The sequence below is a fragment of the Halosaccharopolyspora lacisalsi genome (assembly GCF_014137975.1).
Lineage (GTDB): Bacteria > Actinomycetota > Actinomycetes > Mycobacteriales > Pseudonocardiaceae > Halosaccharopolyspora > Halosaccharopolyspora lacisalsi.
Genome location: NZ_JACGWZ010000008.1, coordinates 113,893 through 229,235, shown reverse-complemented (window position 1 = coordinate 229,235; position 115,343 = coordinate 113,893). Strand labels below are relative to the sequence as shown.

Genomic DNA, 115,343 nt, shown 5'->3' with positions numbered 1-115,343 from the left:
GCTGTCAGGGTCACCAGCAGGGCCGCGCCGGAGCACGTCAGCACCCCGCGTCCGAACTTGCGCACTCGTCGTCCTTCCGGAATCGTCACGGTCTCACGCCCGCCTGTCTTCGCCGGGTACCTGGTTTGGCATGGCCTCGGCGTCGTCCTGCTGATATTGCTTGATCGTCGCCCAGTAGGTGTCGATCTTCCCTCTCAGCTCGTCGTAGAGACCACGGAGTGCCGTTGTCAGCGAGCCGTCGTGGCCGATGGCCACGTCCTCGATGGCCTTGCGCGCCTGGCTGGTGGTCTGGTCGTTGGCGACCAATTCACCGGGCTTGATCCCCTGCTCACTCTTACGCATGAGACTTTCGATGTTGTCTCGCTGTGTCTCCAACTTGTTCACCGCGCCCTGTAAGGCTTCTATGTCGACGTGGAAGCCGTTGCCGGGTCCGGTCATGGGTGTGCCCCCCTTTACGTACTGCCCCCCGGTACGTGGTGTCGAGGCGTATCTTGCCGGATCGATCTCGCCCTGTCAGCCACCGGGGCGCCACGGCCGTGTGAAGCCAGGCACAGATCAACAGCGCACCGCAAGATTTTCGCCCGTTCGGAGTAGACGCACTGCCCACGCCGTGTGACGAATTCACTGGTTGCGATTCGTTCGAGTCACCCCCCCGCGAAGATCCGCGCTCCCATAGGCTTTTCCGCTGGTCCGCTACCGAACAGAAATCAAGGAGGCAGGCGGTGTCCACCCCCGCCCGCACGGTGGTCCCAACCAGGGGCGGGGTCCCCGGAGCCCACCTGGTGGCTGCACCCCTCACGGAGCGCCGCCGCCTCCGGGACACGGGTGGCAGCGCCCTTCGGACCAGCTCGGTCTTGCCGGTGGCCCGCCTCCGAAGAAATCGCGGTGGTGGATCCCGGTGCTCGTCGTCGGTCTGGTGGTCGTCCTGGTCGGTGGCGGAACGACCGCCTGGTGGTTCACCTCCGGGGGAAGCGAGGAGGCGGCGAAGCCCGCAACCGAGCCCGTTCTGGATCTCGTCCTGACGAGCGAGGTGGCCTGGAAAGTCCCGGGTCCGTCGACCGATGTCGAGGCGCACCCCTGGGAGCCGGTCGTCGGCCGGCCTCGTGATCCGCGTGGACCAGGAGCGGATCACGGCTCGGTCCAAGTCGTCCGGGGAGAAGAAGTGGGAGATCGCACCACCCGCGCAGCCGGGCGGTGGAATGTTTTGCGGCATGAGCAGCAGCGCGGTGAAGGGGCTCGGGGCCGTCAGCTACGGCGCTGATCGCGAATGCGCGGATGTCATGCTGCTGGACCCGAAGACGGCGGCGAATCCTGGTCCTGCCACGTTTCCGACTGCTCAATCGATGATTACGAGGCCGAAGGCGGGACCATCGTGTTCTCCCGGAGCTGTGGGTACCAGGACAGGACGAGGACGGTGGTGCTGAATTCGTCGACAGGACGTGTCAAGGGTGGAGCGCAGCTGCCGAAGGACGCGATCGTGGACGTGGTCTCGGCGGATCCCTGGTGCTCTCCGTTCAGGGGCCCGCTTTCTCGGGAAAAACGGGGAACTACGTGGTATTCGACGAGCAGGGGAACAAAGAGGCTCCATCTCGCAGCGCTTCCGTTCGTACGGTCCCAATGCGCGCTCGCTCGGCTAGGTTGATCACAAGCACTACCGCGTCGCCCTCTCGCACGGCGTGCTCGTGACCGTGACGAGCATTTCGGACCACAACGACTACTCCAACGAGATCGTCGCCCTCGACCTCGACACGGGGAAGCCGCGCTGGTCGAAGTCGTTCGGAACCGATGTCATCGGTGTTCCGCTCGCCGCCACCGGGGAGGGGGTGCTGGCCGTCAAGAGCGGTTGCTCCGCGAGTTCGCCGAGGGCGATCCGGCTGTCCTGGAAGGACGGCACGGTCACGCGGGCGAGCAAGCCGTACCCGACACCGGGTCTCCGCGTTGCGAACTGCGTCCTGCACCGGGGCGGCGACGCGGTCTACGGCGTCAGCCTGTCGGTCTCCGCCTCAGGGGACTCGCCTTCCCTCTTCGCCCTGAAGTGACTCTCGGTAACTCACCTGTTCGGGTTAATATTCCAGTTGCTGAGAACGCGGAGCACACAGGGATATGTGTCTTCAGGGGGCGGCGTGATGAAATCCTTTTGGGGTAAAGTAGCGGCCGGGTTGAGCTCACAGCCCGGATCGGGCATCACAGGAACCGAGAAGTCGTTGACCCGCAGTCTCGGCGACACCACCGGAAGGGGCCGGTCGGTGACCGCCGAGCAGGAGCGGCTACGCACCTCCCGTGGAGAGGACCCTCCGTGACCGCTGAACTCTCAACCGTACGAAGCCGCATGGATGACGTGACCACGGAAGGCGACGCCGAGGCGGCCCGCCTGCTGGCGGTGGCCCGTTACGAGGTCCTGGACACGTCCTCGGACGGGGCGTTCGACCGGATCGCCGCGCTGGCAGCGCGGCTGACGGACGCGCCGATGGCGACGGTGTCCCTCGTGGGTTCCGACCGGATCTGGTTCAAGGCCACGCGTGGCCTCGGCGACGCGATGACCGAGATCGACCGCGAACCGGGCCTGTGCGCTTCGGCCGTCCGGCAGAGCGAACCTTACATGGTGTGCGACACCCTGGCCGATTCCCGCACCGAGGGCAACTCGCTGGTGTTCGGGCAGCTGGGCGTCCGGTTCTACGCCGCCGCGCCGATCACCACCTCCGACGGCCACCAGCTGGGCACGGTCAACGTGCTCGACATACGCCCGCGCGAGCTCGATGACTCCGAGCTGGACACGCTGCGGGACCTGGCGGGCGTGGTGGCCAACGAACTGGAACTGCGCCTGTCGGCGTCGACGACGCTGCGCCAGGAGCAGGAACTGCGGGAGCGGGTCGAGGGATACGCCTCCACGCTGCAACGCACGCTCCTGCCGCCGTCGTTGCCCGAGGTCCCCGGCCTGGAGCTGGCCTGTCACTACCACGCCGCGTCCCCGAGCGAGGTCACCGGCGACTTCTACGACGTCTTCTTCCTCGGCAACGACCGGTGGGCGTTCTTCCTCGGCGACGTCTCCGGTCACGGTGCCACGGCGGCGTCGGTGACTTCGCTGGTCCGCTACACCCTGCGGGCGGCTGCGCTGCACAATTCGGAGCCCACCGAGGTGTTGTCGAAGCTCAACGACGCGCTGCTGCTGGACTCGCGGTTTCGGCAGCCCTGCACGGTCCTGTTCGGGATACTGCGGCCCGGCGCCGACGGGGGCTTCGACGTCACCATCGCCGGCGGTGGTCACCCACCGGCCCTGTGGTTGGGGCAGCGGGGGGAGGAGAACGCGGTGCGGGAGATCTGGCCGAAGGGCGGGATGCTCGTGGGGGCGTTGCCGGACGCCTCGTTCGCCACCGCCGACCTGCACCTGAAAGACGGCGAGGCGCTACTGCTCTACACCGACGGGATCACCGAGGCCCGTCCCGGTTCGGAGTTCTTCGGGGAGGAGGGGCTGACCGAGTTCCTGGCCCACCGTGCCGGCACCGCCGCTTCCGGGGTGATCGACGACCTGACCGAGCTGATCGACGGTTTCGACCCCCCACCCATCGACGACGTGGCTCTTTTGGCGCTGAGCGTGCCCGCGGCGCCCGCACAGCGCTGAGGACTCAGGGCGGCCGGGCCGCGGTGTCCGAAACCAGGTTCCAGGTCATGGACACGGTGGTGCCGGAATCGTCGGAGGTGACCTCGGCGTGGTCGGCCAGGCTGCGCAGGAGTACCAGGCCACGGCCGCCCGGTCCGGCGTTGGAACTCCGGGGCTGCTGCCACCGACCGTAGTCACGCACCATGACCTCGATCCGTGCCGGGTCGCGGCGGCGGATCGCGTGCAGGTCCAGGACACCGGTGCCCTCGGGGTAGGCGTGGGCGGCCACGTTGGCCAGCGCCTCGTAACAGGCAAGCGTCAGCATTTCGACCTGCTCGTCGGTCGTCCCGGCGTGCCGGGCCCACTCGACCAGCGCGTGCCGCAGCTCCGGCAACCGTTCCGCCTCGGCGGGAACCGCCATGTGGTGCAGGTCTGTCACCAGCAGGGAACCGTCGCCATCGGGCTCGGAGGGCGCCATTTCCATGGGAACTCTCGTACTTCGGCTACTGCGTTCGACTTCGGGCCTACCCACGCGGACGCCTCGCTATGCACTCACCGTGACATCGGGGCCGGCTCCTTACGCGGCGAGCGCTTCCTCTCGCGTGGCGTGGACGGGAATCTTGTTGTCCAGTGCGGTGACCTGCAGAGGCCGAACCGTGGCGCTGTTCGTGGCGACCACGCGCAACTCGGTGTGCTCGTCGGTGCGCTGATAGGCGGTGACCAGCGAACTCAGCCCGGCTGAGGCGAAGAAGTCCACACCGGAAAGATCCACCACCAGTGTCGCGGGCTCCTTGTGCAGAGCCTCCAACAACGCCTCCTCGAAGCGTGGCGCGGTCACCATGTCGATTTCTCCCGACACCGTCAGCACCGCCGAGCGGTCGTGCCACTCCACGGCCGTCGCCACGTTCGGCCCGCTGGCGGACTCGGCGGACTCGGCGGTCTCGAGCTGGGAAGACGAATCGAATGTGTTCACGACACCCACTATGGCACACCAGCGCCGGGGTCAGAAAAGCGAATGCGTGTCACCGACCAGCCGGGCAAGGAGGTTTCCGCAGGTTAGGACGCTTGGCGATCACTCGACACGAACCCGGCACGATCGATCGACGTACCGTGCTCAGCGGCCCGGAAGCAGGACCGCCGGGTCGAGGGTCAGGGGTGTCGGTGTCTGCGCGGTGAACTCGGCGGCGCTGCGCGTGCCGAGTGATTCGTACCGTGGCGGGCCACTGCTCGGACAGCACGACCTCGACTTCGGGGGGGGGCACCGAGCTCGGCAGGAAGCTGCCCGCGAAGCTGGTAGCCCAGCTCCATGAGCGCCCACCGGTGGTCCGACACCGGCCGAGGACTCACGTGCAGCGCTCCTTCGACAAGCTCGTAACAGGCGGCTGGTGCCCTCCGGCAGCGACGCCCAGGCCTCCGGGGACAGCAGGTGATCCGGCCACGCCACAGCGCTCGTCGTGCCCCGTTCGGCCCGGCATCGCTTACCGACCGTTCCGCCGCATTCCGGCGGCGTCGGGAGTGCGCTCCGACACCGCCGGACATCCGTCACGTCAGGCCGAGCAGGGCTCCCGCGACACCGTCGCCGTAGAAGACCATGAACAGGCAGGCCGCCAGCGCGGCGCCGAGCACGATCAGGGTCTTGTCACCCAGCACGACCTCCTCGGGCTCACCGGCCTTGCCCTTGTCCACGTCCACCGCGTAGCGCAGGATCGCGATCACGAAGGGAACGATCGAAACGGTGCTCCAGATCGAGGAGATCTCGTGCTGCTGGTAGGCCCACAGCGAGTACGTCATGATCACTATCGCCGCCGAGATCGCCCACACGAACCGCAGGTAGGACGCCGAGTACGCCTCCAGCGACTTGCGGATCTTCGCGCCGGTGTTCTGCGCCAGGATCATCTCCGCGTAGCGCTTGCCCGCCACCATGAACAGCGAGCCGAACGCCGTCACCAGCATGAACCACTGCGAGATGCCCAGGCCCGCCGCGGCGCCACCGGCGATGATCCGCAGCAGGAAGCCGGAGGACACGATGCACATGTCGATGACCGGCTGGTGCTTGAGCCCGAAGCAGTAGCCGAGCTGGACGGCCACGTAGACGGCCATCACCACGGCCAGCGTCGGACTGATCAGCACCGACAGGCCGACGGAACCGAGCAGCAGCACGGCGGAGACCACGTAGGCCACCGGCAGCGGGATCAGGCCCGCCGCGATCGGCCGGTTGCGCTTGGTCGGGTGCGCCCGGTCGGACTCGACGTCGAGGATGTCGTTGATGAAGTACACGCCCGACGCCGCCATCGAGAACATGACGAACGCGAGCGCGGCGTCGAACAGCACGTTCGGCACCGCGATCTGGCCCGCCAGGAAGGGCACGGCCAGCACCAGGACGTTCTTGACCCACTGCTTCGGGCGCAGTTCCCGGACGAGGCCGTTGACCAGCCCGGCCGGTGTTCCCGCCGCGGCGGTCACCTTCGCGTGGTGGGAGTCGGAGGACCTCTCGTCGGCGTCGGCGGCCGGCTCGGGAGTGGTCTCCTCCACCAGGGCGGCGGCCTCCCCACCGCCCTCGGAGCCGATCGAGCCCTCCGCGTCGGCTTCCACCTCCGCGTCGGTTTCCACCTCCGCGTCGGCTTCCACCTCCGCGTCGGCCTCCAGCTTCACGTCGCCGGTTGCCCCGGTCTCCGCCTCGTGTCGGCTCGTCGCGGCGGTGTCCTCGCCGGTCTCCGGCGATACGTCGATCCCGGTCTCGTTCTTGTCAGCCACGGTTCCTCCGCCGTTTCATGTATCGCCGCAGCCCCAGGGCCACGGCCGAGCCGAGCGTCGTTCCGGCGAGAACGTCGCTCGGGTAGTGCACTCCCAGGACCAGCCGGCTGACCATCATCGGCGGCACCAGGACCGGCGTCAGCCGCTTGCCCAGCAGGCTGCCGTAGAGGACAGCCGCCGCCGTGGTCGAGGTGGAGTGCGAGGACGGGAAGCTCAGCTTGCTCGGCGTGTCCACCAGCACCCTGATGCTCGGGTCGCCCGGCCGTGGCCGTCGCACCGTGCGCTTGACGCCGATCGACGCACCGTGCGCGAAGGCCACACCGGCCGCGGCGGCGACCCACCGCCCGCGCTGCTTGCGGTCCACCAACGCCCCCACGGCGCCGATGGCCAACCATCCGATGGCGTGGTCGCCGAACTTCGACATCGCCTGGGCGGTGGTGACCATCGGTGGCCTGGCCAACGCTTCCTGAACTCTGCGCACGGCCACGGTCTCAGGGGTGACCTGGGGCTCCCCGCTCTCGGGGGGCTCCGTGTTCGCTGCAGGGTCCTGCTCCGGCGCGGGGGCAGTGGTCAGCTCAGCCACTTCGTCTCCGGGGTTCGTTGTCGGTGCCCGTCGACGGACACCGGCGTTGATCAATGGTCGTAGACTTGCTTCCAGGACTCGGCGCTGGTCAGCTCCGGCAGGGCGGCCCGGTAGGACTCCCGCAGCCGCGGCCACTCCTGGGCCAGCTTGCGGTAGGTGGCCAGGGCGCGAAGACCGAGCCTGCGGAACTCCTCGGGGTCGCGGCGCCGGAACGCCACGCCACTGCCGTCGGCGGTGGAGACCGTCGCACTGTCCAGCGAACCGAGCAGGAACCAGCGGGCGCTGGCCGCCGGGATGTTGAGCTGGGGCCGCTCGGTGGCCTCGTCCGAGGGATCTTTGAGGTTGTGCAGCAGCGCCTTGGAGGCGCGGGCCGCGATCACCGCCGGGTTCACCGGCGGCTTGAGCAGCTCCTCCGCCATGATCGGGTCCGCTGTCGGTGTCGGGAACTCCCGCGCCGAGGATACCGTCTGCGCGTCGCTGTAGTGCTTGCGCAGCTCACGGACCTCCGGAAGCGCCGTGCGCAACGACTCGAACAGGTTCTGCGGCCCCTCCATGAAGTCCTCGACGGCCTTGAGCTGCACCGCCACCGTCGAGTACTCCATCGACAGCAGGTGGCGCAGCGTCAGCTTCAGGCCCTGCTTGACCAGGTTGGAGCGAACCTCGTCCGGACTGTGCAGCGCGGCCATGATCAGCCGGTTGCGGGTGTGGAAGTACGCCGTCCAGTCGGTGGCGTCGTTCTTGTCCGTCCACGGCATGTGCCAGACCGCCGCACCCGGCAGCGACACCGTCGGATACCCGTGCTCGGCCGCGCGCAGCGAGTACTCGGAGTCGTCGTGCTTGATGAACAGCGGCAACGGCAGGCCGGTGTTCTCGATGACCTCGCGCGGGAACAGGCACATCCACCAGCCGTTGTAGGTGGAGTGGATGCGCTTGTGCAGCTTGGTGCTCTGGCGCAGCGGGTACTTGGAGAAGTCGTAGTCGGTGACCGCGCCCGGGGCCGCCCGCCACGTCGCCGTACCGAGGTCGACGACCTCGCCCATGGTGTGCAGCCGGGACCGCGCTTGCAGGTTGAGCATGTGCCCACCGACGATGACCGGCTGCGTGGCGGCGCGAGCGAAGGCGTTGGCCCGCAGCACACCGTCCGGCTCCAGCGCGATGTCGTCGTCGAGCAGCATCACCTGCGCGGCGTCGGAGTTGTACACGCCCTCGTACATGACGCGGGTGAACCCGCCCGAACCGCCGAGGTTGGCCTGCTCGATGACGTGCAACTTGTCACCGAGCCTGCGGGCCGCCTCGTCGAAGCCGTCGGTGTCGCGGATCTTCTGCGAGCCCTGGTCGGCGACGACGACCCGCTCCACCACGTCGAGCACCTGGGAGTCCTCGCCCAGGGTGCGCAGCGCCACCACGCAGTCGGCCGGGCGCATCGTGGTGGTGCCCACCACGACCTTCTGGCTGGCCAGCTTGAGATCGGTGGTCCAGGCGCCCTCGTCGATCTCCAGGGCCGAGTCGTTGGTGAACATGTCGAACCAGATCCAGCCGCCGTCCTCGAACGGCGTCAGTGCGATCCGGAACTCCAGCCACTTCCACGACTTCGGCGTGGAGACCGGCGTGCCCTCGAGGTGGACGCTGTCACCGTTGGGCTTGGAGCGGTAGACGTCCAGCCGGCCCGCTCCGCGCACCTTCAGCCGCAGCACCACTTCCTCGACCTGCGTCCAGCGCTTCCAGTAGCTGGCGGGGAAGGCGTTGAAGTAGGAGGCGAAGGAGACCTTGGAGTGGGCGGGCACCTTCATCGATCTGCGCGAGACGACCGTGGCGGTGCTCGCCAGCGTCTTGGGCTCGTCGACGTAGAGCGGACGCACGTCCAGCGGGTCCTCGGACCGTGGCATCACGATCCGCTGCAGGACCTGTTCGGCGGGGACGTTCTTGCGTCCGCCGGTGCGTACCGAGGCCACGTCGCTGAGCTTGCTCTCCCCGGCTTCGGGGCTCTCCTCGGTGGCGGCGACGGAGCCGGTGAACGCCTCGGTGGCCTGGTCACTACTCGCAGTGGTTTCCTCGGCCCGCGCGGTGGGCTCGGGTGAGTCCGAAGGGGTCCGCTCGGTCACGTCTCAATCCTCCATCGAGCCGTCCGGCGAACGGCCCTCGGTGAAGTAGGGGGCGATTTTGTTGTCGAACATGCTCAACGCGGAACCGATCGCCATGTGCATGTCCAGGTACTTGTAGGTGCCCAACCTTCCCCCGAAGAGCACCTTGTGGTCCCTGGCCTCCTGCTTGGCCAGGTCACGGTAGGTCTCCAGCTTGACCCGGTCCTCGGAGGTGTTGATCGGGTAGTACGGCTCGTCGTCGCTGTCGGCGAACCGTGAGTACTCGCGCACTACCACGGTACGGTCCTTCGGGTAGTTCCGCTCCGGGTGGAAGTGGCGGAACTCGTGGATCCGGGTGTAGGGGATTTCCTCGTCGGCGTAGTTCATCACCGGCGTGCCCTGGAAGTCACCGGTCTCGACCACCTCGGTCTCGAAGTCGAGGGTGCGCCAGCTCAGCTCACCGGCCGCGTAGTCGAAGTAGCGGTCCAGCGGCCCGGTGTAGACGACCGGAACGTCGGGCAGTTCCGCGCGCACGTCGAAGTAATCGGTGCTCAACCGGACGTCGATGTTGCCGTGATCGGCCATCCGCTGCAGCCAGGCGGTGTAACCGTCGACCGGAAGGCCCTCGTAGGTGTCGCTGAAGTAGCGGTTGTTGAAGTTGTACCGCACCGGCAGCCGGGTGATGTTGGCCGCGGGCAGTTCCTTCGGGTCGGTCTGCCACTGCTTGGCCGTGTACCCGCGCACGAAAGCCTCGTACAGCGGGCGGCCGATCAGCGAGATCGCCTTTTCTTCCAGGTTCTTCGCCTCGGCCGTGTCGATCTCGGAGGCCTGCTCGGCGATCAGGGCCTTCGCCTCGTCCGGGGAGAACGCCCTGCCGAAGAACTGGCAGATCAGCCCCAGGTTCATCGGGAACGAGTAAATCTGGTCCTGATAGCGGGTGAACACCCGGTGTTGATAATCGGTGAAATCGGTGAACCGGGTGACGTAGTCCCACACGCGCTTGTTGGAGGTGTGGAACAGGTGCGCGCCGTAGCGGTGCACCTCGATCCCAGTTTCGGGTTCCGCCTCCGAATAGGCGTTACCCCCGATATGGTCTCGCCGGTCCAGCACCAGCACTCGTTTGTCCAGCTGACTGGCGGCGCGTTCCGCGATCGTGAGGCCGAAGAATCCGGAACCTACGACGATCAGGTCATACCCTGCGAAGCTCACAGTCGTCGAGGGTAGCCGGAACCCGGTGGCGGCTGCCGGTAGGGCCGCATTGGTTAGCATCGTCGACGCGTTGACGGCGCACAGCCGTACGGCGCTTGTCATTCCCCGGTTCGGGCGAACTTGCGAGGACGGTGATCACGGCGTGTCGCGTGTGCGTGACGGGCGTTACTTGTTGCTCGTGGCGATCGTCGCCGAGATACTGGCGATCTGGTTCGTGCACTGGATCGACACGCGCGGCTACATCGACACCGGGATCTACCGCCTCGGCGCGCGGGCGTGGCTGCACGGTTACGACGTCTACGGCGGCGACCTGACCCCGGTGACGAGTCCCGACACCGGGACGCTGCCGTTCATCTACCCGCCGTTCGCGCTGCCGGTCTTCACCCCGCTGATCTGGATGCCCCCGGACGCGGCGATCGTGACGGTGGCGGTCTGCTCCCACCTGGCCATCCTGGTCACCGCTTACGCGCTGGCGCGTTCCTCGCGCTACCTCGCGCCGCGCGCCGGCCTGGTCGCGGTCGGTACCGCCGTGGCGATGCCGGTCATCACGCTGCTCGAACCCGCCAGGGAGACGCTCAACTACGGCCAGATCAACCTCGTGCTGATGGGGCTGGTCGCCGTCGACTGCCTGTTGCCGCGCACGTACTGGCCGCGCGGGCTGCTGGTGGGGATCGCCGCGGGGATCAAGCTGACCCCGCTGGTGTTCCTGCTGTTCTTCCTGCTGCGCCGCGACTTCCGCGCGGCGGCGGTGTCGCTGGTCACCTGCGCCGGCACGGTGCTGCTGGGGCTGTTCATCGCGCCGAAGGACGCCGCCGACTGGTGGCTGGACAAGATGCTCTCCACCGGTGATTCCTTCGGCACCGTCTACACCGGCAACCTCAACCTGCGCAGCCTCGTCGCGAAGCAGGAGATCACCGGGGTGGCGCTGGACTCGCTGTGGATCGTCGGCTCGCTGGTGCTGCTGGCGCTGGCCGTGCTCGGGATGCGCTACGCGATTCGTTCCGGCAACGCCCCGCTGGCGCTGATGGTCAACGGAGTACTCGGCGTGCTGGTCTCACCGATCTCGTGGTCGCACCACTGGGTGTGGGCCGGTCCGACGGCGGTGCTGCTGTTCGCGATGGCGCTGCGGCACCGGTGGTACGGGGTGCAGTTCACGGTCGCCTGCTGCGCGGTCGTGCTGGCGATCGGCCCGCAGTGGTACCTGCCCTACGGCGACGACCAGGAGCTGGACTGGACGTTCTCGCAGCAGGTGGTCGGCAACGCCTACACCCTCATCGGGATCGGCTTCCTCGTGGCCGCCGCGGTGGCCTGGTTCCGCTCCCACCCGCGCACCTACCCGTTGCAGCGTCACTACGAGGCCACCCTCACCCGCCTGTAGACCCGGTGGCCCGGTGTTCCGGTGGCCCGGTGGGACATGCCGCCTCGGAGGCAGCGGGGCTTCGCGCGAAACCGTCAACACCCACGTGCTCGTCATCCACGGTCGGGAGCGTTCACGTCGACCACGACGTCGGTGTCGAGGCCCCCGACGTGGCACGAGGGCCGGACCGGGTGCCGTGGCAGCTGGACACGCCGACCGCGGCCTTCTGGGCCTTCTCGAAACCACCCGGGTGACGCACCTCGGCCACGACCGGCAGTCCCTCGTCGACGACCGGGGGAGCACTGCCGCCGGTGACCGTGCCGGGGAAGGTCACCCCGAGGAACGGCTGCCCGCCATCTCGACCGGCTCGCCCGAGCCCGGTTCGGTCGGGAGAACGTCGAGGTACTCCACCTCCGGGGCGGGAACCCCGTCGTTGTGCAACTGGTCGGCGAAGTGGAGCGCGACGCGGTCGTAGGTGCTGTCACCCGGCTTGGTCTCGATGTTCTTCAGCGTGGCGGGCGCCTGTCCGGTTCGGGGGTCCTGCCCGTTCGAGGCGTCCTGGGCCGCAGCGATCCCAGCTCCCGCGAAGGGGGCCACCAGCGTGGCGGCGAGACTCGCCATGAGCGTGCGCAGGGGACGTTTCGTCACGGTACTCACCTTCTTCGCGTGGGAAGCGCCGCTGCTTGCACCCACTGATACGGAGCTCCCCTCCGTCGGGTCACGGCTTCACCAGGCGGGAAACGTGACTTCCACCCATACTCGGGCTCGGTAACGCGAAAAGTTCACCGCCGCCGAGCGAGGTGCGCCCATGCGTTCAAGGCTCAGTCTCGGAAGTCCCGGATTCGGCACGCTCGCAGTGACGCTGCTCCTGCTCAGTCTGCTCATCACCGAGGGCCGCGCCGGAGCCGCCTCGGACACCACGGCTCGGCACATCGCCCTCGCCGGTGTTGCGCTGACCCGGAACGCCGTCGCCACCCGTGAGGTGCACACCCCGACCGCCTTCAGCATGGTCGGTCTCACCTGGCAGGGCGCCGATCCGGACGACATCCGGGTGCGCCACCTCGAGAACGGATCCTGGAGTCGGTGGCGTTCCGTGGAGCGGATCCACTCGACGGGCAGGCCCACCCCGGTACGGGCCAGTGAGTCGGTGTGGACCGGACCGACCACGGCTGTGCAGGTCCGCGCCACGCGGGCGGGGCACGACGTGAGCGGACGGATCGAGCTCGTGGCCATCAGCCCCGGACGCACCTCCACGCCCCGAGCCGCGTCTCGGGCCGGTATGCCCCCGGTGGTGAGTCGCTCGGCCTGGGGAGCCGACGAGAGCGCCATGATCTGGACGCCCGAGTACACCACGATCACCAAGGCCGCCACCGTGCACCACACGGCCGAGACCAACGACTACACCTGCGCGCAGTCCGCCGCGATCGTGCGCGGCGTCTACCACTACCACGCCGTCGAGCTGGGGTGGGGCGACATCGGTTACCACGCGCTGGTGGACAAGTGCGGCACGATCTTCGCCGGTCGCACCGACGGGCTCGGCCGCAACGTCGTCGGCGGGCACACCTCCGGATTCAACAAGGGCAACTTCGGGGTGGCGGTCCTGGGCAGTTACGACAAGGTCGCCCCCACGCCCGCGGCGCTGAAGGCCGTCGCCGACATCGCGGGCTGGAAGCTGGCCGTCAACGGCGTCGACCCGCGCGGGCGGACGAGCATGGTCGCCGGGAAGGGAACGCTGTTTCCGGAGGGAACGCGGGTGAAGATGCCGACGATCTTCGGTCACCGCCGCGTCAACGACACCGTCTGCCCCGGTGACAAGCTCTACGAGAAGCTCCCGTTCATCCGCGAACAGGCCGCCGAGCCGGCTCCGTGACTCACCACCAGCGTTCCAGGACCTGAGCCACTCCGTCCGCGCTGTTCGGCGCCGTGATCTCGTCGGCGGCCTCCGTCACGTCGAGGTGGGCGTTGCGCATCGCCACTCCGTGTCCGGCCCATTCCAGCATCGCCACGTCGTTGGGCATGTCCCCGAAGGCGATGACGTCGGCCCGGTCGATCCCGAGGCGGGCGGCGATGTCGGCCAGTCCGGTGGCCTTGTCCACTCCGGAGGCCGACAGTTCGATCAGCCCCTCGTTGGTGGAGTAGGTCACCCGCAGCTCGGACCCCACGACCCCGTTCGCGGCGGTGGCCATCTCGCCGCTGGTCAGCCGTTCGTGCAGGACCATCAGCTTCATCGCGCCGGTGTCGAACAGCTCGCGCGGCGGCACGACGCGCATGTCCGGGTTCGGCCACATCCTGTGGAACTCGGTCATGGCCAGGAACTGCTCGTCGACGCGGTCGAAGGCTCCGCCGGTGGCGCGTTCCACGGCGAAGGAGCACCCCGGCAGGACTTCACGCAGCCGTTCGGTGACCTCGAGCAGCCGCGAGGCGTCGATGTCGGTGCTGCGCAGCACGGTGTCGGAATGCGCGTCGTAGACCACCGCCCCGTTGGAGCAGATCGTCACCCCGGCCACGCCGAGCTCGTTGGCGACACGCGGTATCCAGCGCGGCGGGCGTCCCGTGACCATGACGAACGGGACCTCGTCGGACACCTCCCGAACGACCCGCGCGGTACGCGGGCTCACGTGCTCCTGCGGGTTCAGCAGTGTCCCGTCCACGTCCGTTGCCACCAGTCCAGGTTTGCGCACCCTGCCATCATGCCGGGGGAAGCGGTCGCGGTGGAGCGTTTTCCCGCCGCGAGGTGTGAGACTTTGCCGACACGCCGAGATGTCGGTGACTCACCTAGTACGACCCGTGATTCGGCGTATACGGTCGACGCGTGCGCGTTGGGATCGTGATCTTGCCCGAACACCGCTGGTGGGCCGCGGAACCGCTGTGGCGGATGGTCGAGGAATACGGCTTCGACCATGCCTGGACCTATGACCACCTCGGATGGAAGTCCCTGGTGGACAAGCCCTGGTTCGACGCCGTGCCGACGTTGAGCGCGGCGGCCACGGTGACCGAGCGGATCAAGCTGGGGACCCTCGTCGCGTCGCCGAACTTCCGGCATCCGGTGCACTTCGCGCGCGAGATCACCGCCCTCGACGACGTCTCCGACGGGCGGTTCATGCTCGGGACGGGTACGGGAGGCAACGGGTTCGACACCACCGTGCTGGGGCAGCAGGAGCTCACGGCGCAGCAGCGCGTCGACCGGTTCGGCGAGTTCGTGGAACTGCTGGACACCATCCTGACCCAGGACAGCACCACCTACGACGGGCACTACTACGCGGCGAATCAGGCGCGTCGTGCGCCCGGATGCGTACAGACGCCGCGTGTTCCGTTCGTGGTGGCGGCCAACGACAGGCGCACCATGCACACCGCCGCGCGATACGGCAACGGGTGGGTGACCAACGGGCGCGCGGTCGACACCATGGACGTCTGGTGGCGGTCGGTGCGCGAGCTGTCCGACCAGTTCTCCGAGATCCTCATCGAGGCTGGACGCGTGCCCGCACGGGCACCGCGCTACCTGTCCGTCGACGCCGCACCGGAGTACTCGATGTCCAGCGTCGAGCACTTCCGCGACGTCGTCGGCCGGGCGCGCGAGATCGGCTTCACCGACGTTCTCGCCCACTGGCCGCGCGCGGAGGCTCCGTACAAGGGGCAGGAATCCGTCGTCGAGGCGATCGCCGACGAGGTGTTGCCCGAGCTGCACACCTGAGCGCGTGGTCGCCGTGTTGCCGCGCCGGTGTTCGGGTAGGGCGACGGGGAGGAGGTGTGCAGCATGTCATCCGAGGGAATCGCGCGCCGGCTGCTCGACGAAGCGGGCACCACCTACGCGGCCGAGGCCGGGATCAGGATCGCCGACAAGCCCGCGCCGCTGTACCGGCTCCAGGTGCTGTCGGTGCTGCTGTCCACCCGGATCAAGGCGGGAATCGCGGTGGCTGCCGCCCGCGAGCTCGGCGAGTTCCCCACGGCGGAGCGGATGCGCGAGGCCACCTGGCAACAGCGCGTGGACGCCCTCGGCCGTGGACACTACGTGCGCTACGACGAGAGCACGGCCACGGCGCTGGGGCAGGGCGCCGATCTCCTGCTCGACCGGTACCGCGGTGACCTGCGCCGGCTGCGGGAGCAGGCCGACGGTGACGTCGGGAAGCTGAGCCGGTCGCTCAAGGAGATTCCCAAGCTGGGGCCGGTCGGTGTGGACATCTTCTGCCGGGAGGCCCAGGCGGTGTGGCCCGAACTGCGCCCGTACTTCGACAAGAAGTCGCTGAGCGGCGCCGAGAAGGTCGGGTTGCCGAAGAAGCCGGAGCAGCTGGCCGAACTCGTCGACGGTGACGATCTCGCTCGGCTCGCCGCGGCCTGCGTCCGCGTCACCCTGGAGAAGGGCGTGGCCGACCGGGTGGCCGGCGCCGTGTCCGCCTGAGCGAGTGCTCACTCGTCCGCGTGGAGTTCACAACTTTAGGGAAAATCGTAAAACCCCCACACGGACGGGTGACGTGTTCGGGTTACGGGGTGAGGACCTCGCGCCCACCGAGGAAGGGACGCAGGGCCTCCGGCACGAGCACCGATCCGTCGGACTGCTGGTGGTTCTCCAGGATCGCCACGATCCAGCGCGTGGTGGCCAGCGTCCCGTTGAGCGTCGCGGCGGGCTGCGTGCGGCCTTCCTCCCGATAGCGGGTGTTCAGTCGCCGTGCCTGGAACGTCGTGCAGTTCGACGTCGACGTCATCTCCCGGTACGCCTGCTGGCTCGGGATCCAGGCCTCGCAGTCGAACTTGCGGGCCGCGCTGGCGCCCAGATCGCCGGCGGCCACGTCGATGACCCGGTAGGGGACCTCGATCTTGGCCAGCATCTCCTCCTCCCACGCCAGCAGCCGCTCGTGCTCGACGCGGGAGTCCTGCTCGCGGCAGTAGACGAACATCTCCAGCTTGTTGAACTGGTGGACCCGGATGATTCCCCGGGTGTCCTTGCCGTAGGAGCCGGCCTCGCGGCGGAAGCACGTCGACCAGCCCGCGTAGCGCTTGGCGTCGGAGGAGAAGTCCAGGATCTCGCCGGAGTGATAGCCCGCCAACGGCACCTCGGAGGTCCCGACCAGGTACAGGTCGTCCTCGGCCAGGTGGTAGATCTCGCTGGAGTGCTCGCCGAGGAAGCCGGTGCCCTCCATGATCTCCGGGCGCACCAGCACCGGCGGCACCGTCAGCGTGAACCCGGCGGCGGTGGCCTGGGCCGCGGCCATGTTCAGCAGCGCCATCTCCAGCTGCGCGCCGACACCGGTCAGGAAGTAGAAGCGCGCCCCGGAGACCTTGGCGCCGCGTTCGGTGTCCAGCGCACCGAGGGCCGTGCCCAGCTCCAGGTGGTCCTTCGGGGTGAAGTCGAACTCGCCGGGAGTGCCGACGTGCTTGAGCACGACGTAGTCCTCCTCCCCGCCGGGCGGGGTCACGGACTCGATCACGTTCGAGACCCGGCGCTGAATCCGCTGCAACTCCTCCTCGGAGGCGGACTGCTCGGTCTCGGCCTCCTTGACGTTGGCGGCGAGTTCCTTGCCCCGTGCCAGCAGCGCCTCGCGTTCCTCGCCCGAGGCCTTGCCGACCTGCTTGCCGAGCTGCTTCTGCTCGGAGCGCAGCGTGTCCGCTCGGGATACCGCCGACCTGCGCCGCTCGTCGGCGGCCAGCAGCGCATCCACCAGGGACGCGTCCTCCCCTCGCGCGCGCTGCGAGGCGCGCACGGCTTCCGGATCTTCGCGGAGCGTCTTCAGGTCGATCACAGCTGGTCAGCCTAGCGGGTCGCGAGGCGGAGCACAGTGGCAGGGGGCATCGGTACCGTGCTGGTTGCCCCGGTCTCGCGCCAGGCATGATGGAGACGATGGCCGAGTCGACGAGTCCTCCCGGTGAGCGTGGGAAGCGGAGAAAACCCAAGGCCCAGCTCGTGATGATGATTTCGGCTGCCTGCGGCGCCGCGGTGATCCTGGTGGTCAGCATGGTGACGAACTGGTCCGAACCCGGTGGGGGAGTCGTCGCCGGAGCGCGCGGGACGGGGAGCAGCACCACCACCGCCCCACCGCCCGTGTTCGAGGCCAAGTCCGGGACCTGCCTGAACTGGACCGAATCGAACGCGACCGACGCCCGGCAGCTGAACTGCAGCGATCCGCACCTGTTCGAGGTGACCGGCACGGTCGAACTGGGTCCCGAGCTGGGGCCGAACGCGCCTTACCCCACCACCGAGCAGTGGATGCAGATCAAGCAGCAGCGCTGCACCGAGGTCGCCGTGCGGTACCTGAAGGGCGACTTCGACGAGGAGGGTCGCTTCATCGTCGGTGCGTTCCCCCCGCCCCAGGAGAGCTGGGCCAACGGTGACCGGACACTGCACTGCGGCCTGCAGCGGCCGGGACCGGCCGGCGAACTGCTCCGTTTCAGCGGCAGCGTGCGCGATCTCGACCAGTCCGACGTCTACGACATCGGAACCTGCCTGGGTATCAGCGGCGCCGCCATGTCCGGCCCGACGTCCTGCGCGGAACCGCACTCGGTCGAGGTCACCGGAATCGTCGACCTCGGCAAGGAGTTCTCCGCCGGCTACCCGCCGAGCGCGAAGCAGGACCCCTTCCTGGCGACCAAGTGCAACGAGCTCACCGCGAAGTACGCGGGCAGCCCCACGGCCGCCAAGGACAAGAAGCTGACCGTGTACTGGGACACCCTGAGCAAGCAGAGTTGGGAGGCCGGTTCGCGGAAGGTCGACTGCAAGGTCAGCGCGCTGTTGCCCGACGACGCCGGTTTCGCTCCCGTCACCGGTAGCATCGCCGGCCAGGTCCAGATCGGGACCGAACCCGCCCCTACCGACTCCTCGGCCGCCCCTACGACCGTCCCGGAGACCGGGACCGAGACCGGATGAGGTGCGTGCGATGGAGATGAGCCGGACGCGCTTCGAGGAGCTCGTCGCCGACGCGCTGGACCTGCTGCCCGCGGAGTTCGCCCGGTCCATGAGCAACGTCGTCGTGCTCGTGGAGGACCGGAACCCGGAGGAGCCGACTCTGCTGGGGCTCTACGAGGGCATCGCACTGACCGAACGGGACAGCACCTACGGCGGGGTGCTGCCGGACCGGATCACGATCTACCGCGAAGCGGTGCTGGAGATCTGCGGCAGTGAGCAGGAGGTGACCGACGAGGTCGCGACCACCGTGGTGCACGAGATCGCGCATCACTTCGGCATCGACGACGAGCGGCTGCACGCCCTCGGCTGGGGGTAGTGGACCGCGAGGAGGCCTCGGACGGTTCGCGGAGACGCCGGGGCTCACGCCTCGGGTGCGGGTGGCTCGTCCGCCGTCACGCGATTCGCCCCGCGCGGATCTGCTCCAACCACTCCTGGGAAGCCTGGAAGGCCTGTTCCGAGGCCATCGGCCGGATGACCACCGGAGACCGGTCGGCCTTGGGGTAGGAGCCGAGGAACCGTACCTCACCGCAGCGCCGGCGCAGTCCCGTCAGCGCGTCTCCGACGCGGGCGTCGGAGACGTGGCCGTCGATGTCCAGGAAGAAGCGGTACTTGCCGAGCCGGTCCTTGGTCGGCCGGGACTCGATGCGGCTGAGGTTGATGCCGCGGAGCGACAACTCGGTCAGCAGCTCGGTGAGGGCGCCCACCTCGTCGTGCGCGACGACGGAGATCGACGTGCGGTCGGCCCCGGTGGGATCGGGCAGCGTTCCAGGGCGGCGCACGAACAGGAAGCGGGTGACCGCGTCGGTGACGTCGGCGATGCTTTCGGCCAGCACCTCGAGATCACCGTGGTGTTCGACGGCCACCGGTGCCGCCACGGCGGCGTCGACCTCTCCGGCGTCGACCGCGGCCACTGCCGCCGCCGTCGACGAGTCCACCAGCACCTTGGCCCCGGGGATGTTGTCCGCGAGCCAGTCGCGAACCTGGGCGATGGCGTGCGGGTGGCTGCTGACCGTGCTGATCTCGTCGAGGCCGGTACCGCGCCGGACCAGTACGTCGAAACGGATGGGCAGCACGGTCTCGCCGACGGCGATCAGCGGTTCGCCCGAGGTTAGCGCGTCGAGAGTGGCCGAGACGGAGCCCTCCACCGAGTTCTCCACGGGCACCCCCGCCGCCATGACCGTTTCCTCCCGGACGGCGTCGAGAGCCTGCGAGACCGTCTCCAACGGCACGAGCTCGGCGTCGAAGTCGGCGGTCAGGGCACGCGTCGCCTGGTCGGTGAACGTTCCAGGCGGGCCCAGGTAGGCGATTCGCGGCACACGCTCAGCTTACGGACAAGCCGCTGAGGATACTCCACCCCGTCGGCGGGAAAATCGTGATCCGCAAGTGTGACCCACCCGATTACGTTCAGCGGCATATTCCTGCGATGCTGTGGAGGTGACCGCGGATTCGGAGCGCTCGACGGACGGGGCGGAGCCGGAGCTGCGGCTGGTCCTGTGCGCGCTGGACGAGTCGCTGTTGGCAGCCTGGAACGACATCGCCGATGGTCGCGACGGTCTCACCACCCATCGCGGGTCGGTGCTGGACGTCAGGGCCGACGCGGTGGTCAGCCCCGCCAACTCGTACGGACTGATGCGTGGTGGTGTCGACGCCGTCTACGCGAGCACCTTCCCCCAGATCGAACAGCAGGTACGCAGTGCCGTGCTCGCCTACCACGGTGGTGAGCTGCCGGTCGGGGAGGCGTTGCTGGTTCCGACCGGAGCACCGAGCCCCACCTGGCTGATCAGCGCGCCGACCATGCGCGATCCGGGTGAGCGGCTTCCCGGCGACACCGTGCACCCCTACCTGGCGGCTCGCGCGATGCTGCGCCTGTGGGCGCGTGCGGCGTTGGACAACGGGACGCCGGTCCGCAGCATCGTGCGCTCCATCGTGCTCCCCGGTTTGGGGACCGGCATCGGCGGTGCCTCCCCCGAACTGTGCGCGCGCCAGGTCGCGGCCGCCTGGGACGAGGTGTTCGCTCCCGCCGACCAGCGCTGAGGGATCTCCTCGGACGACTTGCGCGGCGGTGCGGCACGCGGGTGGCCCGGCGGTGATCCGGAGGGCTGTTTCGTGGGCGCGCGCGTGGGGAACGTGATGAGTAGTCTCGGACACGTCGTTCGATCCCAGGAGGTCCGCTGATGCTCGTCCGCCGGTTGGCCCGCCCACTGCTCGCCTCGATCTTCGTCTACGGCGGGATCGGCTCCCTGCGCGATGCGAAGGGGCACGCCAAAGCCGCCTCCGGACTGGTCGACAAGGCGATCACTCCGGTGAAGGACTCGATTCCCGAGCAGGTGCCCACCGATGCCGAGACCCTGGTCAAGGTGGACGGTGCGGTCAAGATCGGTGCCGGGGTGCTGCTGGCGCTGGGCAAGTGCCCGCGGGTGGCGGCACTGCTGCTCAGCGGATCGGTGATCCCGACCACCTTGTCCGCTCACGCGTTCTGGGAGATCGAGGATCCGGAGCAGCGGGAGGCACAGCGGATCCAGTTCCTGAAGAACCTCGGCCTGCTGGGCGGGCTGCTGATCGCGGCGGTGGACACCGAGGGCAGGCCGTCGATGGCCTACCGCACTCGTCACGGTGCTCACCGCGTCGCCGAGCAGACCCAGCAAGCCGTGGACTCGGCGCGTGCCACCGCGAGCAGGACCATCGACTGATCGGCAGGCCCCCTGCCCGACGCTTGTGCAGCGTACGGCCGTAGCGTGGGGGACGTGTCGGTACGTGTGGTGCTCGTCGACGATCACGAGGTCGTGCGTCGCGGCCTGCGCGATTTGCTGGACACCGAGGACGACGTGGAGGTCGTCGCCGAGGCGGGCGGCGTCGACGAGGCGCTGGTGCGCACGCGGGCCACCGAACCGGACGTGGCCGTGGTGGACATGCGGCTGCCCGACGGCGACGGACTGGACCTGTGTCGGCGACTGCGCGAGTTGCCCGCGGGACCGCACTGCCTGGTGCTGACCGCTTTCGACGACGAGCAGGCCCTGGTGGGCGCGATCAACGCCGGTGCCTCCGGATACCTGCTCAAGCAGGTGCGCGGCCAGGATCTGGTCAACGCGGTGCGGGAGGTGGCGGCGGGCCGGTCGCTGCTGGACCCGGTGACCACCCGGCGGGTGCTCGACCGGATGCGCGACTCGCCCGAGCGGCAGCCGGACGAGCTGGAGGCGTTGACCGAGCAGGAGCGCCGGGTGCTCGACCTCATCGGCGAGGGGCTGAGCAACCGCCAGATCGCCGAGCGGTTGTTCCTGGCCGAGAAGACGGTGAAGAACTACGTCACCTCGGTGCTGGCCAAGCTCGGCATGGAGCGCCGCACCCAGGCGGCGGCGTGGGTCGCCCGTCGCCAGGGCTGAGTCACCAGGGCTGGTTCGTCAGGACTGGTTCGTCAGGGTTGGGTCGCCCGTCCGTGTTGGAGTACGCGATTTTCCCTAAAGTTGTGACACAAGTTTAGGGAAAATCGTGAAACCCCTCGCGCGGTCAGGGGGATTCGGTGCCCGTGGCCGTCAGTGGGACCTCCCAGGTGACGGTGCTGCCGCTGTCCGGGGAGGAGTCGACGGTGAACCGGCCTCCGGCCGCGACCGCGCGTTCCTCCATGTTGCGCAGCCCGCGCTTGCTGACGTCCCGGGGGATGCCGCAGCCGTCGTCGACGACCTGCAGCAGCAGCCCCGTCGCCGAGCGGCGCACCCGCACCAGCACCGTCCGCGCCCCGGAATGACGCACCACATTGGACAGCGCTTCGCGCAGAGCGGCGCGAGCGTGATCGGCGACCGAGACGGGAACGCCCGACAGGTCGCCCTCGATCTCCAGTTTGGGCGGTCGTCCCAGCAGCTCCCCGGCGATGTGGACCTCGGAGCGCATCGAGTCGGTCAGGTCCGGTGCGTGTTCGGGGGTCTCCGGATCGGCCGACTGCAGCGCCCGCACGGTGGCCCGCACTTCGGCGATGGTCTGGTCGATCTGGTCCATGGTCTCGGACAGCCGGGCGGCGTCGGCCGCCTCCAACTGCCCGGAAAGCCGTCTGTCCAGCACGTTCAGTTGCGTGCCGGCGCCGTAGAGCCGCTGCACGATGACGTCGTGCAGGTCGCGCGCGATGCGCTCGCGCTCCTGGTACACGGCGATCCGCTGGCGTGCGGTCGATCCCTCGGCGAGCACCAGCGCCAACCCCGCGTGCGCGGCGAAGGACGTCAGCACGTCCACGGCCACGCGGGCGAACGTGCTCGCGCCGCGCCTGCGGTAGACGGCGAGCGCGCCGAGTCGACGCTCGCGGGTGCCGAAGGGGGCGACGGCGAACGGGCCGTAGACCCGAAGCGAGGAGGGCACGTAGGGCGCGGTCAGCGGGTCGTCGATGAGGTCGTCGACGACGACGGGCACACCGCTGCGAGCCACCCGTGCCGCCGCGGAGCGCGGCGAGAGCACGGAGCCGACCGGGTCCTCCAGCGGCCCCGGTGACGTGGGACCGCCGTAGGCGGCCTCCACGGTGAGCTGGCCGTCGCCGTTCTGGACCGTGACCACCCCGAGGTCGGACTCGGTGAGCTCGGCGGCGCGGCGTACGACGAGCGGGAGGACGGCGTCGGGGTCCTCCCCGGAGAGAGCGGCCTTGGTGATCTCTGTGGACGCCGCGAGCATGCGCCTGGCGAGCGTGGAATCCATGACGTACCCAAGGTTATAGCTCTGCGGGCGGGTCAGTCGGTGTCCCGGACGAATGTCACAGCGAGTCACGTCGTCATCGCCGACTTCGTTCGGTCCCGGACGACACCGACCTCGCCGTTTTCGACGCGCAGCACGAGATCGGCGTGCTCGGCCTCGGACCAGCGGTGGGTCACGTGCACCACGGTCTTGCCCGCGAGGGCTTCGGACAGGCGTGGCAGCAGCGCTTCGGAGGTCTCCACGTCGAGATGCGCGGTCGGCTCGTCGAGCAGCACCAGCCCGGCCTCGGCCACGAGCAGTGACCTCGCCAGCGCCAAGCGCTGGGCCTCACCCCCAGACAGGGTGGTGCCACCGGTGCCGACCTGAGTGCCCAGCCGGTCCCGCCACTCCGCCAGCCCGGCCAGCCGCAGCGCTTCGCGGAACCGCTCGTCGTCGGCCGTCGGCGCCGCGATCCGCAGGTTCTCCCGGACGGTCGTGGACACCAACTGCGGTTCCTGCGGGCACCACGTCACGTCCCGCGGGGCGGTCGCGGTGCCATTCTCGGGACGCAGGAACCCGAGCAGCACCGCCAACAGCGTGGACTTGCCGCCTCCGGAGGGCCCCACGACCGCGACGTGCGCGGCCTCCGGCACGCGCACCGACGCTCCGCGCAGGGCCGGCTCCGCCGACCCCGGCCACCGCGCGTCCACGCCGTCGAGCTCGACCTCGCCGCCGCACGGCTCCGCCGTGGCGCGCTCGGTCGAGCCCTCCGCCGTTAGCAGCGGCGTCAGCCGCGCCTGCGCTCCGCGCAGCGAGCGCCACTGCTGCGCAGCGGAGGGGAACTCCGCGACGGCTTCCGCCGCCGCGAGCGGTACGAGCGCGAGCAGCGGTGCGAGCTCGGGGGCGAGGCGGCCTTCGGTCACCGCCAACGCCCCGAGCCAGGTGCCGCCCAGCACGGCGACGCCGGTGGCGATGGTGACCACGGCTGTGGCCGCGCCCGCGCCCGCTGCCGCTCGCCGCGCGCGGGAGGCCAGCTCGGCGTCGGTGGTGGCGAGCTCGGACCGGCGCGACCGTGCGGCGCCGAAGGCGATGAGCTCGGCCGAGGCGTCGAGGAGCCCGAGGACCCCGGCGGCGACGTCGCGGCGTCCCTCCGCCACGGCTGCCGTGGCTCTGCGCTCCACGGCGACCGCGACGGCGGGTCCGAGCGTGGCCGCCGCGAGCAGCGTCACCGCCAGCAGCAGTCCCGCCGAGGGCAGCACGATCGCCTGGAGCACGACGGCGCCGACGGCCACCGCGCCTCCGACCATCGGCGGTACGAGCACCCGTGGTACGAGGTCGCGGACAGTGTCGGCGTCGTCGACGAGCCGGGCGACGCCGTCGCCGCGGCGGAGCCCGGCGGTGCGCACGGGCCCCAAGCGCGCGAGCGCGTCCCACAGGCGTCGCCGGAGGTCCCCGGCGAGCCGGAAGGCGGCGTCGTGGGTGACGAGCCGTTCGACGTAGCGCAGTACCGCGCGCGACAGCGCGAAGGTACGCACGCTCACGGTGGCCACCGTCAGCGTCAGCACCGGTGGTTGCTGGGAGGCGCGGGAGATCAGCCACGCGGAGGTGGCCGTGAGCGCGACGCCGGACAGCAGCGACAGCGCGCCGAGACCGACGCCGCCGAGCGAGCGGAGCGTGACGAGGTCACGGAGTCGTCCGGCCGCGGGCGGGAACTCGTCTCGCGGGTCGTTCGCGGGCGGCTCCGTCCGGGCCGGTTCGTCGCCCTGCTCGCCGGGGCGGTGGCTGGCCAGCACGACCACCGCACCGGCATCGGCGGCACGCCTGATCGCGGCGGTGACCTGCCCGGCGGTCGCGGGATCCAGATGCGCGGTCGGCTCGTCGAGCAGCAGGATTCTGGCGTCACCGCGCAGCCGAAGCAGCGCGCGCGCCACGGCGACGCGTTGTCGCTCCCCGGTGGAGAGCCCGTCGACGCGGCGCTCGAGCAGGTGCCCGGCCGCCGTCTCGGTGAGCGCTTCGCGCACGGCGGATCCCGGTAGCTCCGGTTGGTCGGAGAGGGCCACGGTCAGCTCGTCGGCGACCGTTCCACCGGTGAACACGGGACGCTGCGGCACCCACGCGATCGACCGCCGCCACGCTGCCGGGTCGAAGTCGCTGACCGCGGTGTCGGCGTAGTGCACCGTGCCCGCGTCCGGTTCGACGAACCCGAGCAGCGCCGCGAAGGTGGTCGACTTGCCGCTGCCGCTGGGCCCGATCCCGTCGAAGCCGTCCAGCCGCAGGATCTCGCCGGGTCGGGCGGTGCAGCTCAGCCCGTCCGGGGCGTGGCCACCACGCCGCGCCACTCGCAGGTTCTCCACCCGCAGCGCGCCCTCGGGCGGGACGGGGGCTCCGCCCGGTTCGCCGGTGTGCACGGCGCGTATCTCGTCGACGCGGCGGACGGCTTCGAGACCGTCCTCGCTGGCGTGGTGGGCGGCACCGGCCGCCCGCAGCGGCAGGTAGCACTCCGGGGCCAGCACCAGCACCAGGAGACCGGTGAACAGGTCGAGCTCGCCGGAGACCAGGCGCAGCCCGATCTCCACGGCCACCAGCGCCACCGACAGCGACGAGCACAGCTCCAGCACCAGCGCGGACAGGAACGCGATCTTCAGCGTGGAGCCGGTGGTGCGGCGGTGCTCCTCGCTGACCCGCCGTACCGCCTCGCCCTGCGACCGCGCGCGGCCGAACGCGGTGAGCACCGGCAGCGCGCGGATCAGTTCCAGCAGGTGTCCGGACAGCCGCCGCAGCGCCTCGGCCGACCGCGCCGTGCGACTTTCGGTGAAGCGCCCCACCAGCCACGCGAACAACGGGATCAGCGGGACGGTGATCACGATGACCAGGGCCGAGGTCCAGTCGGAGTACAGGATCCACGCGCCGACGATCGGCGGCACGATCGTGGCCGTGACCAGCGCGGGCAGGTACCTGGTGAAGTAGGCGTCCAGCGCGTCCAGTCCCCTGGTCGCGAGGGTGGTCAGCTCGGCCGGACCGTGCCGGTGGATCCACTCGGGGCCGCGCTGCAGCGAGGCGTCCAGCAGCAGCGCGCGCAGCTCCTCCTTGGCGCCCGCGGCGGCGCGGGCGGAAACGCTTTCGGTCGCCCAGCCCAGTACCGCGCGAGCGGCGACCGCCGACACGAGCACACCCAGCCACCCCGAGATTCCGGAGGGCCCGGTCCCGTCGGTGACCACCGCGGACAACGCACCTGCCAGCGCGGTGGCCTGCGCGACCAACGCGACCGCGTTGCCCACGGCCAGTAGCGCCGCGAGCAGCAGCGCCCGACGCGCCGAGGACGACAGGTACGGCAGTGCTCCGAGGGGATTTCGGGCTCCGAGCGGGCTGCGGGTTCCCGGCGAGATCCGTGAGCTCAATGCGCACCACCCGGTGACGGCGCGTGCACCGGTGGAATGTGGGCGGTGCTGATGCGCTTGCGGAACACCCAGTACGTCCAGCCCTGGTAGACCATCACCGCGGGAGTGCCGAACGCGGCGACCCAGCTGACCACCATGAGCGTGTACGGGCTCGACGCGGTTTCGGCCACCGACAGCGACCACGCCGGGTTCAGGGTGGACGGAAGCACGTTCGGCCACAGCGCGCCGAAGAGGGTCACCACCACCGCGGCCAGCGCGACGCCCTGGAGCGCGAAGGCCTGACCGTCGCGCCACCTCCCCTGACGCGCCAGACCGGCCAGCGCGGCGACCAGGGCGACCACCAGCGGCACCCACGTCCACGTCGTGCCCTCCCGCAGCTGGGCCAGCAACATCAGGGCCGCCAGCGGCAGCAGCAGCACCGGGCCGTAGCGCAGGGCGAGTCCCCGGGAGCGTTCGCGGATCTCGCCCTCGGTCTTCAGCGACAGGAACGCGGCGCCGTGCAGCAGGGAGAAGCCGAGGACGGCCAACGCGCCGATGACGTTCGGCAGGGTCAGGATGACCAGCGGACTGCCGACGCGGTCGCCGCCCGCGTCCAGCGGCAGCCCGAACACGGTCGCCGACAGCACCAGCCCGATCATCAGCGGTGACACCCAGGAGGCGAGCACGATGACGGCGTCCCAGGTGCGGCGCCAGCGCGGGCTGTCCACCTTGCCCCGGTACTCGAAGGCCACGCCGCGGCCGATGAGCATCAGCAGCAGCACCGTGAACGGCAGGTAGGCCGTGCTCAGCAGTGAGGCGTACCAGCCGGGGAAGGCGGCGAACATGGAGCCGACGGCCACGATCACCCACACCTCGTTGCCGTCCCACACCGGGCCGATCGTGTTGATCAGCACCCGGCGCTGCTCCTCCCCGCGCCCGAGGACCGGCAGCAGCATCCCGACGCCGAAGTCGAAGCCCTCCAGGAACAGGTATCCCAGCCACAGCAGGGCGATGACGCAGAACCAGAAGGTCTGAAGTTCCATCTACGATCCCCTCAGTAGGCGAAGGACAGGACGTCGGAGTCCTCGTCGTCCTCGTCGGGTTCGGGAGGCATCACGGCCTCGACGCCGCCGCGCGCGAAGCGCACCATCAGGAAGATCTCCACGACGGCCAGTACGGCGTAGACCGAGGTCAGCGCGATCAGCGAGGTGAGCATCTCGCCGGGGGAGACGCCGGGGGAGACCGCCTGGGCGGTGAACATCCACACCTTGTCGTCGCTGCTCGGGTTGGGTGCCACCACGAAGGGTTGTCGTCCCAGCTCGGTGAACACCCAGCCGAAGATGTTGCCGAGGAACGGCGTGGCGATGTTGGCGATCGCCACCGGCCCCCACCAGCGGCCCTCCGGGAACCGACCCCCGCGGGTGAACCACAGCACCGCCGCCGCGGAGGCCGCCGCCACGGCGCCGAATCCGATCATGAACCGGAAACCCCAGTACGTGGCGGGCAGGTTCGGCGTGTACTTGATCGGCGCGCCGGCGAACTCGCCCAGCCGCGGGTCATCGGGCAGGTGGGTGCCGTACTTCTGCTGGTACTCGGGCACCAGCTCCTGCACGCCCTCGACCTCGCTGGTGAAGTCGCCGTTGGCGAGGTAGGACAGGACGTAGGGCACCGTGAAGCTCTTGACGCTCTCGCAGTCCGGCTGGCTCACGTCGCCGTAGGCGAAGATCGAGAAGCTGGCCGGCTGCTCGGTGTGGCACAGCGCTTCGGCCGAGGCCATCTTCATCGGCTGCTGCTGGAACATCAGCTTGCCCTGGAAGTCCCCGGAGATCGCCAGTCCGGCGAAGGCCACCACGCCGACCCAGGCGCCCAGGCGCATGCTCTTGTGCCAGAGCTTGCGGTCCTCGTCGTCTCCAGCGGGCCTGCTCGCGGAGTCCGCCATCGATTTCGGCTCGGACTCGGTCGCACGGCGTTGCCGGTCCTTCTTCCACACCTTCCAGCCGCCGATGCCCATGAGGAAGGTTCCGGCCACGGCGAAGCACCCGAAGACGGTGTGCGGGAACGCCGCGAGCACGGTGCTGTTGGTCAGCACCGCCCAGATCGAGGTGAGCTGGGGTTTGCCGTCAACCATCTCGACGCCGACCGGGTGCTGCATCCAGGAGTTCGCGGCCAGGATGAAGTAGGCCGAGGCCACCGTGGCCAGTGAGAACGCCCAGGCGCAGGCCAGGTGCACGCCCTTGGACAGCCGCTCCCAGCCGAAGATCCACAGTCCCAGGAAGGTCGACTCGACGAAGAAGGCCACGATGCCCTCCATCGCCAGCGGAGCCCCGAAGACGTCACCGACGAACCGGGAGTACTGGCTCCAGGCCATCCCGAACTGGAACTCCTGGACGATGCCGGTCACCACGCCCATCGCGAAGTTGACCAGCATGAGCTTGCCCCAGAACTTGGTCATCTTCAGGTAGCGGGTGTTTCCGGTGCGGTACCACGCGGTCTGCATCCCGGCGACCAGGATCGCCAGTCCGATCGTCAGCGGCACCATCAGAAAGTGGTAGACCGTCGTGATCCCGAACTGCCAACGGGCGATGTCGAGCAACTCCACGGGCACCATGCTGCCCGGCGGGGGAGTCGACGATCAGGGAATTCCGTCCCCGTCCGACGGGACCGCCGTCCCGAATCGAGCGGGACTTTCGTCCCGGAGAGTGAGCACCGGTGAGTGAGCACCGGTGAGTGAGCACCGGCGGCTGGAAGCCGACGAGTGAACGCCGCCACTTCCCCGTAGTTGTACCAATCGCACGGACGTTACGAAAGAGCCACGAACGCTGTGGATGAACGACACGTCTGTGGACACCCGAGCTCGTAGGTTTCCCGGTTTCGCGCGAAACCGGGAAACCACCACAGTGGGACGACGGGTTACTCGTTCCCGCGCGGCGCCCGGGTCACCTCCAGTTCCCGGACACCGGCGCGGCCCTCGCCCCCGGAGTCGGTGACCTCGACCCGGACGTAGCGGGCCACGCGGGGGTGCTGGGCCTTCGGCGGCACCTCGGTGAAGTGCTTACCGTCGACCGAGGTCAGCAGGCGCGACGCGGCCGGTGCGGTGTCCGTCCACTGTGTCGCGATGTCGGTGATCCGCCGCGCTGAGCCCAGGTCGACCGTCAGCGAGCTCGTCGCAGCCTCGGGCACCCAACTCGTGGCGGTGCTGCCGTCGACAGCGGCCATGGCGTAGCGGCCCGGACGCACGCTGTCGGCTTCGGCCGTCTCGCACCGCGCGACGTTCGAGGTCGGTGCGAGATCCGGCCTGCGCGTCTTGAGCGTCAGCGGCGAATCCTGACTCACCAGGTGTTCGCCGTCCGGTGCGCGCACGGTGAAGGGCTCGCCGGAGCGCAGCGTCACCGTGGTCGAGTGCGGACCGATGTGCACGTCGAACGCCCGGCCCCGCCAGTGCATCTCGTTCAGCTCGACGCCCCCGGGCAGCTGCGGCGGCAGCATCGGGTCGAGCTCGACCCCGTCGGCCCGCAGCCGCAGACCGGGCAGGCCGTGGGTGAACACCTGCATGAAGCCGCCACCACCGGTGAGGAAGTTCAACGCGGGCGCTCCGGCGCCCTCCCCGGCCTGCTCCCCGCGCGCCTCCGAGAACTGGGCGAACGGCTCGCGCATGAAGGGCTGAACCGAACGGTGCAGGTAGGTGTTGGTGACGCAGCCCGGTTGACCGTTGGCCGCGGCGTCGATGGCGTGGATGGCGTCGGTCATCGCGGGACCGTCCGGGTCGGTGCGCGGCGCGTAGTACTCCAGCGTGTTCGAGGCGATCTTCGACGACATCGGCCATTCGAGCGGGTACTGCAACAGCACCGTGTCGGCCTGCTTGATCTCGCCGCCCTGGTAGCCCGCGTACTGCTGGAACACCTGCTCGTCCTCGTCGAAGGGGATGCGCAGGTCGTCGGCGATCTCGCCCCACTTCGCCGGTGCCGGCTCCCCGAGCAGCTCGGCGGCCTCGGTCGCGCGGCGCAGCGCGGTGGCCGCCACGGCGTTGGTGAACACCCCGTCGTCGACACCGTTGCTGTACTCGTCGGGTCCGGCGACGTCGTTGATCGAGTAACTGCCGTCCGGATTGGGCGTGACCCGCCCGGCCCAGTACTCGGCGACGTTGCGCAGCACCGGCCAACCGCTTTCCCGCAGCCACTCCCGGTCACCGGTGGCCAGGTAGTACTGCCAGGTCGCGAAGGCGATGTCGCCCTGGAGGTGGTTCTGGGTCCGGCAGTGCGGCGGGTCCCAGCTGTGGCAGTCCGACCACAGGTTGCCGTCGTCGGCACTGGTCCACGGGTAGAACGAGCCCCGCGCCCCGATCCTCTCGGCGTTGACCTTCGCCCGCTCCAGCGTCCGCTCGCGGTAGTCCACGATGGACTTCGCCAGGTCGGGATGCTGCAGCAGCAGACTCGGCATGATCCACAGCTCGGCGTCCCAGAAGATCAGCCCCGCGTAGTTGTCGCTGCTCAGCCCCGCGGGAGCCACGCTGTGGTCCTGCCCCTCGCGCACGCTGGACAGCACCGCGTACTTGGCGCCGCGCAGCCACTTCTGCATCCGCGGCTCGCCGGGGACGCGGATGTTGCTCTCCCACAGCCGCTGCCACCGCTCGGCGTGCTCGGCGAACATGTCGTCCCAGCCGCGCTCGGCCGCCCGCTTCGAGGCCTTCACGGCCGCGGCGCGGTGCTCGGGAGTGCTCACCGAGGTGTTCACGCCGACGTACTTGCTGAACTCGTAGGTCCGTCCACGCCGCGCCGTGAAGCTCAGGCTCTGCTCGGCGGTGAGGCCGTCGATCCGCTGGGATCGGTCGAGTCCGGCGGTGTTCGTCCCGTCCTCGGCCCGCAGCGTGGAGGCCACGGTCCCCGTCTCGCCGACACCGTTGGTCTCGAAACCGACCCGAACGGTGTCGCCGTCGGTGCCGCCACCCGTGGGATGCATCCGTCGCGCTCCGGCACCGTCGATGAGTCCGGTGACCGTGGCCCGGCCCCGCCAGTGCGGCGTCATCCGCACCCGGACCGCGCCGACGTGCGGGTGCGCCCGGTCGGCCACCACCTCGTAGACCAGATCGGTGGATCTGCCCTTGGGAGTGGTCCAGGTCAACGAGGTGCGCAGCACGCCGCAGCGCACGTTCAGCGTCTGGTGGTAGTTCGAGATCCGTCCGCGGGGCGTCCGCGGCGTGTAGCTCGATCCGCCCGTGGCCACGGTCAGGGTCGACCACGTGGGGATGGCGGCGTAGGAGTTGAGCTTCTCGTCCGACTGGGACGCCGGTCCGTCGGCGTAGAGCCCGGCGACGAAAGCCCCGTCGTAGCGCGGGGTCTCGAGGGGAAAACCCGTCTTTTCGCCGGTGGCCACGTACCCCGTGCCGCGCGGGGGGACGCGCTGGGAGAGGTATCCGTTGCCGACGAAACCGTGGCGCGTGTAGGTGGGGTCGAGCTTGTCGGTCGACATCTCCCAGGAGGTTCCGGTGCCGCACCCGCGGACGGGATCGCGTGGGGGAGCGGTGGTCGCCGGCGCCGGAGCCACGGTCGCGGTGGCCGCGAGCAGCGCGCCGCTGAGCACACCACCGAGGCGTATCGCCGAAATCCCCATGATCCACCTTCGTCCAGAAGCCGGTTCGGTGATGGTAGAGCCAAGCGTCTGAATCCTGCTTCAGTCAAGGGTGGGTCGCCAGTCGGGCACTTTCCGGTGCGCGGTCCGATGTGGTGGGTGATCAGGGGTTTCGCGCAAAGTTGGGAGATCCCGATTTCGCGCGAAACCGGAAAACCTCACCCGGACGGACTAGCTGTACGAGGCGACCGTGCGACTGGTCATGTGAGATGCCACAGCGAGGCCCACTGCTGGGCGGTGAGATCCTTGGGCAATGCCTGCGGTGACACGTGGTTCCCGTGCAGCCACTCGCGCAGCGTGCCGCGGTCGAGGCGTCCGGTTCGGGCCAAGATCTCACGCAGACCGTGTCCGCGCCCGGTGAAGACCTCGCGGACGAGCCGCTGGTAGGACGTGCGATCCGAGACGAGCGGACGGGCCCGACGCGTCATGGTCAGCAGCCCCCCGTCCACGGTCGGGACCGGGCGGAACGACCGGGCGGGCACGCGGGCGTGCAGCGTGAACTCGTACCAGGGCCACCAGCTCGCGGTCAGCATGCTCGCACCCCCCACGCCGGCTCGTCGCCGGGCCACTTCCCACTGCACCAGCAGGACCGCGGTCTGCCAATGCTGTGCGGCCAGGATGCGTTTCAGCGCTGCGGTGGTGAGGTGGAACGGCAGGTTGCCCACCAGCACGTGTGGGGAGCGCGGAAACCGGTACCGCAACATGTCGGCGTTGACGACCGCGACGTGCTCCGGTGTGCGCCGCTGCAGTCGCCGGGCGCGCTTCGGATCGATCTCGACCGCGGTCAGGCAGCGTCCCGAGCGACTCAACGGCACCGTCAGCGCGCCGTCACCCGGACCGATCTCCACGATCGGTCCGTCAGTTCGGGCGACCAGTTCCTCGATCGTGCTGATCATCGAACGGTCGACGAGGAAGTTCTGGCCGAGTTCGCGTGGTCCACCCCCAGCGGAAGAAGGCATGAGCGTGCTCCGAGAGGAAAGAACCGGAGCCGGGCAGCAGGAAGGCGCCGCACCGGCGGTGGCCCGATGTGCGGCGGAGCTGAGAAGAGGTGAGGTCAGCCCGCCGCTAGGAGCGGCGGATCCTCACGTAAAACGCGGCACTCATGCTGATACCCATCAGCCGAGGATCCTGGCAGCGAGGCCGGACGACCAACGCAGCCGACCTGCGCCCCGGACACACTGCCTGCGAACAGCGTCACGACCCGCGACAGCTAGCGCAGTGCCTCGGCGACGGCGCCGGCGGTTTCGAGCAGCAGCGGCCCGATCTCCTCCTCCGGTGGGGGATCCATCGCCACGACACCCACACTGGCGCGCAGTCCCGGAACTCCGCGCACCGGCGCGGCGATGCCGTGAACGCCCGACCGCGCTTCGTCGGTGTCGGAGACCCAGGACGAGCCGTACTCCGGCAGGTCGAGGGCATGTCCCGCCGCCCCTTGCCGGATCGGGTGACGCGTTCCCACGCGGTAGGAAACGTGGTACTTCGTCCACGACGGCTCGACGGCGGCGACGGCCTGTGCCTCGTCGCCGTCGGCCACCGTCAGGTGCGCGGTGGCCCCGACCCGCTCGGCCAGCTCCCGCAGTGCGGGCAGCGAGGCGAAGCGCAACTGCGGCAGCACACGTCCGGACAGCCACAGCACACCGAGCCCCAGTCGCACTTTGGACCCGTCCCGGCGAATCAGTCCGCGACTCTGCAACGGCCCCAGCAGCCGATACACGGCCGCGCGGCTGACGCCGACCGCGGTGGCGAGGTCGCTGATGGTGGGAGCCTCGCTGTCGGCGTCGGCCACGGCGCGCAGCAGGTTCAGCCCGCGTTCCAGCGTCAGCGAGCTCTCCTTCGTCGGGGCGGCCTCACGCCCCTCCGGCGAACCGGAGGGGCGGGCGATGTCGGACGAGTTCATCCGTCCGGCTCGCGGACCGTCGAGGCTGTCGAGCTCACAGCAGTTCCAGATCGATGAGCGCGTTGATGGGATCGTTCGGCGAACACGCGCCGTAGGAGGCAAAGACGCTGCGTACAGCCTTGGCCGCATCCTCGGAGAACGCCCCGGCCTCCTCCGCCAACGCGTCACGGTCGGTACTGGCCAGCGCGGCGCGCACGTCCTGTCCGGACAGTGAGCGTCCCGTGGCCACCAGCAGATTGAGGAAACCGTGGTGGACGAATCCGGTCTCCGGGTCGGTGTGGCGTACCGGGTGGGGCATCCCCGAGGTGGTCTTGAACGGCACGGGCAGGGTGCACGCCACCGTCAGGAACTCGGCCACCACGTCGATGCTGGGGAAGGACTCGGCCGTCGGCCCGCCGGAACTGAGTTTGGGCCAGCACCCGTACTCGGCCACCTGCCGGACCCCGTCGAGCCATCCCTCGCCGCGCCGGGGCTCCACGACGCGGATGACGTCCTCGGGAACGAACTCCGAGACCCGTTCCAACCACACCTCGTCCACGTCGGAGGGTGCGGGCATCTCGACCATTCGCAGGTCGAGCAGTTCCTGGCGTCCCTCGATGATCGACAGTGCCTTGGGAACCCCTCCGAGTCCGTTGTCGCAGACCAGGGACAGCGGGACCGGTTCGGCCGGTTTCGCCTTGGCCAGCTCGGTGATCAGCTCGGCCAGCCGGGACGCCTGGCACAGCAGCGGCCCCAGCACCCCGGCGTACTCGCCGGCACGTACCCGCAGGTGTTCGTCGACCGCCTGGGGAACGGGAGCGTTACCCGGTGGGAACAACGAGGCGTCGTCGACCAGTCGGGCGAACAGGGGTGGGATGCCGCGCGGTCCGGGCGCGCGGAGCTCTACAGCACTTGACACGACCGACACGCTAATGCCGTACCGGCCAGTGAACAAAAGCGTCCGCCAAGCGAACACGCCTCACGTCGCTGCCCACCGAAGACGATCACTGTGCCTGCTCCCGCTCGCCGCGATTACCTGGTATGACGGAAGTCGATCCGGCGACTTTTCCTGTCCGGGCATTTAAGTTAGGCTAGCCTAACCAGGAGGTGAGCGATGGCAGAGCCGACGACCCGTCGACCGGCCACCCCGGGCCCGGCGGAACGAGCCAGAACGATCGCCGCGCGGGGTGGTCGGGCCGCACTGCTGCCGTCGAGCGACACCTCCGCCAGAGTGGCGCCGCTGCTGCACCACGTGCGTCCCGACGGGGGCGCCACCGTGCTGCTGGACGACGCGCACCCGCTCGTGGCCTCGGTGTGGCAGGCTCCGCGGGGGGAGTTCGGCGCCATGCTGGAGCTCGCCGATCCCACTCCGGTGCGGCTGCGCGAGCCCGTGCGCGGGCTGCTGTGGCTGACCGGGTGGTTGCGGGTGCTCGAAGCCGACGAGGCCAGGACCGAGGTGCTCGAAGTCGCCGAGCAGCGGCCGGACACGCGGCTGCTGGACGCCGGGCACGGAGCGACGGTGCTGCGGCTGGAGTCGGTCTCGCTCGTGGTGGCCGATGCCGAGGGGACGTGCTCGGTGAGCCTCACCGACTTCGGGGCGGCGCGGCCGGACCCGTTCCACCAGCGCGAGGACACGTGGCTGCGTCACCTGGAGCTGTCGCACCGCGACGTCGTCGGACTGCTCGCGCGTCACCTTCCCGAGGAGTTGCGCGGGGGACACATCCGGCCGCTCGGGCTGGATCGCTACGGGCTGCGGCTGAGGGTGGAGTCCGCGGACGGTGATCACGACGTGCGGCTGGCCTTCTCCGGCCCGGTCGCCGACTCCGAGGCGCTCGGGCGCGAACTACGACACCTCGTCGGCTGCCCGTTCCTGGCCGCCCAGCGCCAGGGGTAGCGGGAGGCAGCGGCCCCCCGGTGTGGTGAAGCTTGTCCGGTTTCGCGCGAAATCGGGAAGGCCCGGTTTCGCGCGAAACCGGGAAAAACCACCGGCGCCGGGGGTCGCCCTCCGTCCACCGGTACGGTACTTCGAGTGAGCGCGTCCTCCACCGCGAGTACAGACCGCACCATGAGTTCACCCCTGCGCGCCTGGCTGTTGCCCACTCGCCCCGCCGAGCCCGCCAGGGTCGCCGATCCCGCCCAGCGCAGGGCGATCGGGATCGAACTGGTCCTCGTGTTCGTCACGACCCTCGGCCTGTCCGGTCTGCGCAGCCTGCTGTCCCTGCTCGACGCGCTGCTGCGCCCCGCGCCCCTGGCCTCGCAGGACGCGGCGATCAACACTCCCCAGGCCAGGTCCGGCCTGCTGGACCTGCTCGGTCAGCTGCTCAACATCCTCCAGCTGTTCGCCTGGGGCGCGCTCGGCGCGTACCTGCTGTGGCGCGGCGGCGTCGTGCTGGCACGCGTGGGCTTCGACCGCGATCGTCCGCTGAAGGACGCTCTCGGCGGTGTCGGGCTCGCGGCGCTGATCGGCATTCCCGGCCTGGGGCTGTATCTCGTGGCGCACGCGCTGGGTCTGAACCTGACCGTGCAGCCGTCCACGCTGGAGGGGCAGTGGTGGCGGGCGCCGGTGCTCGTGCTGGCGGCCTTCGGCAACTCCTTCGCCGAGGAGATCCTGGTCGTGGGGTACCTGCTGACCCGTACGCGCCAGCTCGGCTGGACCGAGAACCGCGCGCTGTGGCTCTCGGCGGTGCTGCGCGGTTCCTACCACCTCTACCAGGGCTTCGGCGGTTTCGTCGGCAACGTCGTCATGGGGTTGGTCTACGGCCGCGTCTGGCAACGCACCCACCGCATCTGGGCGCTGATCCTCGGACACGGTCTGATCGACGTGGTGGCCTTCGTCGGTTACGCCCTCTTGCGCGGAGAGGTCTCCTGGTTGCCTTGATCGAACATCGTGGGCGCAACGAAAAGACCCCGCAGGCGCGAATTCGGTTAACAATCCTTCGAACTGCTGCGGATGTGCAGTCGATTTCGGCTACGGCAGCTACGCTGCGGTATTGTGAGCAACCCACACGCGCAGAGTGAAGTCGGCCCGTTGCACACCGTCCTGATGCACCGGCCGGGGGACGAGCTGAAGCGGCTGACGCCGCGCAACAGCGATCAGTTGCTGTTCGACGCGATTCCCTGGGTCGACCGTGCCCAGCAGGAGCACGACGCCTTCGCCGACGTGCTGCGCGAGCGGGGAGTCGACGTGCTGTTGCTGCACGAGCTGCTCGCCGAGGCGTTGAGCGACTCCCGTGCGCGGGCGGCGGGCGTCCACAGCGCCGTCGACGAGCGCAGGCTCGGCGCCGAGGTGGCCGAGACGGTGCGCTCCCACCTGTCCAGCGTGGACGAGCAGACGCTGGCCGGACTGCTCATCGCCGGGATGACCTTCGAGGAACTGCCCGCGGCCGAGGGGCAGTCGCTGGTGCGGCGGATGCACCACGCCCACGAGTTCGTCATCGATCCGCTGCCGAACCTGCTGTTCACGCGCGATTCCTCGGTGTGGGTGGGCGAGCGCGTCGCCGTGGCCTCCCTCGCCATGCCCGCGCGCAACCGCGAATCCGCACTCACCGACCTCGTCTACGCCTATCACCCGAAGTTCTCGCACGCCGCCCGCGCCTACGGCGCGCACTCCGCGCCGGTCGAGGGCGGTGACGTGCTGCTGCTGGCACCCGGCGTCGTCGCCGTCGGCGTCGGCGAGCGGACCAGCCCCGCCGGTGCGGAGTCCTTCGCGCGTTCGGTCTTCGCCGACGGGCTCGCCCACACCGTGCTGGCGGTGCCGATCGCCCAGCAGCGCGCCTCGATGCACCTGGACACCGTGTGCACGATGGTCGACCGCGACACCGTGGTGATGTATCCGGCGGTGCAGGACTCGCTGACCGCGTACACGCTGCAGCCCAGTGGCGACGACATCAAGGTCGGCGGTCCCGAGCCGTTCCTGAACACCGCCGCCGAGGCGATGGGCATCGATCGGCTGCGCGTCATCGACACCGGCCTCGACCCGGTCACCGCCGAGCGCGAGCAGTGGGAGGACGGCAACAACACGCTGGCCGTGGCCCCCGGCGTCGTCGTGGCCTACGAGCGCAACGTCGAGACCAACGCGCGGCTGGAGGAGGCCGGGATCGAGGTGCTGCGCATCAGCGGCTCCGAGCTCGGCTCCGGACGCGGCGGCCCCCGCTGCATGTCCTCGCCCATCCTCCGCGGAGCGCTGTAGGGGGCTGCGGCGGAAGAGTTCCGTGTCGCCCGGCGGTTCGGAACGGTCGGGATTGCCGGGCTCGTTATGCTGATCAGCAGCACGGTCGGCGAACGGTACCGGTCCGCGAACGCCGGTCGGGAGAGGCGATCACGTTGAACGAGTCGGAGCTTCCGGGAACCGGTGCGCGTGGTGGGGGTGTGCTGCGTTCCGTGTTGCCGACGCTGATCGATGTTTTCGTTCCCGTGGTCGTGTACTTCGTGCTGCGCGGTTTCGGTGTCGCCTCGTTCTGGGCGTTGACGATCGGTGCTTCGGTCAGTGTCGTCAGTGTGCTGGTCGGTGTGTTCGGGCGGCGTCGCCTGGACGGTGTGCCCCTGTTGGTGCTGTTGATGTTCAGCGTTGGTATCGCGATCACGTTCCTGACTCACGATCCGCGCATCCTGTTGGTCAAGCCGTCCTTCTTCTTCGTCGTGGTGGGTGGTTACATGGTGGTCAGCTGCTTTCTGGGGCGTCCGCTCATGTACGAGTTCATCAGGCCGGTCGCCGCGGGTGGTGACGCGGAGAGTCTGGCTCGGTTCGAGCTCACCTGGGAGCAGGTTCCGCGTTTCCGGAAGATGGTCTACATCATGACGGTCGTCTGGGGTGTGACCTGGATCGGGGAAAGCCTCGTGCGGGTCGTTGTCGTGTATTCGTTCCCGCAGGGCAGGGTTGGTGAGGCGCTCATCTGGACCGTGGTCGCCCTGGTCGTCTGCCTGCTTCCCGCGCTGGTGTTCACCTTCGTCGGTGGGCGGCGCATGCTCAGCGTCGGTGCGGCCTTCAACGAGACGATCGATCAGGACGAACTCGCCCACCGGACACGGCAGGTCGCCCGCTGAACGGTGGTCGAGCGGAGATGAGTCCGGCGGGTAATCCGGTCTACCCTGGTGAGGGCGGTCGAGCTCCGAGGGGAGCTACGACGGGAAGCCCCGTTGTGGACCTCTCGACGTCCTCGGACGGATTCGCGACAGAGCCGCGCGCCGACGACAGGAGACCATCATGAGTGGGTCGACCTCACCGGAGCCGCTCCCGGCTCCCGCGCGGCGGTTCGAAGCGGGGGACGCCGTTGCTCCGCGTGAGCTGACGACGATCCTCGGGGAGCGGATTCGGGTACCCGATCCCGAGGCACTCGTCCACCTGCAGTTCCGGCGCTTCGCGGGTTGCCCGATTTGCAACGTGCACCTGCGGTCGGTCGCCGCCCGGCACGACGAGATCGTGGCCGCGGGCATCCGCGAGGTGGCGGTGTTCCATTCCTCGGTCGAGGACATGGTGCCCCACCAGGCAGCGCTGCCGTTCGCCGCGGTGGCCGATCCCGGCCGAACGCTGTACGTCGCCCTCGGCGTGGAGAGCTCGTTGTGGGCGGTGCTGCACCCGCGGGCACTCTTGGCCGGGCTTCGCCCAGCGGCCCTTTCCGTCGTGGCGCGGGGCAAACGTGCGGGAGGGAGGACCGGGTTGGCCAGAGGAGAGACCGCCCTCGGCCTGCCCGCGGACTTCCTCCTCACCCCCGAGGGGCTGGTGCGGGCCGTGCACTATGGCGACCATGCCAACGACCAGTGGTCGGTCGACGAGCTGCTGGCTCTCGCCGCCGCGTAGGGGCTGCGGCGGCTTTCCGGCTGTGGCAGGTTGCGTTCGTGACGTCTGTGGATGCCGTGGTGGTGGGTTCCGGGCCGAACGGGCTCACGGCGGCGGTGACCCTGGCCGAGGCGGGACTGTCGGTTCAGCTGCACGAGGCGGCGCCGGAGATCGGCGGTGGTGCCCGCACCGAGCAGCTGACGCTGCCCGGGTTCCACCACGACCCGTGTTCGGCGGTGCACCCGCTCGGGGCGGGCTCACCCGCGCTGAGCCGGCTGCCGCTGGAGCGTTTCGGCCTGGAGTGGCTCTACCCCGAGGTGGACCTGGCTCATCCGCTGCCGGACGGCTCGGCCGTGGAGCTGACGCGCGGCGTGGAGCGCACCGCCGAGCTGATGGGTGCCGATGCCGCCACGTACCGGCGGGTGGTTCGCGGTTTCCCGGAACGGTGGGATTCCCTGGCCACCAACTTCTTCCGCGCCCCGCTGCACGGGCTGCCGCCCGACCCGCTGCTGCTGGCCAGGTTCGGGTTGCGCGCGGCGTGGCCGGCGGGCGCGTTGATGCGGCTGTTCCGCGAGGAGCGGAGCAGGGCGCTGCTGGCGGGGCTGGCCGCGCACGTGAACACACCGCTGAGCTCGGTCGGCACGGGCGGCGTGGCGCTGATGTTCGCCCTCGCCGCGCACGCGGTCGGCTGGCCGGTACCGCGCGGTGGCTCGCAGGCGATCACGAACGCGCTGGCCGGTTACCTCGGTGAGTTGGGCGGCACGATCGTCACCGGTCACCGGGTTTCCGACCTCGCCGAGCTGCCGAGCGCCTCGGCGTACCTGCTGGACGTCGCGCCCCGCGAGCTGGCCGGGATCGCCGGAAGCCGGTTGCCCGCCCGCTACCTGCACCGGCTGGGCCGCTACCGGTACGGACCGGGCGTGTTCAAGGTCGACTACGCGCTGAGCGGTCCGGTGCCGTGGTCCAACCCGAGTTGCCGACGTGCAACCACCGTTCACATAGGACCGAGCAGTGCCGAGATCGGCGCGGCGCTCACCGCGGCCTCGCGTGGCCGGCGACCGAGCACACCGTTCCTGATCACCTCGCAGCCCGGCGTACTGGACGACTCCCGGGCTCCCGCGGGCGAGCAGGTGTTCTGGGTCTACGCTCACGTCCCCCACGGCTGGGACGGTGACCTCACCGCCGAGATCGAGGCCCAGCTGGAGCGGTTCGCTCCCGGTTTCGGAGACCTGGTGCTCGCCCGCACCGTGCGCGGACCGGCCGAGCTGGAGGCGCACAACCCGAACTACGTCGGCGGTGACATCGCCTGCGGCAGCTTCTCCGGCACCCAGACGCTGTTCCGCCCGGTCATCGCCGCGAACCCCTACACCACCCCGGATCCGGCGGTCTACCTCTGCTCCTCGGCCACCCCGCCCGGTCCCGGCGTGCACGGCATGTGCGGGTACCACGCCGCCAGGGCCGCGTTGCACAACCGGTTCGGCACGTCCCTCACGTGATCGCCGGGCCGTGTACCAGCAGCAGGAGCACGGCCAGGGCCGCCACCGCCATCGCGGCCCGGAAGGGGCCGCGGCCGTGCGGATCGCCGACCGAGCCGCCGATCGCCACGACCGCGGCCAGGATCGTCAGCACCCAGCCGATGACTCCCACCGGTCCGGCGGGACCGACCGCGAGCACCCCCATAGCCGTCAGCATCACCAGCGGGCCCAACCATCGGCACGCCGCGCCTCCCAGTCGCTGCGGCAGCCCCCGCACCCCGGTGGCGAGGTCGTCGGCGATGTCGGGGAGCACGTTGACCAGGTGCGCCCCCACTCCCAGCAGCGCGGCGGCGGTCACCGCCCACCAGGCGGGCCAGGGCCGCGACGGCAGGGCGAGGGTGACGAAGACGGGCAGCGTCCCGAAGGACCAGGCGTAGGTCAGCGGGGACAGCACCGTGCGCTTGAACCACAGGTTGTACCCGAGCGCGGCGAAGACGCCCAGCAGGTGCGCGGTGGCGGCCGGGACACCGCTGAGCAGCGACAGCGGCACGCAGGCGGCCAGGGCCACTCCCGCGGCCGTGGCCACCGCGCGCACCGGGGCATCGCCGGTGGTCAACGGTTTGTCCCGGCGACCCGCCGCGGTGTCGCGCCGGGCGTCGAGCGCGTCGTTGGACCAACCGATCGAGAGCTGGCCGGCCAGCACGGCTGCTCCCACCACCGCCGCACCGGCCGCTCCGTGCCCCGCCGCCACGGCCAGCGCGGTCACCAGCGCCGTCACCGCGAGGGCGGGTTCCGGGTGGCAGGAACGCAGCAGCGCCGTGATCCGGCGTGTCGCCGACGGGGACGGTGCCCGAGGATGTAGTAGGGACACGGACACAAGATAGTCGAACGAGTTCTCCGCACAGGAGGAGAGCGCTGTGCGTGTCGCGTCCGAAGCTTCCGGGAGTGCGTGATGTGGTGGTACTTCGTGGTGCTGGCCGCCGTCGCGGCCGAGCGCGTCGCCGAGCTGATCGTGGCTCGGAGCAACGAGACCTGGACGCGCGGACGCTCCGCCGTGGAGTACGGACGCCGGCACTACCCGGTCATGGTCGTGCTCCACACCGGGCTGCTCGTCGGCTGCCTCGTCGAGGTGGCGGTGGCCGAAAGGCCGCCGCTGCCTGTGTTGGCGGGGTCGATGCTGGTGCTGGTCGTGCTGGCGCAGGTACTGCGTTGGTGGTGCATCGGCACCCTGGGCCGTTACTGGAACACTCGCGTCCTCGTCGTGCCCGGTGCCCGGCCGGTCCGCTCCGGACCGTACCGGCTGCTGCGACACCCCAACTACGTCGCCGTCGTGGTGGAGGGCGCCGCGCTGCCGCTGGTGCACTCCGCCTGGGTGACCGCCGTGACCTTCACCTTGGCCAACGCGGCACTGCTGACCGTCCGCATCCGATGCGAGAACGCGGCGCTCACGCGGGCGGTACCGGCTTGAGCCCCGGGTACGACCTGGTGATCGTCGGCGGCGGTCCGGCCGGACTGGCGACCGCCCTGCACGCCACCCGGGCCGGATTCGACGCGGTGGTGGTCGAGCCGCGCCAAGCACCGGTGGACAAGGCGTGTGGTGAGGGGTTGATGCCCGGTGGTGCCGAGGCGCTGCGCGAGCTCGGGATCGAGGTCGCCGGTCACCCGATCACCGGCATCCGCTACGTGCAGGGCCGACGCGAGGCTCACGCCGCGTTCCGGAACGGCTCCGGACTCGGCGTGCGCCGCACCGATCTGCACGCCGCGCTGCACCGGGCCGTTCTCGACGCCGGTGTGGCCGTGGTGCCCGAGCAGGTGCACGGGGTGCAGCAGGACGACGCGGGCGTGACGGCGCTCGGTCCGCGACTGCGCGGCCGGTGGTTGATCGCCGCCGACGGGCTGCACTCCCCGGTACGTCGTTCGCTCGGCCTGGGGCTGTCCTCCGGCACGACACCCCGCTACGGGCTGCGACGGCACTACGCCCTGCCCCCGGCTTCGTCGTCCGTGGAGGTGCACTGCGGACCGGGTGGGGAGGCTTACGTGACCCCGCTGGGCGACGAGCTGGTCGGTGTGGCGCTGCTGACGAGCGAACGAGCACCGTTCGAGACGCACCTGGCGGGCTTCCCCGAGCTGGCCGCCCGGCTCGCCGACGCCGAGACCGTCACCGGAGTGCGCGGCGCGGGGCCGCTGCGGCAGCGCACGCGGCGGCGCGTGCACGGACGGGTGTTGTTGGTGGGGGACGCGGCCGGGTACGTGGACGCGTTGACGGGGGAGGGCATCGCGCTGGCGCTGACCGGAGCCGAAGTGTTGGTCGACGCCCTGCGCAGGGGCGAGCCCAGCGACTACGAGGTCGCGTGGCGGCGGACGACGCGGCGGTACCGGCTGTTGACGGAGTGCCTGGTGCGGGCCCGTGGGCAACCGGCACTGGCCGGGCGGATCGTGCCCGCCGCCGAGCGGCTGCCCCGGGTGTTCGCGGCGGTGGTCAACGCCCTGGCTTGAGGTGCGTCATCCGATGGGGTGAACACAACTTTAGGGAAAATCGTGAAACCCGCGGCGGTCACCAGCGCAGGAGCACCAGTTCGGAGCAGAAGCCCGGACCCATCGCCATGAGCACTCCGGGCGCGCCCTTCGCCGGTCGGGGATCGGCGAGGGTGTCGCGGAGCACGTCGAGCACCGAGGCCGACGACAGGTTCCCGTTACGGGCCAGGGACGCGCGGGTGTGCGCGAGCGCGTCCGCCGGAAGGTCCAGCGTCCGCTCGATCGCCTCGATCACCTTCGGACCGCCCGGGTGGCACACCCAGGTGGCGACGTCGTCGAGGTGCAGGCCGTGGTCGGCGAGAAAAGCGGAGACGTCCTTGCCGAGGTGTTCCTCGGCGATGGTGGGAACGTCGGCCGAGAGCACGAGGCGGAACCCGCTCGCGCCGATGTCCCAACCCATGACCCGCTCGGTGTCCGGGTACAGCCTGCTGCGGCTGGAGATGATCTCGGGTCCGTCGGCCGCCCGCGCCGCGCCGACCACGACCGCGGCGGCGGCACCGTCTCCGAACAGACTGCTGCCCACCATGTTCGCCATCGAGGTATCGTCGCGCTGCGCGGTCAGCGAGCACAACTCGACCGACAGCAGCACCGCCACCTCGTCCGGCTGAGCCCGCAGGTGGTCGTGGATGCGGGCCAGCCCCGCGGCACCGGCCACGCAGCCCAGTCCGAACAGCGGAACCCGCTTGACGTCGGAGCGCAGCCCCACCCGCTGCGCCAACCTGGCCTCCAGCGACGGCACGGCCAGCCCGGTGACCGTCGTGGACACCACGGTGTCCACCTCGTCCGGAGCGATACCGGCGGTGTCCAGGGCCTGCTTCAGCGCCGACTCACCGAGATCCAGAGCCGCGTCGAGGTAGGCGGCGTTGGTGTCGGTGAAACTATCCAGCGCGGTCACGCGCTCCAGCGGCAGGGCGAAGTGTCGGGTGTGGACCCCGGCGTTGGCCGAGATCCGGGCCGCCACCCGCCGGTCGGGAGGATCCACCGTGAGGATGTCCTCGGTGAACGCATCCAGGACCTCGTCCTGGCGGTAGACGTGGGGTGGCAGGGCCAGCTCCACCGCCGCGACGCGGGGAGCCGGCCCCGGCGCGTGGAAGGCATCCTGCCGCGTCGGTTCTGGTGTGGTCCTGTCCATGCCCGCCCTCGGCCGAAGAGAGGTGCAGCCTCGCCGTGGTGGCGAACTGCCTGATCACCCTTTCCCTAGCAGTGTCCCGACGGTGACGCCACCCGGAGCGGCGCCGGGATCAGATTTGTGGCAGGAACGGGGTGGGCTGACCGGACCAGGTGACCACCAGCTCGTCGCGTGCTCGTGACCCCCGGTTCACCCGCGTACTGCCACCGCGAGCTCCTGCATCCCGCGCGGGATCAGCGCGTCCCGCCAGCGCGGTGTGTCGAGTTGTTCGGGGGATGCGGCATGCAGCTTCGGATATCGGCGCAAGAGCTCCGGCAGGAAGAGAGCACCACACTCACGGACCAGACCCGCTCCCAAGCAGTAGTGCGTTCCGGAGCCGAGGGCCAGGTAGGGGTTGGGGCTGCGCGCGAGGAGTAGGCCGTCGGGCTGTTCGAAAACCTCCGGATCGCGGTTCGCGGCACCTATCATGATCAACACTCGCTGGTCGGCGGGAATGACGGTGTCGCCGAACACCACGTCATCGGTAGTTACCCGGGCGGTGAACGGGACAGGGGATTCCACCCGCAGCAGTTCGTCGACCGCGCCGAGCGCGAACCGGGCGTCGCCGTCGCGGATCCGCTCGATCTCCGCCGGCCGGCCGAGAAGCCATACCAGCGCGTTGGCCACCAGATGGGAGAGCGGCTCGAATCCACCGACGATGCTCAGTGAGAGCACCCCGATGACCTGGTGCCGCGTGAGACGTTCGTCGAGGGCCAACCGTCGGATCGGGCCGTCCGTTCCGTGCTCGACGACCCGGTCGAGATGCTCGTCCAGAAAGACGTCGAGTTCCCGCATGGCCTCGGTAGCCCCTTCGGCCTGCGCACCACTGGCCAACGGATTGAGCGAAGGCGACACACGGCGGGCCATGTCGGTGAAGATGGTGCGCTGTGCTGCGGAAATGGACAGCGTCTCCGCCAGCACGGTCTCGGCGAACCGCTCACCGATGTCGGCGACGGCATCGACGGTATTCGGGGTGTCGAGCTCGTCGAGCACTCGCTGTAGCCCGTCGTGGATGCCGGGTAGGTGCTGTCGAAGCACCGCGGGAGCGAGCATCGCCTGGCCCGGGGAGCGTAGCTGTTCATGACGGGGTGGATCGGTGGTCAGCATCGACACGGGCAGTTCGTCGTCCCGCAGCCGCTGGCGCTGCCCCAGTTCCGCGGACAAGCGCGCTTCACGCAGCGCCCGCGCGCAGTCGGCATGCCTGGTGAGTAACCACATCGACGTTTTCCGGTCGTAGTGAACCGGTGAGTTCTGCTGCAGCCACCGGTAGCCGGGATACGGATTCGTTCGCGCCGAGGGTGCGAACGGATGAACGAAACCGTTGCCGTGGGGCGGTGTCATGAGGCGCTCCGCTCTGCTCCCGATGGGTCGTCGTCGGTGAGAAGGTGGACTTCTCCGGTACCGCCGTCGACGGTGACGAGCTGACCATCCCGCAACACCCCGGTTGCCGATCCCGTGGCCACGACGGCCGGTACTCGATATTCTCTGGCCACGATCGCGGGATGGGACAGCAGTCCGCCGGTATCGGTGACCAGGGCGCCGACTTTCGCGAACAACAGTGCCCACTGCGCGGTGGTCTCCTTGCACACGAGTACTTCTCCTGAACGCAGCCGGTCGAATTCCGATTCGTCGGTGACGACTCGGACCGCTCCGGTGTAGCGCCCCCGAGAGGCGCCGACGCCGACCAGGGTCGTCTCGGACAGCCCACCGGAATCTCCCGGAGAGAACGCCATCCAGGCCCACGTCGCGCCACCGACCGCCTGTCGGACCTCCGAGGGCAGGCCGTGCATGGTCGGACTGTGGCCGCCACCCGTGTCGGGAGGTGTTCCGTAACTGTCGAACGGCGGGTGCGCGGTTGCGCGCTTCAGCCATGCCGCACGTTGCTCGACCAGCTGTCGTTCTGGCTGGACACCGCCGAGGGCGGTAACGGCTTCGTGCCGGGTGAGCAGGAAAACGTCATCCCTGCGACCGACGACTCCCCGAGCGGAGATTCGGGATCCGATCTCCAGAACCGCGTAACGTACCAGCGCCTCGGCCGAGTAGCGGAAGAAGTCGGTGTCGTCGCGAACCGGGTATGCCCAACGCGCCCGTCGGACCGCGCTCATAAGCGCATCGCGGTCCTGGTCGGCCGTGCCGCGACGTCGTAGTTGCTCCTCCAGGTCGGGATCGTCCTCGGTCGCGGTGTCCGGTCGACCGCTGATGCCGGCTCGGCCGTCGATGTGGTCGGCGAGCATGCTCAGGACCAGGTTCGGTCGTTCGGCCAGCGTCGGTTGGTCGATGTCGAACGACGTGGTCCGTTGCCCGTAGTTGAGCAGGAAGTCGTTGAGTTCGTCGACGAACTCGGCGTCCTCCCGCTCGAGCTGTTCGAGATCGACGGTGTCGGATCCGGTCAGGACCTCGCGTAGTCGCGGCTGCTCCACAGCTTTCCCGGCGAGTTCGGCGAGCTGTTCACCGGGCTCGGTCGTCTTGCTCGGTACACCGTCGAGCAGCATCAGCACCTGGTGCGCGTCCCAGTTCAGCAGTTCGTCGCAGTACGTACCGAGCTGACCGAGCAGGAACATCTGCGCGCCGTTGGCGGTGAAGTGAATGTCCAACGCGCGCTCGCGAGCGGAGTGGACCGTGTCGAGATGGGACACGAGATCGGCGTCCGTCAGCTTCGCGGGATCGACCTCGCGAAGCTGGTGGAGTTGTCGTTCGATATTTGGCAGCCACTGGTCGTAACAGCGCTCGACCACCGTTGTCGCACTGTCGGTACGCACCGCCTCGACCAGTTTCCCGACGCGCTGTTCCGTCGAGTCGTTCTCCGTGAGGGGAAGGTGACGGGAGTACAGCCAACCCCCGATCACGGTGAATTCGACCCCGCGCGTCAGCGTGAAGTCGAACATGTTGGTGACAGTTCGATTCATGGCAGGGACCACAAGTGATGCCTGCATCGGTGACAGCGGATGGTTTTTGTTGTGAGCCTTTCGCCAGTACCCGGAGGGGATCTCCTGGGGTGCGGTTTTTTCGGGCAGTCCCGTGATCGGGCGTGCCTGAACGATCCACGGCCCCGTCTCATCGATCGCCCACTCGACGTCGCGTGGTGAATCGAAATGTTCGGAAACACGGCGCACGACACCGGATATCATTTCGGCGCTCGCGTTTTCCAGGGCGCCTTGGTCGCCCGAAAGAATCGTTGCTCCGGTGGTGTCGACCACCCACTCCTCGGGGGTTGCCGTGCCGCTTGCCATGCGATCACCGAGGCCCGGTACGGCATTGATCCGGGTCTGCCCCGGGTCTCCGGTCACCGGATTCATCGAAAAGGCGACACCGGCCGCAGTCGGCGAGATCATGCGTTGGACCAGCAGGGCCATTCCGGTCGTACCGTCCGTTCCGGCCGCGTTCTCGTACTGGGCGACCCGATCGGACAGTGCCGAGGAAAAACAGGTCTCCACCGCCGCGAACAGCTCCTCCGTGCCGCGGACGTCGAGCACTGACTCGTATTGTCCCGCGTACGACAGCCCCGCGAGGTCCTCCGACACCGCCGAGGAGCGCACGGCCCACCGGGCATCACCGAGCTCCGTGCCGAGCGCGTTCACCGCTTCGTGGACCTCCCGAGGCAGATTCCCGGCCGCGAACCTCTCCGGTCCGCGGTCCGCTCCCCCCGCGTGGTCGAACACCGCGGTGGTGAGCACGTATCCCTCCGGTACCCGGAACCCGGCGGTACGCAGTTCAGCCAGCGCGGCCGCTTTCGCTCCACCGATCGCGGGATCGAGCACCTCGGGGTCGTCCAACCCTCGGACGTACCGCATTCGCATTCCAGCCTCCTCCGGGGCTTTTCCCGGCCAGGTCATCGCGCGAGAGCCACATATTCACGAATCGTGTCCGCGACGTAGTCGATCGCCTCGGGTGAAAGTCCCGGGTACACTCCCAGCCAGAAGGACCTTTCGGTCACGATGTCGCTGTTCGTGAGTGTCTCCGACACTCTGTACCGGGACTCGGTGTATGCCGGGTGTCGGGTGATGTTTCCGGCGAACAGTTGCCTCGTGGCGATTTTCCTGTCCTCCAGGAACCGAAGCATGTCCCGGCGCGTGAAATTGGCTTCGGGAAGCACGGTGATGGCGAATCCGAACCAGCTCGGGTCGCTGTGCGGGGTGGCGCGCGGAAGCATCAGTCCCGGAACTCCGTCCAGGCGTTCGGACAACCTGTTCCAGTTTTCCCTGCGCGCCTTGCCGAATTCGGGAAGCTTCTGCAGCTGACTTCTCCCCAAAGCCGCTTGTAGATCGGTGGTCTTAAGGTTGTACCCGATGTGCGAATAGGTGTACTTGTGGTCGTAGCCACGGGGGAGTTCGCCGAGCTGGTAGTCGAACCGCCGGGTGCAGCGGTTGTCCTCCCCGGGCTTGCACCAGCAGTCCCTTCCCCAATCCCGCATCGACTCGACGGCGCCGGCCAGGACCATGTTGCTGGACAGCACGCAACCACCTTCACCCGTGGTGATGTGGTGGGCCGGGTAGAAACTGACCGTGGAGGCGTCGCCGAAAGTTCCGGTGTTCCTGCCGCGATACGTCGAGCCGAGGGCGTCGCAGTTGTCCTCGATCAGGAACAGGCCGTTGTCGTTCGCTACCTTCGCGATCTCGGTGGCCTCGTAGGGGTTGCCCAGCGTATGTGCGAGGGCGATCGCCTTGGTGCGTGGGCCGATCGCCGCGGCGACCCGCTCAGCCGTGGTGTTGTACGTGCCCAGTTCGATGTCCACGAACACCGGAACCAACCCGTTTTGCAGCACCGGGTTCACGGTTGTGGGAAAACCGGCCGCCGCGGTGATGACCTCGTCACCGGGACGCAGCTGCCCGTCCCCCATTCTGGGCGAGGTCAGGGCGGAGATGGCCAGCAGGTTCGCTGAGGAACCCGAATTGGTCAGTAGTGCCTTGCGACGCCCCACGGTCCGTGCGAACTCCGACTCGAAGTGCTGTGCGTGCGTACCCGCCGCGATGCGCAGATCGATGGCGGCACCGGCCAGTGCGACGCGGTCCGCTTCGTCCAGCACGGCTCCGGAGGACAGCACCGGAGTCTCACCGGGTACGAACTCCGTCGGTGCCTCCTGGCTCCGGTGGTAGGCGGCCACATCCCGCAGCAGATTCGTACGTTCTTGTTCACTCATCGACGACCCTTCGGATCTGCCCGTCGGGGCATGTCTCATTCGGCCCCGGCGGCAATGGACTCCAGACCCCGGACCGAGTCCGCCGGGGTCGGCATGTCGTACATCTCCCGACGAAGCGCTTGGGCGTGGTGGCGGTACGACGGATCGTCCAGCAAGGTGATCGCGCTCTCGCGGACGGTTTCGGCATTGATACGCACCCCGTCGAGCTGCACTCCGGCACCGGTTGCGGCGAGTCGGCGACCGTTCGCCCGGTATTCGGCTCCGAAGGTCACCAGTAACTGTGGTACGCCCGCAGCAGCCGCCGTGAGCAGAGCTCCCGCTCCCGCGCTGTGCACCATCAGGTCGGTGGTTTCCTGCAGGATGTGGACCGGACAGTGCTCCAGCGCCCGCACGTTCGCCGGGATCGGACCGAGCCGGGAGAGGGCGTCGGCGTTCATGGTCAGCACCACCTCAACGTCCAGGTCGGCCAGGGCCGCCAGGAGCGTGGGAACCACGAACGACTTCGATCCGTACAGGTGCACCAGCGTGTTGCTCCACATGATGCACACGCGCGGCTTGTGTGATCTCTTCTGAGCCCATAGCGGCATCGATCCGGGACCGTTGTACGGGATGTAGCGCATCGGAAGCCGAAGCGCGTTCGTGGGCGGGGACATACTCGGTGGGCAGATGTCCACGACACGGTCGATCAGTGCTTCCCCGTCCCGGGGGACCTCGTGGTTGTCGAACTCCTCGCTGAACCACTGTGGAACGAAGTCGAGCCCCCATTCCGTCTCCGTGGTTCCGATCGGTCCGGTAAGGTGGCAGATCGAGGGGATACCGGCGTCTCTGGCGGCAACGACGGGGTCGAGGTACAGCAGGTCGTGGACTACGAGTCCGGGGCGCCACTGCTCGACGAAGCCGACCATCGCCCTGATCCGTTGCCCCATGGTCGGCCCCGGCCACCACTCGTCACGGGGGAATTCCGCCCAGTCGAAGTCTTCGAGCCGGTCGAGTTCGGCACCCGTCATCGGGTTGAGCGCCGGAAGTTCCAATTCCTCCGGGGCCAGCCCCTCGCGCTGCTGCCAGTGGTTCCACACCCTGGTCATCTTGAGCAGGTCGACGTCGTCGAGCAGCGGGACGGGGGTCAATCCGGCACTGTCGATCAATGGTGCTTGTTTGGGGGCGCATACCACCCGGACTTCGTGGCCGGCGGCCTGCAACGCCCACCCGAGCGGCACCATCGGGTAGTAGTGCGGTCGGTAGTCGGAAACCGCGAACACGACACGCATGCATCACCTGCATCAAAGTGGAAAACCTGGAACTGGTTTTCGTCGGCAATCTTCTCTTCTTTCGACGTGATCATGGACTAGTCCGAGGCGCGCCGGATGAATCCCCTTACCCCGATGGAGCCGAATGCGAAACAAGCGAAGATCAGAACGGTAATATCGATCCACAGCGGTATCGACTGGGACATGTGCGGAATTAGCTGCGAGCGCAACCCCTCCGTGACGTAGGTCAGTGGATTCAGGGCGCACAACATCTGGTACCAGCGGAGCGCGTCCAGTGCCATCCACGTGAACTGGACCGAACCGGTGAACAGCAACGGAGTGAGCAGCACCGTGAAGACGATGTTGATTTGTTTGGGACGTACCGCTGTGCCGATGACCAGGCCGACCGCGGAACCGGCCGAGGCGCCGAGCAGGACCAGCACGATCGCACCCGGTACACCGGAGAGCGACCACGAGACGGCGGGCAGGAGCAGGAATCCGATCGGAGTCATGACCAGGGCGGCCACGACTCCCTTCAGCGCGCCGAAAGTCATTTTCTCGACGGCGACCAGCCACACCGGCAGCGGTGCCAGCAGCCGGTCCTCCAGCTCCCGCGTCGCCGACAGGTCGACGACCAGGGGAAGGCCGGTGTTCTGCAGTGCGGTGATGAAGGCGTTCAAGCCGATGACGCCGGGGAACAGTATTTGCGCGTAGGACGGGTCGGTGTAACCGAGCGCGCCGAGCACCGTCCCGAAGACGAACAGCATGAACAACGGCTGCAGAACGATCTGCGCGATGTAGGGGGGTAGTTCCCGCGCGGTGACGAAAACGTCGCGCCACAGCACCGCGAAGAACATGCCGGTGGTCCCCGAACGTGTCTCGGGTGTGGCCGTACCGGGGCGTCTCGGCGTCATGAGCGTCGCGTTCGAGATCATCGTAGCTCTCGTCCGGTCAGCTGGATGAAGACGTCCTCCAGGCTCGTGCGACCGACGCTCATGTCGCGCAGCGCGTGCTCGAACTCGTCGAGAACGGACACGACGTGCGGGATCAGCGTCGCAGCCCCCGTGTCCGTGTAGAGCCGGAACTGCTCCGCATCGCTGGTTTCGGCGTCGTCGACCTCGGGACGAGCACTGCCTTCGCCCGCGGTGGCGAAGCGCTCCACGCGTCGCACGGACGGTATCTCCGAGAGCCTGGTTCGCACGGATTCCTCGCTGCCGGCGGGGAGCGTGACCGCGACTGTCAGCGTCGCCTGGCCGGGCATGGACCTGGTCAGTTCCACCGGTGACCCCAGCCGCAGAAGTCTGCCGTGATCGATGATGCCCACTCGGTCGCAGACCTTGGCCGCCTCGTTCATGTCGTGCGTGCACAGGATGACAGCGATCCCTTCGGCCTTGAGCTCGGCGATGTGCTCGTGCACGAACAGCCGCGCTTGCGGGTCGAGTCCCGTCGAGGGTTCGTCCAGGATCAGCACGTCGGGGATGTGCATCAGCGCACGAGCGATCAGCAACCGTTGTGCTTGACCACCGGAAAGGTGTTCCACCCCGAACCGGGCGTGTTGTTCAAGCCCCATCCGCCGGAGGAGTTCGTCGGCGGTCCGAGTGCGTTCAGCGCTGCGCATGCCGTGGTAGGCACCGTGGAAGAGGAGGTTCTGCCGTGCGTTCAGCGACCGGTCCAGGTTGTTGCGCTGCGGTACCACGGCGAGCCGTTCGCGTGCTCGGATGGAGTTTCGAAGGGTGGACGCCCCCGCGACGTGGGCGCTTCCGGAGGTTGGTCGCGTGCGCGTGGTCAGCACGCCCATCGTGGTCGTCTTACCGGCTCCGTTGGGTCCGAGCAGCCCGAACACCTCGCCGTGGCTCACGGCAAAACTGATGTCGTCGACAGCCGGTGGTGCGTTCTGTCGATACGTCTTGGTCAAGTTTTCAACGACGACCGCTGCCTCCATGTGCCGGAGGCTACCCCGTAACTCCGGGGCCAACCAGCATAGAAACTTTGCAAACACGTTGACGTTGACACTCGCCCGTAGGTATGTAGTGTGTTTTACACGCTTACGGGGGGCTTTGAGTCGGCAAATTGAGTCGTTTGGGGTGTTGGGGGCCATGGATGGCATTGGCGTACATACTCGGCGGAGGATTCAACGACCGCCCCGGAATGGGAGAAGGACTTTACGAACAGTTCGAGGCCGCTCGTCGCTGTTATTTTGATGTTGAGGCACGTACCGGGCTGTCGACCACCCGGCTGCTGCGGGCCGATACTCCGGACGACGACGGGCGACCACGCGGCATCGGTGCGATCCGGCAGACGGCGCTGGCCTTCGCCGCCCACGACGTGCTCGCCGATTTCGGCATCACCCCTTCGGTGCTGAGTGGACTCAGTCTCGGGGCTCTGGTCAGCGCGGGTCTTGCCGGATCGATCACTCGTGCTGAGCTGTTGGATCTGTTGATGCGGGCCCGTGAGGTGCCCGTCTTGCCGGAGGACGGACGACAACAGGCGGTCGCCACCATCGCCGTGCCGGTGCGGGCGCCGTTGTCCGACTACCAGGGTGCGGCCGCGGGAGGGGTGTATCTCGCCGGTGATCTGGGACCGATCGGTCCTGGGGAGCGGCGCCTGCTCGTTCTCAGCGGGCACCACGACGCCGTGCGGCGCCTCCCCGAGCTGTTCCCGGAGGACAGGGTGACTCCGCTGGGTGGGGGTGGTCCCGCCGTGCATTCGCCATTGCAGGGGCACCTGGCGACGGCCCTGCGCCCCCACATCGAACGCCTCGATTTTCACGATCCCGTCGTCCCGATCTGTTCCTGTCTGGAGGCGAAAGTGTTGCGTACTGGAGACCAGGTCCGGGATGCGTTCTTGCGAAACAGCACGAGTCCGGTGAGCGTACCGCACATGCACGCCGGTCTGGAGGAAACGGGGGCGGAGCTTGGTGTGGTGGTCGGCCCGTCCCGGTTCGATCGCTATCTCAGCGTTCCCTTTCCGGTCGTGCACGTGGAGGAGCCCGAGCATGTACGGGAGACGCTCAGCGTCATCCACGAACTCGGGGTCGATACATCGGGCGACACTGCGGCGACGGGGACCAGATGACCGGCGAACCGGACTCGCGGATCGATCGGTGGCTGGAAACGGATCTCGACGAGTGGACCCGTCACGTACTGCACCGGCATTTCGATCCGCGGACAGGAAGCCCCTATTGGCTCAGGAAAGCCGGCGAGCTCTCCTTCGATCCGCGCGACATCACTCGTTACGAGCAGTTGACCGAGTTCGGCCCTTTCGTGCTGGACGAGCTACGCCACCTGGATCCCGTTGAACTCGTTCCCCTGGCGGTCGGGAGACCGGTAACAGGACGAATCTGGGAGAGCGGTGGGACCACGGGGTCTCCGTGCCGCGTGTTTTACACCCGGGACATGCTCGTGCATCGCGGAGTGTGGCGAAGGTGGTCCTTCGTGACCGAGGGATTCCAACCGGGCCGAACCTGGCTCCAGGCGACCCCGAGCGGGCCGCACTTGATCGGAAACGGGATTTGGGAGGTCTCCGAGCTGTTCGCCGGGCGCGTGCACAGCATCGACATGGATCCCCGCTGGGTCAAACGTCTGGTGCGTGCCGGGGACCTGCGGGGGGCCGATGACTACACCGACCACCTGGTGGACCAGATGGTGTCCGTCCTGGAAAGCGGGACCGTCGACTACGTCAACACCACACCGGCACTGTTGCGGGCCTTGCTGCGGCGGAGCCCGGAGGTGGTGGCCGCCCTGTCCGGTGTCCGCCTGAGTGGCACGCAACTGACTCCGGCCATGTACCGGTCCTTTGCCGCCGCGCTCGACGGCGGAATCTGCGGTTACAGCTACGGCAATACCTTCGGCAACGCGGCGGGGCTGCCCACCGAGGACGAGGGTCGAGTGGTGCCTTACGTGCCCAACTATCCACAGGTGACCATGGCGGTTGTCGACAGGGAGGACACGCGGCGAACCGTCGAGTACGCCGAGACCGGGCAGGTGCGTTTGACGGTGCTGCACGAGGATCTACTGCTGCCGAACATCCTCGAGCGTGACCAGGCTCAGCGTTACGACCCGTGCGGGCGTTGGCCCAGTGACGGTGTGGCGAACGTGCGGCCGCTGCAGCGGATCCGGTCCGCGCCGGAGGGAATCTACTGACTCCGCACGGGGCCGTCCCCGACGAATGCCCGCGTGAGTGGCCGGTCCTAACGATGGGGGGACGATCGCGATGCGGCCGAATCGGGATCGCCCGATCTTCTGTAACTTTGATGACTGTGCGATCAGTTCGAAATTGTTTGGATGAGATCCGGAGCTATGGGGAAGTTTCGAAGATGAAGCGTCGTGAGCCGTTGACACTGACCGATACACAATTGAGACAACTCAGCCACTGGTCCTGTACCGCGCACGGTGATACACAGTTGGGGCGGCGCGCGAAAATCATCATGCTCGCCGCGGACGGAGTTTCCAACGCAGAGATCGTCCGGCGCGTGTGCGTGTCCCGCCAGACCGTGGTCACCTGGATCAAACGTTTTCGTCTGCTGGGCGTGGATGGTCTGATCGACGCGCCGCGCTCGGGCAGGCCACGCACGGTGGACGAAGCCAGGGTGATCGCCTGGACCTTGGAACCACCGCCCTGGCCGGAGGGAACGCGGCGCTGGTCCACCCGGACGCTGGCCTCCGCGCTGGGGGTCAGCAATGCTCAGGTGAGCAAGGTCTGGCGGCGCTGGGGGATCCGGGACGGGTACGTGTTCGACACCGATCCGCCCTTTCGCCCGACACTGCGCTACCTCCTCGGCGTCTACCTCGACTCACGGACCCGTGCGATGGTCCTGAGCGCGGACCAGTCGCCTCCCGGGCCGCCCGTTGCCGAGGCTGCTCGGGGCGCTTCCCCGGCCGCCACGTCGGAGCGCGTGCACGCGATCGGTGATCTGATCGAGTCGGTACCGATCGTAGGTCCGGCGACCGGTCCCACAGCACCCGCCGGCCTGTCGGATTTTCTGCGGTGCCTTGCGGACCCGGACGTTCGCAGGCCGCTCCGGGTCGTCGTGGACACCAGTGAACAGCGGCCCGCTCTCTTGGACGAGATCCCGTCGGGCTGGAGGGGCGACGTTCAAGTGCACTACGCAGACCATTCGGCATCGTGGCACAATATGCTGCGCGTCTTCCTGTGGGTCCACGAACTTCGGTGCGAGCGCTTCGGTCGTGTCACGCAGCTGCCGGGGCTATACGAAAAGATAGCCGACCGCCGTTCGGAGCTCGTCCCTCGGAGTGCCCGGCTGGAGTGGCTGGATTCGACCGTCCGGAGCAGTGAGGCGTCCGTTGTCGGGGTCTAATTATTTGATGAACACGCACTCGGAGGAATTGCTTCCTGACCTGCGCCTTGCTCCCCCAGGTTACTTAGTTATCGATTGTGCTCGGGGATTTTCGGCCCGCCGTCCCGGGAATTTTCCTGTACACGGTCCTGTTGTCGTGCCATACTCGTTCTCGAACCCGGTGTTCCATCGATGCACAACGATCGGGTTCACCGCCGCACCGGAAATACAACCGGCCACGGCAGGATGATTTTTCGTGCGGTTGTCCGTCGAAGTGGCAAGTGGTCGTCCCGTCTCGGGAGTACCGAGCACCGGGCGATCGTGTCGATTTGATTTGGGAAGGTCTCATGGACTCGCAGACACGCTCAGATTTCGTCAACGCTTACACGAAGGTGCTGACCACGGCCTGGAACGACGAGGCTTTCGCAGCACGTCTGGAAAGTGACCCGAAGGCGGCTGTCCGGGAGTTCGGCCTGGAGGTCGCCGATTCCGCCGAGCTGCATCTGGTCCGCAACGTGCCGGTCGGTCAGGATGAGCCGGACATGGACAAGCAGGTGCAGTGGTGGGAGGCCGGCGAGCAGACCGGTCACTACGAGCTGCACATCCCGCATGCTCCCGAACTGGACATGACGGAGCTTACGGAGAACGACCTCGAAGCGGTTTCAGCGGGTTACTGCTGCTGCTGCCCCTGCTGCTGCAGCTGAGCGGCAGGTAATCTGGTTGGTGCATGAGAGTGGGCGGGCAGCCACTTTTCCGGGTGCCCGTCCACCCGCTTCGTCGTCACGGCGGTTCGGAACGCAGGACCGGCTTCGCTGGACTGATCGGTGACACGGACCACGAAAGGTACGAACCCACAACCTCAGTTGGGAGCGGCGGCGACGGTGAATACCTCGGATCGCCCAAAAACCGGTGCGCGTGGTGGGGGTGTGCTGCGTTCCGTGTTGCCGACGCTGATCGATGTTTTCGTTCCCGTGGTCGTGTACTTCGTGCTGCGCGGTTTCGGTGTCGCCTCGTTCTGGGCGTTGACGATCGGTGCTTCGGTCAGTGTCGTCAGTGTGCTGGTCGGTGTGTTCGGGCGGCGTCGCCTGGACGGTGTGCCCCTGTTGGTGCTGTTGATGTTCAGCGTTGGTATCGCGATCACGTTCCTGACTCACGATCCGCGCATCCTGTTGGTCAAGCCGTCCTTCTTCTTCGTCGTGGTGGGTGGTTACATGGTGGTCAGCTGCTTTCTGGGGCGTCCGCTCATGTACGAGTTCATCAGGCCGGTCGCCGCGGGTGGTGACGCGGAGAGTCTGGCTCGGTTCGAGCTCACCTGGGAGCAGGTTCCGCGTTTCCGGAAGATGGTCTACATCATGACGGTCGTCTGGGGTGTGACCTGGATCGGGGAAAGCCTCGTGCGGGTCGTTGTCGTGTATTCGTTCCCGCAGGGCAGGGTTGGTGAGGCGCTCATCTGGACCGTGGTCGCCCTGGTCGTCTGCCTGCTTCCCGCGCTGGTGTTCACCTTCGTCGGTGGGCGGCGCATGCTCAGCGTCGGTGCGGCCTTCAACGAGACGATCGATCAGGACGAACTCGCCCACCGGACACGGCAGGTGTCTTCTTGAGCGGGTTTTCACACCGGTCGAGCATCGATCAGACTGTGCAGTGATCCGGGACGTACGTCCGTGAGTTCGAACCCGTTCGCGGACAGCAGCGTGCACCACTGCGATTCCGTGCGTTCCCGACCACCGAGTACCAGCGCGAGTAGATCCATCATCTTCTGGCCGGGCTCGTTGGGTGGTGCGACGACGTCGTTGACAATGATCAATCGTCCTTCCTCAGGGATGGCCCTGCGTACATTGTGCAAGATGACCGCGGCGTCCCGGTCGCTCCATCCGTGCAGGATCCTGGACAGCAAGTAGCTGTGCCCGCCACTCGGGACACCGCCAAAGAAGTCGCCGCCAACGGCCGTCAGGCGGTCCCCGAGCTCGGCCAGTGCGATCCGTTCCTCGGCGTCCCGGACGACATGGTCCAGATCGGTGACGAGTCCGCGCAATTCCGGCCGCCGCTGCAGCAACTCGATCAGCAGCGTTCCGTTGCCGCCCCCGACGTCGACGACGAGTTCACCGTCCTGCCATTCCTCGGCGGCCAGCCGGGCGGCCAGCGCTCTCTTGCCTCCGGCCATGAAAGCATGGTAGTGACGTCCTGATTCCGGGTTCTGCGCGTAGTGGCTGTCGTAGTCCGTTCCGTGCACCATGTTGAACGAAGGGGATCCGGTCTCGACGGAGCGCAGCATGTCACCGAATGCGGTGTAGAATCCTTCTCCGAAAGTGATCGCGAAATCTCGGAACGTTCCCAGGTCGCTTCGCAGCAGGGAGCTGACCTCGGAGTTCCCGAACTCGGAGTCGGCGTGCTCCACGAAAATTCCAGAACCGGACAGCATGCGCAGCAGCCGGTACAGCGAGTCCGAGTCCGTGTTCGTGCTCTTGGCGAGTTCCTCGATCGGTACCGGACCGTCGTTAACTAAATCCGCGATCCCCAGTTTGGCTGAGGCGTAGACGGCCTGGGTGACGATGAAACCAGTGATGCTGGTGGCTAGTTGCCCGGCGGGTGATCCGCTCGACGACGGATTGTCGCGCTGTTGCACGGTCGGAAGATTAACACGGATCGCTGTGAACGTATACTATCTTTTATGTGGGTCTTCGTCCTGTCGGTGTTGTCCTCTCGCTGTTAGGGTGAACTGCGTGGTGATGCAGTGGAACGTGTATCGGGGGGTGGGATGGGCGCCGAATTTTTCGACGTGGTCGTCATCGGTGCTGGAGCGGCCGGACTGGCGTGCGCCCGGGAACTGTTGAAATCCGATCTGCGGGTGGTCGTGCACGAGGCGCGGGACCGCATCGGTGGACGAATCATGACGTACCACCCAAGAGGCGGTCATCTCCCCGTCGAACTGGGTGCGCAGGTCGTCCACGGTGAGCACAATTCGCTGTGGACGAGTATCGGGGGATCCTGGACGACCACATCGTTCTCCGATGCCGCGGCCACCGCTGTCGTCGACGGGGCCAGTCGCCCGATGAGCGCGTTGGCGCGGTGGCCGAACCCACCCTGGTCGATCGACGATCGTCTTCGCGACGTAGGGGAGCGGAGCCTGACGGTGCGGCGGTGGCTCGCGAGCCTGGAGCTGCACGAACGCGAGGGTGCCGTGGCCGCCGAGTGGCTGCGGCAGACGTGGGCCGCCGACCTCGCCGAGCTCGACGCTCGCGGTGCCGCCGCCTGCCGGACGGGATCTCGGGTCGGCAGCGGCCAGTACTGTCTGTCGGCCGGGTACGACGCGGTGATCGAAGCACTGGCCGAGGGGACCGACGTGCGGTTGGGCACTCCGGCGTGGGAAGTCGACCGGTCCCGGAAGTACGCGACGGTCACCGGCCCCACGGGATCGGTGCGGGCGAGAGCGGTCGTGGTGACGGCTCCGCCGCCCGTGATCACCCGGGGGACGCTGCGGATCGATCGGCTTCCGGTCGTCAAGCACGCGGCCGCCACCGGTCTCGGTCTTGGTGACGCGCTGTCGGTCGTGGTGACCACCTCGGTGCTCGCTCCGGATACCACCGTGGTCTTCGATGCCGACACGGCGTGCGGATTCCTGCGGGCGACCGCGGCGAGCCCGCACGTGTGCCTGGTTTGCAAGGGTCCGTCGGCGGAAAAGCTGCGCTCGGTCGCGACGTCCCGGTCGGGTCTGGCCGAACTGCTCGCGCGGGCACTGCCCTGGACCTCGCGGGCCGACATCATCGACGTGCGGATCGCTGACTGGGGCGGTGATCCCTACGTGACGGGAGCCTTCACCTTTCCGCGGAACGGGGCGGTGTCGGACGCGAGCCACTGGGCCGAACCGGTAGCGGACACGATCTTCTTCGCCGGTGAAGCTACCTGTGGTCCGGCCGAGGCCGGAAGTGTCCACGGTGCGTACGAGAGTGGCAGACGAGCAGGCCGACAGGTACAGGAGGCGTTGGAGTGCTCAGCAGCGACACACTGAGCGGGCAGGACCCGGCGGTGCACACGGGGTGGTACTTACTGGCGTTCGACGAGGAGCTCACCGAGGACGTGACGCCGCTGCACGTGGGAGACCGCGCACTCGTGGCGGTTCGTCGGGACGGGCGGGTCGGAGTGTACGACGCGATCTGCCCGCATCGTGGAGCCAACCTCGGCTACGGCGGCACGGTAGCGCGTGCCGGGGTGATCTGTCCGTTCCACGGCAAGGCCATCCATCTCGGCGAGCGAGAGGGACGGAGGTACTGCGTGCGGGAGTATCCTGCCCTGCAACTCGGCGGTGTTCTGTTCGCCCGGCTTTCGGATACCTCGGAAGACGACAGGGGGTTCACCGAAGCGATGCGCAAGCTCGCCGAGACCCACGTCGTCGTCGCCGGATTCTCGCTGCCGATCAAGGTCGACGGTGACCTCGTCGTCGAGAACGCCTTCGACATCGATCATTTCACCGCGCTGCACAAGGTGCCGAAGGTGCTCAAGATGACCCTGGAGCAGGGGGCCGAGGGCGAACTGAGCATGCAGGGCGTGTTCGTGAGCCGTTCGTCCGGTTGGTCGCAGGGCGATGCCGGAGATCGGGTGCTGCGGACCGGGTTCCACGCCAGAGCGTTCAGCCCCACCCTGGTGGCCTCCGAGCTGAGTCTGGGCGACGACGCGCACGTCATCATTACGGGCACGACCCCGACATCGGAGGGCTGCATCGCTCGGGTCGCCTACGGCCTCGTACCCGACCCCGAGGACGGGACGGCTCCGGCGGAGCTGCTGAAGTCGCTGATCACCAACAGCAAGCTCGCCTTCGAGCAGGACAGGACCGTCTGGGAACACATGGACGTGACCGCCACCCCGCGGTTCGACGCCCGCGACGAGTCGTTGGCCGCGTTTCGCGAGTTCACCACCAAGTTCCCCGCGCTGAACCGATGAGCTCTCCGGGCCACTTCGCAGTCCGGGAGCACGGAAGCGGTCCCGGCGTGCTCTGGTTGCACGGCTACACCATGGATTCGTCGCTGTGGCAGCCGTTGTGGGAGTTACTTCCCGACTGGCGGCATGTCGGTGTCGACCTGCCCGGTCACGGTGCGACGAGTAGGCCGCTGTCGGCCGAAGGCGGTTTCGCCGGCTTGGCCTCCGAACTCGCCGACGTCCTCCGTTCGAGAAACATCTCGAGGGTGGTGGCACTATCCTTCGGCACCACCGCGGCCCTCCAGCTCGCGATCGACCATCCCGACCTGGTGTCCCGCCTGGTGCTGGCTGCCCCCACCGTCGCCGGCGGGGCGGGTGCTCCCAGGGTCGCCGAGCGATATCGCGACCTGCGCAGATTGTTCGCGACGTTCGGTCCCGGCAGGCACATGACCGACCTGTGGATGCAGTCCCCGCCCGACATCTTCCGTGGAACCGAGTCCCGCCCCCTGGTGCGGGAGCGGATCCGAACCGTCGTCGACCGGCACCGTTGGACCGAGCTCGCCAACGGTGCCATGCGGCAGCTGAACCAGCATCTTCAGAGCACCGCCGCACTGGCGGGGATCCCGGCGAGCGTGCTGTGCGTCGTGGGGGAGCAGGACATGCCCGCTTTCGGCGACAATGCCGGGACACTGCGTCGCACTGTCCCGGACTGCCGGGTCACGACCGTCCCCGGCACCGGCCATCTCCCCCTGTTGGAGTCGCCGGAGGTGGTCGCGCCCGAGATCGGCGCGCACCTGTGACTTCGCAATGATTTCCGAGGGTGCCGGTGGTGGGGTTTCACCGAGGTTTTCCGGTCGGCTTGGTGTCGGGGCCCGGGCCGCTTTCCCAAAGGGTGAACGGGCCGTTCTGGCACTCACACCGCCAAAACGGCCCGTTCACCACGACGCGGGGGCTTCCCAGCCGGACGATGTGAGGGGAAAGCATCAGTCAGACGTCGTTTCGGCCGTCGATCCGCTGTCCTTCCGTGAGCCGTTCGAACGGCGATCCCGGCTGTTCCAGCAGTGCGGCGCTGTCGCCCTGTTGGATCAGTTCGCCCCGGTCCAGTACCAGAATCCGGTCGGCGGCGCCGACGGTGGACAACCGGTGTGCGATCACGATCCTGGTGCAGCGCAGCGCGGCGATGTTGTCGGCGATGAGGCGTTGGGCGGGGTTGTCGAGGGCGCTGGTGGCCTCGTCGAGCAGCACGATGCGCGGCTCGGAAACCAGTGCGCGAGCGAGCATGATCTGTTGGCGCTGCCCGCCCGACAGACCGGCACCGCCTTCGCCCACGACCGTTTCCATGCCCATCGGCAACCGTTCGATGTCCCCGGCGACGCCGACTCGGCGCGCTGCTTCCCAAGCGTCCTTCCGGGAGCTCCCGCTGTCACCGATGATGTTGTCCGCGATGTCGCCGGGCAGGAGCGAACCGTGCTGCAGCACGACACCGCACTGGCGTCGCACGGCGGTCACGTTCAGCTCGGTGAGATCCTGTCCGTCGTAGCGCACCGCTCCCGCCGTCGGCCGGTCGAATCCCAACAACATGCGCAGCACCGTCGATTTCCCGCAGCCGGTCGGACCGACGATCGCGACGAACTCACCGGGATCGACCGAGAACGACACGTCCCGCAGTGCCGGCGGTTCCGTTTCGGCGTACCGAAAGGACACCGACTCGAAGGCCACCGCCCCGCCGAGCTCACCGGGGTCCGAATCCGACGGTGTGGTTTCCGGTTCGGCGTGCAGGACCCCGAGCAGATCGGCTGCCTCCGGTTCCGGGCGGCGCAGCGTCGACAATGCCGTGGTGCCGCGTTGGGTCGCTGCCAGCGCCAGGTGCATCGCGATGAAGAAGGTGAGCAACGACCCCGCGGGGACTTCGCGCGCGGCCGCGAACACCACCGCTGAGGACACCAGGGGAAATCCCGTGTTGAACACCGTCAGGCCGTCCCGTGCTCGCTGGACGTCCTGAGCCCGACGCCTGGTTTCCAGGAAGCGACTCGTCCAGCGCTCGAAGGCGCGTCGTTGCGCTCCGAAAGCTTTCAGCACGGAGATCCCGCGCAGTAGTTGTCGTGCTGTGGCCGAGGCGCGCCGTTCGGACTCGCGCAGCGTCCGCTCGGCGGCGGTGATGCGGCTCTGGACCACCAGGCACACCGTCGCCACCGTCGCCACGAGGCAACTGCCGAGCAGGGCCAGCGCTGGGTGAACCACGTACAGCAGGAGCAGGTTCGCCAGGGCGCACAGCAGGGTGGTCAGTGCTGTCATCATCTCGCCGAGCGCTCTGTCCGGCACCGTGCCGAACCCCGGCGGGCTGCTCCCGGACGGTCTTCCGGCCGTCGAGCCGGTGAAGAAGGAGGCGGGCAGGGAAAGCAACCGGTCCCACACGGCCGCCTGCACGACCGACTCGGCCCGCCCGCGCAGCCGGAGCGCAGAGATGTTGCCCACGGTGGTCAGCGCGGCGAGCACGAGCGCCGTCACGATCACCAGCAAGCCCGCCGGCACCAGTCGATCAGGCTGCGCCTGGTGCACCAACCGGCTGAGCAGGGCCCCTCCGAGGTAAGCGACGAACACGCTGATCAGCGCGGTCGCCACGGCGGTGGCCACGATTCGCAGCACATCGCCGCCCGCACCGCGCAGGCCGAATCGCACCAGCGAACGGATCGAGTTCGTCCCGGTGGGCAACGGCCGGTACAGCATCGTGGCGCGTTCCCGTAGTCGGGCCGCCGTGGTCGCGGTGACCGGCACCGACACGCCTTCGCCCGCGATCACGATCCGGTAGCCCCGACGGGCCGGCAGCAGGGCGACCGGAGTGTCGTCGTCCTTGCGATAGCCGATCAGCGGACCGAGGTCGTGGCGCCACCACGAGTCCTCCAGCCGCACCGTGCGTGTTCGGATGCCACGGGTGCGGGCCATTCGTGCCGGAGAGGTGTGTCCGGGGTCTCCCGCGGCCTCCGGTGAAGACACCGCCGTACCCATGTGGTCGCTCACCAGTCGAAACGCCGCGAAGGCCGCCGTGGTCCCCGCGGTGGCGGGGTCGATGTCCGGTGGTGGCATCACGAGGCCGCGATCAGATCGACGTAGGGGCCCGGCTTCTCGATCAGGTCCTCGTGGCTGCCCCGCTGCACGACACGGCCGCCGTCGAGCACGATGATCTCGTCGGCGTCGCGCACGGTGGACAGGCGGTGTGCTATCACCAGGACACCGCACCCTCGGAGCCGGAGGTCTTCGACGACGGACTTCTCGGTCCGCGTGTCCAGCGCGCTGGTCGCCTCGTCCAGCACGAGCAGCGCCGGGTCACGCACGAGCGCTCGTGCCAGCGTGATGCGTTGGCGTTGCCCCCCGCTGAAGTTGTGGGCACCTTCGGCCACCGGGGCGTCGATGCCTCCCGGCAACCGCGAGATCGTTTCGGTGAGCGCCGCTGCCCGGAGCGCTTCGGTCACGGCCCGGTCGGTGAGGGCGTCATCCCACAGGGTCACGTTGTCGCGGACCGTGCCCTCGAAGAGGACCGCTTCCTGGTCGACGTAACCGAGTATCTCGGTAGCGGGCTCGTTCGTGGTGCCACCCACGACGAGCTCGCCGGACCAGGGTTCGTGCAACCCGGCGACCAGCTTGCCGATAGTGGACTTGCCACTCCCGGAGCCGCCCACGAGGGCCACCTTCCGTCCCGGTGCGACCTCGAAGGACACGGCTTCGACCGCCGGGGCCTCCAGCGGCGCGTACCCGAAGGTGACCTCGTGGACCCGCAGGTGGCCACGTGTGCTCGCGGGGACGGGAGACACCGGGGATTCGCCGAGGACCGCCACCGGATGCCGCTCGACGTCGTCGATGCGCTCCAGGTCGGCTCGTACCGTCCGGACCCGTTCGGGCAGGGCGTCGATCCGCGCCACCGGATCGTGCACGCGGTGCAGCAGGACGACGCAGACGACCAGCGCGCCGACGGTCAGTGAACCCGAGCGCGCGTGCGGCCCGCCGATCAACAGCACGAGACCGATGCCGGCCACGGCGATCATGGGCGGAATCCCGGTGAGTGCGGTGGTCAGGCGGCCGAGACGCTGTTCGCCGGTGGTCACCTTGGCCCGGAACCCCGCCCAACGAGCGAAGGACTCGGACTCGGCTCCGGAGGCCTTGACCACCTCGATGAGCCGGAGGATGTTCGCGCTGGCCGCCGTGAGGTTCCCCCTGTCGGCGCGCAACCGCGAGACGCTGTCGCCGCGACGCCGCGCGATCCAGCGCAGCACGGCGACGTGCAGCACCGTCACGCCGATTCCCGCGATGCCGAGCAGTGGGTCGATGGCGAGCACCACGGTCAGGCAGCCGACGACCAGCGTCGCGTCGACCAGCGCGTCCACGCGCTCACGGGAGAGGAACTCCGCCACCGTGGTACTCGCCGACAGTCGCCTGTCGAGCTCGCTCGGTCTGCGCTGGGCGAAGAAGTCGATCGGCAGCCGTAACAGGTGGTGCAGTAACCTCGTCGACCGTTCGCGCGCGTGTCCGGCCGCCGCGAGTCGCAGGCACCGCGTCCGGATCCAGGCGAGCACGAACACCGCCGCCGCGATGAGCAGCATCGCCCCGGCGACGCGGAGGAAACCCCGGCCTTTCGGCAGCGCGGAGCCGAAGAAGGCCCCGAGCAGGGCTGCCTCGGCCAGCCCGGCCACCACCATCAGGAGTCCGGCCACGAGACCGCCCACGGCCGCCAACCGCGGGTGTGGCACCGGTCGCGGTATCCAGCGGTTCGAACGCCGAATCGGTTCGAACTCCTCGGTCACTTCGAAAGTCAGCGCCACGCCGGTGAAACCGGAGTCGAAGTACTCCCAGGAGTACACGCTCCGTCCCACGGCCGGATCGTTGACCACCACCTCCCGCCGACCACGGCTGCGACGGATCTCCTCGACTACCAGGAAGTGCTGGAAGGCCCAGTACACGACGAGGGGTTTCGGCAGCGTGTCGAGTTCCTCGGGTTCGAGCTGGAATGCCTGGGGACGCAGCCCGTAGCGGCGCGCGGCGGCCATGACGCTCGCCGCGCGCGCACCGTCCCGGGAGGCTCCGCAGAGCGCCCGCAGCTCGTCCAGCGCGACGGCCCTGCCGTGGTGTCCCAGTACCATCGCCAGCGCTGCCGCCCCGCACTCCAGCGATTCCATCTGGATCACGGTGGGCACGCGCACCCTCCCACGACCGGGGAAAGCGCGTTTCGGGATCGTGCTCGTGGGCGGATTCCGTGGTGGACTCACCATCCGGCACCCCCGGTCAACAACCAGATGCCGACCGCGACGCAACCGAGCACGACGACGACCCACGTCACCCACCCGGACGGGGCTGCCAGCCGTACGACGGTGTCCAACTCGTCGAGCTGGCGCTTGCGTCGGTAGGCCTTCATCCGGAATCGCACGGTCAGCTCCTCGGCGCGGCGGAACCGAGGACGAACTCTCCGACGCTGCCTTCGGTCGCGTAGTCCAGGCCGCTGGCGCGCGCGAACGTTTCGGCGTCGCCCCCGCCCAGCGCGCACGGTGCCAGCCCCATGGAGGTCGCGACCAGATACATCGTCTGGTACACCACGCCCACGTGCTTGAGGATCAGCGCGTAGCTCATCCCCTCGTATTTGCGCATCACTCTGCCGAACCTCGCGGTGATCACCACCACTACCTGGGGCGGCGACGACATCAGGCCCGACAGCCGGGCGGTCTCCACGAGCGAGCTCACGGCCGCGTCGTCCCCGTCCACGCGTTCGAGCGCGTGATCGGCGGTGGCGTAGTGCCACAGCCCCGGCTCGACACCCTCGCAGGCGGTGATCAGCGGGTAGAACTCGAGCTCGTGCAGTGCCCCGCCCGCCGGGTAGGGGCGGGAACCGAGTTCGTCGTCCTCGACGGTGAGCTGGTCCTTGGTACGGACACACCGGTACAGCAGTTCCCCGAGCCCGGCCGCCGACAGGGGAGCGGTGTCGTCGTGCTCCCGGATCGAGCGCCGCCGTTCGATCGTCTCGGTCAGCGACGGGTCGGTGGCCGAGATCGCGTCCAGGTCCGGGGTCGGCAGCGCGACCCGTCGTCCCCCTGAAGCGGGGGGCACGAACGGCAGCGGGGAGAAATCGTCGACCAGCGGGTAGGTGCCCCCGTACCCCGGGGACAGGCGCTGCCCCCGGCTTCGGGCGTGCTGCCACAAGTCCGGCACCGACCACTGACGCAGTGCCATCGTCCCGGTCTCGGGATCGCTTTCCGGACCGCCGCTGATGAGCAGCCCCGCGTCCCTCGCCATGTCCAGTACCGCGTCCACCGTCTCCGACTCGAACCGCGGTAGTCGTTCCCCCAATTCGGCGCGCGTTGCCCAGCCGGCCAGCGCGCCGAGCACACCGGCCATCGGCTCGCTCACTTCCAGGGCCAGGTGGCTGGACGGCGCCTGCGCGATCAGCTTCCCGTCCTGGGGGCGGATGGTGACGAATCGGGAGAGCTTTCGCGGCACCTCCGGGTCCGGTGCCGGGGACCGGACCAGCTTGCCCACGCCGAGCGGGCGCAGCGTGGCCAGCAACTCACCCCCGGTGGTGTACCCGTGCTCCAGCAGTCCGCCGGAATCGAGTTTGCGCAGGAACATCCGGAGGTGTAATAGGTTGTCCTCCCCGACCTCGTCCACCAGCGAGGACTCGGTCACCGGGGCTTCGGCCAGCATCCGCACCGACGCGGCCAGGGCGGTGGGCAGCGCTCCCAGCCGGACGAACCCGTTGGGGTAGTCGATCCTCCAGGCGCCCGAGCGGTCCGGATCCTCCGCGAGCCGGGCGTCACGGCGCAGTCGCAGTACGGCCCGTTGAGCTGATGTCGTGGCTGTCACTTCGGCCTCCCGGTCGGATCAGAAGAAGACGCTCTTCGGATTGAGTGATTCCGGTTCCAGCGGCTTGTCCAGCCACCCCATCCTGACCGGGACGTCGAAGAGTCTTCCCGGGCCGAGCCGCCGCCAGAAGTGCCGCATTCCGGGCACCATGACCTTCACGACCGGTAGTTCCATCTCCGGCCTGCTCTGGTCGAGGGCGATGACCTCCAGATCGTTGTCCGCCGCCCGTCGCAGGCAGGTCCGCACGTTCTCCGACATGTCGTCGCTGACGATCTCGGGGAAGTCGCCGATTCTGCGGGCGGGTTGCCGTTCGTCCGGGCACAGCCACGGGTCCTGCTCCAGCGTGGTCTCCTTCCACCACTTCAGGGTCGCCGGATCGTCGGAGAAGTAGATGGTGTTGCCCTCGGAGTCGCGCCGTTCCAGCGTGGGCAGGAACTGGTTGACTTCGGTCAGCGCGCGCATCGCGGCCATCTGCGGGTCCAGGTGCGCACCGAACCCGATCACCACGTCCTGGACGGGGTGGTTACGGCGGTGCGATACGGCCGTGAACGCCGGGATCCCCAGGTCCGCGGTGATGTCGAGCAGCCAGAGGCTCCGGTCCATCCCGTCGTAGAATTCCCGCAGCATGTCGACGTAAGGATCGTGCAGGGAGTCGAGGTCCAGCCCGGGGCGGCGCAGCCGGTTGTACCACCAGATCGCCACGCTGTCGCGTTCGACGATCTCGCTGAAGCCCTGCAGGACGGCTTCGCCGTAACTGTTCCCGCTCGCGTTGCCGTTCGAGTCGATGAGACAGAAGAAGGCGCTCTGCGACTCGGGGTGTCCGAACCAGGAGTACGCCGCGGGCACCATCCGGGGCCGCTCCCGGGACAACGACCACGCGGTGCTCCAGTCGTAGACCCGGGTGGTTTCGAAGGGCTCCGGGACGGTGTGCAGCGGGCAGTCCAGGTCCCTGTTCCAGGTGACGCGGTTGGCGTACTGGTCGTCGGACATGGTGATCAGCTCGTTGACGTGCAGCGCAGCGTCACTGCCCAGGTCGTCGTAGGCCGCTCTGGTGACGGGTTCGTCACCGCGCCACAGCCCGGAGTAGCGTTCGATCGCCTCACAGAGCGCACTCACCCGTGCCTGCACATCCGTACGGCCCTTACCGCCGCTCTGACCCCGCAGGTTGCGCTTGAGCTGGGTCATGCTGTCTTTGACCATCGCGAAGTTGTGGCCGCTGGAGTAGCTGTAGGTGATGCCGTTCTCTTCGGCGCACAGGTTCTTCAGGTGGCTCACTGCTCCGGTCAGGGGGCTGATGTGCTTTCGCAGTCGCTGGTAGGTCTCGCTCGGTGACTCTATTCGGTAACCACCGTCGTTCTTGGAACGCACGTGTTCGGTGCCGATCTCCGGGCGCGGGTCGCGTTTGGTCATGAGCTCGGGGTCGCCGCAGGCCGCACATTGCGGTTGCCGGATCAGCACGTGGGCTTCGGTCTCCAGCGAGACGGGATCGAGGGTGAGCAGCCGCCCCTCCAACTCCGTCGGATCCTTCTCCACGAGTGACAGCGTGACCTGGCCTGCGACCAGATTGGCGAGCGTGTGCTCGTTGCGCGGTAGGCTGAACCGGGATGTCTCCAGCGGCCGGGAATCGCTGCGCTGTCCCAGCAGATACCGTTCCACCTGCCGATTGCCCGCCAGCCGCTGGACGAGGCACTCCCAGCATCCGGTGTGCCCGGGGCGCAGCAACGGGCCGGCCCACAGCAGCGAACCACCCGGCTTGACGAGCAGCCACGGGTGTCGTCCGGCGAGGAACGCCTCGTTGAGCAGGGAGAGTTTCGGGTCGAGGTAGTCCTCGACGACGACGACGGAGAGGTCACCCCCGGATCCGCTGGTGTCTTCCCCGGCGGTCTGCACCGTGGCACTCAGTCCGCTGCGTTCCAGCGCGTCGGCGATCGGGGTCGTGTCCACGTTACCGAGGCCGAGGACAGTGACTTCGGACTCCGCGCACCCGCGTCCAGCCGCTGTGGGATCGACGTTCATCGAGTCCCAGAAGGCGATCTCCCGCTCGGGCATGTCGGGCCTGCCGTCGACGAGATGTCCCATCGCGGTGAGTCGACGCAACGTCGCCGCGACCTCACCGACCGACATCTCACCGGAGAGCGCCTGCGCGATGTCACCGACGGTGTGCTCTCCGTCGAGATAAGGAAGTACCTTCACGGGGCCGGAACCCTCGATCAGGTGATGTCTCCTCTCGGTTACGAAAAAGAGCTTTTCGGAACCGACCGGCTCCGACACGTAATGCGCCTTCAAGCGCGGACGGTCCATAATGCATTCCTCCAGAGTTCGGGCGATTCCCGGGAGGCCGAATCGACACCGCCACGTAGCCTGCCAGGAGTTGCAACATCGTGTAAAGACCTGGGGTCCTGCGTTGTGATCTCGAAGTATCCATTGATTTCGTGCACACCCGCCCGTCGGATGCCGCGCCGTTTTCGGGTGTTGAATATATTTCTGTACACACGGGTTTTCGGGATTGATTGACGAACCGTGTCCCGGCGCATAGCCTCGCTGTTCGCGGAGCGGCGTGTGCGAGGAACGCCACATCGGATTCGTCGAACTGAGGAAGGTCCTTCGGATCACCGGGTAATGTGAAACGAGGAGAGCGTGTGCGCGCACTGCTGCTGAGTACCCCGTATACCACCCACTTCATGCCGCTGGTTCCGATGGCCTGGGCGCTGCGGACTCTGGGCTGCGAAGTGCTCGTCGCCGGGCAGCCGGAAGTCACGGAGACGGCGCGGTCGGCCGGACTGTGCACGACGACCATCGGTGAGCGTTTCCACGGATTCGACGAGCTGCACTACCGGCTGGCTTCCGGTGAACGACCGCTACAACTGATGGGACGCCAACCTCCCGAACTGACCCAGGCGGGGACGACCCAGTGGGCGGTGCACGCGCGGTACCACCTCGCCTCGTACCTGGAGCTGGCCGAGGAGTTCGCCCCCGACCTCGTCGTCTCCGAGCGGATGGAGGCAGCGGGACCGATCATTGCCCGCAAGCTCGGAGTGCTCGCCGTCGCGCACCGCTGGGGGATCGACCCCATGGGCGCCACGGCCCGCGAGGTCGCCGCGTTGCAGCTGACCGGTGCGTGCGAACGGCTCGGGATCGGGGGATTTCCCGAACCCGACCTGCTGCTCGATCCGTGCCCGCCCGAGTTGCAGGTCCGGAGTGACGAGGTGATCCGGCCGGTCCGCTACGTACCGTTCAACGGGACGGGGGAGCGTCCCCGGTGGCGGTTCCGGTCCAGTCCGTCGGTGGGCGGACGAAACCATCGGGTGTGTGTGACGCTCGGTCGGCAGACGCTGGCCCTCAACGGGTTGCCGCTGCTGCGCAGCATCATCGACGCGGCGTCCCGGCTGCGCGACGTGGAGTTCGTCGTCACCGCCGAGGAGCGGTACTACGAGGAGATCGGTGCTGTACCGGACAACGTGATGCTGATCGAGCCGACTCCGCTCGACCTGTTCCTCGGCGAGTGCGATGCGGTCGTCCACCACGGCGGTTCGGGCACCGTGCTCAGCTGTGTCCATCACGGACTGCCCCAGCTGGTTCTGCCGCAGATAGCCGACCAGTTCTCCGCCGCGAAGACACTCCGGGAGGCAGGTGCGGCGAAGGCCCTGTTCCGGGCATCGGAGCAGGATGACAGCGCCGTGCTCGGCGAGTCGATCCGGGAGCTGCTGGACCAGCCGGAGCACGGTGCGCGGGCCCGGGAGCTGCGGCGGTCGATGCACGCCATGCCGTCACCGGCGGAGGTGGCTCGGCAACTGCGCGAAACGGTCGTCGGCCCCGATGCGGGGGAATTCCCCACTTCCGGGATCGAAAACTCCGCTCGGGTGGAGAAGTGAAATCGTAGTTCTCGTGATCCAGGGAGTCGGTATGCAACATTCCCGCCGTGCGGTTCTCGGCATGACCGGGGCCGCGATCACCTCGGCTGCCGTTCCGGGATCAGCCGTCGCGAGCACGGGACGGCGGCGCCGCCGTCCTATCACCCTCGACGTCCTGTCGGACATACAGGGAAGCGTCGACGACTTCGACACGGCGCTGGGGGAACTGTCCCGGCTCGGCCCGGTCGACCACATGGTGATCAACGGTGATATCACCAACCAGGGCCTGGAATCGGAGTACCTGAACGTCCGTCGCACGTTGGACGGCCATCCGCATCCGCCGGTGACCTACTCGATCGGCAACCGCGAGTTCTTCAACCCCGACGGCGATCCGGCTCTGATCGAGCGCTTCAAGAAGCACACCGGAATGCCCGGGGTGTATGCCGGGTTCGACGTCGACGGTGTTCCGGTTCTGCATCTGGGGACCACCGTCGGCACCTACGACAGCGGTCACTACGTGATCCTCGGTGCGGAGCAGCTGAGCTGGCTCGAACGCAACCTGCGCGATCACGCCGCCGACGAGCCGGTGCTGGTGTTCAGTCATCACGTGTTGCCCGACACCGTTTCCGGTACGTTCTCGAATCCGGTCACCAGCGCTCCGGAGGAGTATCGGCAGGACTACATGGAGGCCGAGCAACTGATGGGCCTGCTGAGCAGGCATCCCAACGTGGTGCTGTTCACGAGCCACACGCACTGGTTGTTGCAGCGCTCGGACTGGATCGGACGCCGCTCCGCACCCGGGGGTCACCGGGCGGGGTTCTGCACGGTCAACACCGGCGCCATCGGGAGCTCGTGGCAGCCGGACGGGCAGGGCTCGGAGACACGACTGACCGACAAGGACACCTCCGCGCTGCGGGTGCGGGTCCTCGGTAACAGGGTGCGGGTCGAGTCGCGCGATTTCCGGCGCCGGGAGGTGATCCGCGTCGTGGACGTTCCCATGTTCGGTGACTACCAGCCGGTCGAACTGGCGACGTACGGCTGGTAGTCACGACTCTTGCTGCCATGCTCGCCGGGACGGAGGCGGCATCCACAGCCGGGAACGGTGGAGGCCGTCGTGATGGGGTTATACGGGGATCGGTTCGGTGAGCTCGATGTGCACGCCGGGCGGGGGCAAATACGTTTCGCCGGGTTCGTTGAGGCGGTGGCGGCCGAGGTAGGGCTCTTCGGCGGGTGGGTTCAGCAGGCGGTGGAGGTCGCGTTCCAGCGGGGTGGGGTCCGGTTCGGGCCGTTCCGGCTCAGGCCACTCGGGGTCTGGTGGCCGGGCGATGGTGTCGTCGTGGGGGTCACGATTTCCCCCAAGATCGTGGGGGTGCCCCTGATCGCGTGGTGGAGCTGGGCCACGGTCAGCGTGCCGGGTCCGGCGTGGGCGTGGTGCCCGTTCCCACCGCGGACCGGCACCAGCAGCAGGAACGGGGCGGCCAGCAGTACCCCGAGGGTCAACCAGACGCCGAGCTCGTGGGCCGTCATCGACGAACAGGCGTTGGATCGTCCGATCGGGGAGGCTGCCACCATGCGTGGCAAGCTTGAGCACCTGATGAGCATGGTGGAGCTGGCCAACGTCGAAATCCAGGTTTGCCCCGTGACCATCGGTGGTCACCCGGCACTGACCGGGCCGTTCACGATTCTGCACTTCCCGATGCCGCACGACCCCGGTGTGGTCTACGTCGAGACTCGGGTCCGAGCCGTCTGGTTCGAGGAGCAGGCGGAGATCGATCAGTACACCCAGGTCATGAACCACCTTCGCACTCTGGCCGCTACCCCGGAAGAATCGAGGCAGCTGCTCACCCGAAAGCTGAAGGAGCTATGACTATGTGGTTCGAGGATCACCTGTGGTTCGAGCCCTCCCGCTCCGATGTTGATCAAGGATGCGTGGAGGTCGCCTTGACCTCGCAGGTCGTGGGGGTACGGGACACGAAGAACCGGGAGGCCGGGCACTTCACCGTGGACGCGGCCCGGTGGGGATCCTTCGTCGACGCCGTGAAGGCGGGCATCCTCGACCGGTAGGCGTCACCCCTGGCCGGACTGTCGGTGGTGCTCGCCCGCTGTCAGGTCGAGAGATCGTCGTGGTGCCGGTCGTCACACGGTTGATTTCGGCATGTGGCTGACAGGGGGAGGTCCGTCCGGCAGGATGTCCCTCGGCTTGCACGGGGGTCTGGAGGGTGCGGCAGGCGTGATCGAGGAGTACGAGGCGGTCGTCGGGATCGCACCCCGGGAAGAGGGAGGATGATCGTGGCTCGCGGACAAGTCACCCTGAGCCCGCACGCGCTGACCTACCTGTGCGAGCACTACGACCTCAATCTGCACCCGATGGTGCGCGTCGGCCGCATGCCCCGGGGCGCCGACGAGGACCAGACCAGGCAGGCGCTGGAACGGGGCCGCCGTGAGCTGATCGACCGGCGGCTGCTCGACGGGCAGGACCTGGACCCGTTCGTCGGCGACGCGATCCACCTGCTCGCCCGCCCGCCGGTGGCGGTGGGCGTGGCCGTGCGCTCCGAGGAGGGGACGAGCTTCAACGCCGTGCTGGTCGAGCACGGGCGCAGCACGGTGCAGGCCTACCAGGCCGACGGCGAGGACGCCGAGCAGGTCACCGACCTGCACCTGACCCGGCACGAGTTCGGCGGCCCGAGCGGCAACGCGGTGAACCTGCTGGGCAGGCTTCCCCAGAGTCAGGGGCAGTCGGCCAGCGTGCCCAGCGAGCTGATCGACCGGATGGCTCAGCGGTTGCGCGACCACCCCTCCGGGGGAATCCAGGCCGCGCTCTCGGCCGCCGGCGTCAAGCGCGCGGACGCGCAGGTGCTGGCGAAGGTCTTCACTGCCAAGCGCACCAGCGACGCCGTGCTGACCGTGCAGTCCTACGACGACAAGGTGCGCCGCACCCACCGGTTGCCGTTCAACCTCCAGATCTTCGTCACCGAGGAGGGCGGGTACTTCAGTCAGAAGAAGCCCGACGGCAACGGGCGGGAGTGGACCACCGTCGCCCCGGCCGACGGCCGCAAGATCTCGACCAAGCTCGAGGAGATGGCCTCCTACCTCGTCGGCCCCCGGTAACAGGTGCTCCCTCGGCGTGCGGTGACCCGGTTTCGCGCGAAACCGGGAAAGCCCACGCGTCGGATCAGTCGAAGGTGTACTCGGGGAGGGGTTGCCCCGAGGTGCGGCGCAGCCCGTGGGCGACCTTGTCCAGCCACACCACCGCGAACCGCACGGGAGTCAGCGGATCGTCCCAGTCCGCCTGGGGACCGACCTTCTCCTTGATCGGCGGCCGTCCCGGCCCCAGCACCCCGTGCTGCACGCCGTAGCCGATCCGCATGTTCAGCAGCGCCCAGTACCACGCCTCGACCTGCTCGGCGTAGCGCAGCTCCAGCGGTTCGTCGTCGGAGGGCATCGTGGACAGCACCAGCTCGACGTCGTCGAGCAGCCGGGTCATGAGGTCGGCTTCCATCCACTGCCGCAGCGTCTCGTCGGGAGTCCACCCGCACCAGTGGTCCACCAGCACGTTCAGCAGCCTGCGCTTGAGCGGCGTGACCGGCAGTGCCAGCCCCAGTTGCTCGCACAGCGGGTCGTACTCGCGGTACTCGTCGATGCGGGCGCGCAGCATGTCGCGGTAGCTCCTCAGCGAGGCGTCCAGCCAGTGGTACATCGTCGGGTCATCAAAGTGAGCGACCAGTTTGTCGTCCACCATGGAGCACCTGAATGCCACCGGAGGCCTCCCGTCGCCGGAGCACCATCAACGTGAAGCGATTCTCGCAGGTTCCGCACGCGGCCGGCGCACCGGCACCGTCGGGGCGATCTTCACGACGGTCGGTGCGCCGGCTTCGCGTGAACGGCCGTTACGAAGTTCCGTCGAGCCCCAGGCGACTCGTGACGTCGTGGGCCATCGCTATGGCGTAGCTCTGCCCCCGGTCCTGGGGATAGATCTGCGACATCGTCGCCAGGGTCACCCCGGACATCGCCGTGTTGTGGCCGGGGATCAGCGACCGGTACTCGGGCGTGACGATCGGCTGGGCGAACCCGGCCTTCGAGAAGTGCCAGTTCTTGATCCACGAGCGGTCGAAGTCCGGGTTCAGCTTGCGCAACCAGGGGATGTAGTGCTCGAGCAGCTCCTCGGGGTCGGTGGTGAACCGCCAGTCGTCGCGGTCCACGTAGTTGCCGACGTAGACCACGTGGCGACCGTCGTACTCGGAGCGGTCGACCATGTTCGTGTGCTCGACCACGGCCAGGAACGGGAAGTCGGTGTCGTTGATGTTGAGCCAGTAGTACGGGATGACGCTGCGGTCGCACTCCAGCACGAAGCACGTCGCGCCCAGGTACTGGTTGCGCCAGAGCACGTCGTCGGTGTCCGTGCCGGTCGCCTTGGCGAAGACCGGCTGCGGCACGGTCACGATGAGGTGGTCGAACTCGTAGCTGCTGTCGTCGCCGGTGCGCACGTGCACCGTGGAGTCGGGTTGCGTGATCGACTCCACCGGCTTGGAGAACTCGACCTTGCCGCCCCGTTCGGTGACCGCCTCCAGCAGCGCCTCGTAGACCTGATCGAACCCGCCGTGCACGTATCCGAGGTCGAAGGTGCGGTAGTGGATCCGCGCCCACAGCCACGCCATCGACACGTCACGCGCCCGCTTGCCGAACTTGCCGGTCAGCAGCGGGTCCCAGATCGTGTCGGTGACCCTCTTGCCCGCCCAGCGGCGCATCCAGTCCAGCGCGCGCACCGAGTTGAACCGCTGCCCGTTGCGCACCGCCTTCAACGCCGCCGAGGACGCGCCGAAGCGCAGCCGGTCGAGCATCGAGAACTTGGGGAAGCGCAGCATCTCCAGCGGCGTGCCGAACGGGTACATCCGTCCCTCGTGGAACACCCCGGTCGACGGCCGGTGGAACCGCAGCTTGGAACCGAGCCCGAGCTCCTCGACGAGCTCGATCATCGCGCGGTCGGTCTTGAAACTGTGGTGGTAAAAGCGCTCCAGCGGTGTACCGCCCACATCGATCGACGCGGCCAGCCCACCCAGCTCGGCCGAGGCCTCCAGCACCGTCACCTCGTGCCCGGCCTTGACCGCGTCGAAGGCGGCCGTGAGTCCGGTCGCACCCGCACCGACGACACCCAGCCTCATCCGAAGCTCCATTTCTTGTTGAGCGTGTATTGGAAGATCAGCACCAGCGGCAGCGAGCCCAGCTTGACGAGGTTGGGGTCCAGTCCCACCGGGCCCGCGAACACCGCCAGCAGCACGAACGTCAGCGCGATCCCGCCCATGCCCACGGCGTAGAACCGCACGAACCGCGTCAGCAGCCGATCTCGTTTGCGGAAGTTGAACAACGTGTTCAAGGTAAAACTGCTGGTGATCCCCGCCGATATGCTGATCGCGTTGGCGAGCTGCTCGTGCAGGCCCGCGACGTTGAACAGCAGCAGGAACAGCAGGTAGTCGAGGACGACCCCGAATCCCCCGAGCAGCGCGTAGAGGACGAGCTGCTTGCTCACCAGCGGGGGTCGCGTCATGGCGGGCACGTCGGACTCCGGCTCGTCAGTCGTCGTCATGCCGGATCACTTTCCGGACGATGTAGAGCGGTCGCTGCTGGACCTCGCTGTAGATTCGGCCGACATAACTGCCGATGACGCCCAGCGACAGCATCTGCACTCCTCCCAGGAACAGCATCACCACCATGATCATGGTCCATCCCGAAACCGTGACCTGCGGGAAGAAGATTCGCAACGTCACAGAGTACAGGATTCCCAGGACCGCCAGCACCAGGCTGACGAAGCCCATCCGAGTGATCAGCTGCAGCGGTGCGGTGGAGAAGCTCGTGACCCCGTCGGCGGCCAGTCGCAGCATCTTGCGCATCGGGTACTTGGTCTGCCCCGCGAAGCGCTCGTCCCGGTCGAAGACCACCTCGGACTGCTGGAACCCCATCGAGGCGACCATGCCGCGAATGAACCGGCCGCGTTCGCGGAATCCGCGCAGCTCCTCGGCCGCTCGTCGGTCGAGCAGCCGGAAGTCACCGGTGTCGACCGGGATGTCGACCTCGGCGCAGCGCCGCAGCAGGCGGTAGTAGCCGTGCGCGGTGAGCCGCTTGAACCAGGTGTCGGTGCGAGTACGCCTGCGGGCGGAGACGATCTCCGCGCCGGAGGCCCACTCGTCGACCATGTGCAGGCTGACCTTCGGAGGGTCCTGCAGGTCGGTGTCCATGATGATCACGGCGTCACCCGCGGCGTGGTCGAGCCCCGCGGTGATGGCCAGCTGGTGTCCGAAGTTGCGGGCGAAGTCCACGACGCGCACCCGCGTGTCCTCGGACGCGATCTCGCGCAGCAGTCGCAACGAGCCGTCGGCCGAGCCGTCGTTGACGTAGACGAACTCGTAGTCGTACTCCGGCCGGGTGGCCACTGCGGCGGCGAGCTCGTCGTGGAACCCCCGGATGCCCTCGACCTCGTTGTACACCGGCAGCACGTAGGAGACCAGGGAACCCGTGGTCTCCCGCTGCTGGAACTGCTGTTCGGGGATGTGTCGCTCGGCCTCCTCGCGCCTGCCGTCAGTCGCTCTCGAAGGGATACTCACCATCTCCTCCTGCTCCGCTGACGCGCACCCGATGTCGACTGACGTCGTAGCCGTCACGCTTGATGCCGTAGCTGACCGAGTACACGTGACCCCACGTCACCCCGGGCGCGCCTTTCAGTCTGCTCGGTGTCTCGAATCTCCGCGAGGTCATCGGCACGCCCGCGAACACTCCGCCCACGTTCGGGTCGAAAGCCATGGACGCTTCTCCGCGCGGTGGGCTGACCAGCAACTCGGGCCCCTCGGCCGTGCCGTTGCCGACGCGCGGGTACCGGGAGAAGCACGGGAAGGCGAAACTGATCGGCCAGTCGATCAGCGCGGAGGCGTGGCCGGCGAGCATCCGGTCCAGCCCGACGACGTCGCGCACCACGGGACCGCTGAAGCCCAGCCAGCCCTCCGGGTCCGTCGTGCCGTCCTCGGCGCGCAGTCGTACCCGGTCGGCCCCCGGTGGCAGCTCCTCGGCCTCGATCTCCAGCAGTCGCCACGGGGAGTAGTCGCGCCAGTTCCCGGGGCGCCCCTGCCGGGGATCGGCGTACGGCCGCTGCATGGGTTCGGGATCGGTGAGCGCACGACGGTCGAGCGACCGGACGCCGCCGCCGCGAGCGGTGCCGAACTCGAAGGCCAGCGTGTTGCCCCGTTCCGGGCGACCGGCCACCCACACCGACAGCACCTGGTCGTCGGTGAGCCGGGGAAGGCTGAACCAGCGCGTGCTCATGGAGCCGAGCGCACTCGGTCCACCGACGAAACTGCCCCAGACGGACGGTGACGCCGCGACGGGCGTCTCGCTCTCCGAGCGCAGCGAGCCGTCGGCCGCCCTGAGCAGGTCCGGTTCCCGGGGAGGTCGCGGGCCGGGGAGGCCGTCCTCGCCCGCGGCGAACCCGTCCAGCTCGGTGGTGCCCTCGGCGGGGCGCGGGGCGTCGCCGGAGGCCACCGGCAGTACCTGGACCTGCTCCTCGATGCCGCAGTCTTCGCCGGTGAGGCTCTTCCAGTTGGACCCGCCGACCGAGTAGCTGCCGGACATGCGCTGCGGTGCGAGCAGGAAAGTGCCCAGCAGTACGACCACGGAGGTCAGGGCGGCGGTGACCAGGACCGACGACGGCATGGTCGTCCATCCCACGCCCCGGGACTTCGAGGCTTCCCGCGCCGTTGCGGTCGCGCGCCCCCGGACCAGTCCGTAAGCGACGAGACCGGACGCACCCGCCAGCAGGATCCACGGCAGCGGACTGTTCAGCGGCAGGCCGCCGGGGCGCACCGGAGAGCTCGACCAGAGCATCCCCCAGTCCGAGTAGGACGACCAGGCGTTCGGGCCGGTGAACGACAGCGCGGCCGCTCCGGCCGCGCCGAGCGCGCCGAAGAGGCCGAACAGCCGGGCCTCCCGCCGCGCCCGCGGCAGCTTACCCACGCGTGCCAGCAGCACCACCGTCACCGCCAGCAGTGCCGAACCGACACCGGCCAGCGCGCCGAAGTGGTGCGTCCACTTCGACGGTGTCAGGCACAGGGTCAGGAAGAATCCCGCCACCGCTCCCACCAGCAGCCCCAGCCGGGGCTGGTTCGTCCGTCGGTGCACTTGCCGGATCAGGGCCGCACAGGCGATCAGCAGCGCGATGATCACGAAGAGCACCGCCAGTCGCTTGGCCGCGGAGCCCCAACCGCCGGTGCTCAGCAGTGCCGTGTAGCGGGCGAGTTCCTGGTACCAGCCCAGGCTCGGGCCGAACTGGTCGTGGATGGCCGTGGCCCGCAGCACACCGGTCAGCGTCGAGTCGGCGAACATCGCCACCACTCCGACCGAGCCGAGGCACAGCACGAGGGCGGCCCGGGCCGAGATCGCCAGTGGGCGCGGTGCCTGCCCCCGCGGGCTGAGCAGCCGCCATATTCGCGGCAGGAACACCAGCGTGGTGAACAGCACCGTGAGGCTGGTCGGCGTGACTGCCAGGGCCAGCCCGGCCGCCAACGCCGCCACGCCCAGCCAGCCGAACGGCGACTCGGTGGTCGACGAGGTCGCCTTGAGCAGTGCGGCGAAGACCCCGGCCGCTCCGAGCGCGACGAAGGGCTCCGGGCGGATGCCGACGCAGTACGGCATCCAGCACGCCAGCAGGAAAACCGCCGTGATCAGGTGCAGCGGTAGTCGGCGCGTGCCACGGCACATGGGGGCGACGATGCCTCTGCTGACCACCAGCCAGGTCAGGAAACCGATGATCACGCTCGGCACGCGCAACCACACCGGGGCCAGGCTGTACTCGGAGACCCACCGCATCAGGTGCTGCACGAGGGTGAACGGGGTTTCGGCGGCGTCGAACCACCGGTAGTAGTTGCCGATGTTCTCGCCGGAGGCGTAGCTGCGCACGGTCATCATGGCGAAGCCGTCGTCGTCGGTCAGCGAGCCGATGATCCCCCAGAGAGCGAAGACCAGGCCCATGACGGCGTCGAGCAGCAGCAGCGGCACGTTGGTGCGCACCCGTCGCAGCAGTGCGGCGGGGCGGAACAGGGCGCGATTCGGCGGCGCGTGGGCGATCAGCAGCGTCAGGGACACGGCGGCGGTCAGCAGCGCCGTGGCGATCAGGGCCGTTTTGACGGCGGTGGCCGAGGTGGCGAACCAGGAGAAAGGCCGGGCGGTGACCTTCATGCCCTCGGCGTCGGCGGGTGGCAGTCCCGTGGTGAAGGTGAAGATCTCCGGCGCGGGTTCGTCGAGCACCACCGGTTCCGCCCGGCCCAACCGCACTTCGGTGTGCGAGGAGTCCGCTCGCACCGTGATGCGGCAGTCGGCGGGCAGCGGCGGTAGCGGAACCTCCCGCTGACCCAGGAGCAGGTGCAGTTCGTTCTCGACCGCGGTCAGCGCGAGTCCGTCGTGGTTGCTGCTCGGCGGCGCCGTCCGCAGGATCGTGGTGGGGCCGGGGGCGTCCAGACCGGAGCGGATCACCGGACAGGGCACGGTCGCGTGCATCGAGGCCGGGCGATACGGCGTCAGGAACGCCGTCGTGGACGCGGTCGGCTCACCCGTCGCAGGCCAGTGCACCTCGGTGCGCTCGTTGATCACAGGGGCGAAGGGCAGCGCGAGCGCGGCGAGAAGTCCGAGCACGCCCACGCACAGCGCGACGACGTTGCTCCTCCGCGACGCGTCGCTCCGGGGCCGACGTCGGAGTTGGGGATGAGCTGCCTCCGCAGGCAAGTCCATTGTGGACTCACTCCGGTACTTCACTGATGACGCCCTCGAGGATATGTGGACATGTTCGGGTAGCGCGCGATTCCGATTCATTCCACACATCCGCGAGGGACCGTGTCAAATATTTTTCGCCTTTCCGGTGGGACGATCGGCGATCGTGCCCTGCTCGTGACCGCCCCGTTGTGCGGAATTTCTTCGCGCGATCGGAGGCGGACGGGTCCGATTACCGCCCGCCTTCGATCATGCACTTCTCGTTACTCGGAGGAGTAGCGGTGAGCGGTGGCGATTCCCGTGGACGCGTTCCAGGTGATGAACCCGCCCTGGAAGTCACTGCGCTTGCCGCCGGGAATGTCGTACTCGTTCGAAGTGGGGAATCCCAACCAGGAGTCCTCCCAGCCGAGCTGCGCCCACTCCTCCCGGATCGTGCCCTGCACCGAGTGCGCTCCGGTGTCCGGGCTCCAGTACACCGAGGCACCGCTGCCGTCGGCCCCCAGGAAGTGGCTGAACACGCCGGGCTTGTGCGGGGTGTCGGCGGTGGTGGTCGTCGGGTAGCTCAGAAAGCCGGTCTCCCAGCCGTGGTCACCCCAGAACTGCTGCACCGGCCCCCAGGTGCCCTGGGCCCCGGTGTAGCGGGTCCAGTAGATCGAGGCGGTGCCGATGGCGTCGGTGCCCTCGAAGTAGTTGAACCGGCCGACTCCGTCCGGAGTGGACAGCTCGTCGGTGACCGGGACGCCGTAGGTATAGTGGGTGCCGACCTCGGTGTACTTGTCGGCGATGGCCCCGTGCGTCTCGTGCACCCCGGTCGAGGAGGTGTGATACATCCACCCGTTCTCGAACTGCCGGTAGGAGATCTCCCCGAGATCCTGCTCGGAGTCCACCGGGGGGCCCAGCACCCGGCGCAGCTCCGGGTCGCTCCAGTATCTGCGGTCGATGGGTGTGAGCTGTCGATCCTCCTGCTGGGTGACGGTGGTGCCGTTGTCCGGGGCCGTCGTGTGCGCGTTCGCCGCAGCTGCCGGTGCGGTGAGCGTGAACGACAGAGCGGCGGCGGCGGAGGCCGCGAGCACCGAGCTGACCAGTTGGCGTTTCGTCGTCAAGGCCGATCCCTTTCTCCGGTCGTGCTTGTCGTCTCCACATTTGTTCGGCGTCGGGTGATCCGCAGGGCGAAGTGCCGTAGTTCACCACTTCGTGTGACTTCTGGGAGATCTTGTAACGGAACAACGTTCCCCGGTATCAAATCGTCCACAGGAGACTGTTCGATGGCTTCCGTGCGAAGGTGTCTCCGCTTCGTTGGTGGCGACACCTCCGATGATGCGGTTTCCTTCGAACTCCTGGTGCGCGAGGACGTTCGCCGTTCTCGAACAGCGGTGAGAACGCGGATCGCACGAAAAGCCCGAGATGCGGGGGTGCATCCCGTTACCTTTTCGTAGTCCGCGCGGGAGACCGGAGTGGGGCGGTTTCGGCGAAAACCACCCCACCCGCAAGAATTCTTCTTAACTGTCGCTGGTCGGTTCCTCGACCTGAGTGCCCGCGTTGTTCTCGATGTTCGGGTAGTCGTTGTCGGCCAGGGTGGGAAGCCGCTCCCAGCCCCAGCGGACGTTCTGCTCGACGCGGAGGTCGTAACGACCGGTCGGATGCGGGTAGTCGATCGCGAACACGTGTCCCCACGGCTTACGCGGCGGCCCCTTCGGGTGCAGCTCGGCGTGGAGTTCGGTCTGGGTCCAGGAGCGCGCGGTCTGCATCCACGCTCCGCCCCAGGTCAGGTTGCTGATGTTGTCCGGCCACCCCGGCGGCAGCAGGTCGTCGACCGTCATGCGCACCCGCGGCGTCTCGGTGATGCCGTTGTCGATGTCGACCTGGTTCACGCACGGCCACAGCCCCGCGGCGATGTGGTTGGCCAGCACGGCCTTCCCGGAGGTCAGCTCGGTGATCGGGCGGGCCGCGGTGAGCTCGGGTTCGGCCACCGTCACCCAACTGTTCGCGCCGGTGACCCGGTCGGTGACGACGACCCGCACGGCCCCGGGGCGGTCGGCGGGCAACGGCACGGACAACTGCTGCCACTCGTGCGGCGGCCGTCGCAGGTCGGAGGCCGGCGATTCGCTCGACGCGACCGCCCACCCGTCACCGGAGCGCTGTCCGAACTGGACCTCCACGCCCTGGTTGGCCAGGCTGCCCGCCACCGGAACGGTCACGTGGGTGCCCGTCGTGGACTTCGGCAGGGGATACCAGCCGGTGGTGACCTGACCGGTCCCCGTGGTGGTGCCGTCGGGAAGGTCGTCGTGCCAGACCTTCACCGGCCGTGGCCACGGATCTGCGCTCACCGGCAGCGGGCGATCGTTTCCGAAGTCGCCGGCGGTGGCCGGTGGCGTGGCCGGGGGCAGCAGCTGCTTCTCGGCGGGAAGCTGCACCCGCACGGCATCGGACAGCCCGCACCCGCCGCCGAACATCGACCGCACCCCGGAACGGGCGACCGTCCACCCCGGTGCCTGACCGATCGGCGCGTAGGCGAACAGCGCCACCATCAGCAGGACGGAGCCCAGCGACGCGGCGGAGACCACCGCTCGGTCGGGCGTGACCAGCACCAGCTTTCCCCGGGACCTGCGCCAGGCCCCCCAAGCCCACGCCAGTGCCGCCACCGCCAGCCACGGCGCGGGATTGCGCAGGTAGAGCTCCGAGATGTGCGGAGCCGTGTTGTTGGTCGTCAGGTCCGGATCGAGGTGGTTGCCGAAGCGCTGACCCGCGTCGGTGAACGGAATCCACCAGTTGGGGCCGGCGTAGCTCAACGACACCGTGCCCACCAGCGCCAGCAGGCTCGCGCCCGTGAGCATCGGACCCGCGCGCCGGGGCAGCGGGGAGCGCAGCAGTACCGCCGCCAGCAGCACGGTCGGTGCCGCCGCCACCGCGTGGAAGTGGTTGACCCACTTGGTCGGGCTCAACGCGATGAGCACGAGCGCCACGGACGTGGTGATCGCGCTGACCAGCACCAGCCTGCGGACCGGATCCCGCCCCGTGCCGCCGCGCCCGCTGGACAGCGCCACGACGACCAGCACACCCAGCGTCAGCAGCACCGGCAGCCGGCGCGCCCACGTGGAGGAGTTGATCAGGGTGTCGTAGTGGACGAACTCCTCGTACCAGGCGAAGGACAGGTAGTACCACTGGTGGACGTCGATGGCTTCGAGGGCGTCGCCCAGGGTCGCGTCGGCGAAGCCGATCGGAACGACCACCGTCGCCGAGGCGACGGCCAGCGTCACGGCTCCCACCCGTGCCGACCACGACTGCTGGCGCAGCCAGCGCACCAGCCAGGGCAGGCTGAGGAGCAGCGGCGCCGCCGCGACCACGCCCGAGGGCGAGGCGGTGACCGCCAGCGCGGCGCAGATCGTGGCCACCGCCAGCGCCCCGATCGAGTGCCGCAGCACGGCCAGCTCGGCGAACACCAGCGTCGCCGCCGCGCACATCACGATCACCGGCTCCGGCCGCAGCGTCACCCCGTAGGGCAGGTACCAGACCAGGAACGCGACCAGCAGTGCCCACGGCACCGTCCGCATCGTGCCCGCGCGCCCGAGAGCCACGGTCATCAGGACACGCAGCAGTGCCCACGTGGCCAGCCCGCACAGGGTGGGCACCAGTCGCATCCACCACAGCGACCAGCCACCGAGCTCACCCCAGAGCTGCAGCATGTACTGGCTGAGCACGAACGGGTTCTCGGTGACGTTGAACATGTAGACGAAGTTGCCGATGTAGCCGCTCTCGCCCGCGTTGCGCGCCATCATCAGGTACCAGCCGTCGTCCATGTTGGCCGGACTGAGGAACACCCACGCCGCGGCCACCAGCACCATCACCGCGTCGGCGGCACCGGGACGGGGCAGTCGTGGAGTGCGGGACGGCCGAGGATCGCGCCAGCGCCGCCAGGTCACGACGAGCAGGGTGGCCAGCGCGAGCCCGTGCGCGGTCAGCAGCACCACCTTCAGCGCGGTGGGACGGGACTGGTAGCGGGCATCGGTGTGCAGCTCGACGGCCAGGCCCGAGGCCTGCGGCATTCCCTCGGCGTCGGTGGCCAGCTCGGCGACCTGCGGCGGCAGCAGTTCGGGAGCGCGCGCCAGCATGTCGCCGTCGCGCAGAACGCGCACACCGTCGGAACCGGCCAGCACCCGGTAGGTGCATCCGCCGTCGGGGATCGGTTCGGTGAAGACCTCTCGACCGGACATCCGGAACAGGACTTCACCGCCCCGTGCGGAGACCTCCATCCCCGGAGCGCCGTTCGGGCGCGTGCTCAGCGCCGTTCCCCCCTGGGGGGAATTCGCGTTCACCGCGCGCAGAGTGGTGCACGGGACGTGCGCGTCCAGGCTCAGTGGACGGTACGGCGACAGCGGAAGCACGGTGGACGTGGGCTCCTGCCCTGCTTCCGGCCAGGTCACGACCGGGTCGTCGGCGATGACCGGTGCCAGTGCGGCGGAGATCCCGAGCGCCACCGTCAGCGCTGCCAGCGCCGCGATCAGCCAGTTTCCCCATCTCGATCGTTCCTTCGAGGACAGGCTTGATGGCGGTGGTATGACTCCCATACTGGAGAAATCTGCCGCCATACGAGTGAGGTTAACCGTTACAGAGTATCGATCGCATCACGATCTGTGAGGGTTCGTGGCTTTGTTCCTTGCGGGACGCCTTCCTCGGTGGTCACAGCGGTGCTCGGCGTGCCGATCAGTACGGTCCCGACGGAGCGGACGACGGGCCGTAGAACCCCTCGGGGATCCGGGAGGTCCTACGGCGACCGGTCGGGCCACTCCGCGTGACGAGTCGTCAGCCCTGACCCGATCCGGTCCTCTCGAGGTCGAAGTGATGAGGACTCACCCACGGCGAGTCGGCGTTCCACCGTGGGTCGGGCCCGTATCCCTCCACCGAGCGCAGGGTGTATTCAACCGGCCGTGGTTCGGCCGGTGCGAAATGCGCGTAGTTGAGTTTCAGCAGCCATCGCGTGGCGGGGTGGGCCTCGGACACGCGTTGTTCGATCTGGTCGGCGAGGTAACCCCGGTCGGAGAAACCGTCGACGACGGCGCAGTCGCAGAAATAAGCCAGTACGCCGATCTCCCCCGGGCTTCTGACGGCGGAGTCACCCCCGATTGCTCCCACCATCCCGCCGACCCTGGCGTAATCCGAGGGAGGAGCCCAGTTGGCCATGATGGGCGCACGGTGCCAGGGCGCCCCGTGCTCGACGGGGAAGCGGCCCTGTGCCGCGAGCACTCCGAGCCCGGCAGCGACGGCCACTGCCGCCAGCAGCAACGGTCGTGTCAGTCGGGTGGCGGTGTAGGCACCGACGACGGCACCGATCGCGCCCGCGAGGAAGATGGTCGGCCCGATCATGCTCGATGCGTAGTACCAGTGGTACGGCGGGACACCGAGCAGCGTGTAGACGTAGAAGTGCGCGGCGCCACCGATCCCGAACAACGCCCACGGATGAAGGTCCCGGGGACCGGCGCGTCGCGACAACCGGGCCACCAGCCAGATCGGCAGCGCCACGAGTCCCAGCGCGGCGGCGCTGACCGAGGCCACGGTCGCGGCCGGGTACACGCTGTAGTACAGGTCCAAGCCGTTGGCGAAGCTGTATTCACCCCATTGGTCCTGCAGTTGTTTCATCACCAGCGAATCGGGGACCGCCGATCCCAGCGCGAACCAGCTGAACACGAACCACGGTAGCCCGACGAAGCCCGCGGGCAGCGCCCACTTCCACCACTCCCACCACAGCGACGGCCGGCCGATCAGGATCAGGAGAACGAGCACTCCCAGATCCAGCCGCGTCAGTGCGAGCAGGCCGACGACGACGCCGAAAAAGACCCGGCGCTGCTGGACCGTCGCCAGCAGCAGCAACCCGAGCAGCGCCGCGGCCAGCGTCATCTCGAGCCCGACCGTGGACAGCAGGAGCGGGTTGGTCAGCAGCAGCAGGGTGGCCAGGAGACCGCCGAACGGTGACAGGCGGCTGTGTTCGGCCGATTCGTGCGGCGCGTACGCGAAAACGACGTTGGCCAGGACGAACACCACGCCGAGAGCCAGCACCGGCTGTCGGAGCACGGCCGTGAACGCGGTCAGCGCGATGACGTTCAGCGGGGAGGTCGCCGAGTTCGCGACCTCTTCCCCGATGATTCCCCAGTGCCCGTGGAAAGCCAGATTCCGCGCGTAGTCGAGCGTGATGTAAGCGTCGTCGGTCAGGCCGTTTCGAATCGTCGCGAACACCGCGCCCGCCAACAGCGCGACCCCGCCGAGCAATGCGAGCACGGTCCAACGCTGCGGATGATTCGTCACCCGCCGCACTGCCCGTAAAACGGGCGCCACCTCGTCTCTCCGTTTCGGCGACCGCCACTGTCGCTCCTCTCGCTGCTGACATCACGAATGGCACCCGGTCGGTGCCGGTCAACGGGTCGTTCGGGAGGCACGGTCGGAATTCACGCGGGTCGATTCCCCGCGCTCGCGGCCCGAGCTGACGACCGATGACCGTGGGCCGATGGCGGCACGGTGCCGTCGGCCGGGAGACGACGCGTCGCGGCGACACGATGGAAGCGCTCCGGTTGCCGACGGTTCTCGGCCCGTCCATCGTCGCTGCGCAAGCTTCCTCTCCGGGTCCTCGGTACTCGCCTCGGTTCGACCGCTCCGGACGACAAGCGCGCTCCGACCCGTATCGGACCAGCACGGATCCGAACAACGGGCGTGATGCACGGGTGGGAAAAGTACGCACCCGCGTGCCGGAGCGCCTGGAAGCGAGGACCCCGAGAATGGGAGGTGCTCCGACCGCCCGGTGCCCCTCGTCGAACTCCGGGCGTGAAGTCTACGGACAGAACGCGTGCGGAACGACCCGGTCTCGGTAACACGTCGACAACGGATCTCTGCGAAAAGAATAACCGGACAACGATTTGATCGATCTGGTTCTCGTTCGTGCGGGGAAAACTGCCGACGCGCGAACGAGTGACGAGGAACCCCGATTATTTCGATGCTCTGTATGTAACGTCAGACACCCGCGCCACGATGAGTCGTATTCCTCGTTCATCACGGTGTCCCGGTGCCGGCCGGGACACCGTCGGGATCGGGCTCCGAGAGTGAGCGAGTCCAGCAGGCGGTGCAGCACGCGGTGGAACCCGTGTAGCCGCTGTACTGGATTCGGGGGGTCACCCGCTTTCGCGCGAAACCGGGAAATCCCAGTTTCGCGCGAAATCGGGGGACGACTACCGAGGTGCCGCGCCTCAGAAGGGCAGGCGGCGGAAGATGACGCGGGGGAGGTGACGCAGCACTGTCATGACCCAGCGCATCTGGGCCGGTACCCACACCTGCTCCTTGCCCTTGCGCACAGCGCCGACGATGGTGCTCGCGACCTGCTGCGGCGTCTGCGCCATCGGGGCGGGCTTCATGCCCTCGGTGAGCTTCGTCCTCACGAAGTTCGGACGCACGACCGTCACCTTCACGCCCGAGTCAGCCAGGGCGTAGGTCAGACCCGTGTAGAAGACGTCCAGCCCGGCCTTCGCGGAGCCGTAGACGAAGTTCGTCCGCCGCGCACGCTCGCCCGCGGGAGAGCACATCACCACGAGATTCCCGTGGCCCTGCTTGCGCAGTTTCTCCGAGAGGTGCACACCCAACGACACCGGTGCGACGTAGTTGACGTCGGCGTTCAGCCGCGCCGCCTCGGCATCGGTCCAACCCTTCTCATTGTCGCCCTGGATACCGAAGGCCACGAGAGTGACGTCGATGTCACCGTCGGCGAACGCCTTGTCGACGACCTCGGCGTGCGTTTCGGGTTTGCGGGCGTCGAACGACAACGTCGTGACCGTGCTCCCCGTCTGACGCAGCCGCTCGGCGGCCTCGTTCATGCGGTCCGACTCCTCGGGACGATCCGCGAGGATGATCCGCAGCGAGCGCTGTTCGGCGTACTGCTCGGCCGTCGCCAGCGCGATGTCGGAGGTACCGCCGAGAATGAACAGGGACTGGGGGTTTCCGACAGCGTCGATCATAGAGTCAACCTTCGGGACATATCGGAGGTGAAGATTCCTTGGGGGTCGACGGAGGCGCGGATCTTGCGCCACTCGTCGATACGCGGATACATCTGGCGTGCTCGGGTCGGCGCGGTGCGACCCCAGCCGTTCAGGGTGCGGATCTCTCCCGCGGGGGCCGTCACAGGCCCAACCTCCGGGACAGGTCGGAGCGGAACACGCCCTCGGGGTCGACGGCTTCGCGGGTCTTGCGCCACTCGTGGATGCGGGGGTACATCCGCTCGATCATCTCCGGCGTGGTCCGCGACTCCTTGGCCAGGTACAGCCGTCCGCCCGCGTCGAGCACCATCTCGTCGAGCTGGGCGCAGAGCCGGTCCAGCCCCGGCGTGACCGGGATGTCCACGGTCAGCGTCCAGCCCTCGCTCGGGAAGGACAGCGGCGCGGCGTTGCCCGGGCCGAAGGTCTTGAGCACGTTGAGGAACGAGGCGTGCCCGGAGGCGCTGATCCGGTCGATCGAGCGGCGGAACATGTCCTCCTGCCCGAAGGGCACCATGAACTGGTACTGCAGGAAACCGCTCGGCCCGTACACCCGGTTCCACTCGCCGACGAGGTCCAGCGGGTGGAAGAACTGGGTGATGTTCTGCACCGAGCCGTACTTGGTGGGTGCCTTGCGGTACCAGACCTCGTTGAACGCGGTGATCGTGTACTTGTTGACCAGGCCGTTCGGGAAGATCGGCGGGGCCGTCATCAGCTGCGGCGCGTTGAACCCGAGCGGGTCCTTGCGCAGCTTCTTCGGCAGGTCCTCGACCTTCGCCGAGTTGCCCCGGGTCAGCAGGGCGCGGCCCATCTTGTCGCCGCGCGCCAGCGAGTCGAACCAGGCCACCGAGTAGGTGTAGTTGGCGTCGGAACCGTCGGTGAAGTACTCGAGCAGCTCGTCGAGGTTGCGCGTCTGGACGTTGTCGACGAGGAAGTAGGCGGTCTCCACGCGCTTGAGCCGGACGGTGGCCTTGAGGATGATGCCGGTCAGGCCCATGCCCCCGACCGTGGCCCAGAACAGGTCCGACTCGGCGCCCTCCGGCGTGAGGGTGCGGACCTCGCCGTCGGCGGTGAGCAGGTCGATCGAGAGCACGTGGCTGCCGAAGGACCCCTGCGAGTGGTGGTTCTTGCCGTGGATGTCGGAACTGATCGCTCCGCCGACGGTGACCTGCCGGGTACCCGGCAGCACCGGGACCCACAGCCCGTAGGGCAGCAGGCGACGCATCAGGGTGTCCAGCGACACACCGGCGTCGACCTCGACGGTGGCCTCGTCCGCGTCGACGACGTGGATGCGGTCGAGAGCGGTCATGTCGATGACCGTGCCGCCCGCGTTCTGCGAGGGGTCGCCGTAGCTGCGGCCGAGCCCTCTGGGAATGACACCGCGCTCACCCGCCTCGCGCACCGCGCGGGCGATGGTCTCGATGTCCGGGGTGCTGATGACCCGTGCCTGGGTCGGCGCGGTGCGCCCCCAGCCGGTCAGCGTCTGTTGCTCGTCCTTAACCGATGCCACGCTGCCGAGTCTAGCCACGTTCGGTGGTTCGGCCCGGACGGGTGCGGGCGCGGTGCGGAGTGTGCTACCTCTCAGCGATACACTCCTGCGGGGGACCGTATTCGCCTGGTTCCCGGTGTTTTGGGTACCGGACGTTTGAGGTGAACGAGTGGCCGTGGCTGAATCCGCCGCCGAACCCGGGTCCGAGAAGCTCGGACTGTTCCACCAGCTGGTCCGTTTCGGGCTCATCGGCGGTGTCTGCGCCGTCATCGACCTCGGCACGTACATGCTGCTGCTGCAGGGGCTGGAGTGGCCGAACTTCGTCGCCCGACCGCTGGCCTTCGTCCTCGGTACCGGCACCTCCTACGTCGCCAACCGCAAGCTGACGTTCACCGGGGCCGGCAAGGGCAACACCACGGCCAAGGCCGGTGCCTTCGCGCTGGTCTACATCGTGACGTTCTTCGTCAACAACGGTACGAACCAGCTGCTGTACGTGAGTCTGCCCGAGTTCACCGTGGTCTACGGCGACTCGCTGCGAGCGTTCGTCTGCTGGTTCATCGGCCAGGGACTGGGTACGGGCATCAACTTCGTGATGCTCAAGTGGGTCGTCTTCAAGGACTGATCCGAAGAGGCCCGGCGGCATGCACGATGTTGGGGTCCCGCCCGATAGCGCTGCGGCGTGCAGCGCCCCCGTGAGGGGTGGCGGTGTGGGACCCGGCTGAGGTCCCGCCACCTGACCCCGCACAAGCCGACCAGCCGGTGCCCATCAACCCCCGAAGCCCGCGCTGCGGGCGGGTGCTCCGTAGGCCATCGACTCCGAGCGCACCGAGTCGACGTGGGCCGCGGCCACGTGCGTGAAGTTCACCGTGAACCGCCCGCCGTCGGCGGTGTTCAGCGTCCTCGGCTCACCCGAGGACATCAGTTCCGGCAGCAGGGGCGCCAGGCTCTCGGCCTCCTCGCGGTCGAGAGCGATGTGCAGCGGCTGGGCGGCGCCGACGAGGTGCAGGACCAGACCGGGTTTCGTTTCGCTCATGGTCGCCATCGCACCACGCCGGGCAGCCGCCGTCACCCCTTTTCGCTTTGAGCTTCAGCAGCGCCCTCACGGGGTGGAGTCGTCCTGACTGCGCCCGCCGCCGTCAGCACCACCGCCGTTTCCGCTGTCGGAGTTGTTGCCGAAACTCTTGATGTCGTTGCGGTCGTCGGAGCTGGGAACGTCGCCGGGCAACTGCACGGTCTTGCTCAGCGGCCCCGGGGTCCAGGTGCCCCAGTGGGTCTCCTTGCGGATGTTCATGGCCGCTTGGGCGGGCAGCGCCCGGGGTGCGTAGGGGTCGACGGCGTACAGGGTGCCCCAGTCCCGGTGAATGTTGCCCTCCAGGTACGTGGGCAGCGTCCGCATGCTGGTGGTGACGCTGAGCCAGCCGAACGGACCACCGGCATCCGGCGAGGACCAACCCTGCCCGATGCTGCGCAGGGTGCCGCCGGCGGTGACGCGGAACCGGGGCATCTCGGCGATGCCGTGGCTGATGCTGGGAACCTCCAAGCAGGGGTGCTGGAACGCGGCGGTCCACTCCACGAAGGTCGGCGCGTCGCCGATGAACTCGGTCATGTTGGTCAACCGCGGCACGCGCGGCGCCGAGACGGACAACCACCCGTCCGAACCCAACGACTGGTCGACGGCCACCACCCGGATCTGCTCGGCCCCGGTGGCGGCCCGGTCGACGCTGATGCGGGCGTCGCGCCAACCCGGCGGGGGCCCCTTGCGCACCGGACGCCGCTCCAGGACCTCGAAGCCCTCCTCGGTCTGCTTGCCGTACTCGACGAACAACGAGTTCGCCCCGGACTCGCTCCCGGCCAGCGACAGCACGATCGGCACCTGCCCTTCCCGGGCCCGTTTCGGCAGGTCGTACCACTGGGTGCGCAGCTCGCCGGTGGCCATCCCATTGGGGTCGTAGCTGCCCCACACCGGGGCCTTGTCGGTGCCGAACCCGTACGGCGGCTGCCAGTCCTTCTCGAAGGTCTCCGAACCGTCACCGGGCGGGAACCCGCCCCGGCGGAAGCCCTCCATCCGCGCGCCGAGGTACTGCCGCGGAGTTTCCTCCTTGGCGTTGCGGTCGGGCACGTCGGTGTCGGGGGCCGGATCGCTCGGCTGCCGCTGCGAGACCGGCAGCATCCCGGCCAGCGGATTCCGCTCCACGTAGACGGAGTCCGACAGGCCGCACTGGGAGCCGCCGGCCAGCGTCTGGAGATTGTCGCCCCCCAGGCTGTAGCTGCCCCACTGCTCCTCGATGGCCTTGCCGAACAGGGCGAGCTCGCCGAGCACCAGCAGCGCGCAGATCAGCGACAGCGGTGCCGTCCCCAACCGCAGCGCGCGGCTGCGTTTCTCCTGCTCCCTGACGTCGACCACCGTGGGGTTGTGCTCGTCGGTGCGCAGGTGCTCGATGAAGGCCACGGCCAGGGCTATCCCGGCGATGATCAGCAGGAACGTGCTGGCCTCGTAGCCGTGGTACGAGGGCGGTTTGTTGAACCAGGGGATGCCCCAGCCGGAGACGTACCACCAGGCGTTGAGGCCGGTCGCGGCGAAGGCCAGGATCAGCATCAGGCCCGCGAAGAACGCCGCCCGGTTGCGGCGCGACCGCAGCACGCTGCCGCTGGTGGCCAGGGCCGTCAGCGCCGCCAGTGCTCCGCCGACGGCGGCGAAGATCCCGAAGTGGTGCGTCCACTTGGTCGGGACCATCATGAGGACGACGAACGTCATCCCGGTCACGCCGAGCAGCCTGCGGCTCGGACCCAGCGCCGCACCCCGGATGCGTCCCCGCCGCAGCAGCACCACCGCACAGGTGATCAGGCACAGGATCACCAGCAGTACCGGGAACCGCCGCGTCATCGATCCGTCCGCGCTCTGACTGAACAGCAACGAGTAGCGCTGGAACTCCTCGTACCAGCTGTGGCTCGGTCCGATGTCGGTGCGCACCCTGGTGGCCTCGGCCACCGACTTCCACGTCTGGTCCCAGAACACCAGGTTCAGGATCACGAAGCCGGACGCGGCGATCGGCGCCAGCACCGGCAGCCATCCGAACTCCTGGATGCGCAGCCGCACCAGGCGGATCAGCGGTTTGAGCGCGGCTATGTAGGGCAGCACGGCCACCAGCCCGTGCGGGCTGGCGCCCAGCGCCAGCGAGGCCCCGACGAGCCCGACAGCGGCGGGCATGAGCCTGCGTGCGGCCACGGCGCGCTCCACGGCGGCCAGCGACAGCAGCGAGAACAGCACCACGACCGGCTCCGGGCGCAGGCCGTTGTTGTAGGGCAGCCAGAACGCCAGGAACACCGCCGCGGCGGCCCACCCGGAAGCGTTGCTGCGCCGGACCTGCTGACCCAGTCGGGGCAACACCTCCCGGCTGATCAGCAGCCAGCTGGCCATCCCCATCAGCAGCGCGGGCAACCGCACCCACGGGGTGGCCGTCGACACCTGCACCCACAGCGAATACAGCTCGTAGAACCAGCCGAACGGTGCTTCGGGTACCGCGAACCAGCGGAAGTAGTTACTGATGTAGCCGGCATCGGCGCGGGCGCGGGCGATGGTGAGGATGTAGCCGTCGTCGGAGGTCATCGCCCCGATCAGCCACCAGACGCCCAGCGCCGCGAACACTCCGCCGTCACGCAGCGTCGGCTTCCACCAGCCCGGCGGCGCCAACTTCGGCGGCCGCCGCCCCGCGCGCACGTCGAGCTTGCGCAGGGTGATCACGGAGCCGATGAAGCACAGCACGGCCACGCCCATGACCACGAACTTCAGCACCGTGCCCTGGGTGGACCACCGGTTGTCGACCTGCGCGGAGAACGACAGTCCCCGCGTGGGGTCCTGCTGCTCGTCGATGTCGGAGTAGATCCCGGTCAGCTGCGGACGCCGGTCCTCCCCGTGAATGTCGGCCAGCGGTTGGTTGCCCACGCCGGCCGTGGTGCGAAACGCGTCGGAGTGGATCGAGATCGAACAGTCCCCGCTGGGGATCGGAGTCGTGCCCAGTTGGCGCCCCTTGGACAGCAGCGTGAGCTGACCGCCCGTGACCTGCAGGGTCATCCCGGTGAGCTTGCCGTACTCCGAGCCCGGCGGATTCGTACCCAGCACCAGCGCTTGGTCCTGGGTACGAGCGTCCAAACTGCGCGCCGTCTGACACGGCACGCTGGCGTTCAGCTCGATCGGCGAATACCGCACCAGCGGTGCCGACACCGCCTGCGTCCCCTGGGCGGTGGGCCACTTCAACGTGGTGATGTCGTGAACCACCGGTAGGAAGGGCACCGCGATCGACAGGATCGCCCCCAGTAGCCCCAGCACCGAAGCGGTGATCCACAGTCGCTTCGCCACCGGACCGCGCCGAGTCTTCGTGGCACCGCCCGGCGACTCCTCGTCCGGGGGCGGCTGCCCGTTGTCGTCCTGGCCCGCGTTACGCACGCAACGCAGAATAGTAGTTGCTCTGACGGGCCCTTGCGCGGTACTCGGTACCTGTGCGAATCGACACGGTCCGTAACGCAGTGAGCTGCGAACTCAGGATTTCTTCAGGTTTTTCTTCGCGATTCGCGTCCGATCGGCAACCGAACGGGTTCACGCTGCACGCGGTGCCGATCGATGCCGCGGGCGGCTCCGGGCTCGTCGGTGGGCGCGTGGAGCGGAGCCCGTGCCTCGGCCGCTCGGCGGTACTCATCGTCGCACTCCCGACGCGCGTGAGGGAGTGGTGGAGACTATCCGCACACCGCACGATCCGAGTGACCGCGTTCAGCGGCGGAGTTCAGTGACCGCGTTCAGCGGCGGAAGAAGTGCTCGCGGCGGCCCTGGTGGACCAGCCGCAGCCATTCGCGGAAGGCCTTCGGGTCGCGGCGCTGTCCGAGGAAGTACAGCCCGAAGCGCAGCACCTCCAGCGCACCGATCTTGCGCATGCCCGGCTGGGAGAGCAGGTAACCGCGGTTGCGGTAGGTGTAGTAGCGCTTGTTGGCGTCCGACGGGTCCTGCGCGTGGAACCGGCCGCCGAGCATCGGCTTGAACTCCGCCGACCCGTCCGGATGGACGAAGCGGGTGCGCAGGGTGGTGCCGAAGGGAAGTCCGGAGCGCACCACGCGACGGTGCATCTCCACCTCGTCACCCCGGAAGAACAACCGGTAGTCCGGCACACCGACGACGTCCAGCGTCGAGGCCCGGAACAGCGCGCCGTTGAAGAAGGAGGCGATGCCGGGCAGGAAGTCCTCGTGACCACCCTCGCCGCGCAGCTCCTCCGGGAGGCGCTTCCAGGTCAGCCCCCGCCGCAGCGGGAAGGCCAGCCGGTCCGGGCGGTCGATGTTGACCACGACCGGGGAGACCGCCGCCAGCTGTCGGGTCTCGGCGACCTCCAGCAGCGTGGCCAGCGCGTGGTCGTCGGCCGGGCGGCCGTCGTCGTCGCCCAGCCACACCCACTCGGCGCCGAGCGCGAGCGCGTGCATCATCCCGAGCGCGAAGCCTCCGGCGCCACCGAGGTTGCGTCGGGCCGGGAGGTAGGTGGCGGGCACCGGGCACTCCGCGACGACGTCCTCGGCGGGTTGATCCGGGCCGTTGTCCACCACGACGAGGTGGTCGGGCGTTCTGGTCTGGGTGGAGATGACCTTGAGCGACTCCGCGAGCAGTTCACGGCGGTGTCTGGTGACGATCACCGCCACGACGGCTCCCGCCGGTAGTGTCGGCAACTGCTGCGGCGCCTGGCTCATGTGCTCTCGTTGCTCCCGCTCGCGGCCACGGACCGGGTCTCGCCGATCCGGTCCAGGGTCTCCTGACTGGCGTTCTCGAAGGGGTCCTTGCCCTTGTAGTGCGTCAGCACATCACGCAGGGGCCCCTGCTCGACGATCCCGCCCTTGTCCATCCAGATGGCGGTGTTGCACAGCTCCATGAGGAACTCGTCGGAGTGCGAGGCGAAGACGAGGATGCCGGACCGCTGGACGAGGTTCTTGAGGCGCGCCCGCACCTTCTCCATGAACTCCACGTCGACGGCCCCGATGCCCTCGTCGAGGATCAGGATCTCGGGGTCGATGGAGGTCACCACGCCCAGCGCCAGCCGCACGCGCATGCCGGTGGAGTAGGTGCGCAGCGGCATGGACAGGTAGTCGCCGAGCTCGGTGAACTCGGCGATGTCGTCCATCCGCTTCTCCATCTGGGTGCGGTTCATGCCCAGGAACAGCCCGCGGATGACGATGTTCTCGTAGCCGGAGATCTCCGGGTCCATGCCCACGCCGAGGTCGAACACGGGGGCGACCTTGCCCTCCACGCGCGCGTTGCCCCGGGTCGGCTCGTAGATGCCCGACATCAGCCGCAGCAGGGTGGACTTGCCCGCCCCGTTGTGCCCGACCAGGGCGACCCGGTCGCCGTGCCGGAAGGAGAGGTTGATGTCGTGCAGGGCCTCGATGATCGGCACCTTGCTGTCGGTGCCGATCTTGCCGCCGGCCTTGCCGAGGACGGCCTTCTTCAGCGAGCGGGACTTCGCGTCGAAGATCGGGAAGTCGACCGCCGCGTTCCAGACGTCAATGCTGACCATGGTTGCTCCAGCTCCCGATCAGACCCAGTAGGTGACGCGAGCGCGGTAGTTGCGGAGGACGAGCAACGCCAGTGCCCACCCGACGATCGTAATGGCCCCGACCACGATCCAGTTGGTCAGCACGATGTCCTCGCCCAGCAGGGGATCGCGGAGGATCTCGATGTAGTGGTACAGCGGATTGAGCTTCGCGATGAACATGCTGCCGCCCTTCTGCTCCAGGATTTCGGCGTCCCAGACGATCGGCGTCATGAAGAAGATCAGCTGCATGAGGCTGCCGACCACGGGGGGGATGTCCCGGAACCGGGTGGCGACGATGCCGAACAGCAGGGCGACCCAGGCACCACTGGCCATCATGAGCACGATCGCCGGTATCGCCATGACCACTGTCCAACTGATGGGCATCAGGAAGATGGCCAGCACGACGAAGTAGATGACCAGGTTGTGGGCGAACAGCAGGGTCTGGCGCCACACCAGCCGCAGGATGTGCACGCTCAGCGGGGCGGGGAGCTGCTTCATCAGGCCTTCGTTCTGGATGAAGACCTCGGTGCCGTCGGTGATGCAGCCCGAGATGAAGCCCCACATGATGAAGCCGACCGCGAGGTAGGGCAGGTGCTCGCCGAGGTTCTTGCCGAAGAGGTTGGAGTAGAGGATCCCGAGCGCGGTGACCGTCATGCCCATGCTGATGGTGATCCACAGCGGGCCGATCACCGAGCGCCGGTAGCGCTGCTTGATGTCCTGCCACCCCAGGTGAGCCCATAACTGGCGCTGCTGGGTGCCCGCAGCGATGTCGTTGAACGCCTTGCGCCAGGTGCGCGAGGAGGACTCGGGCGGGGCCGGGGGTTTCTCTACCGTGCTGGTCGCCTGCACGGTGCGTCAGAATACCGACCCGCCCGGGGCGGTCGCCCGTGGGCATCCCGCTCGAAACCCGCCGCGCGGGAGAACGTGCATACCGGACACGGATGCTCCCGGTTGGACGTCGTCGTGCGAAGCAGACCCGCACTCACAGGTACTGACCGGGGCCTTCGTCGTACCGCTCGTCGCCGTGCGCCGGGTCGCTTCCGGTGCCACCGGCGGGAAGCGCGCCCTGGCGCATCTGCTCGAGCTGGGCGCGTGCGGACATCTGCTGGGTGACCAGCGCCGTCTGCATCCCGTGGAACAGTCCCTCCAGCCAGCCGACCAGCTGGGCCTGGGCGATCCGCAGCTCCGGCTCCGACGGCGTCTCCTCCTGGGAGAACGGCAACGACAGCCGTTCCAGCTCCTGGATCAGCTCGGGGGCCAGTCCCTGCTCGAGTTCGGCCACGGAGGACCGGTGGATCTCCTTGAGCCGCTCGCGCCCGGCCTCGTCCAGCGGCGCGGCCCGCACCTCCTCGAGCAACTGCTTGATCATCGTGCCGATGCGCATGACCTTCGCGGGTTGCTCGACGAGCTCGCCGAGGTCCTCCCCGTCCTCCCGGGAAACCACCCCGGAGCCGACCGGCGCGCCCTCGCCGACGGCGAGCATGTGTTGCCCGTCGGTGTCCTGACCGTGGTCCTGACCGTGACCGTGCTGGCTCATCGTTTCATTCTCGCCGTTCTGCGCCGGATGCGACATCGGCCACCCCGGGCGGAGCCCCGTGCGCGAACTCCGTACGGTATTACGCATGGCGTTCGACGTCGCTGCGGTGCGGGGCCGCTTCCCCGCGCTGGGCGACGGGTGGGTGCACTTGGACGCCCCGGCTGGTATGCAGGTTCCCGAGCAGGTGGCCACCGCGGTGTCGACCGCGCTGCGCGCCCCTGTCTCCGGCCCCGGCGGGATCTTTCCCGCCTCGCAGCGCGCCGAGGCGATCGTGGACGCCGCCCGTCGCAGCCTGGCCGATCTCGTGGGTGCCGACCCCGCAGGGGTGGTGCTCGGACCCAGCTCGGCCGTACTCCTGCAACGACTGGCCGACACCCTCGGCGACAGCTGGATGATCGGCGACGAGGTCGTGGTCTCCCGGCTGGACGATCCGGTCAACGTCGTGCCCTGGCAGCGCGCCGCGCAGCGCTCCGGCGGCACCGTCCGGTGGGCCGAGGTCGACATCGAGACCTGCGAGCTGCCCGGGTGGCAGTACCAGGAGCTGATCACGCCGCGAACGAAGGTCGTGGCGGTCACCGCGGCTTCCGGGGCGGTGGGCACGCGCCCCGACGTGCGGCAGGCCGCCGACGCCGCCGCCGAACACGGTGCGCTGGTCGTGGCGGACTGCTCGGCCGCGGCTCCCTTCATCCCGCTGGACATCACCTCGATGGGCGCGGACGTGGTCGCGCTGAACGCCTCGTCCTGGGGTGGCCCTCCGGTCGGTGCCCTGGTGTTCCGCGATCCCGCGATGGTGGAGCAGCTTCCGGCGGTGGCGCTGGAGCCGGGCACGCGCGGTGCCGAGCGGATGGAGCTCGGTCCGCAGGCGTACCCGCTGCTGGCGGGCCTGGTCTCCTCGGTGGACTACCTGGCGGCTCTCGACGACGCCGCCCTCGGGCCGCGCCGGGAGCGGCTGCTCACGTCGATGGGCTCGGTCAAGGCTTATCAGGCGGGGTTGCTGTCCAACCTGACCAACGGCCTGCGACAGCTGCGGCACGTCATGGTGATCGGAGACGCCATGCGTCGCGTGCCGTCGATAGCGTTCACCGTGGAGGGGGTCAAGGCCGAGGACGCGATCGAGCACCTCTCGGAGCGGGGCGTGTGCGCCTTCGCCGACCCCGGCACGCACGGGGTCTACGCGGTGCTCGGGGTCGGCGAGGTCGGCGGCGCGGTGCGTGTGGGGCTGGCCCACTACACCAACGCCTACGAGGTGGACCAACTCGTCCGCGCCGTCGCCGAACTGGGGTAGAGGGTTTCTTTCGGGGTGGCTTGTGCAGCCGAACCCGCGGCGGCCCCCGCGGTGGTGGTGCGATTTTCCCTAAAGTTGTGCCACAACTTTAGGGAAAATCGTGTAACCCCCAAATCCCCGTGGACTCGTTACGGCACGGTGAGCAGGATCTTGCCGTGCACCCCTCCGGCTTCGAGCATCTCGTGCGCCCTCGCTGCTTCGGGCATCGGCGTGCGGCTGTGCACGGGGGGTCGCACGGTGCCGCGCTCCACCAGTGGCCACAGGCGCTCCCGCACGTCGGCGACGATGGCCGCCTTGCCGTGCGGCCCCTCCACGGGGCGCCCGCGCAACCCGAGCGCGGACATGTGCAGTCGTTTGACCAGCATCTTTCCGATGTCCAGCTCCGCGCGACGTCCACCCTGCATTCCGATCACCGCGAGGTGACCGTCCGGGGCCAGCGCGCTGAGGTTGCGATCCAGGTAGGAGGCCCCCATGTTGTCGAGAACGACATCGGCCCCACCGAGCTGCTTGATCTCCTCGACGAAGTCCTGCTCGGAGTAACTGATCGCCAGTTCGGCACCGAGCTCCCGGCACAGCCGCAGGCTCTCCGCGGAACCGGCCGTGGCGGCCACCCGCGCCCCGAGTGCCCTGCCGATCTGGATGGCGGCCGTGCCGATGCCTCCCGAACCACCGTGCACCAGCAGCACCTGGCCCCCGCGGAGCCCGGCCTCCATGACGACGTTCGACCACACGGTGCACAGCACCTCCGGCAGCCCCGCCGCGTCGACCAGGTCGATTCCCGCCGGGGCGGGCAGGATCTGCTCGTCGGGCACCACGACCCGCTCGGCGTACCCGCCTCCGGCCAGCAGCGCGCACACCTGGTCGCCGATCTGCCTGCCCGCGACTCCCTCGCCCAGCGCGGCGATGGTGCCCGAGCACTCGAGCCCGAGGACGTCGCTGGCGCCCTTCGGGGGCGGGTAGTTGCCCTGACGCTGTGACAGGTCGGCGCGGTTGATACCGGCGGCGACGACGTCGATGGCGACCTCGCCGCGTCCCGGCTTGGGCGTGGGTCGTTCGGTCCACTCCAACACGTCCGGAGCGCCCGGCTCCCGAATGGTGATCGCTTCCATGCCTCCGACGGTAGCCCGCTCGTGCGGTGTGGCCCAGCTGGCGTACGCGGCGCTGTCCGGCAAAACTGGCAAACACCGGTCGTTGCCATGAGGCGAGAGTGGAGAAAGGATCCCGGGGTCCGACCATTCCGGGTGAAGCATTGACTTCACCGAGTGACCGTACGACTGTTGTGCGGCACGAAAAACACCCGATCCGGGAGCATGATGCGAGCACCAAACCTGAGACCTGGACGCGCCGTGTCCACATTGTTCGCCGCTTGTACGGCGGTGGCGCTGTCCGTCCCGGCCGCCACCGCGGCGCAGCCGCAGACGATGCAACTGGGTGAGCAGGTCGACGTCAACGACGTGAACCGACACCTGGTCGCCCTCCAGCGCATCGCCGACCAGAACGGGAACACCCGCGCCTCGGGGACTCCGGGCTATCGGGCCAGCGTCGACTACGTGGCGGACAAGCTGCGCGCGGCGGGCTTCGACGTGTCCACACCGGAGTTCGCCTACACGAAGTACTCCCTCGAGTCGATCGAGCTGAACGTGGCCGGATCACCGGTCGAGGCCGACGCGCTGGAGTACTCCCCGGCCACTCCCCGGGGCGGGGTCACGGCGCCGCTGTCGGTGACTCCGGTCGACGACAGCACCGGCTGCCAGGCGAGCGACTACGGCGGCGTCGACGTCACCGACACCATCGCGCTGATCCAGCGCGGTAGCTGCACCTTCGCCAAGAAGCAGCGGATCGCCTCCGAGCAGGGCGCGAGCGCGGCGATCATCTACAACAACGCCGAGGGAGCGCTCAACGGCACGCTCGGTGGCGCCGACGCCGGAGTGATCCCCACGGCGGGCGTCAGCAAGGCCACCGGCGCGCAGCTGGTGAAGCAGCAGGGCACCGAGGCCACCCTGGACCTGCGGGCCAGCTTCGACGAGATCACCTCGGAGAACGTGATCGCCCAGACCCGCACCGGGCGGGCGGACAACGTCGTCATGGCCGGGGCGCACCTGGACAGCGTCGCCGAAGGGGCGGGGATCAACGACAACGGCACCGGCAGCGCCGGTCTGCTGGAGACCGCTCTGCAGCTCGGCGGCAGCCCCGACACCAACAACGCCGTGCGCTTCGCGTGGTGGGGCGCCGAGGAGTCCGGGCTGATCGGCTCGACGAAGTACGTTCAGGGGCTGAGCTTCGAGCGGCAGCTCGACATCGCCATGTACCTGAACTTCGACATGATCGGCTCGCCGAACGCGGGCTACTTCACCTACGACGGCGACAACTCCGACGGCGTGGGGGCTGGTCCCGGCCCGCAGGGTTCGGCGGCCATCGAGCACGCCTTCGTCAAGGCACTGCACAAGCAGGGCGTCGAGGCCGAGGGAACCGACTTCGACGGCCGGTCCGACTACGGTGAGTTCATCGCCAACGGGATCCCCGCCGGTGGGCTGTTCACCGGTGCCGAGGAAATCAAGACCGAGGCCCAGGCCGCGAAGTGGGGCGGTACGGCGGGCAAGGCCTTCGACCCCAACTACCACCAGCCCGGCGACACGCTGGTCAACGTGGACCGAACGGCGTTGGAGCGCAACTCCAAGGCGTTGGCCAACGTCATCGGGCGCTACGCGCACAGCACCGAGAGCATCAACGGGATGCAGAACCGCGCGGAGCGGGCCGAGGTGCGTAAGGCCCAGGCCCACACCCTCGCCGCGAAGCAACCGCAGGCGCAGGGCCCCCTCTCGCTGAGGTGACACCGGGATTTTCCCGAAGGGGGAACGGGCCGTTTTGGCACTCACACCGCCAAAACGGCCCGTTCACCCTGTTCAGTCCAGGGCGCGGCGGAGGAAGAACTTGATCCCGAGCACGCCGAAGATCCCGCACGCGGCCACGAGCGCGACCACGCAGACCCACGGGGCCATGTGCGGTACGGACGGCAGCAGCGCCCCGCGCATGCCCTCGCTGACGTAGGTCAACGGGTTGAACAGGCACAACACCTGGAACCAGCGCAGCTGATCCAGCTGTGCCCAGGGGAACTGGCTGGCCCCGGTGAAGATCAGCGGTGCGAGGATGACCGCGAACATGATGTTGATCCGGCGCGGCGGCACGGCCGCACCGACGGTGAGGCCGACCGTGGCCCCGGCGAACGATCCCAGCACCATGCACAGCACCGCGAACGGCAGTCCCGACAGCTTCCAGTCGATGTCGCCGAGCATCGCGAAGCCGATCGGGATCATCAGCAACGCGGCGAACAGCCCGCGCAGAGCTCCGAAAAGCATCTTCTCGGCCGCCACCCAACTGATCGGCAGCGGCGCCAGCAGCCGGTCCTCGATCTCGCGGGAGTAGGAGAAGTCCAGCACCAGCGGGAACGAGGTGTTCTGCAACGAGACCAGGAACGCGTTGAGCGCGATCATCCCGGGCAGCAGGATCTGGGCATAGCCGGGCTGGGTGTAACCGAGCTGACCGAGCACCTTGCCGAAGATGAACAGCAGCGCCACCGGCTGCACCAGCACCTGGGCCAGGAAGCTCGGCAGCTCCCTGCCGGTGACGAACACGTCGCGGCCGAGTACGGCGACGAAGGCGCGCATCGAGCTCAACGCAGCTCCCTCCCGGTGATCTCGATGAAGACGTCCTCCAGCGTCGGTGAGCCCAGTGACAGGTCGCTGACGGCCACGTCGTGCTCGTGCAGGGTCGCCGCGACCGGGCCGAGCAGCGCGGAGGGTTCCTCCGCGACGTAGAGCCGCAGTCGCGGTTCCGGTTCCCCGCCGCCCCGGTCGGTGCCGATCCGCTCCACTCGCTCGACCCCCGCCACGCTCGAGAGCAGGTCCAGCAGCCGGTCGGAGTCGACGCCGTTCGGCCGGACGGTGACGTCGATCGTCCCGCTGCCCGGCAGCGACCTGATCAGCGCTTCCGGCGTGTCCAGCGTGAGCAGCTTGCCGTGGTCGACCACGCCGACCCGGTCGGAGAGCTTCTCGGCCTCGTCCATGTCGTGGGTGGTCAGTACGACGGTCACCCCCTCGGAGCGCAGGTCGTTGACCCGGTCGTGCACGAACAGCCGAGCCTGCGGGTCGAGACCGGTGGAGGGCTCGTCCAGGAACAGCACCTCGGGGCGGTGGATCAGCGCCCGAGCGATCATGAGTCGCTGCGACTGGCCGCCGGAGAGATCGTCGACGCGAGCCTTCGCCTTGTCCGACAGCCCCATCCGGTCGAGCAGCTCGTCGGCGAGCCGGTGGCGCTGCGCCCGTGCGATGCCGTGGTAGGTGGCGTGGAAGAGCAGGTTCTGCCGGGCGTTCAGCGATCGGTCGAGGTTGACCCGCTGCGGCACCACGGCCACCTTGTGGCGCGCGGCCACCGGGTCGGAAGCGACGCTGACGCCGCCGACCTTGGCGTCACCGTCGGTCAGCACCACCCTGGTGGTCAGGATGCCGACCGTGGTGGTCTTGCCGGCCCCGTTCGGACCGAGCAACCCGAAGATCTCGCCTCGGTGGACCCGGAAACTCAGCCCGTCGACGGCGTTGCTCCGGCTCTTGGGATAGCGCTTGACCAGGTCGCTCACTTCCACCGCTGGAGCCACTCGGCTCCTCCTTCCCGTCGAAGGTGTTTCGCGAGTCCGGTCGGCACAACGCCGTATCGGGTACTGGTCTTCCCGATGTGGGACGGCGATCGACTCCCCAGTGCGCGTCGCGGGGCGGAGCCCGGCCCGCTGACGGTGCCGGGCCGGGCCGAGCCACCTCCTTCGTCGTGGACCGTTCACGTCGCTCGGTGCCCGGATAGCCTGTCGGAGTGATGGGAGACGACGACACGCGGTGGTTGAACAATCGGGAGATGTCGGCATGGCGCTCCTACATCGTCGGCAGCGCCTTGCTGGAGTATCGGCTCAGCCGGGAGTTGCAGACCGAGCACGGGGTCTCCCTCGCCGATTACGAGATCCTGGTGCAACTGAGCGAGCAGCCCCGTCACCGGCAGCGGATGAGCGAACTCGCCCAGGGAGTCGCGCACTCCAAGAGCCGGATCTCCCACCAGATCCGTCGGCTGGAGGCCAAGGGGCTGGTGCTGCGCCGCGAGTGCCCCAGTGACGGCAGGGTGGTGCTGGCCCTGCTGACCGACGAGGGGAAGCGGCTGCTGCGGCAGGCGGCGCCCACCCATGTCGCCGGAGTGCGGGAGCACATGGTGGACTTCCTGGACGAGGAGGAATGCCGCGTGCTGAACTGCGTGTTCGGGCGTATCACCGAGCACCTGCGTGATTAGTGGGGCCCGAACCCACCCTAGGTGTTGTGCGTGCGGGTTGGCTATGGTGTGACGAGGAAGCGTGGCAGAGCGGCCTAATGCACTCGCCTTGAAAGCGAGCGAGCCGAGAGGCTCCGAGGGTTCGAATCCCTCCGCTTCCGCTTCGTGCTGGGAACACGCCGTCGGAATGACCACTGGTCACCGGCGGCGTTCGTGGTTCGTCCTCAGCTCCCACCCGGTCGTCCTGCTCCGATCGGGGGATTGGCGATCGAGAGCGGAAGTGGTAATCGGAGAGGATTCCCTCTCACCGGTGGGGCTTCGTCACGGCCGAATACCATCCGAATCCCGGTTGGAAACGCCCGTGTGAGTCCGGTGTCACGGTCGCTTTCGGTAGGGTTGACCCTTGGGGTAACCTCGGTGATCACCTGCTGCGCGAAAAGGAAAGGGGGGTGCCCACCACGCCCGCGGGGGCTGTTTCGTCGGCTGCGTGAAAGCCCGTGAATCTCCTGCCGAGAAGCTGCTGCTGTCCGTCCGTGCCCTGCGAGCCAAGTCCTTCGATTCTCCCTTTCTGGGGTGTGCATGGGAGTTCGACACGTCGTCGGTGTTCCTACGGGGAGCGAGCGGCCCGTTCGGCGTTCGTCATCGTTGTGTCCGCGGGTCTCGGAGTGTGTCTCCGGGGGCCCACCAGGGGCGATTCGTTCGACCGGCAGTATTTTCCCGATGGACCGGAACGCCTTCGTTTCGTTCTTTTCCGTCGCGTGATGCGACTCGACTCCTGTTCCTTCCCGATCGCGACTTCAGGTGACCATGACATTTTCCTCGACGGTGCCGTCTCGACTGCGAAAGGCCGGCCCGTGGTTGTGCGTCGGTGTCGTCCTCGTTTACGTCCTCCTCACACCACTGCTTTTCGGTGGAGTGCCTGCGATGGTGTGGCTGCTCTCCGGCGCGGTGGTGACGGCAGTGGCGGCGTTGGCAGCGTCGGTGGCGGCGTGGGTGGCGGAACGGGACGAGCGTCGGCACCAAGCCGAACTGGCGCGCCTGGAACAACAGCACCGGCACCTCGAGACCCTCTCCGACGCGAGGTACGCGGCATTGCGGCACGTGGTGGAGCAGCAGTTGCCCGCGCTGTCGCAGGATGCGGCGGTGCCGCCGCTCCCCGAGGCCGTGGCCGACGACGCGGCGACCGAGCTGGTCGGCCGGTCCACGGCGGTGCTGGATGACGTCCGGACCGGGCAGCTCAACAAGCAGACCGCCGTGGAAGAGGCGGTGGTGGCGCTGGGGCGGAAGGTGCAGTCCTCGGCGCACCGCATCCAGGAGGAGGGGGCCCGGATGGTTCAGCGGCACCCCTCCGACCCCGATGTCCTGCACACGAGCATGCGAGTGGATCACGCCGCCGCCCAGCAGGCCCGGCAGGCGCAGACCCTGGCGGCGCTGTGCGGCGAGTGGCCCGGTCAGCAGTGGCACCAACCACTGCCGCTGGAGGACGTGGTGCGGGCCGCGGCCGGACGGATCACCGCGTATCAGCGGATCGAGGTGTCGGGGGACTCGGGGATGGCCGTCGTGCCCCGGACGGTCGAGCCGCTGATCCACCTGGTGGCCGAGCTGCTGGCCAACGCCACCCAGTCCTCCCCGCCGAGTACGCAGGTCCTCGTGGCGGCGCGCCGCGTCCAGCGGGGCGCGGTCATCGAGATCGACGACTGCGGTGTGGGCCTGGACGACAACCGGCTGGAGCAGGCCCGGCGGATCGCGTCGGGGCGCCGGCCGGTGGGGCTGGCCGAGCTCGGCGAGATCCCGCAGACGGGCCTGCCGGTCGTGGGCAGCTACGTGCGTCGCCACGACTTCCGAGTGGATCTGACGGAGTCGGTGTACGGCGGGCTGCGGGCGATCGTGCTGGTGCCCGGTGACCAGACGGAGACCGTGGCACCGACCGGAAGAGCAGCACCGGGAGGACCCACCCTGACACAGCGACCCGAGACGCGGAGCCCGCGGGCCGAGGGGACACCGGAGCGGTCCGAGGCCGTGACGGCGTCCCGGAAAGATCGCGCCGATCCCCGTGATGATCACAAGAGTCCTCAGGGGAGCGAGGAGTCTCCCAAGTTGCCGCAGCGGCGCTCCCGTCGCAACGAGGCACCGCCCACGACTCCGGTGCGCTGGCCGCAGGAGCACGAGGCCACGCAGACACCCGAGCAGGCGGGGCAGTGGATGGGCAGCTTCCTCAGTGCCGGGGGCAGCCGCGGCACGCCCGGCGACGGCTCCGCGCGGCCGTCCGCCGACACTCACGACGCTTCGGAGGAAAGATGACGATCCAGGCTGACGACAACAGCTGGATGCTGGAGCTGATCAGGACGGTGCGGGGTGTGCGTCACGTCGTGGTGCTCACCTCGGACGGCCTGCTCAGGGTCCGGACCGACAACACCGACAACGACGTGGCCCAGAAGCTCGCCGCCGCTTGTGCCGGATTGTCCTCCCTGGGCAAGGGCATGAGCATGGAATTCGGCTCGGGCAGCGATCCCCGCCAGGTGATGGTCGAGTTCGACGGTGGTTACCTGTTCATCCGCGGTGCCGGCGACGGATCCCGCCTCGCGGTGGTCACCGAGTCCGTGATCGACCCCGGGCTCATCGCCCAGCAGATGCAGGCGCAGGTACAGATGATCGGCGAGCGTGCCCTGAGCACGCCCTCACGCACCGACTGATCATGGGTGGGCCCGAGGAGTACGCCGATCACCCGGTGCGGTCGTACGTCATGACAGACGGTCGCGCTCACCCGTCGCGCAACACCATCCGGCCGGAGACGTTGCTGGTCGCCGATCCCGACAAACCCGTTCCGCTCTCGGCCAGCCACCGGCAGCGTGCCCTGCTGGACGTGTGCGGCGGGGTGCTCTCGCTGGCCGAGGCCGCCGCATACCTGCGATTACCCGTGAGTCTGGTGGTCGTGCTCGCTTCGGACCTGGTCGACTCCGAGCACCTGTCTATACGTTGCGGCGCGCCGCGCCACGATCTCCCCGAACGCCACGTCATAGAGAAGGTGCTCAATGGTCTTCGCGAACTCTGATCGTTCGCGGTCGGGGCCACACGTCGTTCCGACCGTGCAGCACTCGGTCAAGATCCTGGTTGTGGGAGCTTTCGGGGTCGGCAAGACCACGCTGATCAACTCGGTCAGCGAGATCACGCCGCTGCGGACCGAGGAGACGATGACGACCGCCAGCATCGGCGTCGACTCCCTCGACGGTCGCGAGGAGAAGTCCACGACCACGGTGGCCATGGACTTCGGCCGTATCACCGTCAACCCGGAGGTGGCGCTGTACCTGTTCGGCACTCCGGGGCAGCGGCGGTTCTGGGATTTGTGGGAGGGCCTGGCCGAAGGGGCGCTCGGCGCCCTGGTCATGATCGACACTCGCCGCCTGGAGGACAGCTTCGAGGTGTTCGACCAGTTGGAACTGCGCACGTCGATGCCCTTCGTGGTGGCGGTCAACAATTTCGACGGCGCCCCGCGCTACGAGACCGAGCAGCTGCGCCAGGCGTTGGATCTGCTTCCGGAGGTCCCCATCGTGAATTTCGACGCGCGGGACAAGGACGACTCGGCGCAAGCACTGATCAGTCTCGTTGAACACGCCCTCCAATTCTCCTCCGATGAGGCACTCGCATGATGTCGGTTACTCGCCCTTACCAGTTGACGGACCTGTCCGACCTGATGGCGCTGTCCGCCACGACGAACTGCGCCGATCCCCGGGCCGCCTACGGGTGGCTGCAGGAGAGGTGGGGTCGGGTGGCGCCCGTCGAGCTCGAACCGGGCGTCCCGGCGTGGTTGGTCATGGGCCACCAGGAGATCTGCCGGATCGTGCGCAACGAGCAGTTGTTCTCCCGGAACCCGCACAACTGGCGGCTGTACAACGAGGGTGCCGTCTCCCCGGACTCCGGGCTGGGGCCCATGATGTTCCCCCGCGACAACGCCTACTTCGCGGACGGTGACAAGCACCGCCGGTTGCGGGCCCCGCTGGACGACGGGCTGGCCGGCCTGGACAAGCAGCGGATGAGCCGGTTGATCCGGACGACGTGCGCGGAACTGATCGACCGGTTCGCCGACCGGGGGCGGGCCGACCTGGTGAACGACTACGCGGCCATCATCCCGATGCTGGCCATCGCCGGTCTGTTCGGTCTCGGCCCCGAGAAGCGGCACGAGCTGCAACGCGGCCTGCTCGCCCTGTTCGGCTCCGGCTCGGACTCCCAGGCCGGCAACGAGACGGTCGAACGGATCCTGACCGAAGCGATCCGGGAACGCAGGGCCGAACCCCGTGACGATCTCACCACGGCGTTCATCTCCCATTCCAACCTGGCCAACGACTACGAGATCCAGCAGTCGATGGTGCTGATGATCTCGGCCGGGTACGAGACGACCAAGACCTGGATCGCGCAGACGCTGCGACTGATGCTGACCGACACCCGGTTCGCCGGTCGGGTGCGCGGAGGACGGATGGGCGTCGACGACGCGCTCGACGACGTGCTGTGGCGTGATCCGCCGATGGCCAACATGCCCGCGCGGTACGCCCTGGCCGACTGCGAGATCTCCGGCCAGCACATCCGTCGCGGGGACGCGCTGATCCTCGGGTTCGCCGCGGCCAACGCCGACTCCCGGGTACACACCGAGGACCCGTGGCTGGAGGTCGGCAACCGCGCGCATCTGGCCTGGAGCGCCGGGCCGCACTCCTGCCCGGCCCACCGGCCCGGCCGGTTGATCACCCGGATAGCGGTCGACACGGCACTGCACCGCCTCCACGATGTGATCTTGGAAATTCCCGCCGACCAGGTTCGGGTGGCGCCCTCCCCGTGGACCCGATGCCCCCACCGGCTGCCCGTGAGTTTCACGTCGGCGGGTGCGTCGTAGCAGGTCAGTCCGCAACTGATTCCCCCGCAGATCAGGAGAAACCCCATGACCGACTCGGTCGCCCAGGTTCCCCTCATTCACCTCGACCCCACGGCCGCCGACCACCACGGCGAAGCGGCCCGCATGCGCGAGCTGGGCCCGGTCGTGCGTGCCGTACTCCCCGGTGACGTGCGGGTGTGGGTGGTCACCGAGCACGAGCTGCTCTCCGAGCTCGTCACCGACTCGCGCGTCAGCAAGGACTGGCGCAACTGGGGCGCCATCCAGCGCGGTGAGATCCCGGACGACTGGCCCCTGATCGGCATGATCAAGGTCACCAACATGGTGACCAGCGACGGCAGCGATCACCACCGCCTTCGCCAGCCGGTCACTCGCACCTTCACCCGCAAGCGCGTCGAGCAGCTGCGCCCGCGCATCGACCGGATCGTGGCCGACCTCCTCGACGACTTACCCGCCCGAGCCGATCCGGACGGCTCCGTCGACCTCCGGCAGCATTACGCTTACCCCATCCCGATGCAGGTGATCTGCGAGCTCGTCGGCGTTCCCGAGCAGTGGCGTCCCCGGCTCCGCACCCTCGTCGACAGCATCTTCCGCACCGACACCGACCCCGAAGAGGTCGTCGCGACCCAGCGCGAACGCCACGAGCTGTTGAACGGTCTGGTCGAGCTCCGCCGCGAGGAACCGGGCGAGGACCTGACCAGCGCGCTGATCGCCGCCAACGAGCAGGACCCCGAGGCCCTCACCGACGAGGAGCTCGTCGACACGATCTGGCTGCTGCTCACCGCGGGGCACGAGACCACCCTCGGCCTGATCGCCAACGGTGTGCGGGCGCTGCTCACCCACCCCGAGCAGTTGGAGATCGCCCGCAACGGCGATGCCGACACCTGGGCGAACGTGGTGGAGGAGGTCCTGCGCTGGGACTCCCCGATCGGGAACTTCCCCGCCCGCTACCCCCTCGAGGACATCACGGTCGGCGGGGTCACGATCGCCCGTGGTGAGGCCATCCTCGCGCCCTACAGCGGTGTCGGCCGCGATTCCGCCCACCACGGCGACGACGCCGACCGCTTCGACGTCACGCGCTCGCAGGGCAGGCACCTCGCCTTCGGCGGTGGACCCCACTTCTGCCTCGGCGCCCACCTCGCACGCCTCGAAGCCGGGATCGCGCTGCCCGCCCTGTTCGCCCGCTACCCGGAGCTGGGCCTGGCCACCGACTCGGCCGGCCTGTCGCCCGTCCCCTCCCTGTTCTCCAACTCCACGCAGACGCTGCCCGTGCGGCTCGGCTGAGTGACCCCGTAGTCCCGTCCGGGTTTCCGGTCCCGGCTTTCGCTCCCGCGGCACTATCGGCGCGGGAGCGGAAGCCGGTTTTCGTACGTGGTGTCCCCATCGGCCGATGCCACGCCGCCGAGCGTCGCGAACGTGGCGCTCCGCGATCCATCCGAATTCGCGCGGATTGTGCGAGAGCGTGAAAGCGTCACTCTTTCGGGTATTAAATATGTGACTACGAGTGACGAAGCTTCTCGTCAGCGCTCGGATGTCCGTTCAACGTGAGTATTTTTCCTGCTCATTGCCGCTTTGTTCGGTTTCCGCTTCCGGTTCGACGGTGCCCGACCCGGCAGGGGAGAGGAGTGCGGTCGTGGGTAGCGTCCGCTCGAGTCCGATCACCGCGATCGTTCGCCACACCCGCGATTCGTCCCCGTGTCGTTCCACTTTCCAGGCGAGGGAATCCCCATGGAAGTACCGAGAATTCATCTCCTGCCCGCCGGCAGGAGACGGGCGGTCGCCGTCGTCGGCGTCCTGCTTCTCGGTCTGGCCTCCGGTTGTTCCAGTGCCGTCTCGGTCTCACCGCAGGAGACCACACCCCCGAAGCCGGTGTCCTCGAAGCCGGCGCCCCCGAAACCGGAACCCCGCCGGGTGGACCCGGCGACGCTGCCGGCGGCCACCACGTTCGGCACCACCGCGGACGCGGTTCCCGACCCGGATCCCCGAGCGGGCACGAACGGCATCGTCCTGCGCGTCAAGCAGGAGGTGACCGTTCACGACGCCCCGCGCGGAACCCCCGTCGCCCGGCTGCCCGCCACCCAGTTCGAGTCCCCGACCTGGGTGCCGATCGTCGAGGAACGCGGGGACTGGGCGCGGGTGCTGCTGCCCTCCCGACCGAACGGTTCCACCGGATGGGTTCGCATCGGCGTCTCGGCCCCGGTGTCCAAGGCGCGGACCCCCTACGTCGTGGAGGTCGACATCGACGCCCGGCGGTTGGTGGTGCGCAAGAGCGGTCGCGAGATCGGGACGTGGACGGTCGGAGTGGGGGCGCCCGGTACGAGGACCCCGCGCGGCCGGACGTTCATCCTGGCCAACATCCGGGAGACGGTCACCGACTTCAGCCCGATCGTGCTTCCGCTCGGTACCCACTCCGCGACGCTGACCACCTACGGCGGCGGTCCGGGCACCGTGGCGCTGCACGGTTGGCCGGATCCGAGCGTGTTCGGCACCGCCAGCAGTGACGGATGCGTCCGGGTGCCGAAGGACGCGCTGCGACTGCTGAGATCACTTCCCCTGGGCACGCTCGTGCTGTTGCGGTGAGCGAAGGCCCAGGAGAAAGGCCCGGGCGAGAACCGGGGTATCAACAACGAAGGAAGGTCCAGAGTGCGTAAGAAGACCTACTTGGCGGGTACTGTCGCCGCGACGGCCGGATTGCTCGCGACGGCTACCCCCGCTTTCGCCGACAGCGCCGACAACGAGGGTGTCAACGTCCTCAGCGGCAACGACATCAGCCTCGCGCCGGTGCAGTTGTGCGGGAACAACGTCGCCGTCATCGGTGCCGTCGTATCGCTGGCCTCGCCGCAGGCCAACGACTGCACCAACGCTCCCATCGTCGATCACCCCGAGCACGACGGCGGCGGGAAGACGCCGGAGGATCCGCGGAGCCCGGGGGACGACTCGGAGGATCCCGGTGACGACGGTTCCGAGGACCCGAAGGACCCGGGCGGTGGCTCCGAGGACCCGGGTGACCCGAAGGACCCGGGCGAGACCGACGGCAAGGCGGGTTCGGGGGACTGGCCGAGCCGGTCCGGTCAGCTCGAACAGGTGCCCACCGCTCCGGCTCCCACGACGGTCACCGGCCACGCTGCGGTGACCGGCTGACGTACCGCGCCGCTCGGGCACAGTGGGGGTATGAAGATCGGTATCCCCAAGCCCGGTGACGTGGTCGCGACGGCGAGGTCCACCTTCGAGTGGGCCACCGACTCGGCGGCGACCGTCGCCGCCGTTCCCGGACGTGTGATCGGCCTGGTCGACGGCGCCGAGGACCTGCTAGGCCGGGTCCGGGAGGTCGTCGACCGCGCCGACGAGCTCGTCGAGCGCACGTCACGAACGGTGGACGAGGCCGAGGGCCTGCTGCGGACCTCCCGGACCGTGGCGGCCTCCGCCGAGGAGGCGGTGACGGCGGCGGGCCGCATCTCCGGCTCCGCCGAGACCGTGGTCGCCAGGGCCGGTGACATCTCCGAGCGCGCCTCGTCCACCGTGGACACGGCCGAGCGCATCTCCGGCACCGCCGACAGCCTGCTCGCGGCGTACGAGCCCGCGGCGCGGCGGGCCGCCCCGATGCTCGAGCACTTCGTCGGCGAGCTGTCCCAGCAGGAGGTCGACGCCGCGATCCGGCTGGTCGACGAGCTGCCGGTGCTGACCGAGCACGTCTTGACCGACATCCTGCCGATCCTGCGCACGTTGGACCGCGTCGGTCCGGAGATCCACGAGCTGCTGGAGGTCACCCACGACGTGCGCAGGGCCATCGTGGGGCTCCCCGGTTTTCGCTTCTTCCGCAGGCGAGGCGAGGACCGGGTCAGCGAGGAGGAGACCGAGGACCCGGAGACCGGGCACTACGACCCGCCACCCGGCGACCGGTCATAGCGACCGGTCACCGACGATCTCGCGGAGCGCGGCGAGGTGTCGCGCGTGGGCGGTGCGGCCGAGCTTGCTGAGCCGGAGCCAGACCCGTCGGCGGGTGTCCCGGGTGGCGCGTCGCTGCTCGGGGTGCCCGGCTGCGACGAGCGTGCCGACCTGCTTGCTCAGCACCGGGTCGCTGACCTCCAGCGTGTCCCGGACGACGGAGAACTCCGCCCACTCCACCGCATCCAGCGCGGCGCAGATGCGGAGGCGGTCCGGTGCGTGGATGGTCCGGTCGAACTCGGAGAGTGCGGCGGCGGATTCATCCGACGTGGGTCTTCCCCCGGGTTGTGTTGCCGTACCGGAAAGTCAAGCATTCGACTTTCCGGTACGGCAAGTACCGGGTTTCC

The 115,343-nt window shown here is 68.5% G+C and carries 101 protein-coding genes and 1 tRNA gene (1 of these 102 running past the window's edge); 46 read left to right on the top strand and 56 right to left on the bottom strand.

Going from position 1 to position 115,343, the window contains the following annotated elements; translation table 11 throughout:
* A protein-coding gene (locus FHX42_RS23990; RefSeq protein ID WP_182546718.1) for a DUF3558 domain-containing protein crosses the window boundary here: on the bottom strand, positions 1-65 show its 5' portion. Its footprint begins 535 nt before the window's first position; 65 of the gene's 600 nt are visible here — the first part of the coding sequence; its start codon is at positions 63-65; the stop codon falls past the left edge of the window.
* A gap of 28 nt (positions 66-93) precedes the next feature.
* Complete coding sequence (locus tag FHX42_RS23985) at positions 94-438, bottom strand: hypothetical protein (protein ID WP_182546717.1); 345 nt, start codon at positions 436-438, stop codon at positions 94-96.
* A gap of 1,250 nt (positions 439-1,688) precedes the next feature.
* Here FHX42_RS23985 and FHX42_RS23980 point away from each other — a divergent pair.
* Together FHX42_RS23980 and FHX42_RS23975 are read left to right on the top strand one after the other, a co-directional pair.
* Positions 1,689-2,039 carry a PQQ-binding-like beta-propeller repeat protein gene (locus FHX42_RS23980; RefSeq protein ID WP_182546716.1) on the top strand — a complete coding sequence of 117 codons (351 nt, stop codon included), beginning with the start codon at positions 1,689-1,691 and terminating at the stop codon, positions 2,037-2,039.
* Positions 2,040-2,329: 290 nt separating this feature from the next.
* A complete protein-coding gene (locus FHX42_RS23975) occupies positions 2,330-3,619 on the top strand; it encodes a PP2C family protein-serine/threonine phosphatase (protein ID WP_182546715.1) in 1,290 nt (429 codons plus the stop codon).
* A gap of 4 nt (positions 3,620-3,623) precedes the next feature.
* On the opposite strand, the gene FHX42_RS23970 is transcribed toward FHX42_RS23975, so the two are convergent.
* From FHX42_RS23970 to glf, 6 genes are all read right to left on the bottom strand, one after another.
* A complete protein-coding gene (locus tag FHX42_RS23970) occupies positions 3,624-4,082 on the bottom strand; it encodes an ATP-binding protein (protein ID WP_235987848.1) in 459 nt (152 codons plus the stop codon).
* A gap of 93 nt (positions 4,083-4,175) precedes the next feature.
* Complete coding sequence (locus FHX42_RS23965; protein WP_328796710.1) at positions 4,176-4,571, bottom strand: STAS domain-containing protein; 396 nt, start codon at positions 4,569-4,571, stop codon at positions 4,176-4,178.
* Between the two features lie 569 nt (positions 4,572-5,140).
* Entirely contained in the window at positions 5,141-6,130 is a 990-nt protein-coding gene (locus tag FHX42_RS23960) for a decaprenyl-phosphate phosphoribosyltransferase (RefSeq protein ID WP_407926319.1), read from the bottom strand.
* A gap of 214 nt (positions 6,131-6,344) precedes the next feature.
* On the bottom strand, positions 6,345-6,935 hold the full coding sequence (locus FHX42_RS23955) for a phosphatase PAP2 family protein (protein WP_328796709.1): 591 nt from the start codon (positions 6,933-6,935) through the stop codon (positions 6,345-6,347).
* A 50-nt stretch (positions 6,936-6,985) separates the two neighbouring features.
* Positions 6,986-9,037 (bottom strand): glycosyltransferase, encoded by a 2,052-nt coding sequence (locus FHX42_RS23950; RefSeq protein WP_328796708.1) that lies wholly within the window; start codon positions 9,035-9,037, stop codon positions 6,986-6,988.
* Positions 9,038-9,040: 3 nt separating this feature from the next.
* Positions 9,041-10,225 (bottom strand): UDP-galactopyranose mutase, encoded by a 1,185-nt coding sequence (gene glf, locus FHX42_RS23945; RefSeq protein WP_328796707.1) that lies wholly within the window; start codon positions 10,223-10,225, stop codon positions 9,041-9,043.
* Positions 10,226-10,367: 142 nt separating this feature from the next.
* Between glf and FHX42_RS23940 the strand changes: the two genes are divergently transcribed.
* The gene (locus tag FHX42_RS23940) at positions 10,368-11,603 is read left to right on the top strand and encodes a glycosyltransferase 87 family protein (RefSeq protein WP_182546713.1); all 1,236 of its coding nucleotides are present in this window, start codon (positions 10,368-10,370) and stop codon (positions 11,601-11,603) included.
* 112 nt (positions 11,604-11,715) lie between these two features.
* On the opposite strand, the gene FHX42_RS23935 is transcribed toward FHX42_RS23940, so the two are convergent.
* Together FHX42_RS23935 and FHX42_RS23930 are read right to left on the bottom strand one after the other, a co-directional pair.
* A complete protein-coding gene (locus FHX42_RS23935; RefSeq protein ID WP_182546712.1) occupies positions 11,716-11,916 on the bottom strand; it encodes a hypothetical protein in 201 nt (66 codons plus the stop codon).
* A complete protein-coding gene (locus FHX42_RS23930; protein ID WP_182546711.1) occupies positions 11,913-12,230 on the bottom strand; it encodes a hypothetical protein in 318 nt (105 codons plus the stop codon). Before FHX42_RS23930 ends, FHX42_RS23935 begins: the two co-directional genes overlap by 4 nt.
* A gap of 160 nt (positions 12,231-12,390) precedes the next feature.
* Here FHX42_RS23930 and FHX42_RS23925 point away from each other — a divergent pair, with 160 nt between their 5' ends.
* Positions 12,391-13,452: a peptidoglycan recognition protein family protein gene (locus tag FHX42_RS23925; protein ID WP_182546710.1), complete on the top strand. Its 1,062-nt coding sequence runs from the start codon at positions 12,391-12,393 to the stop codon at positions 13,450-13,452.
* Position 13,453: 1 nt separating this feature from the next.
* On the opposite strand, the gene FHX42_RS23920 is transcribed toward FHX42_RS23925, so the two are convergent.
* Positions 13,454-14,245: an HAD family hydrolase gene (locus FHX42_RS23920; RefSeq protein WP_328796706.1), complete on the bottom strand. Its 792-nt coding sequence runs from the start codon at positions 14,243-14,245 to the stop codon at positions 13,454-13,456.
* Between the two features lie 149 nt (positions 14,246-14,394).
* Here FHX42_RS23920 and FHX42_RS23915 point away from each other — a divergent pair, with 149 nt between their 5' ends.
* Together FHX42_RS23915 and FHX42_RS23910 are read left to right on the top strand one after the other, a co-directional pair.
* On the top strand, positions 14,395-15,273 hold the full coding sequence (locus FHX42_RS23915; protein ID WP_182546708.1) for an LLM class flavin-dependent oxidoreductase: 879 nt from the start codon (positions 14,395-14,397) through the stop codon (positions 15,271-15,273).
* A 63-nt stretch (positions 15,274-15,336) separates the two neighbouring features.
* A complete protein-coding gene (locus FHX42_RS23910) occupies positions 15,337-15,978 on the top strand; it encodes an endonuclease (RefSeq protein ID WP_182546707.1) in 642 nt (213 codons plus the stop codon).
* 82 nt (positions 15,979-16,060) lie between these two features.
* Here FHX42_RS23910 and serS read toward each other — a convergent pair whose 3' ends face one another.
* A complete protein-coding gene (gene serS / locus FHX42_RS23905) occupies positions 16,061-17,317 on the bottom strand; it encodes a serine--tRNA ligase (RefSeq protein ID WP_182546706.1) in 1,257 nt (418 codons plus the stop codon).
* Positions 17,318-17,415: 98 nt separating this feature from the next.
* Here serS and FHX42_RS23900 point away from each other — a divergent pair, with 98 nt between their 5' ends.
* Together FHX42_RS23900 and FHX42_RS23895 are read left to right on the top strand one after the other, a co-directional pair.
* A complete protein-coding gene (locus FHX42_RS23900) occupies positions 17,416-18,438 on the top strand; it encodes a septum formation family protein (protein WP_182546705.1) in 1,023 nt (340 codons plus the stop codon).
* Between the two features lie 10 nt (positions 18,439-18,448).
* On the top strand, positions 18,449-18,793 hold the full coding sequence (locus FHX42_RS23895) for a metallopeptidase family protein (protein ID WP_235987847.1): 345 nt from the start codon (positions 18,449-18,451) through the stop codon (positions 18,791-18,793).
* 76 nt (positions 18,794-18,869) lie between these two features.
* Here the strand turns inward: FHX42_RS23895 and pheA are convergent, their stop codons facing one another.
* A complete protein-coding gene (pheA, locus tag FHX42_RS23890) occupies positions 18,870-19,793 on the bottom strand; it encodes a prephenate dehydratase (protein WP_182546704.1) in 924 nt (307 codons plus the stop codon).
* Positions 19,794-19,905: 112 nt separating this feature from the next.
* On the opposite strand from pheA, the gene FHX42_RS23885 reads away from it, so the two are divergent.
* The 3 genes from FHX42_RS23885 (at position 19,906) to FHX42_RS23875 (ending at position 21,857) form a co-directional block, all read left to right on the top strand.
* Positions 19,906-20,511, top strand: a complete 606-nt coding sequence (locus tag FHX42_RS23885; RefSeq protein WP_182546703.1) for a macro domain-containing protein — start codon at positions 19,906-19,908, stop codon at positions 20,509-20,511.
* Positions 20,512-20,651: 140 nt separating this feature from the next.
* Positions 20,652-21,167, top strand: a complete 516-nt coding sequence (locus FHX42_RS23880; RefSeq protein WP_182546702.1) for a DoxX family protein — start codon at positions 20,652-20,654, stop codon at positions 21,165-21,167.
* A 54-nt stretch (positions 21,168-21,221) separates the two neighbouring features.
* Positions 21,222-21,857, top strand: coding sequence for a response regulator (locus tag FHX42_RS23875; RefSeq protein WP_182546701.1), 636 nt, complete (start codon positions 21,222-21,224; stop codon positions 21,855-21,857).
* Between the two features lie 124 nt (positions 21,858-21,981).
* Here the strand turns inward: FHX42_RS23875 and FHX42_RS23870 are convergent, their stop codons facing one another.
* From FHX42_RS23870 to FHX42_RS23835, 8 genes are all read right to left on the bottom strand, one after another.
* A complete protein-coding gene (locus FHX42_RS23870) occupies positions 21,982-23,151 on the bottom strand; it encodes a GAF domain-containing sensor histidine kinase (protein ID WP_182546700.1) in 1,170 nt (389 codons plus the stop codon).
* Between the two features lie 65 nt (positions 23,152-23,216).
* Complete coding sequence (gene cydD, locus FHX42_RS23865) at positions 23,217-26,525, bottom strand: thiol reductant ABC exporter subunit CydD (protein WP_235987846.1); 3,309 nt, start codon at positions 26,523-26,525, stop codon at positions 23,217-23,219.
* Positions 26,522-27,547 carry a cytochrome d ubiquinol oxidase subunit II gene (gene cydB / locus FHX42_RS23860; protein ID WP_182546699.1) on the bottom strand — a complete coding sequence of 342 codons (1,026 nt, stop codon included), beginning with the start codon at positions 27,545-27,547 and terminating at the stop codon, positions 26,522-26,524. The genes cydD and cydB overlap by 4 nt, the downstream gene beginning before the upstream one ends.
* Before the next feature lie 11 nt (positions 27,548-27,558).
* Positions 27,559-29,103, bottom strand: coding sequence for a cytochrome ubiquinol oxidase subunit I (locus FHX42_RS23855; RefSeq protein WP_182546698.1), 1,545 nt, complete (start codon positions 29,101-29,103; stop codon positions 27,559-27,561).
* Positions 29,104-29,414: 311 nt separating this feature from the next.
* Positions 29,415-32,111 carry a glycosyl hydrolase family 65 protein gene (locus FHX42_RS23850; protein ID WP_182546697.1) on the bottom strand — a complete coding sequence of 899 codons (2,697 nt, stop codon included), beginning with the start codon at positions 32,109-32,111 and terminating at the stop codon, positions 29,415-29,417.
* 218 nt (positions 32,112-32,329) lie between these two features.
* Positions 32,330-33,088, bottom strand: coding sequence for a 23S ribosomal RNA methyltransferase Erm (erm, locus tag FHX42_RS23845; protein WP_182546696.1), 759 nt, complete (start codon positions 33,086-33,088; stop codon positions 32,330-32,332).
* 251 nt (positions 33,089-33,339) lie between these two features.
* The gene (locus tag FHX42_RS23840) at positions 33,340-34,026 is read right to left on the bottom strand and encodes an IclR family transcriptional regulator (RefSeq protein ID WP_182546695.1); all 687 of its coding nucleotides are present in this window, start codon (positions 34,024-34,026) and stop codon (positions 33,340-33,342) included.
* Between the two features lie 34 nt (positions 34,027-34,060).
* Positions 34,061-34,924, bottom strand: coding sequence for a hypothetical protein (locus FHX42_RS23835; RefSeq protein ID WP_328796705.1), 864 nt, complete (start codon positions 34,922-34,924; stop codon positions 34,061-34,063).
* Positions 34,925-35,119: 195 nt separating this feature from the next.
* On the opposite strand from FHX42_RS23835, the gene FHX42_RS23830 reads away from it, so the two are divergent.
* From FHX42_RS23830 to FHX42_RS23805, 6 genes are all read left to right on the top strand, one after another.
* Positions 35,120-35,899 (top strand): DUF2470 domain-containing protein, encoded by a 780-nt coding sequence (locus tag FHX42_RS23830; protein WP_182546694.1) that lies wholly within the window; start codon positions 35,120-35,122, stop codon positions 35,897-35,899.
* A gap of 171 nt (positions 35,900-36,070) precedes the next feature.
* The gene (locus FHX42_RS23825) at positions 36,071-36,883 is read left to right on the top strand and encodes a CPBP family intramembrane glutamic endopeptidase (RefSeq protein ID WP_182546794.1); all 813 of its coding nucleotides are present in this window, start codon (positions 36,071-36,073) and stop codon (positions 36,881-36,883) included.
* A gap of 72 nt (positions 36,884-36,955) precedes the next feature.
* Positions 36,956-38,194 (top strand): arginine deiminase, encoded by a 1,239-nt coding sequence (gene arcA, locus FHX42_RS23820; RefSeq protein ID WP_182546693.1) that lies wholly within the window; start codon positions 36,956-36,958, stop codon positions 38,192-38,194.
* Between the two features lie 134 nt (positions 38,195-38,328).
* Positions 38,329-39,048, top strand: a complete 720-nt coding sequence (locus FHX42_RS23815; RefSeq protein ID WP_182546692.1) for a VC0807 family protein — start codon at positions 38,329-38,331, stop codon at positions 39,046-39,048.
* A 160-nt stretch (positions 39,049-39,208) separates the two neighbouring features.
* Positions 39,209-39,802, top strand: coding sequence for a peroxiredoxin-like family protein (locus tag FHX42_RS23810; protein ID WP_182546691.1), 594 nt, complete (start codon positions 39,209-39,211; stop codon positions 39,800-39,802).
* Between the two features lie 38 nt (positions 39,803-39,840).
* The gene (locus tag FHX42_RS23805; RefSeq protein WP_182546690.1) at positions 39,841-41,277 is read left to right on the top strand and encodes a phytoene desaturase family protein; all 1,437 of its coding nucleotides are present in this window, start codon (positions 39,841-39,843) and stop codon (positions 41,275-41,277) included.
* Here the strand turns inward: FHX42_RS23805 and FHX42_RS23800 are convergent.
* Positions 41,270-42,127 carry a UbiA family prenyltransferase gene (locus tag FHX42_RS23800; protein WP_328796703.1) on the bottom strand — a complete coding sequence of 286 codons (858 nt, stop codon included), beginning with the start codon at positions 42,125-42,127 and terminating at the stop codon, positions 41,270-41,272. The genes FHX42_RS23805 and FHX42_RS23800 overlap by 8 nt on opposite strands.
* Before the next feature lie 81 nt (positions 42,128-42,208).
* Here FHX42_RS23800 and FHX42_RS23795 point away from each other — a divergent pair, with 81 nt between their 5' ends.
* Both FHX42_RS23795 and FHX42_RS23790 read left to right on the top strand, forming a co-directional pair.
* Complete coding sequence (locus FHX42_RS23795; RefSeq protein WP_182546689.1) at positions 42,209-42,724, top strand: isoprenylcysteine carboxyl methyltransferase family protein; 516 nt, start codon at positions 42,209-42,211, stop codon at positions 42,722-42,724.
* Positions 42,721-43,752, top strand: coding sequence for an NAD(P)/FAD-dependent oxidoreductase (locus FHX42_RS23790; protein ID WP_220480785.1), 1,032 nt, complete (start codon positions 42,721-42,723; stop codon positions 43,750-43,752). Before FHX42_RS23795 ends, FHX42_RS23790 begins: the two co-directional genes overlap by 4 nt.
* Positions 43,753-43,810: 58 nt before the next feature.
* Here the strand turns inward: FHX42_RS23790 and FHX42_RS23785 are convergent, their stop codons facing one another.
* From FHX42_RS23785 to FHX42_RS23755, 7 genes are all read right to left on the bottom strand, one after another.
* A complete protein-coding gene (locus tag FHX42_RS23785) occupies positions 43,811-44,923 on the bottom strand; it encodes a type III polyketide synthase (protein WP_182546687.1) in 1,113 nt (370 codons plus the stop codon).
* Between the two features lie 186 nt (positions 44,924-45,109).
* Entirely contained in the window at positions 45,110-46,300 is a 1,191-nt protein-coding gene (locus FHX42_RS23780; RefSeq protein ID WP_182546686.1) for a cytochrome P450, read from the bottom strand.
* Positions 46,297-48,756, bottom strand: coding sequence for a PEP/pyruvate-binding domain-containing protein (locus tag FHX42_RS23775; protein ID WP_182546685.1), 2,460 nt, complete (start codon positions 48,754-48,756; stop codon positions 46,297-46,299). The genes FHX42_RS23780 and FHX42_RS23775 overlap by 4 nt, the downstream gene beginning before the upstream one ends.
* Positions 48,757-48,788: 32 nt before the next feature.
* Entirely contained in the window at positions 48,789-50,096 is a 1,308-nt protein-coding gene (gene rfbH, locus FHX42_RS23770; RefSeq protein WP_182546684.1) for a lipopolysaccharide biosynthesis protein RfbH, read from the bottom strand.
* A gap of 35 nt (positions 50,097-50,131) precedes the next feature.
* Complete coding sequence (locus tag FHX42_RS23765) at positions 50,132-51,364, bottom strand: nucleotide disphospho-sugar-binding domain-containing protein (protein WP_182546683.1); 1,233 nt, start codon at positions 51,362-51,364, stop codon at positions 50,132-50,134.
* 77 nt (positions 51,365-51,441) lie between these two features.
* Complete coding sequence (locus tag FHX42_RS23760; RefSeq protein ID WP_235987843.1) at positions 51,442-52,278, bottom strand: ABC transporter permease; 837 nt, start codon at positions 52,276-52,278, stop codon at positions 51,442-51,444.
* Positions 52,275-53,258, bottom strand: a complete 984-nt coding sequence (locus FHX42_RS23755; protein WP_328796702.1) for an ABC transporter ATP-binding protein — start codon at positions 53,256-53,258, stop codon at positions 52,275-52,277. Before FHX42_RS23755 ends, FHX42_RS23760 begins: the two co-directional genes overlap by 4 nt.
* 233 nt (positions 53,259-53,491) lie before the next feature.
* Here FHX42_RS23755 and FHX42_RS23750 point away from each other — a divergent pair, with 233 nt between their 5' ends.
* The 5 genes from FHX42_RS23750 (at position 53,492) to FHX42_RS23730 (ending at position 58,240) form a co-directional block, all read left to right on the top strand.
* Positions 53,492-54,418, top strand: coding sequence for an ACP S-malonyltransferase (locus FHX42_RS23750; RefSeq protein ID WP_182546681.1), 927 nt, complete (start codon positions 53,492-53,494; stop codon positions 54,416-54,418).
* A gap of 359 nt (positions 54,419-54,777) precedes the next feature.
* The gene (locus FHX42_RS23745; protein WP_220480784.1) at positions 54,778-55,485 is read left to right on the top strand and encodes a hypothetical protein; all 708 of its coding nucleotides are present in this window, start codon (positions 54,778-54,780) and stop codon (positions 55,483-55,485) included.
* A 173-nt stretch (positions 55,486-55,658) separates the two neighbouring features.
* Complete coding sequence (locus tag FHX42_RS23740; RefSeq protein ID WP_182546679.1) at positions 55,659-56,660, top strand: helix-turn-helix domain-containing protein; 1,002 nt, start codon at positions 55,659-55,661, stop codon at positions 56,658-56,660.
* A gap of 326 nt (positions 56,661-56,986) precedes the next feature.
* Positions 56,987-57,343: a hypothetical protein gene (locus FHX42_RS23735; RefSeq protein ID WP_182546678.1), complete on the top strand. Its 357-nt coding sequence runs from the start codon at positions 56,987-56,989 to the stop codon at positions 57,341-57,343.
* A gap of 222 nt (positions 57,344-57,565) precedes the next feature.
* Positions 57,566-58,240, top strand: coding sequence for a VC0807 family protein (locus tag FHX42_RS23730; protein WP_182546677.1), 675 nt, complete (start codon positions 57,566-57,568; stop codon positions 58,238-58,240).
* A gap of 8 nt (positions 58,241-58,248) precedes the next feature.
* On the opposite strand, the gene FHX42_RS23725 is transcribed toward FHX42_RS23730, so the two are convergent.
* Positions 58,249-59,262, bottom strand: coding sequence for a methyltransferase (locus tag FHX42_RS23725; protein WP_182546676.1), 1,014 nt, complete (start codon positions 59,260-59,262; stop codon positions 58,249-58,251).
* Between the two features lie 132 nt (positions 59,263-59,394).
* Between FHX42_RS23725 and FHX42_RS23720 the strand changes: the two genes are divergently transcribed.
* From FHX42_RS23720 to FHX42_RS23710, 3 genes are read left to right on the top strand one after another with little or no spacing between them, the layout of a single operon-like run.
* The gene (locus FHX42_RS23720; RefSeq protein WP_182546675.1) at positions 59,395-60,645 is read left to right on the top strand and encodes a flavin monoamine oxidase family protein; all 1,251 of its coding nucleotides are present in this window, start codon (positions 59,395-59,397) and stop codon (positions 60,643-60,645) included.
* Positions 60,624-61,574, top strand: a complete 951-nt coding sequence (locus FHX42_RS23715; RefSeq protein WP_182546674.1) for a Rieske 2Fe-2S domain-containing protein — start codon at positions 60,624-60,626, stop codon at positions 61,572-61,574. Before FHX42_RS23720 ends, FHX42_RS23715 begins: the two co-directional genes overlap by 22 nt.
* Entirely contained in the window at positions 61,571-62,350 is a 780-nt protein-coding gene (locus FHX42_RS23710; RefSeq protein ID WP_182546673.1) for an alpha/beta fold hydrolase, read from the top strand. Before FHX42_RS23715 ends, FHX42_RS23710 begins: the two co-directional genes overlap by 4 nt.
* A gap of 187 nt (positions 62,351-62,537) precedes the next feature.
* Here FHX42_RS23710 and FHX42_RS23705 read toward each other — a convergent pair whose 3' ends face one another.
* From FHX42_RS23705 to FHX42_RS23685, 5 genes are all read right to left on the bottom strand, one after another.
* Entirely contained in the window at positions 62,538-64,634 is a 2,097-nt protein-coding gene (locus tag FHX42_RS23705) for an ATP-binding cassette domain-containing protein (RefSeq protein ID WP_182546672.1), read from the bottom strand.
* On the bottom strand, positions 64,634-66,736 hold the full coding sequence (locus tag FHX42_RS23700; RefSeq protein WP_182546671.1) for a cysteine peptidase family C39 domain-containing protein: 2,103 nt from the start codon (positions 66,734-66,736) through the stop codon (positions 64,634-64,636). Before FHX42_RS23700 ends, FHX42_RS23705 begins: the two co-directional genes overlap by 1 nt.
* Positions 66,737-66,804: 68 nt before the next feature.
* Positions 66,805-66,966, bottom strand: coding sequence for a hypothetical protein (locus FHX42_RS23695; protein WP_182546670.1), 162 nt, complete (start codon positions 66,964-66,966; stop codon positions 66,805-66,807).
* 2 nt (positions 66,967-66,968) lie between these two features.
* Complete coding sequence (locus FHX42_RS27555; RefSeq protein WP_182546669.1) at positions 66,969-68,393, bottom strand: SagB/ThcOx family dehydrogenase; 1,425 nt, start codon at positions 68,391-68,393, stop codon at positions 66,969-66,971.
* A gap of 18 nt (positions 68,394-68,411) precedes the next feature.
* Positions 68,412-70,694, bottom strand: a complete 2,283-nt coding sequence (locus FHX42_RS23685; RefSeq protein ID WP_328796701.1) for a TOMM precursor leader peptide-binding protein — start codon at positions 70,692-70,694, stop codon at positions 68,412-68,414.
* Positions 70,695-71,032: 338 nt separating this feature from the next.
* Here FHX42_RS23685 and FHX42_RS23680 point away from each other — a divergent pair, with 338 nt between their 5' ends.
* Together FHX42_RS23680 and FHX42_RS23675 are read left to right on the top strand one after the other, a co-directional pair.
* Positions 71,033-72,265, top strand: a complete 1,233-nt coding sequence (locus FHX42_RS23680; protein ID WP_182546667.1) for a glycosyltransferase — start codon at positions 71,033-71,035, stop codon at positions 72,263-72,265.
* Between the two features lie 31 nt (positions 72,266-72,296).
* A complete protein-coding gene (locus tag FHX42_RS23675) occupies positions 72,297-73,289 on the top strand; it encodes a metallophosphoesterase family protein (protein ID WP_182546666.1) in 993 nt (330 codons plus the stop codon).
* 191 nt (positions 73,290-73,480) lie between these two features.
* Here FHX42_RS23675 and FHX42_RS26875 read toward each other — a convergent pair whose 3' ends face one another.
* The gene (locus FHX42_RS26875; RefSeq protein ID WP_182546665.1) at positions 73,481-73,816 is read right to left on the bottom strand and encodes a hypothetical protein; all 336 of its coding nucleotides are present in this window, start codon (positions 73,814-73,816) and stop codon (positions 73,481-73,483) included.
* On the opposite strand from FHX42_RS26875, the gene FHX42_RS26870 reads away from it, so the two are divergent.
* From FHX42_RS26870 to FHX42_RS23655, 3 genes are all read left to right on the top strand, one after another.
* The gene (locus FHX42_RS26870; RefSeq protein WP_235987841.1) at positions 73,785-74,111 is read left to right on the top strand and encodes a DUF5753 domain-containing protein; all 327 of its coding nucleotides are present in this window, start codon (positions 73,785-73,787) and stop codon (positions 74,109-74,111) included. The genes FHX42_RS26875 and FHX42_RS26870 overlap by 32 nt on opposite strands.
* Complete coding sequence (locus FHX42_RS23660) at positions 74,108-74,308, top strand: DUF397 domain-containing protein (protein ID WP_235987839.1); 201 nt, start codon at positions 74,108-74,110, stop codon at positions 74,306-74,308. The genes FHX42_RS26870 and FHX42_RS23660 overlap by 4 nt, the downstream gene beginning before the upstream one ends.
* A 225-nt stretch (positions 74,309-74,533) precedes the next feature.
* Positions 74,534-75,352 (top strand): ESX secretion-associated protein EspG, encoded by an 819-nt coding sequence (locus tag FHX42_RS23655; protein WP_182546663.1) that lies wholly within the window; start codon positions 74,534-74,536, stop codon positions 75,350-75,352.
* Positions 75,353-75,416: 64 nt separating this feature from the next.
* On the opposite strand, the gene FHX42_RS23650 is transcribed toward FHX42_RS23655, so the two are convergent.
* From FHX42_RS23650 to FHX42_RS23605, 10 genes are all read right to left on the bottom strand, one after another.
* Positions 75,417-75,983 carry a DUF2017 family protein gene (locus FHX42_RS23650; RefSeq protein WP_220480781.1) on the bottom strand — a complete coding sequence of 189 codons (567 nt, stop codon included), beginning with the start codon at positions 75,981-75,983 and terminating at the stop codon, positions 75,417-75,419.
* Between the two features lie 148 nt (positions 75,984-76,131).
* A complete protein-coding gene (locus tag FHX42_RS23645) occupies positions 76,132-77,403 on the bottom strand; it encodes an NAD(P)/FAD-dependent oxidoreductase (protein ID WP_182546661.1) in 1,272 nt (423 codons plus the stop codon).
* Positions 77,400-77,825: a GtrA family protein gene (locus FHX42_RS23640; protein ID WP_235987837.1), complete on the bottom strand. Its 426-nt coding sequence runs from the start codon at positions 77,823-77,825 to the stop codon at positions 77,400-77,402. The genes FHX42_RS23645 and FHX42_RS23640 overlap by 4 nt, the downstream gene beginning before the upstream one ends.
* Positions 77,812-78,840 (bottom strand): glycosyltransferase family 2 protein, encoded by a 1,029-nt coding sequence (locus FHX42_RS23635; RefSeq protein ID WP_328796700.1) that lies wholly within the window; start codon positions 78,838-78,840, stop codon positions 77,812-77,814. Before FHX42_RS23635 ends, FHX42_RS23640 begins: the two co-directional genes overlap by 14 nt.
* Positions 78,815-82,009 carry an arabinosyltransferase domain-containing protein gene (locus FHX42_RS23630; protein ID WP_235987835.1) on the bottom strand — a complete coding sequence of 1,065 codons (3,195 nt, stop codon included), beginning with the start codon at positions 82,007-82,009 and terminating at the stop codon, positions 78,815-78,817. Before FHX42_RS23630 ends, FHX42_RS23635 begins: the two co-directional genes overlap by 26 nt.
* 242 nt (positions 82,010-82,251) lie before the next feature.
* Positions 82,252-83,091 carry an LGFP repeat-containing protein gene (locus FHX42_RS23625; RefSeq protein ID WP_182546658.1) on the bottom strand — a complete coding sequence of 280 codons (840 nt, stop codon included), beginning with the start codon at positions 83,089-83,091 and terminating at the stop codon, positions 82,252-82,254.
* Between the two features lie 396 nt (positions 83,092-83,487).
* A complete protein-coding gene (locus FHX42_RS23620; protein WP_235987833.1) occupies positions 83,488-86,574 on the bottom strand; it encodes an arabinosyltransferase domain-containing protein in 3,087 nt (1,028 codons plus the stop codon).
* 214 nt (positions 86,575-86,788) lie between these two features.
* Positions 86,789-88,285, bottom strand: coding sequence for a hypothetical protein (locus FHX42_RS23615; protein ID WP_182546657.1), 1,497 nt, complete (start codon positions 88,283-88,285; stop codon positions 86,789-86,791).
* Between the two features lie 932 nt (positions 88,286-89,217).
* On the bottom strand, positions 89,218-89,979 hold the full coding sequence (locus tag FHX42_RS23610) for a decaprenylphospho-beta-D-erythro-pentofuranosid-2-ulose 2-reductase (protein WP_182546656.1): 762 nt from the start codon (positions 89,977-89,979) through the stop codon (positions 89,218-89,220).
* Positions 89,980-90,139: 160 nt separating this feature from the next.
* A complete protein-coding gene (locus FHX42_RS23605; protein ID WP_182546655.1) occupies positions 90,140-91,504 on the bottom strand; it encodes an FAD-binding oxidoreductase in 1,365 nt (454 codons plus the stop codon).
* A gap of 154 nt (positions 91,505-91,658) precedes the next feature.
* Between FHX42_RS23605 and FHX42_RS23600 the strand changes: the two genes are divergently transcribed.
* Positions 91,659-92,105 carry a GtrA family protein gene (locus FHX42_RS23600; RefSeq protein WP_328796699.1) on the top strand — a complete coding sequence of 149 codons (447 nt, stop codon included), beginning with the start codon at positions 91,659-91,661 and terminating at the stop codon, positions 92,103-92,105.
* 144 nt (positions 92,106-92,249) lie between these two features.
* On the opposite strand, the gene FHX42_RS23595 is transcribed toward FHX42_RS23600, so the two are convergent.
* From FHX42_RS23595 to FHX42_RS23570, 6 genes are all read right to left on the bottom strand, one after another.
* Positions 92,250-92,516: a hypothetical protein gene (locus FHX42_RS23595; RefSeq protein ID WP_182546653.1), complete on the bottom strand. Its 267-nt coding sequence runs from the start codon at positions 92,514-92,516 to the stop codon at positions 92,250-92,252.
* 66 nt (positions 92,517-92,582) lie between these two features.
* Complete coding sequence (locus tag FHX42_RS23590) at positions 92,583-95,927, bottom strand: arabinosyltransferase domain-containing protein (RefSeq protein WP_182546652.1); 3,345 nt, start codon at positions 95,925-95,927, stop codon at positions 92,583-92,585.
* A gap of 347 nt (positions 95,928-96,274) precedes the next feature.
* Positions 96,275-97,207, bottom strand: a complete 933-nt coding sequence (gene glfT1 / locus FHX42_RS23585) for a galactofuranosyltransferase GlfT1 (protein WP_182546651.1) — start codon at positions 97,205-97,207, stop codon at positions 96,275-96,277.
* Positions 97,204-98,028, bottom strand: a complete 825-nt coding sequence (wzt, locus tag FHX42_RS23580; protein ID WP_182546650.1) for a galactan export ABC transporter ATP-binding subunit Wzt/RfbE — start codon at positions 98,026-98,028, stop codon at positions 97,204-97,206. Before wzt ends, glfT1 begins: the two co-directional genes overlap by 4 nt.
* A gap of 18 nt (positions 98,029-98,046) precedes the next feature.
* Complete coding sequence (gene wzm, locus FHX42_RS23575; protein ID WP_182546649.1) at positions 98,047-98,895, bottom strand: galactan export ABC transporter permease subunit Wzm/RfbD; 849 nt, start codon at positions 98,893-98,895, stop codon at positions 98,047-98,049.
* Positions 98,896-99,028: 133 nt separating this feature from the next.
* The gene (locus tag FHX42_RS23570) at positions 99,029-99,583 is read right to left on the bottom strand and encodes a bacterial proteasome activator family protein (protein ID WP_328796698.1); all 555 of its coding nucleotides are present in this window, start codon (positions 99,581-99,583) and stop codon (positions 99,029-99,031) included.
* Positions 99,584-99,668: 85 nt separating this feature from the next.
* On the opposite strand from FHX42_RS23570, the gene FHX42_RS23565 reads away from it, so the two are divergent.
* On the top strand, positions 99,669-100,868 hold the full coding sequence (locus tag FHX42_RS23565; RefSeq protein ID WP_182546648.1) for a cysteine desulfurase-like protein: 1,200 nt from the start codon (positions 99,669-99,671) through the stop codon (positions 100,866-100,868).
* A gap of 128 nt (positions 100,869-100,996) precedes the next feature.
* Here the strand turns inward: FHX42_RS23565 and FHX42_RS23560 are convergent, their stop codons facing one another.
* Positions 100,997-101,977, bottom strand: coding sequence for an NAD(P)H-quinone oxidoreductase (locus FHX42_RS23560; RefSeq protein WP_182546647.1), 981 nt, complete (start codon positions 101,975-101,977; stop codon positions 100,997-100,999).
* A gap of 204 nt (positions 101,978-102,181) precedes the next feature.
* Between FHX42_RS23560 and FHX42_RS23555 the strand changes: the two genes are divergently transcribed.
* Entirely contained in the window at positions 102,182-103,699 is a 1,518-nt protein-coding gene (locus tag FHX42_RS23555) for a M28 family metallopeptidase (RefSeq protein WP_182546787.1), read from the top strand.
* Positions 103,700-103,771: 72 nt separating this feature from the next.
* On the opposite strand, the gene FHX42_RS23550 is transcribed toward FHX42_RS23555, so the two are convergent.
* Positions 103,772-104,542, bottom strand: a complete 771-nt coding sequence (locus FHX42_RS23550; protein WP_220480779.1) for an ABC transporter permease — start codon at positions 104,540-104,542, stop codon at positions 103,772-103,774.
* Complete coding sequence (locus tag FHX42_RS23545; protein ID WP_182546646.1) at positions 104,539-105,519, bottom strand: ABC transporter ATP-binding protein; 981 nt, start codon at positions 105,517-105,519, stop codon at positions 104,539-104,541. Before FHX42_RS23545 ends, FHX42_RS23550 begins: the two co-directional genes overlap by 4 nt.
* 212 nt (positions 105,520-105,731) lie before the next feature.
* Here FHX42_RS23545 and FHX42_RS23540 point away from each other — a divergent pair, with 212 nt between their 5' ends.
* From FHX42_RS23540 to FHX42_RS23490, 11 genes are all read left to right on the top strand, one after another.
* On the top strand, positions 105,732-106,193 hold the full coding sequence (locus FHX42_RS23540) for a MarR family winged helix-turn-helix transcriptional regulator (RefSeq protein WP_182546785.1): 462 nt from the start codon (positions 105,732-105,734) through the stop codon (positions 106,191-106,193).
* Between the two features lie 55 nt (positions 106,194-106,248).
* Positions 106,249-106,333 (top strand) — tRNA-Ser (locus FHX42_RS23535).
* Between the two features lie 763 nt (positions 106,334-107,096).
* Entirely contained in the window at positions 107,097-108,473 is a 1,377-nt protein-coding gene (locus FHX42_RS23530; protein ID WP_182546645.1) for a histidine kinase, read from the top strand.
* Positions 108,470-108,865, top strand: a complete 396-nt coding sequence (locus FHX42_RS23525) for a roadblock/LC7 domain-containing protein (protein ID WP_182546644.1) — start codon at positions 108,470-108,472, stop codon at positions 108,863-108,865. The genes FHX42_RS23530 and FHX42_RS23525 overlap by 4 nt, the downstream gene beginning before the upstream one ends.
* A gap of 2 nt (positions 108,866-108,867) precedes the next feature.
* The gene (locus FHX42_RS23520; protein WP_182546643.1) at positions 108,868-109,224 is read left to right on the top strand and encodes a DUF742 domain-containing protein; all 357 of its coding nucleotides are present in this window, start codon (positions 108,868-108,870) and stop codon (positions 109,222-109,224) included.
* A complete protein-coding gene (locus FHX42_RS23515; RefSeq protein WP_182546642.1) occupies positions 109,205-109,819 on the top strand; it encodes a GTP-binding protein in 615 nt (204 codons plus the stop codon). The genes FHX42_RS23520 and FHX42_RS23515 overlap by 20 nt, the downstream gene beginning before the upstream one ends.
* Positions 109,816-111,054 (top strand): cytochrome P450, encoded by a 1,239-nt coding sequence (locus FHX42_RS23510; protein ID WP_235987831.1) that lies wholly within the window; start codon positions 109,816-109,818, stop codon positions 111,052-111,054. Before FHX42_RS23515 ends, FHX42_RS23510 begins: the two co-directional genes overlap by 4 nt.
* 45 nt (positions 111,055-111,099) lie before the next feature.
* Complete coding sequence (locus FHX42_RS23505) at positions 111,100-112,335, top strand: cytochrome P450 family protein (RefSeq protein ID WP_182546641.1); 1,236 nt, start codon at positions 111,100-111,102, stop codon at positions 112,333-112,335.
* Positions 112,336-112,779: 444 nt separating this feature from the next.
* A complete protein-coding gene (locus FHX42_RS23500; RefSeq protein WP_182546640.1) occupies positions 112,780-113,631 on the top strand; it encodes a L,D-transpeptidase in 852 nt (283 codons plus the stop codon).
* Positions 113,632-113,694: 63 nt separating this feature from the next.
* Positions 113,695-114,192 carry a chaplin family protein gene (locus FHX42_RS27550; protein ID WP_182546639.1) on the top strand — a complete coding sequence of 166 codons (498 nt, stop codon included), beginning with the start codon at positions 113,695-113,697 and terminating at the stop codon, positions 114,190-114,192.
* 30 nt (positions 114,193-114,222) lie between these two features.
* The gene (locus FHX42_RS23490; RefSeq protein ID WP_182546638.1) at positions 114,223-114,957 is read left to right on the top strand and encodes a methyl-accepting chemotaxis protein; all 735 of its coding nucleotides are present in this window, start codon (positions 114,223-114,225) and stop codon (positions 114,955-114,957) included.
* Here FHX42_RS23490 and FHX42_RS23485 read toward each other — a convergent pair.
* On the bottom strand, positions 114,952-115,197 hold the full coding sequence (locus FHX42_RS23485) for a transcriptional regulator (RefSeq protein WP_328796716.1): 246 nt from the start codon (positions 115,195-115,197) through the stop codon (positions 114,952-114,954). The two genes, FHX42_RS23490 and FHX42_RS23485, sit on opposite strands and share 6 nt — an antisense overlap.
* Positions 115,198-115,343: the final 146 nt, after the last annotated feature.

What these genes read in the sequence shown, in the direction of transcription:
- FHX42_RS23660 (WP_235987839.1), top strand. Translation starts at nt 74,108, where the DNA reads ATGACTATGTGGTTCGAGGATCACCTGTGGTTCGAGCCCTCCCGCTCC.
- FHX42_RS23560 (WP_182546647.1), bottom strand. Translation starts at nt 101,977, where the DNA reads ATGGAAGCGATCACCATTCGGGAGCCGGGCGCTCCGGACGTGTTGGAG.
- FHX42_RS23900 (WP_182546705.1), top strand. Translation starts at nt 17,416, where the DNA reads ATGGCCGAGTCGACGAGTCCTCCCGGTGAGCGTGGGAAGCGGAGAAAA.
- FHX42_RS23740 (WP_182546679.1), top strand. Translation starts at nt 55,659, where the DNA reads ATGAAGCGTCGTGAGCCGTTGACACTGACCGATACACAATTGAGACAA.
- FHX42_RS23985 (WP_182546717.1), bottom strand. Translation starts at nt 438, where the DNA reads ATGACCGGACCCGGCAACGGCTTCCACGTCGACATAGAAGCCTTACAG.
- FHX42_RS23490 (WP_182546638.1), top strand. Translation starts at nt 114,223, where the DNA reads ATGAAGATCGGTATCCCCAAGCCCGGTGACGTGGTCGCGACGGCGAGG.
- FHX42_RS23710 (WP_182546673.1), top strand. Translation starts at nt 61,571, where the DNA reads ATGAGCTCTCCGGGCCACTTCGCAGTCCGGGAGCACGGAAGCGGTCCC.
- rfbH (WP_182546684.1), bottom strand. Translation starts at nt 50,096, where the DNA reads ATGAGTGAACAAGAACGTACGAATCTGCTGCGGGATGTGGCCGCCTAC.
- cydB (WP_182546699.1), bottom strand. Translation starts at nt 27,547, where the DNA reads ATGGAACTTCAGACCTTCTGGTTCTGCGTCATCGCCCTGCTGTGGCTG.
- FHX42_RS23830 (WP_182546694.1), top strand. Translation starts at nt 35,120, where the DNA reads ATGGCAGAGCCGACGACCCGTCGACCGGCCACCCCGGGCCCGGCGGAA.
- FHX42_RS23850 (WP_182546697.1), bottom strand. Translation starts at nt 32,111, where the DNA reads ATGGGGATTTCGGCGATACGCCTCGGTGGTGTGCTCAGCGGCGCGCTG.
- FHX42_RS23795 (WP_182546689.1), top strand. Translation starts at nt 42,209, where the DNA reads ATGTGGTGGTACTTCGTGGTGCTGGCCGCCGTCGCGGCCGAGCGCGTC.
- FHX42_RS23970 (WP_235987848.1), bottom strand. Translation starts at nt 4,082, where the DNA reads ATGGAAATGGCGCCCTCCGAGCCCGATGGCGACGGTTCCCTGCTGGTG.
- wzt (WP_182546650.1), bottom strand. Translation starts at nt 98,028, where the DNA reads ATGGTCAGCATTGACGTCTGGAACGCGGCGGTCGACTTCCCGATCTTC.
- FHX42_RS23530 (WP_182546645.1), top strand. Translation starts at nt 107,097, where the DNA reads ATGGTGTGGCTGCTCTCCGGCGCGGTGGTGACGGCAGTGGCGGCGTTG.
- FHX42_RS23565 (WP_182546648.1), top strand. Translation starts at nt 99,669, where the DNA reads ATGGCGTTCGACGTCGCTGCGGTGCGGGGCCGCTTCCCCGCGCTGGGC.
- FHX42_RS23510 (WP_235987831.1), top strand. Translation starts at nt 109,816, where the DNA reads ATGATGTCGGTTACTCGCCCTTACCAGTTGACGGACCTGTCCGACCTG.
- FHX42_RS23825 (WP_182546794.1), top strand. Translation starts at nt 36,071, where the DNA reads ATGAGTTCACCCCTGCGCGCCTGGCTGTTGCCCACTCGCCCCGCCGAG.
- FHX42_RS23895 (WP_235987847.1), top strand. Translation starts at nt 18,449, where the DNA reads ATGGAGATGAGCCGGACGCGCTTCGAGGAGCTCGTCGCCGACGCGCTG.
- FHX42_RS23785 (WP_182546687.1), bottom strand. Translation starts at nt 44,923, where the DNA reads ATGGACAGGACCACACCAGAACCGACGCGGCAGGATGCCTTCCACGCG.
- FHX42_RS23500 (WP_182546640.1), top strand. Translation starts at nt 112,780, where the DNA reads ATGGAAGTACCGAGAATTCATCTCCTGCCCGCCGGCAGGAGACGGGCG.
- FHX42_RS23645 (WP_182546661.1), bottom strand. Translation starts at nt 77,403, where the DNA reads ATGAGGCTGGGTGTCGTCGGTGCGGGTGCGACCGGACTCACGGCCGCC.
- FHX42_RS23750 (WP_182546681.1), top strand. Translation starts at nt 53,492, where the DNA reads ATGGGAGAAGGACTTTACGAACAGTTCGAGGCCGCTCGTCGCTGTTAT.
- FHX42_RS23925 (WP_182546710.1), top strand. Translation starts at nt 12,391, where the DNA reads ATGCGTTCAAGGCTCAGTCTCGGAAGTCCCGGATTCGGCACGCTCGCA.
- FHX42_RS23840 (WP_182546695.1), bottom strand. Translation starts at nt 34,026, where the DNA reads ATGAACTCGTCCGACATCGCCCGCCCCTCCGGTTCGCCGGAGGGGCGT.
- FHX42_RS23620 (WP_235987833.1), bottom strand. Translation starts at nt 86,574, where the DNA reads ATGGCGGCAGATTTCTCCAGTATGGGAGTCATACCACCGCCATCAAGC.
- FHX42_RS23640 (WP_235987837.1), bottom strand. Translation starts at nt 77,825, where the DNA reads ATGACGACGACTGACGAGCCGGAGTCCGACGTGCCCGCCATGACGCGA.
- FHX42_RS23540 (WP_182546785.1), top strand. Translation starts at nt 105,732, where the DNA reads ATGGGAGACGACGACACGCGGTGGTTGAACAATCGGGAGATGTCGGCA.
- FHX42_RS23880 (WP_182546702.1), top strand. Translation starts at nt 20,652, where the DNA reads ATGCTCGTCCGCCGGTTGGCCCGCCCACTGCTCGCCTCGATCTTCGTC.
- arcA (WP_182546693.1), top strand. Translation starts at nt 36,956, where the DNA reads ATGTGCAGTCGATTTCGGCTACGGCAGCTACGCTGCGGTATTGTGAGC.
- FHX42_RS23555 (WP_182546787.1), top strand. Translation starts at nt 102,182, where the DNA reads ATGCGAGCACCAAACCTGAGACCTGGACGCGCCGTGTCCACATTGTTC.
- FHX42_RS23515 (WP_182546642.1), top strand. Translation starts at nt 109,205, where the DNA reads ATGGTCTTCGCGAACTCTGATCGTTCGCGGTCGGGGCCACACGTCGTT.
- FHX42_RS23610 (WP_182546656.1), bottom strand. Translation starts at nt 89,979, where the DNA reads ATGATCGACGCTGTCGGAAACCCCCAGTCCCTGTTCATTCTCGGCGGT.
- FHX42_RS23870 (WP_182546700.1), bottom strand. Translation starts at nt 23,151, where the DNA reads ATGGATTCCACGCTCGCCAGGCGCATGCTCGCGGCGTCCACAGAGATC.
- FHX42_RS23685 (WP_328796701.1), bottom strand. Translation starts at nt 70,694, where the DNA reads ATGGACCGTCCGCGCTTGAAGGCGCATTACGTGTCGGAGCCGGTCGGT.
- FHX42_RS23630 (WP_235987835.1), bottom strand. Translation starts at nt 82,009, where the DNA reads ATGGACTTGCCTGCGGAGGCAGCTCATCCCCAACTCCGACGTCGGCCC.
- FHX42_RS23780 (WP_182546686.1), bottom strand. Translation starts at nt 46,300, where the DNA reads ATGACACCGCCCCACGGCAACGGTTTCGTTCATCCGTTCGCACCCTCG.
- FHX42_RS23520 (WP_182546643.1), top strand. Translation starts at nt 108,868, where the DNA reads ATGGGTGGGCCCGAGGAGTACGCCGATCACCCGGTGCGGTCGTACGTC.
- FHX42_RS23765 (WP_182546683.1), bottom strand. Translation starts at nt 51,364, where the DNA reads ATGCGTGTCGTGTTCGCGGTTTCCGACTACCGACCGCACTACTACCCG.
- FHX42_RS23570 (WP_328796698.1), bottom strand. Translation starts at nt 99,583, where the DNA reads ATGAGCCAGCACGGTCACGGTCAGGACCACGGTCAGGACACCGACGGG.
- FHX42_RS23650 (WP_220480781.1), bottom strand. Translation starts at nt 75,983, where the DNA reads ATGGTGGACGACAAACTGGTCGCTCACTTTGATGACCCGACGATGTAC.
- glfT1 (WP_182546651.1), bottom strand. Translation starts at nt 97,207, where the DNA reads ATGAGCCAGGCGCCGCAGCAGTTGCCGACACTACCGGCGGGAGCCGTC.
- FHX42_RS23525 (WP_182546644.1), top strand. Translation starts at nt 108,470, where the DNA reads ATGACGATCCAGGCTGACGACAACAGCTGGATGCTGGAGCTGATCAGG.
- FHX42_RS23595 (WP_182546653.1), bottom strand. Translation starts at nt 92,516, where the DNA reads ATGAGCGAAACGAAACCCGGTCTGGTCCTGCACCTCGTCGGCGCCGCC.
- FHX42_RS26875 (WP_182546665.1), bottom strand. Translation starts at nt 73,816, where the DNA reads ATGGTGGCAGCCTCCCCGATCGGACGATCCAACGCCTGTTCGTCGATG.
- FHX42_RS23760 (WP_235987843.1), bottom strand. Translation starts at nt 52,278, where the DNA reads ATGATCTCGAACGCGACGCTCATGACGCCGAGACGCCCCGGTACGGCC.
- FHX42_RS23975 (WP_182546715.1), top strand. Translation starts at nt 2,330, where the DNA reads ATGGATGACGTGACCACGGAAGGCGACGCCGAGGCGGCCCGCCTGCTG.
- FHX42_RS23720 (WP_182546675.1), top strand. Translation starts at nt 59,395, where the DNA reads ATGGGCGCCGAATTTTTCGACGTGGTCGTCATCGGTGCTGGAGCGGCC.
- FHX42_RS23775 (WP_182546685.1), bottom strand. Translation starts at nt 48,756, where the DNA reads ATGCGAATGCGGTACGTCCGAGGGTTGGACGACCCCGAGGTGCTCGAT.
- erm (WP_182546696.1), bottom strand. Translation starts at nt 33,088, where the DNA reads ATGCCTTCTTCCGCTGGGGGTGGACCACGCGAACTCGGCCAGAACTTC.
- FHX42_RS23705 (WP_182546672.1), bottom strand. Translation starts at nt 64,634, where the DNA reads ATGCCACCACCGGACATCGACCCCGCCACCGCGGGGACCACGGCGGCC.
- FHX42_RS23810 (WP_182546691.1), top strand. Translation starts at nt 39,209, where the DNA reads ATGAGTGGGTCGACCTCACCGGAGCCGCTCCCGGCTCCCGCGCGGCGG.
- FHX42_RS23735 (WP_182546678.1), top strand. Translation starts at nt 56,987, where the DNA reads ATGGACTCGCAGACACGCTCAGATTTCGTCAACGCTTACACGAAGGTG.
- FHX42_RS23505 (WP_182546641.1), top strand. Translation starts at nt 111,100, where the DNA reads ATGACCGACTCGGTCGCCCAGGTTCCCCTCATTCACCTCGACCCCACG.
- FHX42_RS23910 (WP_182546707.1), top strand. Translation starts at nt 15,337, where the DNA reads ATGTCATCCGAGGGAATCGCGCGCCGGCTGCTCGACGAAGCGGGCACC.
- FHX42_RS23675 (WP_182546666.1), top strand. Translation starts at nt 72,297, where the DNA reads ATGCAACATTCCCGCCGTGCGGTTCTCGGCATGACCGGGGCCGCGATC.